This is a genomic window from Pseudomonas sp. TH21 (genome assembly GCF_016651025.1).
In the GTDB taxonomy this organism is placed as follows: Bacteria; Pseudomonadota; Gammaproteobacteria; order Pseudomonadales; family Pseudomonadaceae; genus Aquipseudomonas; species Aquipseudomonas aylmerensis.
In genome coordinates, this window is record NZ_JAEKEQ010000001.1 from 1263732 (window position 1) to 1378787 (window position 115056).

Below are 115056 nucleotides of genomic sequence, written 5' to 3' on the forward strand. Positions count from 1 at the left end.
CGGGATTTGGTCAACGACCGAACGATAATGCTGAGCCAAGATTTTTTGGAACCATATCGCGTAAGGCGCCACACAAAGCGGTGTAACTTACTCAGATCAGGGCCGAGAAAGTGGCGATAATTGCAAATCCTGTACCTCCCGTACATCCGGCAAATCCTGAAAGTCAGGCATTTCGCAACCTGCTGAATATGAGCCGGTGCCATGTAGATCTTGAGCGGCGGACCGCGCAGGACCAGAAACAGGACCAGAAGATGAAGATGCCAGACGAGGACACACACCGTCCTATCCAGTTTGGCAATCCATAAAAAAACCCACCGTAAGGTGGGTTTTTTTATCCAGCATCAGGCTATCAGTTCGCGACGGACGAACGTGGTTTGACTGGCTGGTTGTCGTTGGAGATGGTCACTTCGACGCGGCGGTTCATGGCACGGCCCGATACGCTGCTGTTATCGGCAACCGGGTATTCCTTGCCATAGCCCTGGGTCACGATGCGCGAGATGTCCACGCCTTGCTGAGCCAGTGCACGCTGCACGGAAGCTGCACGACGCTCGGACAGGCTCTGGTTGTACGAGTCGGAACCGGTGCTGTCGGTGTAGCCTTCGACGATCACTTTGCGGTCCGGGTTGTCGCGCAGGAACTGCGCCAGCTTGGTGATGTTCACCAGGCCGCTGGATTTCAGGTCGGACTTGTTGGTGGCAAACAGCACGTCACCGAAAGTGACCAGCGTACCGCGATCGGTCTGCTTGGCATTCAGGCTGTCCTGCAGTTGCTTGATCTGCGCGTCACGGGCTTGCAGCAGGGCGCGAGCACGTTCGTCGCCGGCGTTTTTCAGCTTGGCTTCGGATTCGCGCAGCACGATGGTGTCTTTCGCCACTTCAACGCGCTGGTTGGTCAGGTAGGCCAGCTGGTCGACTTTCTTCTGGTCTTCCTTGTCGCGGTAGGCCTTGTCAGCCTTGTCCAGCCAGTCCTGGGCGTCCTTAGTTTCCAGCGCCGCTACCTTGGTGGCATTCGGGTTGGCTTGCAGGGCCGAGAAGTTGGTCCGTGCATTTTCCAGGTTCGCGTTCGGCGGGGTGGAGCACGCCGCCAAGGCAACGCTCATCGCCAGCAGGGCAGGGATCATCAATTGTTTACGCATAGTCGTGTCGTCCTTTCAATTCGATATCGGGTGCATTGCAATCAGGGGCGGCGGCTTATTGCTGCTTGATAACAGCCGGGCGCATGCCTTCCTGACGCAGCTCCTGAACAGCTTTCTGGGAGTCCTTCACAGCCTGTTCGGCTTTGGCGGCCTGGGCTTTACGCTCAGCGACGCGAGCGTCCCACTCGGCTTGTTCAGCCAGGCGACGGGCTTCGTCGTAGTTCTTGTCGTGCATGGCAATCTCGGCTTGCTTGAGCTTGTCCTGGGCCGACTTCATTTCTACGGCTGCGTACTCGGTGCCGCCGGCGCTGACAGCGCTGTTCACCGCCGATTGAGTAACTGCGTACTGCTCGGTCGGCGGGTTGCCGGCGCAGCCAGCCAAAACGAAGCTGGTGCCGATTGCCAGCGCGGCCAACTTGAGCCCGCGCAGATGGTTAAACGAGGATTTGGCAGTGCTGGTCTTCATCGTCTTCAACTCCATTGGGTAACTCCTGAAAAACATCAAAATCCATGTCACTGGTCAGCGGTGCGGGGCCCGGCGGTAAAGCACCAAAAGCCCTTTCAAACGGCCGTTCCAAGTGATGGCTTACTGGCTGTGACCGGAGGCTTTTTTCAAAAGTTCAGAAGAGATGGCGATTTGCCTAAAAAAATAACTGACTGAATGGTCAGCCTGAAAAACTTGGAACTTTTGCCGCGCGCGGAGGTAGGTCGGGCCCGTGAAGGGCCCGGATTACAAGGGGAAGAACGGGGTGGGGTCAGTGTTTCTGCTCGTCCGAACTGCTCGACATATCGTGCAGATAACGTCGCGACAGCGTCAGGAAACGTGGGGTAGGGCCGACGTCTTCGTAGAGCGGGTCGCCCTCTTCATCGGTGGCAACCACCTGTTGTCCCTTGATATAGGGAAAGCTGGCTTCCAGCTCTTCGAGGGCGGCGCCGATCAGCTCGCCGAGCAGTTCTTCGGTATGGCGCTTGGGGTACATTTCCGCGATGGCCGCCAGCCTTGCGGCGGACTCCACATCCAGATGGATGGCGTACTCGGTCTTGGTCAAGCGACCCTTGGCGTTCTCTTCCCAATGCTGGGCCAGTTCTCGGATTTTCATGGCAACCTCAATAAAGCCCGCGATGGCGGGCGGTGATGAGTGTCCAGCCGCGTGCGTGGATAAACACAGGCGACTCACAGTTGAGACTAGCTGCAAGTCACAAGGTTTAAAGTCTTGTCATAAACCGATGCTGGCGGCACTCTGGAAAACCTGCGCGTCCCGGATTTCTGGCTGGAGATTGGCTGATGAGTGATATCGATGCACGCTTGCGTGAGGATGTTCACCTCTTGGGTGAGCTGTTGGGCAACACCATTCGAGAGCAGTACGGCGATGATTTTCTCGACAAGATCGAGCAGATCCGCAAGGGCGCCAAGGCCGACCGGCGTGGCGCGGCCGCGGAGAAAGCCGCGGGCGATGAACTGAGCGCCAGCCTCAATCAGTTGAAGGAAGACGAACTGCTGCCCGTCGCGCGGGCCTTCAACCAGTTTCTCAACCTGGCCAATATTGCCGAGCAGTACCAGCTGATTCACCGGCGTGATGAATCGCAACCAGCGCCGTTCGAATCCCGGGTGCTGCCGGAGTTGCTGGCGCGCCTGCAAAGCGAAGGCCACAGCAACGAGTCCCTGGCCCGCCAGTTGGGCCGCCTGGAGATCGAGCTGGTCCTTACTGCCCACCCGACCGAAGTGGCGCGCCGCACCCTGATCCAGAAATACGATGCGATTGCCGCGCAGCTGGCGTTGCAGGATCACCGCGACCTCACCACCGCCGAGCGCGAGCAGATCCGCCAGCGCCTGCAGCGCTTGATCGCCGAAGCCTGGCACACCGAAGAAATCCGCCGCACTCGCCCCACGCCGGTGGACGAGGCCAAGTGGGGCTTTGCGGTGATCGAGCATTCTCTGTGGCATGCCATCCCGAATTATCTGCGCAAGGCTGACCAGGCCTTGCATGCCGCTACCGGCCTGCATTTGCCCCTGGAGGCGGCGCCGATTCGGTTTGCATCGTGGATGGGGGGCGACCGCGACGGCAACCCGAATGTCACCGCGCCGGTCACCCGCGAAGTACTGCTGCTGGCGCGCTGGATGGCGGCCGATCTGTACCTGCGCGATATCGATCATCTGGCGTCCGAATTGTCGATGCAGCACGCCAGCGCGGCGTTGCAGGCCAAGGTCGGTGACAGCGTCGAACCGTACCGTGCGCTGCTCAAGCAATTGCGCGAACGCCTGCGCGCCACGCGCAGTTGGGCGCATGCCTCATTGACGACCAGCACCCCGGCGCCGGCCGAAGTGTTGCAAAACAACCGTGACCTGCTCGACCCGCTGGAGCTGTGCTACGAGTCGCTGCACGAATGCGGCATGGGCGTGATCGCCGATGGTCCGCTGCTCGACTGCCTGCGCCGCGCGGTGACTTTTGGTCTGTTCCTGGTGCGCCTGGACGTGCGCCAGGACTCCAGCCGGCATTCGGCGGCCATGACGGAAATCACCGACTACCTCGGCCTCGGTCGTTATGAAGACTGGGACGAAGAGGCACGCATCAGTTTCCTGACCAAGGAGCTGGGCAATCGCCGCCCGCTGCTGCCGGGGTATTTCAAACCGTCGGCGGACACGGCCGAGGTGTTGAATACCTGCAAGGAAATCGCCGCCGCGCCGGCGGCATCGCTGGGCTCCTACGTCATCTCCATGGCCGGCGCCGCGTCGGACGTACTCGCGGTGCAACTGTTGCTGAAAGAGTCGGGCGTGCAACGGCCGATGCGCGTGGTGCCGTTGTTCGAAACCCTGGCTGACCTGGATAACGCCGGGCCGGTGATGGAACGCCTGCTGCAACTGCCGGGCTACCGCGCCCGTTTACAAGGCCCGCAGGAAGTGATGATCGGCTATTCGGACTCGGCCAAGGACGCCGGCACCACCGCCGCAGCCTGGGCGCAGTACCGGGCGCAGGAACGCCTGGTGGATATCTGCCGCGAGCAACAGGTGGAACTGCTGTTGTTCCATGGCCGTGGCGGCACGGTCGGGCGCGGTGGCGGCCCGGCTCACGCGGCGATCCTGTCGCAGCCGCCGGGTTCGGTGGCGGGCCGTTTCCGCACCACTGAACAAGGCGAAATGATCCGTTTCAAATTCGGCCTGCCGGACATTGCCGAGCAGAACCTCAATCTTTACCTGGCAGCGGTGTTGGAAGCGACGCTGTTGCCGCCGCCTCCGCCGGAACCGGCCTGGCGCCATTTGATGGACGAATTGGCGGCGGATGGTGTCAGCGCTTACCGCGCGGTGGTGCGGGAAAATCCGCAATTCGTCGAGTATTTCCGCCAATCCACACCGGAGCAGGAACTCGGTCGCTTGCCCCTCGGCAGTCGTCCGGCCAAGCGTCGTGCCGGTGGCATCGAAAGCCTGCGCGCCATCCCGTGGATCTTCGGCTGGACCCAGACCCGCCTGATGCTGCCGGCATGGCTCGGCTGGGAAGCAGCGTTGAGCAAGGCGCTGGAACGTGGCGAAGGCGAACTGCTCGGGCAGATGCGTGAGCAGTGGCCGTTCTTCCGGACCCGCATCGACATGCTCGAAATGGTCCTGGCCAAGGCGGATGCCGACATTGCGCGGCTGTATGACGAGCGCCTGGTGCAGCCGGACCTGTTGCCATTGGGCGCGCACTTACGCGACCTATTGTCGCAGGCGTGCGCGGTGGTGCTTGGCCTGACCGGCCAGTCGCAACTGTTGGCCCATAGCCCCGACACCCTTGAGTTCATCCGCCTGCGCAACACCTACCTTGACCCCCTGCACCTGCTGCAGGCTGAGTTGCTGGCGCGCTCGCGCCAGCAGGAAGCGGCGCAGGACAGCCCTCTGGAACAGGCGCTGCTGGTGTCTGTGGCCGGTATCGCCGCCGGTTTACGCAACACCGGTTGAGGTTTTACGCGTGTTCTCAAAGGCTTGCAGATGAAGTACGCCAGCCGCCAGAAAATGGGCGGTTGGCGTTTGCACGGCCGGGTTGCACTCAGGCACACCCCACCTATGGTGCATGTATGGCGCGGGTTCTTGCGACTTTCGGCGGCTTGTGTGCTTAGGGTCTGCTGTGTATCTTGATCAGCCTTTGGCCGTTTGTGCGGCCCGAATCCTATTTTTACGAGATTGGCCCCACGCGGCGAATCCGAGCGTCATCTCTATAAAAAATTGAGGAGCACATCGATGCGCGTCATTCTGCTGGGAGCTCCCGGGGCCGGTAAAGGTACTCAGGCAAAGTTCATCACTGAAAAATTCGGCATTCCACAAATCTCCACCGGTGACATGCTGCGCGCTGCGGTAAAAGCAGGCACCGAGCTGGGCGTCAAAGCCAAGGGCATCATGGATGCCGGCGGCCTGGTGTCCGATGACCTGATCATCGCCCTGGTCCAGGACCGTATCGCGCAACCAGATTGCGCCAAGGGTTTCCTGTTCGACGGTTTCCCACGCACCATTCCCCAGGCTGAAGCCCTGGTGACGGCTGGTGTCGAGCTGGATGCCGTGGTCGAAATCGCCGTTGAAGACGAAGAAATCGTCCAGCGTATCGCCGGTCGTCGCGTTCACGAGGCCTCGGGCCGCGTGTACCACACCGTCTACAACCCGCCAAAGGTTGAAGGCAAGGACGATATCACCGGTGAAGACCTGGTGCAGCGCAAGGACGACACCGAAGAAACCGTGCGTCATCGCCTGTCGGTCTACCATTCCCAGACCAAGCCGCTGGTGGATTTCTACCAGAAGCTGTCTGCTGCCCAAGGCAAGCCGAAATACAGCCACATCCCTGGCGTCGGCTCCGTGGAAGCGATCACCGCCAAGGTGCTGCAAGCCCTGAGCTGATCAATCGCTCGGCTTCACAGTAACGGCCCGCTTGCGGGCCGTTGTTGTTTATACTGGCGCACTTCTTTTCGACTTGGACACCTACACCGATGAGCACCCTGCTGGCCCTGGACACCGCGACTGAAGCTTGCTCCGTTGCCTTGCTGCACGATGGCAAAGTAACGAGCCACTACGAGGTGATCCCACGCCTGCACGCGCAGAAGCTGTTGCCGATGATCAAGCAACTGCTCGAAGACGCCGGCACGACCCTGGCTGCCGTGGATGCCATCGCCTTCGGCCGTGGTCCGGGTGCATTTACGGGCGTGCGGATCGCCATCGGCGTAGTCCAAGGCCTGGCGTTTGCGCTCGAGCGCCCGGTGTTGCCGGTCTCCAACCTGGCGGTGCTGGCGCAGCGTGCCTTGCGCGAGCACGGCGCACGGCAGGTGGCGGCGGCGATTGATGCGCGCATGGATGAAGTCTATTGGGGCTGCTACCGCGAAACCGCTGGCGAAATGCGCCTGGTCGGCGTGGAGGCCGTGCAGCCGCCGGAATCAGCGGCATTGCCAAGTGACGCCAGTGGCGACTGGTTCGGTGCTGGCACCGGCTGGGGGTATGGCGAGCGTATCGCGGTGCCGCTGGTGGGCCGGGACGCCACACTGTTGCCCCATGCCGAAGACCTGCTGACGCTCGCACGCTTTGCATTTGAGCGGGGCGAGGCGATTCCTGCCGACCAGGCGGCCCCGGTGTACCTGCGCGATAAGGTCGCGCAAACCAAGGCTGAGCGCGGGATAATTTGACGTCAAAAATGCTGGCAATTTGGGACTAAAGTCGCCAATCGTCAGAATTTGCCGGCGTTTTTAAACCTTTTACAAATTATGTGTTCTAGTTATCACCAGAGCATTTGCGCGCTACGGATTGCGCCACTAAAATGCCATCACCGATACCGAGTTCGCATCGATGCGTATAGACGGCTTTTCCTCACAGTCCTACCCCATCAAGCGCAAGCCACGTAAGGCGAACGTCACGGTAGACGAGTCCGTCGAGGATTCGCCGGACTTCATCGAAGTCCAGTCTGAAGCATCATCCAGCCAGCAAGGCTCAGCAGGTGCCCGCACCAGCGGCCTTCCGGCCCGTCAGCAAGACATGGTCTTCCCTCGCTCCATGAGCAAAAGCGTCGCCACCGCCCTGGCCAGCTACCTGACCACCGCCGGTTTTGTCGAATGGGATATGGAAGTGCTGGGCCTCGACATCCACATCTGATGCGCCTGCCTTATTTCATCGGTTGCCCGTCCTGGAGCGAAAACGCCTGGCGCGAGTACCTGTACCCCGTCGATGCCCGTTCCAGCGACTACCTCGCGCTGTATTCCCAGGTCTTCAACGCCGTTGAAGGCAATACCACCTTTTATGCCCGCCCCTCGGCCGCCACTGTGCAGCGCTGGGCTGAAATCATGCCTGAGGATTTTCGCTTCACTGCTAAATTTCCCGGTGACATCAGCCACGGCGGTGACCTGCGTGAGCAGTTGCCGGCGGCGGAAAGCTTCGTCGGGCTGATGAGTCCGCTGGGTGAGCGCGTCTCGCCGCTGTGGCTGCAACTCTCGGCCAGCTTTTCGCCGCAACGGCTGGGCGAGCTGGCGGGTTTTATCGATGCGCTGGAGCGGCCGCTGGCGGTCGAAGTGCGGCACCCGGAGTTCTTCGCCAAGGGCGATGCCGAGCGCATGCTCAACCGTCTGCTGCGCGACCGCGGGGTTGAACGCATCTGTCTCGACCCGCGTGCATTATTCAGTTGCACCTCCACCTCAGCCGCCGTGCTGCATGCTCAATCGAAAAAGCCCAAGGTGCCAACACGGCCTGCGGCACTGACCCAGTTTCCCCAGGTGCGTTTTATTGGTCATCCGGAGCTTGAGGCCAATGACCCTTTCCTGATCCCGTGGGTGGAAAAAATCGCCGGCTGGATTGAAGAAGGCCGCACCCCCTACGTGTTCCTGCACACCTCGGACAACCGCCTGGCCGCGCAATTGGCCCTGCGCTTTCACGCCAAGCTGATGGCGCGTTTGCCCGGCCTGCCGGCGTTGCCGACCTTGCATCGAGAACCCGCAGCGGAGCAACTGGGGTTACTCTAGGGCTCCTTTTTCCGCCAGGAGTCAGTCATGGATGCCCAAACCCTTCGCGCCGAAACCTTCAAGGCCTTGCATGAACGCGACCGCGCGTTTGTGATGCCCAACCCGTGGGATGCTGGCTCGGCGATCATGCTCGCCAGTCTCGGCTTTGAAGCCCTGGCCACTACCAGCGCAGGGTATGCCTTCAGCCTGGGGCGGCCGGATGCCGAAGGGGCACTGTCGCTGGAAGACACACTCGCCAATGCCGGTGTGATTGCCCGTGCGACCACGCTGCCGGTGGCGGCCGACCTGGAAAACGGCTTCAGCGACACGCCCGACGGCTGCGCCCAGACCATTCTGCGTGCGGCTGCCAGCGGGATCGTCGGTGGCTCCATCGAAGATGCCACCGGCATTGCCGTCGACCCGATCTATCCCTTTGATCTGTCCGTAGAGCGTGTGGAGGCTGCAGTCGCCGCTGCGCGCAGCCTGCCATTCCCGTTCATGCTTACCGCCCGTGCGGAAAACCTCCTGCATGGTCGCCTGGATTTGCCTGACACCATCCGCCGGCTGCAGGCCTACGCCGAAGCCGGTGCCGATGTGCTGTATGCGCCCGGCCTGCGCAGTGCCGAGGACGTGCTGGCGGTGGTCAAGGCCGTCGCGCCCAAGCCTGTGAATGTGCTGATGTCCGGTGGGTTGAAACTGAGCGTGGCGCAATTGAGCGAAATGGGCGTCAAGCGCATCAGCGTGGGCTCGGCCATGGCGTTGGCGGCGTATGGCGAGTTCTACCGGGCCGCGCAGGAAGTCTATTCGTCGGGCACGTTTACCTTCACTGAACGCTCGATGCCCTACAGCCAGGCGACGCAATTCTTCAAGGACTGATCCGTGCGTTTTTTTACCGTGGTGGGGATGCTGCTGTTGTTGGCCGGCGCAGCGGTGCTGGGTGTCTGGCGCGGCTGGGTGCCTTTACCGGCGGAGTGGAACCCCTGGGCGCCGTTGGATGTGCGTGCCACCCCGAACCTGCTGACGCGGTTCAAGCTCGGGCGGTTGCAGGATGATCCCGCGCTGTGCGACCAGGTACTGAAAACGTCCGGCCTGCGCGTCAGCCATCAAGCGGATACACCGGCCGATGCGGCGTGCCCACTGCGCAATGTGCTGCGCGTGCAAGGTGCCGACGTGGGCTTGAGCAGCAGCTTTCTCGCCAGTTGCCCGTTGGCCGTGGCGTTTGCACTGTTCGAGCGCCACAGCCTGCAACCGGCGGCCCAGGCGGTGTTTGGCCAGGCGGTGACGCGGGTCGATCACTTGGGCAGCTTCGCTTGCCGCAACATGTATAACCGTGCCGAAGGGCGACTCAGCCAGCATGCGTCGGCGAATGCCGTGGATATCGCCGGCTTTCGCCTGGCAGACGGGCGCAGCATCAGTGTGCTCAAGGATTGGCCGGGAGAAGGCGACGCTGCGCGCTTTTTGCGCCAGGTGCGCGAGGGCGCCTGCAACGATTTCAATGTGGTGTTGAGCCCGGACTACAACGCTGCGCACCGCAACCATTTCCATCTGGACATGGGGCGCTGGTGGGTGTGTCGCTAGGTTTACGCGGCCAAGCGCAGGTTGTGGGTGATCAGTGGGCGAGCCCAGTAGTAATCGAAATCCAGGGCTTTTTGCTGCGCCACCAATTCCTCTTCGGGGTACGGCGTGGCGGCCGGCGGCAACAGGTCCAGTTCGAACTCGGCAATCGGCAAGTGCAGTGGCCGTGGCTCAGGCGCCGGGCCTGGTTCGGGCAGTGGCTGGCCGGCGGTCAGCACGATCGGGCGGACCCAGCCGCTCTCGAAATTCTGCTGGCGTTGCTGGGCGACGATTTCTTCCGGTGGGAACGGGGTTGCCGGCGGTGGCAGCAACTCGGTTTCAAATTCGGCAATCGGCAGGAACAGCGGCTCAGGCGGGGCGATTTCGGTGTCTTTCACCTCGCATTCACGCTGGGTCAGAATCTGCGACAACAGGTCGGCACCTTCGCTGGGCTCGACCGCCGGGTCCAGCGGCTCAGGCGCCTTGGCGGCGAGCGCGTCCGGCGTCTCACCGAGCTGCTCGGCCAGCGCGCGGGCGAAGAAGTCCTGCCACACATGACTCACCCCGGCCAGCGCTTGAGTATTGCGCAGGCCGTAGTGGTTATGGGTCGGCAGTACACCGATGGTTAGGGGAAGAATGTCTGACATTTTTCTCGGTCGACGCTCAGCTCTGGCAAAATACCTGACTGTTGTTTTTATCGGCCGACTTTTGCCGATCCTTAATATTTTTGAGCGTAGTGATTGATGAGCGAACAACCCGCGGCCAGCCGCATCCAGGTCGAGGCCTTGGCCGAAGGTTTCAAGGACCGCGCCGCGCAGTGGGCTGCGCTGCTTGGCTTGCCGTTGCAGCTGGACGAGGCGGACTTTTCCCTGCAGGTTGGCGAGCAGGGCCTGCAGCTGCAACAGCTAGGCCCTGACGCACCGGGGCCAGTGCGCGTGGACTTCGTGGAAGGCGGTGCTGCTCACCGCCGGTTATACGGCGGCGGCAGCGGCCAGATGATTGCCAAGGCGGTGGGCATCGCCCAGGGCGTGCGTCCGCGCGTGCTGGATGCCACGGCCGGGCTGGGCAAGGACGCGTTCGTGCTGGCCAGCCTCGGCTGCGAGATGAGCCTGATCGAGCGCCAGCCGCTGATCGGCGCCTTGCTCGAAGACGGCCTGGCGCGCGCTGCGCAGGATTTTGATGTGGCGCCGATCGTAGCGCGCATGACCTTGCTCAAGGGCAATTCCATCGACGTGATGCTCAACTGGCAAGGCGAGCCGCCCCAGGTGATCTACCTCGACCCGATGTTTCCCCATCGTGAGAAAACCGCCCTGGTGAAGAAGGAAATGCGCTTGTTCCGTCCACTGGTCGGCGATGATCCGGACGCCCCGGCGTTGCTCGCTGCCGCCCTGGCCCTGGCCAGCCACCGCGTGGTGGTCAAGCGTCCACGCAAGGCGCCGTGCATCGACGGGCCCAAGCCGAGCCATGCGCTGGATGGCAAGTCCAGCCGGTATGACATCTACCCCAAGAAGGCGCTCAAGCCTTAAGCCTTCATTGACCTGGAGGGCCCTATCGCTGGCAGGCCAGCGATAGGACCGGTCAAGACAACACAGCGCTTCAGGCCCGGTAAGCGCGCATAAACAACCCCACCACCTCCTGCACATGCGCTTCGGCGTCTGCGTCGCTCAAGTGTCCGCCGCAGCCATACAACAGGCAGAAATTCGCCGTACCCTTGAGCAGGCAGAAGAAGTGTTCGGCTGCCCTGAAGGGTTTGTCGATGGCCAGGGCGCCGCTCTGGTCGATCCTGCTCAGCAGTCGCTCCATGCCTTGCAGCATGCGCATGGGCCCGGCCTCGAAGAAGATCTGTGAGAGTTTCACGTCCTGATTGCCGGTGGTCATCATCAGGCGATGCAGGTTCACCGATTCCTCGCTGTTGATCAGCCGATGGAACCCCCGCGCGATATTCAGCAACACCGTCTCCACCGGCAGCCCTTCAGGCAGTTCGAAATACATCACCGGCAATTGTTCTTCGCACGTGGCCACCACGGCAGCGGTGAACAGGGTTTCCTTGTCGGTGAAGTGGCTGTAGACGGTCAGCTTCGACACGCCGGCTTCAAGCGCCACGGCATCCATGCTGGTGCTGGCGTAGCCATTGCTCAAGAACAGGGTCTTCGCTGCCGAGAGGATAGCCTGGCGTTTTGCCATGTCCTTGGGACGCCCGGGGCTATTGGTGTTTACAGGATTGTCGGACATTTTCACCTTTAATACTGGACTGGTGAGTTTGGTATTAATAACATACCGGCCAGTATAATTATTCCTAGCTCCATTTGCGAAAGGTCCTTCAGCATGCGCAGTACTTTCCTGCCCCTTGCGTTGCCTGTCAGCTTGGTCTTCCTGTTGGCCGCCTGCGGCCATGAAGAAGCAGCCCAGACCACCCTCCGCCCAGCCATGGTGGTGCAGCCGCAGCCATCGGCGCAGGCGACCGACAGCTACCCGGGTGAAGTGCGTGCCCGCTACGAGCCGGACCTGGCCTTTCGCATCGGCGGCAAAGTCAGCAAACGGCTGGTGGAGGAGGGCGAGCGCGTCAAGGCCAACCAGCCGCTGGCGGAACTCGACCCGCAGGACGTGCGCCTGCAACTGGAGGCCACCCGCGCCCAAGTGGCTGCTGCCGAGGCCAACTTGAGCCTGGTGCGTGCCGAGCGTGATCGCTACAAGACCCTGATGGACCGTCAGATGGTCAGCCGCTCCCAGTACGATAATTCCGAAAACCTCTACCGATCCGGTGAAGCGCGTCTTAAGCAAATCAAGGCCGAATTCGACGTGTCCAGCAATCAGGCCGGGTATGCCGTGCTGCGTGCGCCCCAGGATGGTGTGGTCGCCAAGCGTGCGGTAGAGGTCGGCCAGGTGGTGTCCGCCGGGCAGACGGTGTTCACCCTGGCCACCGATGGCGAGCGCGAAGTGCTGATCAGCTTGCCGGAGCAAGGGTTCGGCCGCTTCAAGATTGGCCAGCCGGTGTCGGTCGAACTGTGGAGCCAGCCGGACCAGCGTTTCGCCGGGCGCATTCGTGAGCTGTCACCGGCTGCCGATCCCAAGTCGCGCACCTTTGCTGCCCGCGTCGCCTTTACCGGTGGCAAAGTCCCGGCCGAGTTGGGTCAGAGTGCCCGCGTCTTCATACAGGCCGACGGCGTAATTCCGTTGTCAGTACCGCTGTCTGCCCTCAGTGCGGAGAACGGTGAGTCCTACGTCTGGCGTGTACAGCCGGACAATACCCTCAAGCGCACCCCCGTGCGCATCGGCGCCTTCGGTGAAAAGACTGTCCCGGTGCTGGAAGGCTTGAGCCCTTCTGATTGGGTGATAGCTGCCGGTGTACATGTGCTCCACGAGGGCCAGCAAGTGCGCCCGGTGGATCGCTCCAACCGTGTGGTGAATCTGGCGGCCAAGGAGTAGTCCCCGATGGGTTTCAATCTTTCCGAATGGGCGCTGCGTAATCGCCAGATCGTACTGTTCCTGATGATCTTGCTCGCGGTGGTCGGCACCTTGTCCTACACCAAGCTGGGACAAAGCGAAGACCCACCGTTTACCTTCAAGGCCATGGTGATCAAGACCAACTGGCCCGGTGCCACGGCCCAGGAAGTTTCACGCCAGGTGACCGAGCGTATCGAGAAGAAACTCATGGAGACCGGCGACTACGAGCGCATTGTCTCGTTCTCGCGTCCCGGCGAATCCCAGGTCACCTTCATGGCCCGCGACTCCATGCACTCGGCGCAGATTCCCGAGTTGTGGTACCAGGTACGCAAGAAGATCAGCGATATTCGCCAGACCCTGCCGCCGGATATCCAGGGACCGTTTTTCAATGATGAATTCGGCACCACCTTTGGCAACATTTACGCGCTGACCGGCGATGGTTTTGACTACGCCGTGCTCAAGGACTACGCCGACCGTATCCAGATTCAGCTGCAGCGCGTGCCGGATGTGGGCAAGGTCGAGCTGCTGGGCCTGCAGGACGAAAAGATCTGGATCGAGTTATCCAACCTCAAGCTCGCCACCCTCGGCCTGCCATTGGCGGCGGTGCAGCAGGCGCTGCAGGAACAGAACGCGGTGTCCACCGCCGGGTTCTTTGAAACGCCGAGCGAGCGTGTACAACTGCGGGTGTCGGGCAACTTCAAGACGGTGGACGAGATCCGCGCTTTCCCGATTCGGGTGGGTGATCGCACCTTCCGCATCGGCGATGTGGCCGACATTCACCGCGGCTTCAACGACCCACCGGCACCACGCATGCGCTACATGGGCGAAGACGCCATTGGCCTGGCCGTGGCCATGCGTGATGGTGGCGACATCCTGGTGTTGGGCAAGGCGCTGGAAGGCGAATTCGCACGCTTGCAGAAGAACCTTCCTGCCGGCATGCAACTGCGCAAGGTGTCGGACCAACCGGCAGCGGTGAAAACCAGTGTCGGCGAATTCGTCCAGGTCCTGGCTGAGGCCCTGGCGATTGTTTTGCTGGTGAGTTTCTTCTCCCTCGGCATTCGCACGGGCATGGTCGTGGCGCTGGCGATTCCGTTGGTGCTGGCGATGACCTTTGCCAGCATGTACTACCTTGGCATCGGCCTGCACAAGATCTCCCTCGGTGCGCTGGTATTGGCCCTGGGTTTGCTGGTGGACGATGCGATCATCGCCGTGGAGATGATGGCGATCAAGATGGAGCAGGGCTACGACCGTCTTAAAGCCGCGAGTTTCGCCTGGACCAGCACGGCGTTCCCGATGCTCACCGGCACGTTGATCACGGCGGCGGGCTTTCTGCCCATCGCCACCGCGCAGTCGAGTACCGGTGAATACACCCGTTCGATCTTCCAGGTGGTGACTATTGCGTTGCTGGCCTCGTGGGTCGCTGCGGTGGTGTTCGTGCCGTATTTGGGGGAAAAGCTCCTGCCGGACCTGGCGAAAATTCACGCAGCCAAACACGGCGCCGATGGTCCTGATCCCTACGGCACGCCGTTCTATCAGCGCGTAAGACGTTTGGTGGAGTGGTGCGTGCGCCGGCGTAAAACCGTGATCGTCCTGACGCTGCTGCTGTTTATCGGCTCGGTGGCCCTGTTCCGTTTTGTCCCGCAGCAGTTCTTCCCAGCCTCGGGCCGTCTGGAGTTGATGGTCGACTTGAAACTGGCCGAAGGCACCTCCCTGAGCAACACCGCCGATCAGGTCAAGCGCCTGGAAGCCCTGCTCAAGCAACATGCCGGCATCGATAACTATGTGGCCTACGTCGGTACCGGCTCGCCGCGTTTCTATCTGCCGTTGGACCAGCAGCTGCCGGCGGCCAGCTTTGCGCAGTTCGTGGTGCTGGCCAAGACCATCGAGGAGCGCGAAAGCCTGCGCACCTGGCTGATCGAAACCCTCAACGAACAATTCCCCGAGCTGCGCTCACGTGTCACGCGCCTGGAAAACGGCCCGCCTGTGGGCTACCCGGTGCAGTTTCGCGTGACCGGTGAACATATCGAAGAAGTCCGTGCCCTCGCACGCAAAGTGGCGGCCAAGGTGCGCGAAAATACCCACGTGGTCAATGTGCACCTGGACTGGGAAGAACCGAGCAAAATCGTCTACCTCAATATCGACCAGGACCGCGCCCGCGCCCTCGGTGTGAGCACCGCCAACCTGTCGAAATTCCTCCAGAGTTCACTCACCGGTTCCAGCGTCAGCCAGTTCCGCGAAGACAACGAGTTGATCGAAATCCTCTTGCGCGGCACCGTGCATGAGCGCACCGAGTTGTCGCTGCTGCCGAGCCTGGCCGTGCCGACCGACAACGGCAAAAGCGTGGCGCTGTCGCAGATTGCGACCCTTGAGTACGGCTTTGAGGAGGGCATCATCTGGCACCGCAACCGTCTGCCGACGGTGACCGTGCGCGCTGATATCTACGGCAAGGAACAGCCGGCGACGCTGGTCCAGCAGATCATGCCGACCCTTGAAGAGGTGCGCGCCGAACTGCCGGATGGCTACTTGCTGGAAGTCGGCGGCACCGTTGAAGACTCTACCCGCGGGCAGAACTCGGTGAAGGCTGGCGTGCCGCTGTTCATCGTGGTGGTGCTGACCTTGCTGATGCTGCAGCTGCGCAGTTTCTCACGCACGGCGATGGTGTTTCTTACAGCGCCTCTGGGATTGATCGGTGTGACGCTGTTCCTGCTGGTATTCCGCCAGCCCTTCGGGTTCGTGGCCATGCTGGGCACCATCGCGTTATCGGGGATGATCATGCGTAACTCGGTGATCCTGGTGGACCAGATCGAACAGGACATCAAGGCCGGGCTGGCGCCGTGGCAGGCGATCATCGAAGCCACCGTGCGACGTTTCCGCCCGATTGTGCTCACGGCCCTGGCGGCGGTACTGGCGATGATCCCGCTGTCACGCAGTGTGTTCTTCGGGCCGATGGCCGTGGCGATCATGGGCGGGCTGATTGTGGCGACGGCATTGACGTTGCTGTTCTTGCCGGCGCTGTATGCGGCGTGGTTCCGGGTGAGGAAGGATGTCGTGTAGGCCTGAGACTGACTTGGCGCGCTGATTCGGAACCTTTTTCTCACGCGTGCCACACAAGGTTACCTGTCAGGCAGGTACTTTATTCGGTCGGTTTGATCGCGAAGATAAAGTTTCCATGACATTCATAGAGGCGGAAATCAGATGATTGGCAATTTGTATATGATGGTGGGTCAAATGTTGGGTGGCCAGCTACCGCCAATGAGCCACGGTTGTGACTCACATCGAAGTAAGCGGGATCTGGAGGAAAGGGTATCGAATATGGAAAAAAAATCGGTTAACTGGCCTGCGCAATCCATGAGCGGTATCTCGATCCAGAATAACAACCACAACACAAACACCCTCATCAGCCGCTGAATGCTTTGATTGTCTGCGTGCGTCTTTTCGCACTCTGCAATTGCAAGAGCCCCGAACACCACGGGGCGTTTGCTTTTTTCACGATAAATAACCGCCTCTGTGATACAACGCCCCCAACACTTTGTTCGCCAGGTTGGCAGCCGTAACCGCCATCGGTGCAAAGACCATCGATCATGACCGACTTAGGATAATTTCATGCTGGGTACCGTTTCGGCGCTGGTGCTGCTCCTGGCTGTGCCCGGGCCGACAAACACCCTGCTGCTGCGCGCGGGCATGCTGCTTGGTTTTCGGACGTCGTGGAAACTGGCCTTCGTCGAGTGCTTGGCCTACGTGCTGCAAGTCTCCCTGTGGGGCGTTGCACTGGTTTATCTGGCCGCGTATTCGCCTTGGGCATTGAAGGCTACGCAAATGGCCGCGGCCTGTTACTTGCTGTACGTTTCCTACCAGCTATGGCAGCGCAAGGGCGAAACCATCACCCCAGGCAAGGATCGATTCTCCGGGCTTTATTTCTTCTGGCTGACAGTGATGAATCCCAAGGGCCTGTTGATCGTTTCCTTCATCGCTCCAGCGCACACATTTACCGCGCTGGCGGACTACGCGCTCTTCATGACTACGCTGGCGCTGGTAGTGATACCCGTGGGGTCGGCCTGGATAATGCTCGGCGGTCAATTCGAGGGTATCCGCAAGACCTGGCTCACGCCCTTGAAGATCAATCGTGCGACCTCTGTGGCCATCTGCTGTTTTGCCACGCTCATGATAGGGCGACTGGCTGACTCGCTGTTTTATTGAGCCGGTGACATAAAAACGCCAGGCATCGTGATGAACGACCCTGGCGTTGTGAGGGGGGCACCCAACGGGCGATCTGGAATTACAACGCGCCAAACACCTTCTTCGCCAGGCTGGTCGCCGCAGCGGCCGGGTTCTTGCGAATCGTCTCTTCCTGCTGCGCAATCATCTTGAACAAACCGTCCAGTGCCTGCTCGGTCACGTAGTTTTCGACGTTGGCGCTCTTGGCATCCACAGCGCCAAAGGCTGCGGCCTTGCCCGCCAGGGCGTTGTACTGCTGGGCCACGCCGACCTTGTCGGTGGCGGCCTTGACGATCGGCAGGAACTTGGCGCGGATTTCTTCGCGGCTGCTTTTGTTCAGGTACTGAGTGGCCGAGTCCTGGCCGCCGGTGAGAATGCCCTTGGCGTCGGTCACGCTCATGTTTTTCACGGCATTGACCAGGATCGGCTGGGCCTGGGTCACGGCGGTTTCGGCGGCCTTGTTCATGCTGGTTTCGAGCTGGGTGACCTGGTCGCCCATGCCGAACATTTTCAACTTGTCGGCGACTTTGCCGAGCTTGCCTGGCAGACCTATCTTCACTTCAGGGTTGTTGCTGAAACCGCCGGGCACGCCCAGTTGTTTCACGGCGATCTGTGCGCCCTGGGTCAGTGCGTCCTTGAGACCGCCGGTGGCGTCGCCCTGGGACAGGCTGCCGAGGTTCAAGGCCATGGCGTTGGCGCCGAACAGCAGGCCGGCGCACAGGGCAGTGAGGCGAAGGGAATTACGGAGCATGGGCGCTTCCTTATGTGCGTAAATCAAGTGTTCGATGAATTCACTGAGCGACCGCATCAACCCGCAGGCGCAGCGGCTGTGGATCCTGGCCGTTGAGCTGCACAGCGTGCCGTTCGGTAGTGATAAACAGTAGCCTGCCATCCAGTTCGATGCGAGCACTCACCGCATAACTGTGGCCCGGCTTGACCTGGGCCGGGTCGTAGCTGAGGTGAAACGGCAGCGGCACCTGGCCTTTGACCGGGCCTTTCTGCTCGGCCAGGACCACCGCGGGCGCGTCCGCCAGGGACACGTCCTGCAGGCTGACGCTCAAGGTGGCGGCGGGCGGCAGGGCAATGCGCTGCAGGTAGAACACTTCGCCATCGAGGTTGGCCTTGGGGGTCGGGCTCATGGATTGGCAGGCTCCGAGCAAGGCGGTGAGGCCCAGGAGGATGATCTTTTTCATGGTACAGCTCCTTTTCAACGGCGCCGGCATCTAACCGGCGCCTTATTCAATCTAGCGGCTTTCTTCGGTTTCGACAGGCGCCTCAGCCGCACCGTCCACACGATGCAAGGCCACCTGGCGGATCGACAGGCGAATGTCCGCCGGCAACACGCGTTTGGCGGCGCCTTCGGCGAGTTCACCGAGCAGGTCGTGGTAGCTCAACTTGCCGGCCTCGTCGCGGCGCAGCACATCTTGCTCCAGCAAGGTCTGGATGAAATGTCGGAAAAGGCTCTTGTCGAAGAATTCCGGGGCGTTGAGGCCATGCAGGATCGACAGGCGCTGGGCCATGATCGTGCACAGGTCTTCCAGCTCTTCGGCGCTGATGCTGTTCTGGCCGCTGTTGAGCAACAGCGAAATCGCCATGTAGAAGCGTTGCAGGGTCTGGGCGATGCTCTTGGACAGCAGTGTCAGCAGCACGAAGTGCCGAGAACTTGGCGCCGGGCGCAGGTACACGTTGTTCTCGAAACGCAGCAGGCCCTGTTCGACAAACGCCTCCAGCCATTGGTCGATCACACTGTCCAGTTCTTCCAGCGACCAGCGGATAAACAGTTCCGATTGCAGGTACGGGTAGAGTGCGTGGGTGTAGCGCAGGATCTGCTCGCGGCTCATCCGCGAACTGCTCTGGAAGAAGCTCGCCAGCAGCGCCGGCAGGGCGAAGATGTGCAGCACGTTGTTGCGGTAGTAGGTCATCAGGACGGCGTTCTGCTCGTCCAGGTACAGAATCTTGCCGAGGGCGTCGCTCTGTTCCGACAGCAGGTCCATGTCCTTGACGTGCTTGATCAGCGCCAGGCCATCGCCTTCGGGCAGGGTGGTGTGCGGCGAATACGGCACGCGGCGCAGCAGCGCCAGGTACAGGTCGAGCTGGCGGGCCATGGCCTGTTCATCCAGGGCCAGGCGCGTGGTGGACAGCAGCGCCAGGGCCACCAGGTTCACCGGGTTCACGGCTGCCGCTTCGTTAAGATGGCGGGCCACCTGCTCGCCGAGGCGGTTGGTGGTTTCGTTGAGCCAGGCCGGCTTGTAGGTCGGGCCCAGTTCCTGGGCACGCCAATCCGGTTGTTCGGCGTCGAGAAATTCCGCCAGCTTGATCGGCTCGCCAAAGTTGACCGCCACCTGGCCGAAGCGCTGCTTGAGTGCGCCGACCACTTTGAAAATATCGAAGATCGACTCTTTCTTCTTGCTCGCGCCCCGCAGCTCGCCGAGGTAGGTGCGGCCTTCGAGCACGCGCTCGTAGCCGATGTACACCGGCACGAACACGATGGGCATGCGCGAAGAGCGCAGGAAGCTGCGCAGGGTGATCGCCAGCATCCCGGTCTTCGGCTGCAGCATGCGCCCGGTGCGCGAGCGCCCGCCCTCGACGAAGTACTCCACCGGGAAGCCTTTGGTGAACAGGATGTGCAGGTATTCGTTGAACACCGAGGTGTACAGCGGGTTGCCCTTGAAGGTGCGGCGCATGAAAAACGCACCGCCACGGCGCAACAGGCTGCCGATCACCGGCATGTTGAGGTTGATCCCGGCGGCGATATGCGGCGGCGTCAGGCCGTTCTTGAACAGCAGGTACGAGAGCAGCAGGTAGTCGATATGGCTGCGGTGGCAGGGCACGTAGATCACCTCGTAGCCCTGGGCAACCTTTTGCACACCTTCGATGTTATTGACCTTTATGCCGTCGTAGATCTTGTTCCAGAACCAGCTCAGCACCACTTCGAGGAAGCGGATCGCGGTGTAGGTGTAGTCCGAGGCGATCTCGTTGCCGTAGCGCAGGGCCTGGGCCTTGGCTTTTTCCGGGCTGATCTTTTCGCGCTCGGCCTCGTCGGCAATGGCCTGGCGTACCAGCGGCATGTTCACCAGGCCCTTCACCAGGTTGCGGCGGTGGGACAGGTCGGGGCCGATCACCGCAGTCTTCAGGTTACGAAAGTGCACACGCAGGATGCGCTGGGCCATGCGCACGGTGCGTTCGTGCCCTTTATTGTGCTCGATCAATTCACGCAGGTTGATAGGCGCAGAGAATTGCACACGGGTCTTGCGACCGAGGATCAGGATGCTCAACAGCCGGCGCAGACGCCCGGTGACCGCCCAGCTGTCGGCGAACAGCAGCTTCCATGGGCTGGACTCGCTCTCGGGGGACTGCCCCCAGAACACGCTGACCGGAATGATTTGTGCATTCTCTTCGGCGTGCTCGGTCAGGGTGTTGACCAGGCGGGTCAGGGTCGGCGGCGCACCGCGCTTGTCCTGGCGGCCGAGCCAGTCTGGTTCCGGCGTGAGGTAGAAGAATGCGGCGGGCTCCATCAGCGGCCCCACCGACACCGGCAGCACCGGGCGCGGCAGGCCGGCCTTGGTGCACTCGGCATCGACCACGGCGAGTTCGCTGAGGGAGGGCGATTGCAGGACGTAGAACACCGGCCGGCTGCGGTCCAGGTTAAGGGTAAGGGACGACTGGTTGATCGTCTCCGAGCGAACCCAGAGGTACAACAGTCGGCGCAAGGTGCCAAACACCAGACGGCGGAACGGGGAGCGGGTCATAGGCGAGCTGCTTCAAGTGGAAAAAACCGAGCAGGCGCTCGGGTGAGTAGTGTGCCGTATTCGCCGAAAATCGGCAAAAAAGCAGCGATGTAAACTTGAGTTGATCGTTTTTGAGCCTGTCATATACTCGGCAGTTCCAGTGAGCGACTCAACAATAAAAAAGCATGTGGGAGCAAAACAGATGGCAACGCGCGAAACCGGTAATGTGAAGTGGTTCAACGATGCAAAGGGCTATGGCTTTATTCAACGCGAAGACGGCAAGGATGTGTTTGTGCACTACCGCGCCATTCGCGGTGAAGGCCACCGTTCGTTGGCCGAGGGCCAGCAGGTGGAGTACGCCGTGGTGACCGGCGAGAAGGGGTTGCAGGCGGAGGATGTGGTGGGGCTGTAACCTGGGTTTTTGCTACACCGTTGAAACCCTGTGGGAGCGGGCTTGCTCGCGAAAGCGGTGGGTCAGTCACTATAAAGGCGACTGGTCCACCGCTTTCGCGAGCAAGCCCGCTCCCACAGTTTGATGGGGTTCACACTTCAGGTTCAGGCGGTTTTCCAGGTGATCTGCTCTTCACCGTCCGCGCTGATGCGAATCCAGGTGTCGGCACTTTCCTCACCTTCTTCTTCTACCCACGTACCCGGTGCGCAACGCACCTCGACGTTCAGCGCGGCAAACGCGGCGCGGGCGCAGGCGATGTCGTCTTCCCACGGGGTCTGGTCACTTTCCAGGTACAGGCTGTTCCACTTGCCTACGGCTTTCGGCAGCCAGGTAACCGGCACGCTGCCGGCCGTGCACTTGTAGGTCTGGCCCTTCTGGACCCAGTCGGTGCAAGGGCCCAGGGCGGCGCCCAGCCAGGCGGCGATGGCCTTGTGGTCGACGTCAGCGTCCTTCAGGTAAATCTCGATATCGGGTTGGCGCATGGATGTTCCTCGTTGCGGGATTCGAAAATCCATTCGCGGAAAAGTCGGTTATTGAAGCACGAAATAATCGTAGCGCATCGACACCGTGACCTGCAGCGGCTCGACCGCTTCGATCACCTCGGCACGGCGCTCGGCACTCGCACGCCAGCCGTGGGGCGTCATGGCCAGCAGGTTGGCGCGGTCCTTGGGCTCGGCCAGGCTCAGGGTGAACGACAGCGTTTCAGTGTGCACCAGGCTCATGCCCTCCGGCACCAGGGCCAGGTGCTTGTCGTCGGTGTACTCGCGTACTTCGTCGTACAAACGCTCGCGCAACTCCATCAGGTGGCCGGCGGTAGGGCCGACCTTCATCAAGCCGCCGCCTGGGCTGAGCAGGCGTTTGGCCTCCTGCCAGTCCAGAGGGCTGAATACGCTGGCGATAAACTGGCAACTGGCATCGGCCAAGGGCACGCGGGCCATGCTGGCGATCAACCAGGTCAGTGCCGGGTTGCGCTTGCAGGCGCGCTTGACCGCTTCCTTGGAGATATCCAGGGCATAGCCGTCGGCATGGGGCAGGGCATCGGCGATTTGCGCGGTGTAGTAACCCTCGCCGCAGCCGATGTCCACCCAGCGCTGCGGTGCACGTTCGCGAGCCAGTTCGGCCAGGCGCCTGGCCACCGGGGCGTAGTGCCCGGCGTTGAGGAAGTCGCGGCGCGCCTCGACCATCGCGAGGTTATCGCCCGGGTCGCGGCTGTTCTTGTGCTGCACCGGCAACAGGTTCAGGTAACCCTGGCGGGCACGGTCGAAACGGTGCCCGGCCGGGCACGCCACGCCGTTGTCCACCGCGTTGAGCGGTGCGCTGCAAATGGGGCAGGCAAGCATCAGGCGAGCAACTTGATCAGGGTCTGGTAGTAGATTTCGGTCAGCACATCGAGATCGCTGGCCAGGATGCGTTCGTTGACCTGGTGGATCGTCGCGTTCACCGGGCCCAACTCGACCACCTGGGTGCCGAGGGTCGCGATGAAGCGCCCATCGGACGTGCCGCCACTGGTGGAGGCCTTGGTTTCACGACCGGTGATCGCCTTGATGCTGGCCGATACGGCATCCAGCAACGCGCCCGGTTCGGTCAGGAACGGCAGGCCCGACAGCGCCCATTCCACGTGCCAGTCGAGGTCATGCTTGTCGAGAATGGCCGCGACGCGTTGCTGCAGGCCTTCTACCGTGGATTCGGTGGAGAAGCGGAAGTTGAACACCGCCGTCAGGTCGCCAGGGATCACGTTGGTCGCGCCGGTGCCGGAATTGAGGTTGGAAATCTGGAAGCTGGTCGGCGGGAAGAAGGCGTTGCCATCGTCCCAATGCTCGGCGGCGAGTTCCGCCAGGGCCGGGGCCGCCAGGTGGATCGGGTTCTTCGCCAGGTGCGGATAGGCCACGTGGCCCTGCACGCCACGCACGGTGAGGGTGGCACCGAGAGAGCCACGACGGCCATTCTTGACCACGTCGCCCACCAGCGTAGTGCTCGACGGCTCGCCGACGATGCACCAGTCCAGGCGCTCCTTGCGCGCGGCCAGGCGTTCGATCACGGCCTTGGTGCCGTGGTGCGCCGGGCCTTCTTCATCGCTGGTGATCAGGAAGGCGACCGAGCCCTTGTGGTCCGGGTAATCAGTGACAAAACGCTCGGAGGCCACCAGCATGGCGGCCAGGCTGCCTTTCATGTCCGCCGCGCCACGCCCGCAGAGCATGCCGTTGTCGTCGATCAGCGCGTCGAACGGGTCGTTCTGCCAGGCCTGCACCGGGCCGGTCGGCACCACGTCGGTGTGGCCGGCGAAGCACAGCACCGGGCCATCATGCTTGCCATGGGTGGCCCAGAAGTTGTCCACGTCCTCGATGCGCATCGGCTCCAGTGCAAAACCGGCGTCGCCCAGGCGCTGCATCATCAGCTTCTGGCAGTCGGCGTCGATCGGCGTCACCGAGGGGCGACGGATCAAGTCGATGGCAAGTTGAAGGGTCGGCGAAAGGTCGGCATGGGCCGTCATGGGGAAACTCCGGAAAGCGTGTCGTGGGCGCAGGACGTAGGTGGGATTCAGAGCCTGGATCGGCACCCTTCCAATGTGGGAGCTGGCTTGCCGGCGATAGCATCGCTGCGGTGTGCCTGGCAGACCGCGGCGTCTGCATCGCAGGCAAGCCAGCTCCCACAGGGAATTGGGCCAGGCCAAGTCTCACAAAACGGCCGTTATCTTATAGCAAAACGGCGGCCAGAGGCCGCCGTTTAGTGCATTGCGCGAGTTTTTACTCCGCCGTTGCCGGCTCAACCGTCGGTGCCGGTTTGGGCAGCGACGAGAGGAACGCCATGATCAACGCCGCTACATAGGGCAGCGACTGCACCAGCAGCATGACCACCCAGAAGCGCATGTCATTGCTCGGCAGGCCCTGCACCAGGTAGATCCCCAGCGCCGCGCCCCACAACAGCAGCATGATGAACATTTCTTCGCGGGCTTCGGAAATCGCTACCCAGAAGCCGTGGTTATCCGCGTTTTTCGGTGTACGAAAGAACGGAATGCTGGTGGTGAAGAAGCCGTACAGCACCGCTTTGGCGATGGTATGGGACAACGCCAGCCCGGCGAGTGCCGCGCAGAACGCATCTTTCAAGTTCACGCCCACCGCACGGCGGTAGAGGAAGATGATCTTGCCGACCTTGAACACGAACAGCGCCAACGGCGGGATCGCGAAAATCAGCAGCGGCGGGTCGACCCGGGTTGGCACGATGATCATCGCCGCCGACCACAACAGCGCGCCGACGGTGAAGAAGATGTTCATGCCATCCGCCACCCACGGCAACCAGCCCGCGAGGAAGTGATAGCGCTGGCCACGGGTCAGCTCGGTGTCCTTGCCGCGCAACAGGCTGGCGGTGTGCCGCTTGATGATCTGAATCGCACCGTAGGCCCAGCGGAAACGCTGTTTCTTGAAGTCGATAAAGGTATCCGGCATCAGGCCCTTGCCGTAGCTGTCGTGGTAGTACGCCGCCGACAGGCCTTTCTCGAACACGCGCAGACCGAGTTCGGCATCTTCACAGATGCACCAGTCGGCCCAGCCGAGCTCTTCGAGCACCGAGCGGCGGGTCATGGTCATGGTGCCGTGCTGGATGATCGCGTCACGGTCGTTGCGGGTGACCATGCCGATATGGAAGAAGCCTTTGTATTCGGCGTAGCAGAGCTTCTTGAAGGTGCTTTCGTTCTGGTCGCGGTAGTCCTGCGGCGATTGCACGACCGCGATTTTCGGGTCGGCGAAGTGCGGCACCATGTGCTTGAGCCAGTTCGGCGACACGCAGTAGTCCGAGTCGATCACCGCGATCACTTCGGCATCCTTGGCGGTGTGCGGGATCAGGTAGTTCAGCGCGCCGCCCTTGAAACCGGCCAGGGGCGCGACGTGGAAGAACTTGAAGCGCGGGCCGAGGGTTGCGCAGTAGTCACGCACCGGCTCCCACACCGCCGGGTCCTTGGTGTTGTTGTCGATGATCAGGACTTCGTAGTCCGGGTAATCGAGCGCGGCCAGGGCGTCGAGGGTCTGTTTGACCATCTCTGGTGGCTCGTTGTAGCACGGCACGTGGATCGACACTTTCGGGCGGTAGTCCGAATCCCCTTCAACCGGCAGGAATTCACGCCGGCGCTTGTGAGTCCAGACCGCTTCGGCCAATTCGTGGGCTTCGGTCAGCAACACGATGAATACGCCCAGCGCACCGAGCGCCAACAGGAATCCGACCGTCAGGCTGAACCAGGTGCTGTATTGCTGGCTGTAGTCGTAGCCGATCCACACCAGCACCGACCCGCACAGGAACGCGATAAAGGTCAGGAAGGTGCGGCCACGCTGGCGCAAGGCCGAGCCGTCGATCATTAGCAGGGTCAGGGACAGCAGCGCAAGCACCACCGAACCGATGGCCAGCACGCGCCACTGCGGGATGGCGACCACGGGGCCTTCGAAGTTGAATTTCTGCTGGCGCGCGGCGTTGTACACGCCCCAGTAGGCGCCTACCGAACCTTCATCGCTGGCTTTCCACGGCTGATCGAAAGCCTCGATCACGAAGTAGTTGTAGCCCTGGCGGTTCAGCGTATTGACCAGCTTGCGCAGGTAAATTGCCTGGTCCGCCGGCGAGGCGTCAGCACCACCGCGCATGCGCCCGTTGCTCGGCCAGCCAACCTCCGACAGCAGCAACGGCTTTTTCGGGAAGGTCTTCTTCAGGTCCCTGGCACGGTCGAGTACGAACTGGCCCGCCTGGTCGACCGGAATATGTTCCCAGTACGGCAGGATGTGCGCGGCGATCAAGTCGACGTGCTTGGCCAGTTGCGGGTTATGTTCCCAGATGTGCCATTGCTCGGAGGTGGTCACCGGCACTTTCACGGCGGCGCGCACGCGGTCCAGCAGCACGATCAGCGCTTCGGGGGTGATTTCTTCACGGAACAACGCTTCGTTACCGACGACTACCCGCACAACGCTGCGCGAGCTGTTGGCGATCTCGATGGCGCGCTGGATTTCACGCTCGTTGCGCTCCAGGTCCGGGCTGATCCAGATCCCCAGCGTCACGCGCAGGCCGAATTCTTCGGCGAGCTTGGGGATATCCCCCAGCGTACCGTCGACCGAGTAGGTACGGATGTTGTCCGTCAGCTTGCTCATGATCGCCAGATCCTGGCGCATCTGGTCGTCGGTCGGGTACTGGTCTTTCTGCGGGTACTGGCCTTGCTGGAACGGCGAGTAGGAAAAACCGGAGATCTGCTCGGGCCAGTTAGGGGTGGTGACCGGGCGGTTGATCAGCGCCCAGAAGCCGGTGAACAGCGCGGCAATTGCCAGCACCACCACCAGGTTGAGTCCAAATTTACGCGATGACATGGCTATTTCGGGTTCCAAAGGGTGTGGAACGAAAAGAGGTGTCGGCCTACGCCGAACGGCGCGCATCCTACACCGGCGCTTCCCTGAGCGTATAGCAGACAGAGAAAAGCCGGACGTTAGTCAGCGAAAGACCACCTAAGTTCTTTACTTGTAACTTGTAGCTTAAAACTTGCCGCTGCGTAGCCCATAATGCGCGCCGGTTTTTGGGGTAATGGTCATGAGTACAGAAGATCCGCGGTTTGCAGGCGTCGCCCGCTTGTATGGCATTGAAGGCCTGGAACGCTTGAAAGCGGCCCATGTGGCAATCGTCGGCGTTGGCGGCGTGGGCTCCTGGGCGGCTGAAGCCATGGCCCGCTGCGGGGTGGGCGAGATTTCGCTGTTTGACCTGGACGATGTCTGCGTCAGCAACAGCAACCGCCAGTTGCACGCCCTGGACAGCACCGTGGGCAAGCCCAAGGTCGAAGTGATGGCCGAGCGCCTGCGCGGTATCAATCCGGATTGCACGGTGCACGCGGTGGCCGACTTCGTGACCCGCGACACCATGGCCGAATACATCACGCCGACCATCGATTGCGTGATCGACTGCATCGACGCCGTCAACGCCAAGGCCGCGCTGATCGCCTGGTGCAAGCGCCGCAAGATCCAGATCATCACCACCGGCGGCGCGGGCGGGCAGATCGACCCGACGTTGATCCAGGTCTGTGACCTGAACCGTACCTTCAACGACCCGCTGGCCTCGAAAGTGCGTTCCACCTTGCGCCGCGATTACGGCTTTTCCCGCACCGTGACCCGCCATTACAGTGTGCCGTGCGTGTTTTCCACCGAGCAGTTGCGCTATCCCAAGCCGGACGGCAGCATCTGCTTGCAGAAGAGTTTTGTCGGGGACGGGGTGAAACTGGACTGCGCGGGTGGGTTTGGCGCGGTGATGATGGTCACAGCCACGTTTGGCATGGTGGCGGCGACCAAGGCCGTGGACAAGATCGTAGCCGGCGTGCGCAGGCCGTCGGAGCGGGTCAAGCCTGAGTAAGCCTCACTGCTCAGTACGCGCTTAAAAGGTAGGAGCTGGCTTGCCTGCGATAGCCTCACCGCGGTCTGACTGATAGACCGAGGTGCCTGCATCGCCGGCAAGCCAGCTCCCACATTTGATCTCCATCTGCCCGGTTGCCTGAGCCACACCTCAATTCCTGGGGGAGCTGGCTTGCCCGCGAAGGCAGTGTGTCAGTTGATGCATCAGGTGCCTGACACACTGCTTTCGCAGGCAAGCCAGCCCACGTTTAGTTTTGTGTACTGCTTAACTCGCGCATGCGTTGCAAGACGGCATTCAGGCCATTGCTGCGCGACGGCGACAGCTGCCGGGAAAGTCCCAGTTGAGCGAACCAGTCTGGCAGGTCAACGGCTTGCAACTCACTGGCCGACAAGCCATTGACCCGTGCCAGCAGCAACGCCACCAACCCCCGAATCATCCGCGCATCGCTGCTGGCAGCAAACTGCCAGTGGCCGTCCTCTAAACGTCCCACCAACCACACCAGGCTTTCACAGCCCTGCACCAGGTTGGCGTCGACCTTGTCCTCATCCGCCAATGGCGGCAGGCGCTCGCCCCATTGCATCAGCATCCGCGCGCGCTGCTCCCAACTGCCGACCGCCTGGAAGGCTTCCAGCGCGGCTACCGCATCCAACGGCAGGCTCATCGCAGCATATCCAGCGCCTGGTCGAGCGCTTCAAAGAAGCGTTCCAGGTCATTGGAGTCGTTGTACAGCGCCAGGGACACACGAATGGCCCCGGACAAATGCAGCGCCTTGAGCAGTGGCATCGCGCAATGATGGCCGGCGCGAACGGCAATGCCTTGCTCGGTCAGCAGGTGCGCAAGGTCGGCGTTGTGCACGCCCTCGACCACGAAACTCACCAGCGCTACCTGCGGCGCACCCAGCACACGCACGCCATTGCGTGCCTGCAGCCCGCGCAGCAGGTAGTCATGCAGTGCCGCTTCATGGGCGGTCACTGCCTGCTCGTCCAGTGAGCTCAGGTAATCCAGGCTGGCACCCAGGCCGATCACACTGGCAATCGGCGGCGTTCCGGCCTCGAAGCCCAGCGGCGCGGGGCGAAAGCTGGCGCTGTGATAATCGGCCTGCTGCACCATCTCGCCGCCGAACTGCCAGTGGCGCAGGTGATGCAGGGCTTCATTGCGGCCAAACAGCACACCGACGCCGTCCGGGCCGTAGAGTTTGTGGCTGGAAAATATATAAAAGTCGCAGCCCAGGGCCTGCACATCGTGGCGACCGTGGACGATGCCTTGCGCGCCATCGACCACCGTCAGCGCGCCATGGGCCTTGGCCAGGGCCAGCAAGGGCTCCAGCGGCTGCCAGGTACCGAGCACGTTGGACAACTGGCTCACCGCCAGCAGGCGTGTACGTGGGCCGATCAACTCGGCAGCGGCATGCAGGTCGATCACGCCGTCAGCGCCCAGCGGCAACACCACCAGCGTGAGCGCGCGACGTTTGGCCAGTTGCTGCCAGGGCAGCAGGTTGGCGTGATGTTCCAGGGCGCTGATGACCAGCTCATCGCCCGCATTGAATAAGTGCTCGAGGCCATACGCCAAGAGGTTCAGCGCTGAGGTAGCGCCATGGGTAAACACGATTTGCCCGCTGTCACCTGCGTTCAACCACTGCGCAACCTTGCTGCGACTGTCCTCGAAGGCCTGGGTCGCATGGGCACCCGGCAAATGTTGGGCACGGTGCACATTGGCTGCGCCATTGGCGTAGTAATGGCTGATGGCATCCAACAGGGCTTGGGGTTTTTGTGTGGTGGCGGCGTTGTCCAGGTAGGTCTGGTCTTGCCGTTGCAGGGTGGCGATGGCCGGAAAATCGGCGCGCCAGGGGGAGGGCACAAGCATGGTGATCAAGACTCGTATAAGCGAGCCGCAACCCGAAGGCGCGGCCCGCTAGTGGCATCGAGTGGCTGCTTAGTTGTGAGCGTGCAGCGCTTCGTTCAGTTCGATGGCCGATTTGTGGGTTTTGCACTCCACGGCACCGGTCTCGGAGTTGCGGCGGAACAGCAGGTCCGGCTGGCCGGCCAGCTCGCGAGCCTTGACCACCTTGACCAGTTGGTTCTGCTCATCAAGCAGCGCGACCTTGGTCCCGGCGGTGACGTACAGGCCCGATTCCACGGTGTTGCGGTCACCCAACGGGATGCCGATACCGGCGTTGGCGCCGATCAGGCAGCCTTCGCCGACCTTGATCACAATGTTTCCGCCGCCCGACAGGGTGCCCATGGTGGAGCAACCGCCGCCCAGGTCCGAGCCCTTGCCGACGAACACGCCCGCCGAAACCCGGCCTTCGATCATGCCCGGGCCTTCGGTGCCGGCGTTGAAGTTGACGAAACCTTCGTGCATCACCGTGGTGCCTTCGCCCACGTAGGCGCCCAGGCGGATACGCGCGGCGTCAGCGATACGCACGCCGGCCGGTACCACGTAGTCGGTCATTTTCGGGAACTTGTCCACCGAGAACACTTCCAGCAGCTCGCCACGCAGGCGCGCTTCCAGTTGGCGTTCGGCCAGTTCGTTGATGTCGATGGCGCCCTGGCTGGTCCACGCTACGTTTGGCAGCTGCGGGAACACACCGGCCAGGCTCAGGCCATGTGGCTTGACCAGGCGATGCGAGAGCAGGTGCAGCTTGAGGTAGGCCTCAGGTGTGGAGGTCAGTGCGGCGTCTTCGGCCAGCAGGGTGGCAACCAGCGGGTTGTGGCTTTCAGCCAGGCGGCTCAGCAGCGCGGCCTGGGCAGCGTCGACGCTTTTCAGCGCGTCAGCCAGTTGCAGGGCTTGGGTCACGGTGAAGGTGATCGCCTGGTTGCCTTCGCTGTAGCCGAGGATTGGCGCGATGGCGGCAACGATTTCAGCCGATGGGTTGAGCAAGGGTTGTGCGTAAAACACTTCCAGCCAAGCACCTTGGCGGTTCTGAGTGCCGACGCCGAAGCCCAGGCTGAACAGGGAATTGGACATGCTGTTACCTCTACAAAAATGGAAGGGCTGGCCTACTTGAGGGCCGCCGAATAACTATCTGGCTTGAAGCCAATCAGGGTTCTGTCACCGAGATCAAGCACCGGGCGCTTGATCATCGAGGGTTGTGCGAGCATCAGTTCAATAGCTTTCGACTGATCGAGATCGGCTTTGCGTTCGTCTTCGAGTTTGCGAAAGGTGGTGCCCGCACGGTTCAAAACCACCTGCCAACCGTGCTCGTTGCACCATTGGGTCAAGTGTTCGCGGTCGATACCGGCCGTTTTGTAGTCGTGGAACTCATAACTGACGCCGTGCTCATCGAGCCACGTGCGCGCCTTTTTCATGGTGTCGCAGGCTTTGATGCCGAAAAGGTGCAACGTTTTGCTTGAAACGGTCAAGGAATTGCCCCCCTTTGGACAAATGAAATTGAAAGGTCACGGATTATGCCACGGCCAGCGGGTTTGGGTGCCTCTCGTCAGCACCGTGCGACTTTTGTGCAAAGGCCAGCGCGCAGCATAGGCGAGTAACATAGCCCGGTAATATGGCACTTCAACGGCCAGTTGTTGCCTGATAGGTGTCGTTGCACGTCGATTGTCCGGGAAACCCGCGTTATGCAAACCGCCTACACCGTTCTTATCCTGCTGATGCTGGTCAGCGTTTCGCGCCTGGTCGGGCGCATCATTCCATTGCCGTTGCCCCTCGTACAGATTGCCGCCGGCGCCTTGCTGGCATGGCCCACGCTGGGGTTGCATGTGGCGCTGGACCCGGAGCTGTTCCTGTTTCTGTTCCTGCCGCCGCTGCTGTTCTCCGATGGCTGGCGCATGCCCAAGCGCGAATTGTGGCGCCTGCGCGGGCCGATCCTGACGCTGGCCGTGGGGCTGGTGCTGTTCACTGTGGTCGGTGCCGGCTACTTCATCCATTGGCTATTGCCGACGATTCCTTTGCCGGTGGCCTTCGCCCTGGCCGCCGTGCTGTCGCCGACGGATGCCGTGGCGGTGTCGGCGATTGCCCAGAACCGTTTGCCGACCCCCCTGATGCATATGCTCCAGGGCGAGGCGTTGATGAATGATGCCTCGGGCCTGGTGACCTTCAAGTTTGCCCTGGCAGCGGCGTTGACCGGCGTGTTCTCGTTGGCCGATGCCAGCCTGACCTTTGTGTTGGTCGCGGTGGGTGGCCTTGCAGTCGGGGTGGCGCTGAGCTGGCTGGTCGGCCGCCTGCGCGCCTGGATGATCGCGCGGGGCTGGGACGACCCGGCGACCCACGTGGTGTTCATGTTGCTGCTGCCGTTTGCCGCCTACGTGTTGGCTGAACGCCTTGGCGCCTCGGGCATCCTGTCGGCGGTCGCCGCGGGCATGATGCAAAGCTGGCTCGACCTGCTGCCGCGCCAGACCAGCACGCGCCTGCTCAACCGCAGCGTCTGGTCGCTGCTGGAGTTTGCCTTCAATGGCCTGATCTTCCTGCTGTTGGGCCTGCAATTGCCGGACATCATCAAGGCCGTGGTCAGCCATGAGCCGACCCTGTGGCCGACCTTGTTGTATCGCTGCCTGGACGTGATCGCGATTTTCCTGGTGCTGGTGGTGTTGCGCTTTATCTGGGTGCAAAGCATCTGGCGCCTGTCGGGCTTGCTCCGCCGTCTGCGTGGGAAAAGTGAGTTGACCCTGGTGCCCACTGCACGCTCCTGCTGGCTGTTGACCGTCGGCGGTGTGCGCGGTGCGGTGACCCTGGCCGGCGTCATGTCGGTGCCATTGTTGCTGGCGCCGGGCCAGGATTTTCCCGAGCGCGACCTGCTGATCTTCATCGCGGCCGGCGTGATCCTGCTGTCGCTGATTGCCGCCTGTATCGCTTTGCCGCTGCTGCTGCGCGGCATCGAAAAAAGCCCGGATGAAAAGCGCCACAACGAGGTACGCGAGGCCTGGAAAAAGACTGCGGTGGCCGCAATTCATGCCTTGGAGACAGAGGAACCCGCCGAAAGCGGCACCCCGGACGCCGCCCAGGCCGCACTGGCGACCGAGCTGAAGGCGCGGCTGATGTCGGAATACCGTCATCAACTGGAGGTGTTCAACGACTCGGCAGAAGCCCAGGCGCTGGCGCAGCAGATGGATCAGCTTGAACGCAAACTGCGCCTCAAGGCCCTGCGTGCGCAGCGGTTGGAGCTATACAGCCTGAGCCGTCATCACCAGATTGGTGATGACGTATTGCGCGAAGTGTTGGCGGATCTGGATATGAGCGAGGCGAACCTGGGTCAGGTTAAATGAACGTTGTGATGGACCTGGGCTTTAATAAAGAAGCGCGAGGATACTCAAGCCCTGATTATCACCCTCATGGCCGTGTTAAGAAGTTTGCCCAGCAGTGAATTGTTCAATGGATAAAGCGACTGCATAAAATGCTTATCTCCTTCAGACAGCTGTGTATTGCCGACGAGGGGGTTTCCATCTTTTAGTGTCGAGGCGGAAAACCTGTAGTGCATGATGGAATTTCTGTCATAGCCAGAGGTTTTGACTTCTTCACGCTGGAATGTATGAACGATGTCATGGTTGGCTTGGCGTCTGGTCTTGTTTCTCGACTCGTAGTCTTTGTAAATATTCTCTTTGTTCAACTCCAACGTTCGGTCGGGATGCTTATGTTCGTGCCTCAACCCCAGGGCGTGGCCGAACTCATGCTGAATCTTGACTCCAACAGCAACTGGCGAATTCGCAAAGCCAATGCTCATGGTGGGTTCGACGGGTGGTGTATTTCTTGCGTCGGTGCCAACATTTGACCACGCTGCGCTGGTGTCATTGTTGGCAGTAATTCGTATGTCCCCGTTGGGCGTATCAATGAACTTGAAATAAAGATTGGTGTGAGGCGCCCATTTATTAATGTTCTGTTTTGTTAAGTTCTTTTGTTCTTGCGTCATGTTCAATAATGAGATGTTCAGGACTGAATGCTGAGGCCATGTTTTATTCGGGCTTGCTACACCACGTTTGTTCCGGGTCAATGGGAGGGGTGGACTTTCGACTGGGGCGGCGAGAGGCGCGTGCGCGGAGTGTGTGTAAGCAGGCGAGGGGAGTATGTTGAGTGTCATGAGGTCCACCGCTTAGCTGATGTCAGGTAGGCCTTGGTGGATTCTTTATGGAGCGCAGTTCCCATGTGATCGGTTGCAGATTGCATCTGCAGAGGCCGCCCCCAGTGTGTAGGGGCGGCTCCAGGAGTTAGCGGCGACGCTGGATAAAGTCGCGAATCCGCTTAGCCGCCTCCACACATTCTGCCAATGGCGCGACCAGTGCCAGGCGCACACGCCCGGCGCCGGGGTTGAAACCGTCGACTTCCCGCGACAGGTACGAACCCGGCACCACGGTCACGTGTTCTTCCACGAACAGGTCGCGGCAGAAGGCGGCATCGTCGCCATTCACATTCGGCCACAGGTAGAACCCGCCGTCCGGGGCCTGTACGTCCAGCACCGGCTTGAGGATTGCCAGCACGGCGTCGAACTTCTCGCGATACAGGTCGCGGTTGGCCTGCACGTGGGCTTCGTCCTGCCAGGCGGCGATGCTCGCCAGTTGGGTTTGCACGGGCATCGCGCAGCCGTGGTAAGTGCGGTACAGCAGGAAACCCTTGAGGATGTCGGCATCGCCGGCCACGAAGCCCGAGCGCAGGCCTGGCAGGTTGGAGCGCTTGGACAGGCTGTGGAACACCACGCAACGCTTGAAGTCCTTGCGACCCAGCGCCACGCAGGCGCTGAGCAGGCCTGGCGGCGGGGTCTGTTCGTCGAAGTACAGCTCGCTGTAGCACTCGTCGGCGGCGATCACGAAGTCGTATTCGTCGGCCAGGGCGATCAGTTTTTTCAGCGTGTCGACCGGGATCAGGGCGCCGGTCGGGTTGCCTGGGGAGCACAGGAAGAGGATCTGGCAGCGTTTCCAGATATCGGGCGAGACCGCATCGAAATCCGGGTTGAAGCCATTTTCGTCCAGGCACGGCAGGTAGTGCGGCTTGGCCCCGGCCAGGAACGCGGCGCCTTCGTAGATCTGGTAGAACGGGTTCGGGCTGACGACCAGCGCGTCGTCGCCGCGGTTGACCACGGTCTGGGTGAAAGCGAACAAGGCCTCACGGGTGCCATTGACCGGCAGGATGTTACGCGCCGGATCGAGCCAGCCCTTGGGCACATTGAAGCGGCGTTCGCACCAGGCGCCGATGGCCTCGCGCAGGGCCGGGATGCCCAGGGTGGTGGGGTAGACCGCCATTTGGTCGAGGTTATTGCTCAGCGCTTCGGCGACGAATGCCGGCGACGTGTGCTTGGGTTCGCCGATGGACAGCGCGATCGGGCGTTTGTCCGGGTTCGGCGTGACACTGCCGAGCAGGGCGCGCAATTTCTCGAACGGGTAGGGCTGCAGCTGGTTCAGGGCGTTGTTCATAAGGGCCTCAATCACGGTGGGCACGGACCCTGTGGGAGCTGGCGTGCCTGCGATGGCATCGCGTCGGTGTAGCTGATACACCGAGTGGCCCGTATCGCAGGCAAGCCAGCTCACACAGGGATCGTGTTTACAACGTTAAATAATCAAATGGTCAGGCGCGACAGCTCGACGCCGGGCTCCTGGGTCACGCTCAACTGCTGGACGATGGCCTCCTGCAAGCGGCGGCACAGTTCAGGGTCGGATAGCGGCTGGTTATCGGCATCGGTAATGAAGAACACGTCTTCCACGCGCTCGCCGAGGGTCGCAATCTTGGCGTTCTGCAACGACAGGTCGAACTCCAGGAAAATCCCGCCGATACGCGCCAGCAGGCCTGGCCGGTCCGGGGCGCTGAGTTCCAGCACCGTCACCGGGCGCTGGGCGTCGTTGGAAATGGTGACCTGGGGCGCGAACGCAAAGTGCTTGAGCTGGCGCGGTACGCGGCGCTGGATGATGGTCGGGTAGTCATCCGGGTTGCGCAGCGCTTCGGTCAGGCCTTCGCGGATCTTTTTCACGCGCACCGGGTTGTCGCCAATCGAGTCGCCGTCGGTGTCGAGCACGATATAGGTGTCGAGGGTGAACTGGCTGCTGGAGGTGATGACCCGGGCGTCATGGATGTTCAGGTTGAGCTGGTCCATCGCCGCCACGGTCACGGCGAAGAAATCGTGCTGGTCGGGGGCGTAGATGAAAATCTGCGTGCCGCCTTCGAATTCGCGCTGGGTGGTTTCCTTGATCAGCACCAGCGGGCCGCCATCGGCAGGCTGCTGCAGGATCGCGTCAGTGTGCCAGGCGACATCACCGGCGGTGTGGCGCAGGAAATAATCGTCTCCCAGCTGCGACCACAGCTGTTCGACGTCGTCCGGGTCGTTGCCGCCGCGCACCAGGATATCCAGGGCTGCGCTTTGCGTACGGCGGATCTGCTCCTCGCGGTCCACCGGGTTTTCCAGGCCGCGACGCAGGGCGCGCTTGGTCTCGGTGTACAGCTGGCGCAACAGGCTGGCGCGCCAGGAGTTCCACAGCGTCGGGTTGGTGGCGTTGATGTCGGAGACGGTCAGCACGTACAGGTAATCGAGGCGGGTTTCATCGCCGACGATCTGCGCGAAATCATGGATCACCTGCGGGTCGGACAAGTCCTTGCGCTGGGCGGTGGTCGACATCACCAGGTGGTTCTGCACCAGCCAGACGATCAGGCGGCTGTCCCACAGCGGCAACTGGTGGCGCTGGCAGAAGGCCTCGGCATCCACTGCACCGATTTCAGAGTGGTCGCCGTGCCGGCCTTTACCGATGTCGTGGTACAGGCCAGCCAGGTAGATCAGCTCCGGCTTGGGCAGCTTGGCCATCAGCTTACTGGCGAGCGGGAATTTCTCTGACACCTGGGTGTACTGCAACTTACGCAGGTGCTTGATCAGGTTGAGGGTGTGGGCGTCCACCGTATAGATGTGGAACAGGTCGTGCTGCATCTGCCCGACGATAAAGCCGAATTCCGGCAGATAGCGCCCGAGAATGCCGTAGCGGTTCATCCGACGCAGGTTGCGGTGGATGCCGATCTTGCACTTGAACAGCTCGATGAACAGGCTGGTGTTGCGAATATCGTGGCGAAAATCGTCGTCGATCAGGTGACGGTTTTCTCGCAGCAGGCGAATGGTGTCGGCGCGCACACCTTTGATTTCCGGCTGTTGGGCCATCAGCACGAAGATTTCCAGCATGGCGAACGGGGTGCGGCGGAACACGTTGTCGTTGCGCGCCTCGATATAGCCGTCATGCAATTGGAAGCGCGAGTTGATCGGCTGCGGCGGCGCTTCGTCTTCAGGGGCCAGGATCACTTCTTCGAAGTGCTGGATGATCAGGTCGCTGAGCTGGGCGATGCTCATGACCACCCGGTAATACTGCTGCATGAAGCTTTCGATGCTGGTCTTGGCGTCCTCGCCTTCGAACCCCAGCAGGGTCGCGATGGAGCGCTGGTGGTCGAACAGCAGGCGGTCTTCGGCGCGCCCGGCGAGCATGTGCAGGGCGTAGCGCACTTTCCAGAGAAACTCCTGGGACGAAGCCAACAGGGCGTTTTCGCTCTCGACCAGGAACCCTTCGCCCGCGAGGGCGCGCAGGTTCAGGGTGCCGTACTGGCGACGGGCAACCCACAAAATCGTCTGGATATCCCGCAGCCCGCCTGGCGAGCCTTTGACGTTGGGTTCCAGGTTGTATTCGGTGTCGTTGTACTTGTGGTGGCGGGCCTTCTGCTCGGCACGCTTGGCCAGGAAGAAGTCCTTGCTCGGCCACATGTGTGCGGTACTGGTGACTTCGAGCATGCGCTGGCGCAGGCGCTCGGGGCCGGCGATGGTGCGGCTTTCCATCAGGTTGGTGATCACCGTCAGGTCGGCGCGGGCCTCTTCGGCGCATTCGTCCACCGAGCGCACGCTCTGGCCGACTTCCAGGCCGATGTCCCACAGCAGTGTCAGAAATCGCTCGATGGAATCGCGAAAGATCTCATGATCGGCGCTGTCCAGCAGGATCAGCAGGTCGATGTCGGAGTAGGGGTGCAACTCGCCGCGACCGTAGCCACCGACCGCCACCAGGGCGATGTCGGCGTCTTCGCTCCAGCTGAACTGTTCCCAGGCCTTCTGCAGGATGTTATCGACGAACCAGGCGCGGTCCTCGATCAGCCGACGGATGTCCCGGCCGCTGCGAAAGCGCTCGTCGAGCACCTCGCGGGCCTGGCGGATAGCTTTCTTGAAAGCGGCGATAGGGCTCGCCTTCAGGGCCAGTTCGGCCTGGAACTGGCCACGGTCGAAGAGTTCGGGATCCACCTGGGGCATCGATCGGCTTTCCTTTCTATCTAACAGTCAGTCACAACACAATGGGGGAAAACCAAGGCTGCTGCCTTACGCCGAAACGCGAGGGATCGTGTCGTCGGCGCGCAGGGTGAAGATCTCGTAGCCGGTCTCGGTGACCAGCAGGGTGTGTTCCCACTGGGCCGAGAGCTTGCGGTCCTTGGTGATGGCGGTCCAGCCGTCGCCCAGCACCTTGGTGTCGGCCTTGCCCTGGTTGATCATCGGCTCGATAGTGAAGGTCATGCCGGCCTTGAGTTCCATGCCGGTGCCGGCACGGCCGTAGTGCAGGATCTGCGGCTCCTCGTGGAAGACCGTGCCGATGCCGTGCCCGCAGAATTCGCGCACCACCGAGAAGCCGTTCTTTTCAGCATGCTTCTGGATCACTTCACCGATGTCGCCCAGGCGGCAGCCAGGCTTAACGATTTCGATGGCCTTGTACATGCATTCCTGGGTGACCTGGGACAGGCGCTCGGCCCAGACCGGCACGGTGCCGACGTGGAACATGCGGCTGGTGTCGCCGAAGTAGCCATCCTTGATCACGGTGACGTCGATGTTCAGGGTGTCGCCTTCCTTCAATGGCTTGTCACCCGGGATCCCGTGGCAGACCACGTGGTTGACCGAGGTGCAGATCGACTTGGGGAATCCCTTGTAGTTCAGCGGCGCAGGGATGGCCTTTTGCACGTCGACTATATAGTCGTGGCAGATCTGGTTGAGCGTTTCGGTGGTGACGCCTGGCTTGACGTGCTCGGCAATCATTTCCAGCACGTCGGCAGCCAGTTTGCCGGCGATGCGCATGCCGGCGATGTCTTCGGCGGATTTCAAACTAACGGTCATACAGGCTCTCTCTAGCGCGACGCGCTGAAATCAATACGGTTTACGGGTGTGCGACAAAAGGTTGCAGAACTCGCACAAGCCCCAAAAAACGCGATTCTAACAGACGATGGCGTCAAATCATGACCCTCTGATGATCGCTTCTCTCTATCAGATGGGGCTAAATTCGCTCTATTCAAAGGGTTACGCCAATGCCGCGCACGGCAAATGTGATTGCGGGTTTCGTTTTCGCCCTTCGTGTGGTATAAAATGCGCCGCTTTCCGGGGATACCCCGCAAAGCTTAAATCCACACACGTGTCGACACGATGACCTGGGTGCCGGAGGCCTTGCTGCCGCTGGTTGGTCATTGGGATACGTGGAGGCCAAACCCGACTTATTAAGGAACTATCATGTCCCAAGTCAACATGCGCGATATGCTGAAGGCCGGTGTGCACTTCGGTCACCAGACCCGTTACTGGAACCCGAAAATGGGTAAGTACATTTTCGGCGCGCGTAACAAGATCCACATTATCAACCTTGAAAAAACCCTGCCAATGTTCAACGAAGCTCTGACTTTCGTAGAGCGCCTGGCCCAGGGCAAAAACAAGATTCTGTTCGTCGGCACCAAGCGTTCCGCTGGCAAGATCGTTGCTGAAGAAGCAGCACGTTGCGGTTCGCCGTACGTCGATCACCGCTGGTTGGGCGGCATGCTGACCAACTTCAAAACCATCCGTGCTTCCATCAAGCGTCTGCGTGACCTTGAAGTGCAAGCCGAAGACGGTACTTTCGCCAAGCTGACCAAGAAAGAAGCGCTGATGCGCTCCCGTGACCTGGAAAAGCTCGATCGTTCCCTGGGTGGTATCAAGGACATGGGCGGTCTGCCTGACGCACTGTTCGTTATCGACGTTGATCACGAGCGCATCGCGATCACCGAAGCCAACAAGCTGGGCATTCCGGTTATCGGCGTAGTCGATACCAACAGCAGCCCGGAAGGCGTTGACTACATCATCCCAGGCAACGATGACGCAATCCGCGCTATCCAGCTGTACATGGGTTCGATGGCTGATGCTGTAATCCGTGGTCGCAACCACGTTGCTGGCGGTACCGAGCAGTTCGTTGAAGAAGCTCCGGTAGCAGCCGCTGAGTAATTGACGCCCTGGCGTTGACTCAGTAAGCAAAAAGGGGGCTTGGCCCCCTTTTTGCCACCTCGAAAACCATTTGTGGGCGCCCACTTGTGGCAGCGCAACCTAGCGACTGTAACGTGCAGCGGCCTACAACGGAGATTCGGGAAGAATTGATCGCCCGTTTGATCGGGTGGAATGGTTGAAAACCTATCCAAGAGGATTTTGAAATGGCAGAGATTACTGCAGCGTTGGTTAAAGAACTGCGTGAGCGTACCGGCGAAGGCATGATGGATTGCAAAAAGGCCTTGACCAAGGCCGGCGGCGACATCGAAAAAGCCATCGACGACATGCGTGCTTCGGGCGCCATCAAGGCCGCCAAGAAAGCCGGTAACGTTGCTGCTGAAGGCGCCATCGCCCTGAAGGAAGACGGTAAATCCGCAGTCCTGCTGGAAGTGAACTCGCAGACCGACTTCCTGGCTCTGCAGGATGACTTCAAGGCATTCGTTGCTGCCAGCGTTGAAAAAGCATTCGCTGACAAGCTGACTACCGTTGAGCCTCTGATCGAAGCTCAAGAAGCTGCTCGCCTGGTACTGGTCGGCAAGGTTGGCGAAAACGTCAACATCCGTCGCCTGGCGCGCGTTGAAGGTGATGTTGTCGGTGGTTACCTGCACGGCAACAAAATCGGTGTAGCGGTTGTTCTGAAAGGCGGCGACGTTGAGCTGGCCAAAGACATCGCTATGCACGTTGCTGCCAGCAACCCTGAGTTCCTGCTGCCTTCGGAAGTTTCTGCCGAAGCGATCGAGCGTGAAAAAGCTGTGTTCCTGCAGCTGAACGAAGAAAAAATCAAAGGCAAGCCAGAAAACATTGTTGAGAACATGGTCAAGGGCCGTATCAGCAAGTTCCTGGCTGAAGCAAGCCTGGTTGAGCAGGCGTTCGTCAAGAACCCTGAAATCAAGGTCGGCGAACTGGCCAAGAAAGCCGGTGCTGAAATCGTTTCCTTCACTTACTTCAAAGTAGGCGAAGGCATCGAGAAGCCGGTCGACAACTTCGCTGAAGAAGTTGCTGCCCAGCTGGCTGCCGCCAAGCAATAAGACAGTTTTCAACTGTCGCCCAAAAGAGGCTGCCCGCTCACGCGCGCAGCCTCTTTTCAAATGGGCAGGCCGATTTTATTTGGCTTACCCTCGGAACTGGCTTACAAAGCCGTGTTCCGATGGCGCTGTGACAGCGTCCAGCTAGAGTGAACGCAAGCCGTAAACGGCTCGCCAAGAATTTTTTAAAAAATACGCCGCAGGAGAGATTCGCAATGGCTCAGCAGGGCAGTGGTTATCAGGCTCGCTATAAACGCATTCTACTCAAGCTTAGCGGCGAGGCCCTGATGGGCTCGGAAGAGTTCGGGATCGATCCCAAGGTGCTTGATCGCATGGCGCTGGAAGTCGGCCAACTGGTCGGTATCGGCGTGCAGGTCGGCCTGGTGATTGGCGGCGGCAATCTGTTCCGCGGCGCGGCACTGAGTGCGGCCGGCATGGATCGGGTAACCGGCGACCACATGGGCATGCTGGCCACTGTGATGAACGCCCTGGCGATGCGTGACGCCCTGGAGCGTGCCAATATCTCGGCTATCGTGATGTCGGCTATTTCCATGGTTGGCGTGACCGATCACTATGATCGCCGCAAAGCCATGCGCCACCTGAACTCCAAAGAAGTGGTGATCTTCGCTGCGGGTACTGGCAACCCGTTCTTCACCACGGACTCGGCTGCCTGCCTGCGCGCCATCGAGATCGATGCCGACGTAGTGCTCAAGGCCACCAAGGTGGACGGCGTCTACACCGCAGACCCATTCAAAGACCCGCATGCCGAGAAGTTCGATCATCTGACCTACGATGAAGTGCTGGATCGCAAGCTGGGTGTGATGGACCTGACGGCTATTTGCCTGTGCCGCGACCACAAGATGCCGCTGCGCGTATTTAACATGAACAAGCCCGGCGCCCTGCTGAACATCGTACACGGCGGCGCGGAAGGGACTCTGATCGAGGAAGGCCAACAATGATCAACGAAATCAAGAAAGACGCCCAAGCGCGTATGCAGAAATCCCTGGAGTCTCTGAGCCATGCTTTTGGCCAGATTCGTACCGGCAAGGCTCACCCAAGCATCCTGGGTAGCGTGATGGTGCCTTACTACGGCGCTGACACCCCGCTGAGCGGCGTGGCCAACGTCACTGTGAAAGACTCGCGCACCCTGCAGGTCGTGGCGTTCGAGCGCAACATGCTCGCTGCCGTCGACAAGGCAATCCAGAGCGCTGGGCTGAACCTCAACCCGACCAACCTGGGCGAGTTGCTGCTGATCTCCATGCCTGCCCTGACCGAAGAAACCCGCAAGGGCTTCACCAAGCAGGCGCGCAGCGCCGCGGAAGATGCTCGTGTTGCCGTGCGCAACATCCGTCGTGATGCCCTGGGTGACCTGAAGAAGCTGGTCAAGGACAAGGAAATCAGCGAAGACGAAGAGCGTCGCGCCGTCGCCGATATCGACAAGCTGACCAAGGACGCCGAGGCCCAGATCACCAAGGCCACGGAAGAGAAAGAAAAGGACCTGATGGCCGTATAAGGGGTCAGGACGCCTTCATGGAAAAGACCAAGCAGACTGTACCCTCTGTGGTGCCGCGCCATGTCGCGATCATCATGGATGGGAATAATCGCTGGGCGAAGAAACGCTTTATGCCGGGTGTTGCCGGGCATAAAGCGGGTGTCGATGCGGTACGGGCTGTGATTGAGGTGTGTGCCGAGGCCAAGGTCGAAGTCTTGACCCTGTTTGCCTTCTCCAGCGAGAACTGGCAGCGCCCGGCCGAAGAAGTCAGTGCCTTGATGGACCTGTTCTTCAAGGCTCTGCGTCGCGAGGCCAAGCGCCTCAACGACAACAACATCAGCCTGCGCATCATTGGCGATCGCTCGCGTTTCCACCCGGAACTGCAGGCCGCCATGCGCGAAGCCGAGGCCATTACCGCCGGGGCCAACCGTTTTGTGCTGCAGATCGCAGCCAACTACGGTGGCCAGTGGGATATCGCCCAGGCCGCGCAGCGACTGGCCCGCGAAGTGCAAGCCGGTCATCTGCGTCCGGACGACATCACGCCCGAACTGCTGCAGACCTGCCTGGTGACCGGCGACCTGCCGTTGCCGGACTTGTGCATCCGCACCGGTGGCGAGCACCGCATCAGCAACTTCCTGCTGTGGCAGCTGGCCTATACCGAGCTGTACTTCTCCGACCTGTTCTGGCCGGACTTCAAACACGATGCCATGCGTAATGCGCTGGCCGATTTCGCTTCCCGTCAGCGTCGCTTCGGTAAAACGAGCGAGCAGATCGAAGCTGGAGCCCGGGTTTAATGCTTAAACAACGAATCATCACAGCACTGATCCTGTTGCCGATCGCCTTGTGTGGGTTTTTCCTGCTCGATGGTTCCGGCTTTGCGCTGTTTATTGGCTTGGTCGTAACCCTGGGTGCCTGGGAATGGGCGCGCCTGGCGGGCTTCAGTGCACAGTTGCCACGTGTGGTGTACGCCGCAATCGTGGCGCTGTTGCTGTTTCTCATGTACATCCTGCCGGACGTCGCGCCCTGGGTGCTGGGGGCGGCGGTCTTGTGGTGGGCGCTGGCGACGTTCCTGGTGCTGACCTATCCGCGCACCAGCAGTCATTGGTCCAGTGTGGCCTGCAAGCTGGTGATTGGCCTGTTGATCCTGCTACCGGCCTGGCAAGGGCTGGTACTGATCAAGCATTCGCCGATGGGCAACTGGCTGATCATGGCGGTGATGGTGCTTGTCTGGGGCGCGGATATCGGCGCCTACTTCTCGGGTCGTGCGTTCGGCAAGCGCAAGCTGGCGCCGGCGGTCAGCCCGGGCAAGAGCTGGGAGGGCGTGTACGGCGGCCTGGCATTGACCCTGCTGATCACGCTGGTGGTGGGTGTGGTGCGTGACTGGTCGGTGAAGGAGATCTTCCTGGCGCTGCTGGGCACTGCCATCGTCGTCTTTATCTCGGTGGTCGGTGACCTGACCGAAAGCATGTTCAAGCGCCAGGCCGGGATCAAGGACAGCAGCAACCTGCTGCCGGGCCACGGCGGCGTGCTGGATCGTATCGACAGCCTGACGGCGGCCATCCCGATTTTTGCCGTACTGCTGTGGATGACTGCCTCGTGAGCCGCCTGCAACAGGTAACCGTGCTGGGGGCTACGGGCTCGGTAGGGCTGAGCACCCTGGACGTGATCGCTCGCCACCCGGATCGCTATCAGGTCTTCGCGCTGACCGGGTTCTCCCGTTTGAGCGAATTGCTCGCCCTGTGTGTGCGCCATGCACCGCGTTTCGCCGTCGTGCCTGAGGCCGCGTTGGCGCGCGGGCTGCAGGATGATCTGCGGGCTGCCGGGCTGGCGACCCAGGTGTTGGTGGGCGAGGAGGGGCTGTGCCAGGTGTCGGCGGATGCCGAGGTGGATACCGTCGTCGCCGCCATCGTCGGGGCGGCTGGCTTGCGTCCAACCCTCGCTGCGGTCGATGCTGGCAAGAAGATCCTGTTGGCCAATAAAGAAGCGCTGGTGATGTCCGGTGCACTCTTTATGCAGGCGGTGCGCAAAAGCGGCGCCGTGTTGCTGCCCCTCGACAGTGAGCACAACGCCATCTTCCAGTGCATGCCGGGTGACTTTGCCCGAGGCCTGAGCCAGGTCGGCGTGCGTCGGATTCTGCTGACGGCCTCTGGTGGTCCTTTCCGTCAAACTCCGTTGGCTGAGCTGGAGCATGTGTCTCCGGACCAGGCCTGCGCTCATCCGAACTGGTCCATGGGGCGCAAGATCTCCGTGGATTCGGCAAGCATGATGAACAAGGGGCTGGAGTTGATCGAGGCCTGCTGGCTGTTCGATGCACGCCCCGAGCAAGTCGAGGTGGTGATCCACCCGCAAAGTGTGATTCATTCCCTGGTCGACTATGTGGATGGTTCGGTGTTGGCGCAGTTGGGTAACCCCGACATGCGCACGCCCATCGCCAACGCCCTGGCCTGGCCGGAGCGGATTGATTCCGGCGTGGCGCCATTGGACCTGTTTGCAATTGCGCGGCTGGATTTCGAGGCGCCGGACGAGCAACGCTTTCCTTGCCTGCGCCTGGCACGACATGCGGCGCAAGCGGGTAACAGCGCACCGGCGATGCTCAATGCTGCCAATGAAGTGGCCGTGGCGGCGTTTCTCGAACGGCGCATCCGCTTTCCGCAGATCGCGAGTATCATCGAGGACGTCCTGGCGCTTGAGCCTGTCGTGGCAGTGAATGATCTGGGAGCGGTGTTCGAGGCTGATGCCAAGGCTCGTGCCCTGGCTCAACAATGGCTGGACCGCAACGCGCGTTAGTTTGAGGGCGTGTTTGAGCCTTCAGGCACTGGATTGGAATGCGGAGAAATTAGATGAGTGCGCTTTACATGATTGTCGGCACCCTGGTTGCTCTGGGTGTGCTGGTTACCTTCCACGAATTCGGCCACTTCTGGGTGGCACGTCGTTGCGGCGTCAAGGTATTGCGCTTTTCCGTCGGTTTCGGCATGCCGCTGTTGCGCTGGCATGACCGTCGCGGCACCGAGTTTGTGATTGCGGCCATCCCCTTGGGTGGCTACGTCAAGATGCTCGATGAGCGCGAAGGTGAAGTGCCGGCTGATCAACTGGACCAGTCCTTTAACCGCAAGACCGTTCGTCAGCGTATTGCGATTGTTGCCGCGGGACCGATCGCCAACTTCCTGCTGGCGATGGTGTTCTTCTGGGTGCTGGCCATGCTCGGCAGCCAGCAGGTGCGCCCGGTCATCGGCGCGGTCGAGGCCGATAGCATGGCGGCCAAGGCCGGCCTGGTCGCAGGGCAAGAAATTGTATCCATTGATGGCGAGCCCACCACGGGGTGGGGCGCGGTCAATTTGCAATTGGTTCGTCGCCTGGGTGAGAGCGGTACCGTCAATGTGGTGGTGCGCGAGCAGGATTCCACGACCGAAACCCCGCGTACGCTGGCCCTTGACCATTGGCTGAAGGGGGCTGACGAGCCTGATCCGATCAAATCCCTGGGTATCCGTCCGTGGCGCCCGGCGCTGCCGCCGGTGCTCGCCGAGCTGGACCCGAAAGGCCCGGCCCAGGCCGCCGGGTTGAAAACCGGTGATCGCCTGTTGGCCCTCGATGGCCAGGCATTGGGCGACTGGCAGCAAGTGGTCGACCTGGTTCGTGTACGGCCTGATACCAAAATTGTGCTGAAAGTTGAGCGCGACGGTGCTCAAATCGACATCCCTGTCACCCTGGCGGTGCGCGGGGAAGCCAAGGCGGCCGGGGGTTACCTGGGTGCCGGGGTGAAAGGTGTAGAGTGGCCGCCATCGATGGTGCGCGAGGTCAGTTTCGGGCCGTTGGCAGCAATTGGCGAGGGCGCTCGACGCACCTGGACCATGAGTGTGCTGACCCTCGAATCCCTCAAGAAAATGTTGTTCGGCGAGCTCTCGGTAAAAAACTTGAGTGGACCGATAACCATTGCTAAAGTGGCGGGCGCTTCTGCCCAGTCGGGTGTCGCGGATTTCCTGAATTTCCTGGCTTATCTGAGTATTAGCCTGGGTGTTCTGAATTTGCTGCCCATTCCAGTATTGGATGGGGGGCATCTGTTGTTTTATCTGGTCGAGTGGGCGCGTGGTCGTCCCTTGTCGGATCGGGTGCAGGGTTGGGGGATACAGATCGGTATCAGTTTGGTGGTCGGGGTGATGTTGTTAGCCTTGGTCAACGATCTGGGTCGTCTGTAACGCTTCGCTGAATTGCGAATCTGCCGCATTTTGCGGCAGTTTGTTTATTGCCAGTTGGAATAAGAAAGGACTTCATGAAACGTCTGCTGCTAACTGCGGTTCTCACCGTATTGATGATCGCCGAAGTTCACGCCGAGTCCTTCACCATCTCCGATATTCGCGTCAACGGCCTCCAGCGGGTTTCCGCGGGTAGCGTCTTTGGTGCCTTGCCGTTGAACGTTGGGGAACAGGCTGATGACCGTCGCCTGGTGGAATCCACTCGTGCGCTGTTCAAAACCGGTTTCTTTCAAGACATCCAACTGGGTCGCGAAGGCAACGTCCTGGTCATCACTGTCGTCGAGCGACCTTCCGTCGCCAGTATCGAGATCGAAGGCAACAAAGCGATCTCCACTGAAGACCTGATGAAGGGCCTCAAGCAATCCGGCCTGGCCGAGGGCGAGATCTTCCAGCGCGCCACCCTTGAGGGTGTGCGTAACGAGCTGCAACGCCAGTACGTTGCCCAGGGCCGCTACTCCGCGACCGTGGAAACCGAAGTGGTCCCGCAACCTCGTAACCGTGTCGGCCTCAAGGTCAACATCAACGAAGGTACCGTGGCGGCGATTCAGCACATCAACGTGGTGGGCAATACCAAGTTCGCTGATGACGACCTGATCGACCTGTTCGAACTCAAGACCACCAACTGGTTGTCGTTCTTCAAGAACGATGACAAGTACGCACGTGAAAAACTCTCCGGTGACCTGGAGCGTCTGCGCTCCTACTACCTGGACCGTGGCTATATCAACATGGATATCGCTTCGACCCAGGTGTCTATCACCCCGGACAAGAAGCACGTCTACATCACCGTCAACGTCAACGAAGGCGAGAAGTACAAGGTTCGTGACGTGAAGCTCAGCGGCGACCTGAAAGTCCCTGAAGACCAGGTCAAGGCGCTGTTGCTGGTGCAGAAGGACCAGGTGTTCTCGCGCAAGCTGATGACCACCACCTCCGAACTGATCACCCGCCGCCTCGGTAACGAAGGCTATACCTTCGCCAACGTCAACGGCGTGCCGACCCCGCACGATGATGACCACACCGTGGACATCACTTTCGTTGTCGACCCAGGCAAGCGTGCCTATGTGAACCGTATCAACTTCCGTGGCAACACCAAGTCTGCGGACGAAGTGCTGCGTCGTGAAATGCGTCAGATGGAAGGTGGCTGGGCGTCGACTTACCTGATCGACCAGTCCAAGACCCGTCTTGAGCGCCTGGGCTTCTTCAAGGAAGTCAACGTCGAGACCCCGGCCGTACCGGGCGTGGATGACCAGGTTGACGTGAACTACGCCGTGGAAGAACAGGCGTCGGGTTCCATCACCGCCAGCGTTGGTTTCGCACAGAGTGCCGGCCTGATCCTCGGTGGTTCGATCACCCAGAACAACTTCCTCGGTACCGGTAACAAGGTTTCCATCGGCCTGACCCGCAGCGAATACCAGAGCCGCTATAACTTCGGTTATGTCGACCCCTACTGGACTGCCGACGGTGTGAGCCTGGGCTACAACGCCTTCTACCGCACCACCGACTACAAAGACCTCGACGTTGACGTAGCAAGCTATGCGATCGACAGCCTGGGTGTGGGCGCCAACATTGGCTACCCGATCAGCGAAACGTCGCGCCTGACCTTTGGCCTGACCGCTCAACAGGATGAGATCAAGACCGGTGTGTACACCGTGGACGAGATCTTCGACTTTACCCGTCGCGAAGGTGACAAGTTCCTGAACTTCAAGGCGTCCGCCGGCTGGTCCGAGTCGACCCTGAACAAAGGTGTGCTGGCGACCCGTGGTCACTCCCAGAGCCTGACCCTGGAAACCACGACGCCGGGCAGCGACCTGTCGTTCTTCAAGCTCGACTACCGCGGCCAGTTGTTCCAGCCGTTGAGCGATAACTACACCATGCGCCTGCACACTGAGCTGGGCTATGGCGATGGTTATGGTTCGACCAATGGCTTGCCGTTCTATGAGAACTACTATGCTGGTGGTTTCAACTCGGTACGTGGCTTCAAGGACAGCACCCTGGGTCCTCGTGGTACGCCAAGCCGTGGTGTGGGTGTAACCGGTAACCAAGGCACTGTGGCGGATTCGGACAACGACCCGCTGCCGTTCGGTGGTAACGTTTTGATTCAGGGTGGTGCGGAGATTCTGTTCCCGCTGCCATTCGTGAAGGATCAGCGTTCGCTGCGTACTTCGGTCTTCTGGGACGTGGGTAACGTGTTCGACTCCAAGTGCGAGCAGATCCGTAACCCGAGCGGCGTGAAGTCCGAAACCCAATGCAACGACGTGAGCCTCAGCAACCTGGCAAGCTCCGTGGGTGTGGGTGTGACCTGGGTGACTGCGCTTGGCCCATTGAGCTTTGCTCTGGCCATGCCGATCAAGAAACCGGATAACGCTGAAACCCAGATTTTCCAATTCTCCCTCGGCCAGACGTTCTAAGCGTCTGACCCAAGATAACGACAACGGATTCTGTAGGAGTACATCGTGCGTAAGTTGACTCAATTGGTTCTGCTGGCCACCGTGCTGGTAACCACCCCGGCCTTCGCCGAAATGAAAATCGCCGTCCTGAACTATCAGATGGCTCTGTTGGAATCCGATGCGGCCAAGAAGTACGCCGTGGATGCCGAGAAGAAATTCGGTCCGCAACTGACCAAGCTCAAGACCCTGGAAAGCAGTGCCAAGGGTATCCAGGATCGCCTGGTAGCCGGTGGCGACAAGATGCAGCAGGGCGAGCGCGAGCGCCTGGAGCTTGAATTCAAGCAAAAGGCCCGTGACTACCAGTTCCAGTCCAAGGAGCTGAACGAAGCCAAGGCAGTTGCCGACCGCGAAATGCTCAAGCAGCTGAAGCCGAAACTGGACAGCGCTGTGGAAGAAGTCATCAAGAAAGGTGCCTTTGACCTGGTGTTCGAGCGTGGCGCTGTCATCGACGTCAAGCCTCAATACGACATCACCCGTCAGGTGATCGAGCGCATGAACCAGCTGAAGTAAGCCATGACCGCGACTATCAAGCTCGGCGAGTTGGCCGAGTTCCTGGGGGCCACCTTGCGTGGCTCCAAGGAGAAAGAAATCACTGGGCTAGCCACCTTGCAGGAGGCTGGCCCAGCTCAGTTGAGCTTCCTCGCAAATCCCCAATACCGTAAATACCTCGTCGATAGCCAGGCTGCAGCCGTGTTGCTCAAAGCCGCTGACGCCGAAGGGTTTGCCGGGGATGCGCTGGTGGTGGCCGACCCGTACCTGGCTTATGCACGGGTATCGCACCTGTTCGACCCGAAACCCAAGGCTGCCGCCGGTATTCATCCTTCGGCGGTCATTGCCGATGATGCGCAGGTTGACCCTGCGGCCAGCGTCGGCGCGTTTGCGGTGATCGAGAGCGGTGCACGCATTGCGGCGGGTGTGACTGTCGGTGCGCATTGCTTCATCGGCGCACGCTGCGAAATCGGTGCCGATGGCTGGCTGGCACCCCGTGTGACCCTGTACCACGATGTGCGTATCGGCGAGCGTGTGGTCATCCAGTCGGGTGCCGTGATCGGCGGTGAAGGTTTTGGCTTTGCCAATTCCAAAGGTGTCTGGAACAAGATTGCCCAGGTCGGCGGCGTATTGATCGGCGACGACGTGGAAATCGGCGTCAACACCGCTGTTGATCGCGGGGCCCTGGCCGATACCGTGATCGGTAACGGCGTGAAGCTCGATAACCAGATCCAGATCGCCCACAACGTACAGATTGGCGATCACACCGCCATGGCGGCGTGTGTAGGCATCTCCGGCAGCACCAAAATCGGCAAGCATTGCATGCTCGCCGGTGGCGTAGGGTTGGTGGGGCATATTGAAGTTTGCGACAACGTATTCATCACCGGCATGACCATGGTGACCCACTCGATTACCGAGCCGGGTGCCTATTCTTCCGGTACCGCCATGCAGCCTGCAGCTGAATGGCGCAAGAGTGCAGCACGGTTGAGGCAGCTCGACGACATGGCTCGACGCCTCAAACAGCTGGAAAAGCGTGTTGGAGACGTGACCCCTGGCGGTAATGCTTCATCAGAAGGCTGATACCATTTCCATATCAAGTGTGCACAGCCGCTAGACTGCCTCCTTGATTTGCTAGCGGGGCGTGCTTTTAGTTCGCCCGCCCCCAATCTTTATTACAGGCTTCCCCCCGAAATGATGGACATCAACGAGATTCGCGAATACCTGCCTCACCGTTACCCGTTCCTGCTGGTGGACCGCGTAGTGGACCTCAATGTTGAGGAAAAGCGCATTCGTGCCTACAAGAATGTCAGCATCAACGAACCGTTCTTCAATGGTCACTTTCCTGCGCATCCCATCATGCCGGGCGTGTTGATCATCGAAGCGATGGCCCAGGCTGCCGGTATCCTTGGTTTCAAAATGCTCGACCTCAAGCCTGCCGATGGCACGCTTTACTATTTCGTGGGCTCCGACAAGTTGCGTTTCCGCAACCCGGTTACCCCGGGTGACCAGTTGATCCTGGAAGCCAAGTTCATCAGCTGCAAGCGCCAGATCTGGAAGTTCGAATGCCAGGCTTCGGTGGATGGCAAGCCGGTGTGCTCCGCCGAGATCATCTGTGCGGAACGCAAACTATGAGTTTGATTGACCCTCGCGCAATCATCGATCCGTCGGCCGTGCTGGCCGCCGACGTTGAGGTCGGCCCTTGGTCGATCATCGGCGCAGGTGTGGAAATCGGCGAGGGGACTGTCATCGGGCCGCACGTGATCCTCAAGGGTCCGACCCGCATTGGCAAACACAACCGCATCTACCAGTTCTCCTCGGTAGGCGAAGACACCCCGGACATGAAGTACAAGGGTGAAGAGACACGCCTGGTAATCGGTGATCACAACATCATCCGTGAAGGCGTGACCATTCACCGTGGCACTGTGCAGGATCGTGCCGAGACCACGCTGGGTGATCACAACCTGGTCATGGCCTATGCCCATATCGGCCATGACAGCGTGATCGGCAACCACTGCATCCTGGTCAACAACACCGCCTTGGCTGGCCATGTGCACGTTGACGACTGGGCCATCCTGTCCGGCTTTACCCTGGTGCATCAGTACTGCCATATCGGCGCCCACAGCTTTTCCGGCATGGGTACCGCAATCGGCAAGGATGTACCGGCGTTTGTCACGGTATTCGGCAACCCGGCCGAAGCCCGCAGCATGAACTTCGAAGGCATGCGCCGTCGGGGTTTCAGCGAAGAGGCGATCCACGCCCTGCGCCGTGCCTACAAGGTGGTTTATCGTCAGGGGCTGACGGTGGACCAGGCGTTGATCCAACTGGCCGAGTCGGCAGCGTTGTTCCCGGAAGTCGCGGTGTTTCGCGACTCGATCCAGGCGTCGACTCGCGGCATCACCCGCTGATCATGGCCACTCTGCGTATCGCGCTGGTGGCCGGAGAAGCCTCCGGCGACATTTTGGGCGCAGGTCTGATGCGGGCGCTCAAGGCCCAGCATCCAGCGGTGGAGTTCATCGGCGTCGGCGGCCCGCTGATGCAGGCTGAAGGGCTCACGTCCTACTTCCCCATGGAGCGCCTGTCGGTCATGGGGCTGGTTGAGGTGCTGGGTCGCCTGCGCGAGCTGTTGGCCCGCCGCAAGCTGCTGATCCAGACGCTGATCGAAGAAAAGCCTGACGTCTTCATCGGCATCGACGCACCGGATTTCACCCTCAACATCGAACTCAAGTTGCGCCAGGCCGGGATCAAGACCGTGCACTACGTCAGCCCATCCGTTTGGGCGTGGCGGCAGAAGCGTGTGCTGAAAATCCGTGAAGGCTGTGACCTGATGTTGACCCTGCTGCCGTTCGAGGCCAGGTTCTACGAAGAGAAGGGGGTGCCGGTAAGGTTTGTCGGGCATACCCTGGCGGACACCATTCCCTTGCAGGCTGACCGCGCGGCTGCGCGTGCCGAGCTGGGCCTGCCCGACGGCCCGCTGGTGGCGCTGATGCCGGGCAGCCGTGGCGGCGAAGTCGGCCGTTTGGCCTCGGTGTTTTTTGATGCCGCCGAGCGCCTGCAGGCCTTGAAGCCGGGCGTACGTTTCGTGCTGCCGTGCGCCAGCCCGCAGCGTCGCGCGCAGATCGAAACCTTGCTGGAAGGCCGCAACCTGCCATTGACCTTGCTCGACGGTCAGTCGCACCTGGCTCTCGCGGCCTGCGACGCGGTATTGATCGCCTCGGGCACCGCGACCCTGGAAGCCTTGCTGTACAAGCGCCCGATGGTTGTGGCCTACCGCCTGGCGCCGCTGACGTTCTGGATTCTCAAGCGCATGGTCAAGAGCCCTTACATCTCCTTGCCCAACCTGCTGGCCCAGCGCCTGCTGGTGCCGGAGTTGTTGCAGGACGATGCGACGCCCGAGGCCCTCGCGCAAACTCTACTACCCTTGATCGACGGCGGCGAAGAACAGACCCGTGGTTTCGACGACATCCACCGCACCCTGCGCCGGGATGCCTCGAACCAGGCGGCTGACGCCGTGTTGAGCTTGATCGGCCACAAACAGGAAGCTTTATGAGCACGCAAATGGGCCTGGATTTCAGCCTGGTTGCCGAAGCCCACGCACTCGTGGCCGGCGTTGACGAAGTCGGACGCGGCCCGCTGTGCGGCGCGGTGGTGACGGCGGCGGTGATCCTCGACCCGAACCGCCCGATCCTGGGCCTCAACGACTCGAAGAAGCTCACCGAAGCACGCCGTGAAAAGCTCTACGACGAGATCTGTGAAAAAGCCCTGAGCTGGCATATCGCCCGGGCCGAAGTCGAAGAAATCGACGAATTGAATATCCTCCACGCCACCATGCTGGCCATGCAGCGTGCGGTGGAAGGCCTGCACATCACGCCGAAAATGGCGATGATCGACGGCAACCGTTGCCCAAAGCTGGCCATGCCGTCCGAGGCGGTGGTCAAGGGCGATAGCAAGGTGCCAGCCATTGCCGCCGCTTCGATCCTGGCCAAAGTCAGTCGCGATCGTGAAATGGCTGCGTTTGAATTGATCTATCCCGGCTACGGCATCGGTGGGCACAAGGGCTATCCGACGCCCGTTCATCTGGAAGCCCTGGCACGCCTGGGTCCTACCCCGATCCACCGCCGCTCGTTCGCCCCGGTGCGCCAGGCCTACGAGCTGCGCGAGAGCCTCAGCGAGGTTTAGTTGCGAGGCTGATGTTTTTGCCAAGGCCCGGTACAATCCGGGCCTTGTTGTTTTCATGTATCAAGACAGGATCACTATGCCGGCTTCATTCGTTCATCTACGCCTGCACACTGAATACTCCCTGGTCGACGGCCTGGTACGGATCAAACCGCTGGTCAAAACCCTGGTGGGCATGAATATGCCTGCGGTCGCGGTGACCGATCAGAACAACATGTGTTCCCTGGTCAAGTTCTACAAGAACGCCATGGGCGCCGGGATCAAGCCGATCTGCGGCGCCGACCTGTGGCTGTCCAACAAAGACCCGGATAACCCCCTGAGCCGCATCAGCCTGTTGGCGATGAACGGCGTCGGTTATCGCAACCTCACCGAATTGATTTCCCGTGGTTTTATCGATGGCCAGCGCAACGGCTCGATCATCATCGAGCGCGAGTGGGTCGCCGAGGCCAGCGAAGGCCTGATCATGCTGTCGGCCGCCAAAGAAGGCGAGATCGGCATCGCACTGTTGGGCGGCAACCCGCACGAAGCCGAAGTGCTGGCGAGTGAGTGGATGCAGGTCTTTCCGGGGCGCTTCTATCTGGAAGTGCAGCGCACCAACCGCCCCAACGATGAAGAGCATCTGCACGCCGCCGTGGCCCTCGCCGACAAGCTGGGCGCGCCACTGGTGGCGACCAACGATGTGCGCTTCATCAAGAAAGAAGATTTCGAGGCCCACGAAACCCGCGTGTGCATCGGCGAAGGCCGGGCCCTGGATGACCCGCGCCGCTCCAAGAACTACAGCGAAGAGCAGTACCTCAAAAGCGCGGACGAGATGGCCGAGCTGTTCAGTGACCTGCCCGAGGCCCTGGAAAACTCCGTCGAAATCGCCAAGCGCTGCAATATCGAAGTGAAGCTGGGCAAGCACTTCCTGCCCAACTTCCCGATTCCCGATGGCATGACCATCGATGAATACTTTCGCAAGGTGTCGTTTGACGGCCTGGAGGAGCGCCTCAGCGTCCTGCTGCCTAAGGACACCACCGAAGACTATGAGGCCAAGCGCCAGGTCTACGTTGATCGGCTGAATTTCGAGCTGGATATCATCATCCAGATGGGGTTCCCCGGTTACTTCCTGATCGTGATGGACTTCATCCAGTGGGCCAAGAACAACGGCGTACCGGTCGGTCCGGGCCGGGGGTCAGGTGCTGGCTCGCTGGTGGCCTATGTGCAGAAGATCACCGACCTCGACCCGCTGGAATATGACCTGCTGTTCGAGCGCTTCCTCAACCCGGAACGGGTCTCCATGCCCGACTTCGACGTCGACTTCTGCATGGACGGTCGCGACCGCGTGATCGAATACGTGGCCGAGAAGTACGGCCGCAACGCCGTGAGCCAGATCATTACCTTCGGTTCGATGGCGGCCAAGGCGGTAATCCGCGACGTGGCGCGGGTGCAGGGCAAGTCCTACGGCCTGGCAGACCGCCTGTCGAAAATGATTCCGTTCGAAGTCGGCATGACCCTGGAGAAGGCTTACGAGCAGGAAGAAATCCTGCGCGACTTCATCAAGGTCGATGAAGAAGCCGCCGAAATCTGGGACATGGCGCGCAAGCTTGAAGGTGTCGTGCGTAACGTCGGTAAACACGCCGGTGGTGTGGTTATCGCGCCGACCAAGCTGACCGACTTTTCGCCGATCTATTGCGACGAAGAAGGCGATGGCCTGGTGACCCAGTTCGACAAGGACGACGTGGAGGCTGCCGGCCTGGTGAAGTTCGACTTCCTCGGCCTGCGGACCCTGACGATCATCGACTGGGCGCTCAAGACCATCAACCGCGACCGCGCCAAGGTCGGTGAAGAACCGCTGGATATCGCCTTTATCCCGCTGGACGACAAACCGACGTACACGCTGTTGCAAAAAGCTGAAACCACAGCGGTGTTCCAGCTTGAATCGCGCGGCATGAAAGAGCTGATCAAAAAGCTCAAGCCCGACTGCCTGGAAGACTTGATCGCACTGGTGGCCCTGTTCCGTCCGGGCCCGTTGCAATCGGGCATGGTGGATGACTTCATCAACCGTAAGCACGGGCGTGCCGAGCTGGCGTACCCGCACTCCGACTACCAGTACGAAGGCCTCAAGCCCGTATTGGCACCAACCTACGGCATCATCCTGTATCAAGAACAGGTGATGCAGATTGCCCAGGTCATGGCCGGTTACACCCTCGGTGGCGCGGACATGCTGCGTCGAGCCATGGGTAAGAAAAAACCCGAGGAAATGGCCAAGCAGCGCGGCGGTTTCATTGAAGGTTGCGCCACCAACAATATCGACGCTGACCTCGCCGGTAACATCTTCGACCTGGTGGAAAAATTCGCCGGTTACGGTTTCAACAAATCCCACTCCGCCGCGTACGGCCTGGTCTCGTACCAGACCGCCTGGCTGAAAGCCCACTACCCGGCGCCGTTCATGGCTGCGGTACTCTCGGCGGATATGCACAACACCGACAAGGTCGTGACCTTGATCGAGGAAGTGCGCACCATGAAGCTGCGCCTCGACGCGCCGGACGTGAACGCCTCGGAATTCAAGTTCACGGTGAACGACGAAGGCCGCATCATCTATGGTCTCGGCGCGATCAAGGGCGTCGGCGAAGGCCCGGTAGAAGCCATCACCGAAGCCCGCCAGGACGGCCCGTTCAAGGACCTGTTCGACTTCTGCGCACGGGTGGACCTCAAGCGCATCAACAAGCGCACCCTCGACGGCTTGATCCGCAGCGGTGCGCTGGACCGCCTCGGCCCGTACTTCCATGACGAGCCGAAGGCCTACCAGGCGAACATCGACCGCAACCGCGCCGTGCTGCTCACCGCCATGGAAGAAGCGATCAAGGCCGCCGAACAGACTGCTCGCACCCACGACAGCGGTCACGCCGACCTGTTTGGCGGGCTGTTCGTCGAGGAAGACGCGGATGTGTACGGCAACCATCGCAAGGCCAAGGAGTTGACCCTCAAGGAGCGCCTCAAGGGTGAGAAAGACACCTTGGGCCTGTACCTCACCGGTCACCCGATTGACGAGTACGAGGGCGAGATTCGCCGTTTCGCCCGCCAGCGCATCATCGACCTGAAGCCGGCGCGGGATACCCAGACCGTCGCCGGCATGATCATCGCCCTGCGCGTGATGAAAAACAAAAAGGGCGACAAGATGGGCTTTATCACCCTCGACGACCGCTCGGGCCGGATCGAGGCGTCGCTGTTTGCCGACGCCTTCCATTCCGCGCAGTCGCTGCTGCAGACCGATGCCATGGTGGTCGTGGAAGGGGAGGTCAGCAACGACGACTTCTCCGGCGGCCTGCGCCTGCGGATCAAGCGGGTGATGAGCATGGAGGATGCACGTACCAATCTGGCCGAAAGCCTGCGCCTGAAGGTGAAAACCGAGGCACTCAAGGGCGATCAGCTACGCTGGTTGGGCGACCTGCTCAAGCGCCACCGTGGTGCGTGCCCGGTGACCATGGAGTACACCGGCAATGACGCCAAGGCGATGCTGCAGTTTGGTGAGACCTGGCGAATTGATCCCGCTGATGGCTTGATTCAAGCATTGCGTGACCAGTTCGGGCGAGACAACGTCTTCCTCCAATACCGTTGACGGTCAGATATGTCTGATCACGACTAAACATTTAATCTCGACCTAAACGCGCCTCTCCCTTAAGGTAGGGCGCGAATAGACAACCGGCTGGCCAGGCACTCCCTGGCCGTCGACCCAAGACGGACGCTTATGAACCCGAATTTTCTTGATTTCGAACAGCCGATCGCTGACCTGCAAGCCAAGATTGAAGAACTGCGCCTGGTCGGCAATGACAATTCGCTGAACATCGGCGATGAGATCGCTCGCCTGCAAGACAAGAGCAGCACGCTCACCGAAGACATCTTCGGCAAGCTGACCAGCTGGCAGATCGCGCGCCTGGCTCGCCACCCGCGCCGTCCATACACCCTGGACTACATCCAGCACATCTTCACCGAGTTCGACGAGCTGCACGGCGACCGCCACTTCTCCGACGACGCGGCCATCGTTGGCGGTATTGCCCGCCTGGACGACCAGCCAGTGATGGTGATCGGTCACCAGAAAGGCCGTGAAGTGCGCGAGAAAGTCCGTCGCAACTTCGGCATGCCGCGTCCGGAAGGCTACCGCAAGGCGTGCCGCCTGATGGAAATGGCCGAACGTTTCAAGATGCCGATCCTGACCTTCATCGACACTCCGGGTGCATACCCAGGTATCGACGCTGAAGAGCGCAACCAGAGCGAAGCGATCGCCTGGAACCTGCGAGTGATGTCCCGTCTGAAAACCCCGATCATCGCCACCGTGATCGGTGAAGGTGGTTCCGGCGGTGCACTGGCCATTGGCGTCTGCGATCAGCTGAACATGCTGCAATACTCGACCTACGCGGTGATCTCGCCGGAAGGTTGCGCCTCGATCCTGTGGAAAACCGCCGAAAAGGCGCCGGACGCTGCTGAAGCCATGGGCATCACCGCCGATCGCCTCAAAGGCCTGGGTATCGTGGACAAAGTCATCGCCGAGCCTTTGGGCGGTGCCCACCGTGACCCGGCCGCGGCTGCCGCGACCATCCGTGCCGAACTGGGCTCGCAACTGGCGATGCTCAAGAAGCTGGATAACGAAGCGCTGCTGGCCCGTCGCTACGAGCGCTTGATGAGCTACGGCCTCTAAGCACGACACGGTACTCAATGTGGGGGCTGGCTTGTGTGGGAGCTGGCTTGCCTGCGATAGCATCAACTCGGTGTCACTGATGACCCGAGTTGCCTGCATCGCGGGCAAGCCCGGTTCCCACGCAAGCCCGCTCCCACATTTGCTTTGTGTATGCTTGGCGGACGTATTCCAGATTGGCGGCGGTAATGTGTGATGAAACCAACTCTACCCGCCCAACTCCTGCAAGCCCTTGCCCCGTGGCGCAATGCCCCGGCCTGGCACGTCGCATTCTCGGGTGGCCTTGATTCCACTGTCCTGCTGCACCTCCTGGCCACGTTGGCCAACACTGACCACCTCCCGCCACTGAGCGCGATCCATGTCCACCATGGCCTGCAAGCTGCCGCCGACGCGTGGCCTGTTCACTGCCAGTCGGTATGCGACAGCCTGGGCGTGCCCCTGCGTGTGATGCGCGTGCAGGTGCAACCCGGTGCCAGCCTGGAGCGCGCCGCCCGAGACGCGCGTTACCAGGCGTTTACCGAGGTGACGGGGGCAGGGCAGGTGATGCTCACCGGCCAGCATCGTGACGATCAGGCTGAAACCCTGCTGTTTCGCTTGTTGCGTGGCGCCGGGGTGCGCGGGTTGGCGGCAATGCCGGTACAGCGGCCATTGGCAGGTGGCTATCTGGTGCGGCCATTGCTGCATGTCTCGCGTGAAGAGCTGGAAGCCTACGCCCGCGTGCATCAGCTCAGGTGGATCGAAGACCCGTCCAACGCCGATCCACGCTTCTCTCGCAACTACATTCGTCATCGTGTATTGCCGGTGCTTGCGCAGCGCTGGCCTCAAGCGGTAGCCAGCCTTGCGCGCACGGCCGAGCACCTGAGTGAAGCCCAGGGCCTGCTCGATGAGCTGGCACACATGGATCTGCACGCCGCCGATCAGCCGTCCCCCTTTGCCTGGCTGCCATTACCGTCGCTGGCGCTTGCGCCGCTGTGTGAACTGTCCGACGCTCGTCAGCGCAACGCCCTGCGGCATTGGCTGACTCCGCTTACGCGCTTGCCCGACAGCGACCATTGGGCCAGCTGGCTTTCCCTGCGGGATGCCAAGGACGACGCACAGCCTGTGTGGTGCCTGGCTGACGGTGAGCTGCACCGTTGCCGTGGGCGCCTCTGGTGGCTGCCTGCCGTTTGGTCGGAGTTTTCCGACGCATCGGTGAGCTGGCCTGATCCGCAATACCCACTAGAGTTACCCGGCAATGGTCGGCTGAGTGTGACCGGCAATGCGCCTGCAGGCCCTTTGGTTGTCCGTTATCGCCAGGGCGGTGAAATCGTCGAAGTGCCAGGTCGAGGCCGGCGTGACTTGAAGCGCCTGCTTAATGAAAGTGGGCTGCCGGGTTTCGTCCGTGGCAGATTGCCGCTGCTCTATCAGGGCGAGCAATTGCTGGGTGTGCCCAGCCTTGCGGGACTCTGGCCAGCAACGCGCGAACGCTGGCAATTGCATTGGGTGCCACAGACCTGCGATCAAGGTTTGAGCTGATAGAGCCTTTCCGGTAGACTACGCTCCCTTCTTGATACAACTTCTGTGGATTCGCCTGAATCGCAGCAGTTGCCGATTACCAAGCAGTCTTTGCTGGGCGATTCCAAAAAATGTGTAGCGATCAACGTACCGGTGTTTCATTGCTGGTCTGTCACAACGCGGCGGTTTTTTTGAAAGGTGCACTGTGATTAATGCAGGTGATCGGGGGCTTCGGCCTTCCTTCGCTTTCCCCGGCGGCTCGGACCGCTTTAACGCAGACTTCTAGGGTTTTTCATGACGCGCTACATATTCGTCACGGGCGGTGTTGTTTCTTCATTGGGGAAAGGCATTGCCTCCGCTTCATTGGCGGCCATCCTGGAGGCGCGGGGACTTAAGGTCACCATGCTCAAGCTGGACCCGTACATCAACGTCGACCCGGGCACCATGAGCCCGTTCCAGCACGGTGAAGTGTTCGTCACCCACGACGGCGCCGAGACTGACCTGGACCTGGGCCACTACGAGCGGTTCATCCGCACGACCATGACCCAGAACAACAACTTCACCACCGGCCGTGTCTACGAGCACGTGCTGCGCAAGGAGCGCCGTGGTGACTACCTGGGTGCAACCATTCAGGTGATCCCGCACATCACCGACGAAATCAAGCGCCGCATCATCAAGGGTGCAGGCGACGCGGACGTGGCGATGGTCGAGATCGGTGGCACCGTGGGTGACATCGAGTCCCAACCGTTCCTCGAAGCCATCCGCCAGTTGCGTTTCGAAGTCGGCGCCAAGCGCGCGATGCTGATGCACCTGACGCTGGTGCCGTACATCGCCACCGCCGGCGAAACCAAAACCAAGCCCACCCAGCACTCGGTCAAGGAACTGCGTTCCATCGGCCTGCAGCCGGACGTGCTGGTGTGCCGCTCCGATCACCCGATCGACATCTCCTCGCGTCGCAAGATCGCGCAGTTCACCAACGTTGAAGAGCGTGCGGTGATTGCCCTGGAAGACGCCGACACTATCTACAAGATCCCGGGCATCCTGCACTCGCAAGGCCTGGATGATTTTGTGGTCGAGCGTTTCGGCCTGCAGTGCGGCGGTGCCGACCTGTCCGAATGGGAAGCCGTGGTCGACGCCAAGCTCAACCCTGAGCATGAAGTCACCATCGCCATGGTCGGCAAGTACATGGAACTGCTGGACGCGTACAAGTCGCTGATCGAAGCGATGAGCCACGCCGGTATCAGCAACCGGACCAAGGTCAACCTGCGCTACATCGATTCCGAAGACATCGAGAACCAGGGTACCGCGCTGCTCGAAGGGGTTGACGCGATCCTCGTACCGGGCGGTTTCGGCCTGCGTGGCGTGGAAGGCAAGATCACCGCCGTGCAGTACGCCCGTGAGAACAAAGTGCCGTACCTGGGTATCTGCCTGGGCATGCAAGTGGCCGTCATCGAGTTCGCCCGTAACGTGCTGGGCTGGAAAGACGCCAACTCCACCGAGTTCGACAGCAAGAGCGGCCACCCGGTCGTGGGCCTGATCACCGAGTGGGAAGATGCCACCGGTGCCGTCGAGACCCGCACCGAAGCCTCCGACCTGGGCGGCACCATGCGCCTTGGCGCGCAAGACTGCCTGCTGGAGCCGGGCTCGCTGGTCCACGATTGCTACGGCAAGGACGTGATCGTCGAGCGTCACCGTCACCGCTACGAAGTGAACAACAACCTGCTGCCGCAAATCAAAGAAGCCGGCCTGAAGATCTCCGGTCGCTCCGGTGATGGCGCGCTGGTTGAAGTGGTCGAGGCACCGGATCATCCGTGGTTCGTGGCTTGCCAGTTCCACCCTGAGTTCACCTCGACGCCGCGCGACGGTCACCCGTTGTTCAGCGGTTTCGTCAAAGCAGCACTGACGCAACATCAGAAGAAGGCGTAACCCTGATGGCCCAGAAGATCATTCGCGTAGGCGATATCGAGATTGCCAACGACAAGCCCATGGTGCTGTTCGGCGGCATGAACGTGCTGGAAAGCCGCGACATGGCGATGCAGGTCTGTGAAGAGTACGTACGCGTTACCCAGAAACTGGGGATCCCGTATGTGTTCAAGGCCAGCTTCGACAAGGCCAACCGTTCGTCCGTGACCTCCTATCGCGGCCCGGGCCTTGAAGAAGGCATGCGGATCTTCCAGGACATCAAGCAAGCCTTCGGCGTGCCGATCATCACCGACGTCCACGAGCCTGAGCAGGCTGCTGTGGTCGCCGAGGTGTGCGACATCATCCAGTTGCCGGCCTTCCTGTCGCGCCAGACCGACCTCGTGGTCGCCATGGCCAAGACCGGCGCGGTGATCAATATCAAGAAAGCCCAGTTCCTCGCACCCCAGGAGATGAAACACATCCTGAACAAGTGCGTGGAAGCGGGTAACGACCAGTTGATCCTCTGCGAGCGTGGTTCGAGCTTCGGCTACAACAACCTCGTGGTGGACATGCTCGGTTTCGGCATCATGAAACAGTTCGAATACCCGGTGTTCTTCGACGTGACCCACGCGCTGCAGATGCCGGGTGGCCGCGCCGATTCCGCTGGCGGGCGTCGTGCCCAGGTATTGGACCTGGCCAAGGCGGGCATCAGCCAGTCCCTGGCGGGCCTGTTCCTGGAAGCCCACCCGGACCCGGACAACGCCAAGTGCGACGGCCCCTGCGCCCTGCGCCTGGACAAGCTGGAGCCGTTCCTGTCCCAGCTCAAGCAGATGGACGAACTGGTCAAGAGTTTTCCTGTCGTCGAAACCGCGTAAGATCACGATCCCTGTGCAGGAGCCGGCTTGCCGGCGATGGCGCCCTCGAGCCTTGCGGCGATGCAACGGACCGCATCGCCGGCAAGCCGGCTCCTGCAATGTGCACCACAAGTTAAATCGAGCGGTATAGAGCGTTTTCGTCAACTTTGGAGTGTTTACAACAATGGCAAAAATCGTCGACATCAAAGGTCGTGAAGTTCTCGACTCCCGTGGCAACCCCACCGTCGAAGCCGACGTGCTTCTCGATAACGGCATCATCGGCAGCGCCTGCGCGCCGTCCGGTGCTTCCACCGGTTCGCGCGAAGCGCTGGAACTGCGTGATGGCGACAAGAGCCGTTACCTGGGCAAGGGTGTACTCAAGGCCGTAGCCAACATCAACGGCCCGATCCGTGACCTGTTGCTGGGCAAGGACCCGCTGGACCAGAAAGCCCTGGACCACGCGATGATCAAGCTCGACGGCACTGAAAACAAAGGTAGCCTGGGCGCCAACGCCATCCTCGCGGTGTCCCTGGCAGCTGCCAAGGCCGCGGCCCAGGACCAGGACCTGCCGCTGTACGCCCACATCGCCAACCTGAACGGCACGCCGGGTGTCTACTCGATGCCGGTCCCGATGATGAACATCATCAACGGCGGCGAACACGCCGATAACAACGTCGACATCCAGGAATTCATGGTGCAGCCGGTGGGCGCCAAGTCGTTCTCCGAAGGCCTGCGCATGGGCACCGAGATTTTCCATCACCTGAAGGCTGTACTGAAGGCCCGTGGCCTCAGCACTGCTGTGGGTGACGAAGGTGGTTTCGCGCCGAACCTGGCGTCCAACGAAGATGCACTGAAAGTGATCTCCGAAGCGGTGGCCAACGCTGGCTACACATTGGGCACCGACGTGACCCTGGCCCTGGACTGCGCGGCCAGCGAGTTCTACGAGGACGGTAAGTACAACCTGTCCGGCGAAGGCCACGTGTTCACCTCCGAAGGTTTTGCCGACTACCTCAAGGGCCTGACCGAGCGCTACCCGATCATCTCGATCGAAGACGGCCTGGATGAGTCCGACTGGGCTGGCTGGAAAGTCCTCACCGACAAGATCGGCGAGAAAATCCAACTGGTGGGCGACGACCTGTTCGTGACCAACACCAAGATCCTGAAAGAAGGCATCGACAAAAAGATCGCCAACTCGATCCTGATCAAGTTCAACCAGATCGGCACCCTGACCGAAACCCTGGAAGCCATCCAGATGGCCAAGGCTGCGGGCTACACCGCCGTGATCTCCCACCGCTCCGGCGAAACCGAAGACTCGACCATTGCCGACCTGGCCGTGGGCACCTCGGCGGGCCAGATCAAGACCGGTTCCCTGTGCCGTTCCGACCGCGTTTCCAAGTACAACCAATTGCTGCGTATCGAAGAGCAACTGGGCGGCAAAGCCAAATACAACGGTCGCAGCGAGTTTCGCGGCTGATTGTTAAATGGTAAAAAGTCCGCGGATTGCGTCGGAAAAATCACGACAGTGTGCATTTCGACGCTAATCTGATGACTATCTAGCACAAGCCTGGTTCTTCCAGGCTTCGTGCTATCAGTTGCTGCAAAAGTTTTGCATGGCGGTCTTTTTTCACTGGATACCCGATATTCGATGCGCAGTCCCAATTGGTTGTTCCTCGTCTTGCTCTTGTTGCTGGCTGGCCTGCAGTACCGCCTATGGGTGGGTAATGGCAGCTTTGCGCAGGTAAAAGACCTGACGCAGCAAATTGCCGACCAGCATGCCGAGAACGAGCGTCTGCTGGAGCGTAACCGCGTCCTCGATGCCGAAGTGCTTGAGCTGAAAAAAGGCACCGAGACCGTGGAAGAGCGCGCGCGTCATGAGCTGGGCATGGTCAAGGAGGGTGAAACCCTCTACCAGTTGGCCCAATGAGTCACCGTTTGCCGGCCTTCTGGGCCGTGATACCTGCCGCGGGCGTCGGTGCCCGTATGGCTGCGGACCGTCCCAAGCAATATCTGCAACTGGGCGGGCGCACTATTCTCGAACACAGCCTCGGCTGTTTCCTTGACCACCCTACGCTCAAGGGCCTGGTGGTCAGTCTTGCTGTTGATGATCCCTATTGGCCCAGCCTGGCGTGTGCCACTGACCCGCGCATCCAGCGTGCGGACGGCGGTTCGGAGCGCTCGGGGTCGGTGCTCAATGCACTGCTGCATCTGAATGCGCTGGGCGCCGGCGACGACGATTGGGTATTGGTGCACGATGCGGCGCGACCCAACCTGAGCCGCGATGATCTCGACAAGCTCCTGGCGGAACTGGCGGACGACCCGGTGGGTGGCCTGCTCGCCGTGCCGGCCCGCGACACCCTCAAGCGTGTCGACAAGCACGGCCGGGTGCAGGAAACCGTGGATCGCAGCCTGATCTGGCAAGCGTACACCCCGCAGATGTTCCGCCTCGGGGCTTTGCACCGTGCGTTGGCTGACAGCCTGGTGGCGGATGCGGTGATCACCGACGAAGCGTCGGCCATGGAGTGGGCCGGTCAGGCCCCCCGGCTGATCGAAGGGCGCTCGGACAATATCAAAGTGACCCGGCCTGAAGATCTGGAGTGGTTGCGCTTGCGGTGGGCGAATCGACGCTAGTCGGCGATATGTGGGAGCTGGCTTGCCTGCGAAGAGGCCGGCACCAACAGCCCAGCATTACCGGCTCCTACATTCAATCTCCATATGCCCAGGGGCTAGGCCTCACCCCAATCCCCTGTGGCAGCTGCCTTGCTCGCGAAGGCGGTGTGATGCATTCGGTGGCTGACCCACCGTTGTCGCAGGCAAGCCGGCTCCCGCAGGATAAACGCGGTCAATGTGGGAGCTGGCTTGCCTGCGAAGAGGCCGGCAACAACAGCCCAGCATTACCGGCTGTACTCCGGCCGCTCAGCCAACCCTTCCTTCAAGAAATCCACTAATTTCCTTACCTTCGGCGACAAGTGCCGTTGCTGCGGATACAGCGCCCACACCGCTGTATTCGGCGGCTGATGCGCCTCCAGCAGTGACACCAGCGCGCCGCTGTGCAAGTGCTCCAGGACGTAATAGTCCGGCAGCTGGCACAAGCCGACGCCTTGCAAGGCCGCGTCCAACACCGCTTGCCCACTGTTGCAGCGCCAATTGCCCTGCACCCGCTGGAAAAATTCGCGCCCGTCCTGGGCGAGTTGCCAGATATCCGAGCTGCCGATCAGGCAGTTGTGCCGGCTCAATTCCGACAAACTATGTGGTCGACCATACCGGGCGAGGTAGGACGGTGACGCGCACAGGTACATGCGCCGGGGAGCGAGGCGGCTGGCGACCATGCGTGAATCCTGCAAGCGCCCCAGGCGAATCGCCAGGTCCAGGCCCTCGTGCACCAGGTCGAGCTGGCGATTGGTCAATTCGATATCTACCCGCAACTGCGGATACAGCGCCATGAACCGCGTCACCAACGGCACGATAAAGCGCTCGCCGTAGGCCACGGCGCAGGTCATGCGCAACATGCCCTTGGGCTCGCTGGTCAGGTCGCCCACGGCGCGCAGCGCTTCCTCGCGACCATCCTGCAGGCGTTGGCAATGTTGCAGGAAAGTCTGGCCGGCCTCAGTCAGCGTCACTTTGCGCGTGCTGCGATAGAGCAAACGCGTCTGCAGGCGTTCTTCCAGGCGTGCCACTTGCCGGCTGATATGCGACGACGACACGCCCAGCCGCTCGGCTGCTGCAGTGAATTGGCTGCACTCGGCGACGGCGACGAACTCATCGATGCCTTCCCAGCGGTTTTCCAGCATGACGATTATCCCTGTACAGCAATAAAGTTTTGCTTTCGCCTGGATTATTAATCAGGGAGCCATGTTTTACACTCACCGTCTCAGTTTTTAACCCGATGGAGAATCCCGGATGATCAAGTCCCGTGCCGCCGTAGCCTTCGAAGCCAAGAAGCCCCTTGAGATCGTTGAAGTGGATGTGGCCATGCCCAAGGCGGGCGAGGTGCTGTTGCGGGTGGTTGCGTCCGGTGTGTGCCATACCGATGCCTACACCCTGTCGGGCGCCGACCCGGAAGGTATCTTCCCGTCGATTCTGGGCCATGAAGGCGGTGCGGTCGTTGAAGCGATCGGCGAGGGCGTGACTTCGGTGGCCGTCGGCGATCACGTGATCCCGCTGTACACCCCGGAATGCGGCAAGTGCAAATTTTGCCTGTCGGGCAAGACCAACCTGTGCCAGGCCATTCGCTCCACTCAGGGCAAAGGCTTGATGCCTGATGGCACCACGCGCTTTTCCTACAAGGGCCAGCCGATTTTCCACTACATGGGTACCTCGACATTCTCCGAGTACACCGTGCTGCCGGAAATTTCCGTGGCAAAAATTCCTAAAGAAGCCCCATTGGAAAAAGTCTGCCTGCTCGGCTGTGGCGTCACCACGGGTATTGGTGCAGTGATCAACACCGCCAAGGTCAAGCCGGGCGACACCGTGGCCATCTTCGGTCTCGGCGGGATCGGCCTGTCGGCGGTGATCGGCGCGGTGAAGGCCAAGGCGGGTCGTATCATTGCCATCGATATCAACCCGGCCAAGTTCGAAATCGCCAAGCAACTGGGTGCCACCGACTGCATCAACCCGAAAGACTACGATCGCCCGATCCAGGACGTGATTGTCGATTTGACTGACGGCGGCGTGGACTTTTCCTTCGAGTGCATCGGCAATGTGCAACTGATGCGCGCCGCCCTCGAGTGCTGCCACAAAGGCTGGGGCGAGTCGGTGATCATCGGCGTTGCCGGTGCTGGCCAGGAAATCGCCACGCGCCCCTTCCAACTGGTGACCGGGCGCGTCTGGCGCGGTTCGGCCTTCGGTGGCGTGCGCGGCCGCAGCGAATTGCCAAGCTATGTGGAAATGGCCCAGACCGGCGAAATCCCGCTGGATACCTTCATCACCCACACCATGGGCCTGGAAGACATCAACAAGGCGTTTGACCTGATGCACGAAGGCAAGAGCATTCGTACCGTCATCCATTTCTGAAGCAGCGGCAAGCTGCAAGCGACAAGCTGAAAGTGAGCACGCCTTACTGCAGCTGATTGCTTGCCGCTTGCAGCTGGGAGCATTCTCATGACCCTGGAAAACATCTCATGCCAGAAGAGTTTTGGTGGCTGGCATAAACGCTACAAGCATCATTCCGATGTGCTCGATTGCGACATGACTTTCGCCGTCTACCTGCCGCCGCAAGCGGAGCAGGGCGGCAAGTTGCCGGTGCTGTACTGGCTGTCCGGGCTGACCTGCACCGACGAAAACTTCATGCAGAAGGCCGGCGCCCAGCGCATGGCCGCCGAGCTGGGGTTGATCATCGTGGCGCCGGACACCAGTCCCCGTGGCCCCGGTGTACCAGGCGACCCGGATAACTCCTGGGATTTTGGCCTGGGCGCAGGTTTCTATCTGAATGCCACCCAGCAACCCTGGGCCAAGCACTATCGGATGCATGACTACGTGGTGCAGGAATTGCCGGCACTGGTCGAGGCCCATTTCCCCGCATCGGATAAACGCGGGATCAGCGGGCACTCCATGGGCGGCCATGGTGCGCTGGTGTGTGCCTTGCGCAACCCCGGGCGTTACCTGTCGGTGTCGGCATTTTCGCCGATCAACAACCCGATGGATTGCCCCTGGGGCCAGAAAGCCTTCTCCCGTTACCTGGGCGAAGAGCGCTCGAAATGGCGTGAATGGGATGCTTGCGTGCTGATCAGCGAAGCCTCGCAGAAGCTGCCGCTGCTGGTAGACCAGGGCGACCGCGACGACTTCCTCGCCGTGCAACTCAAGCCGGAAGCCTTGCAGCAAGCGGCCAAGGCCGCCAACCATCCGCTGGAACTGCGCCTGCAGCCCGGCTATGACCACAGCTACTTCTTTATCGCCAGCTTCATCGAAGACCATTTGCGACACCATGGTCGTGCTTTGCTCGGTTAATGTGAGGCAAAAGTAGGTAGAATCACGCCCTGAATTAAATCGGGGCGTTTTTTTATGCGTATTGGCCACGGCTACGATGTGCACCGTTTCGCTGAAGGCGATTTCATCACCCTGGGCGGCGTGCGCATTGCACACCACCATGGGTTGCTGGCTCATTCCGACGGCGACGTTGTCCTGCATGCCTTGAGCGATGCCTTGCTCGGCGCAGCGGCGTTGGGCGATATCGGCAAGCACTTTCCGGACACCGACCCCACCTTCAAGGGGGCGGACAGCCGCGTGTTGCTGCGCCATGTGGTCGGCCTGATCCACGCCAAGGGCTGGAAGGTCGGCAACGTCGACAACACGATCGTGGCCCAGGCGCCGAAAATGGCCCCGCATATCGAATCGATGCGCGCGCTGATTGCCGCAGACCTGCAAATTGAATTGGATCAAGTCAACGTGAAAGCCACCACCACCGAAAAGCTCGGGTTTACCGGTCGTGAAGAGGGCATCGCGGTGCACTCCGTCGCCTTGTTGCTGCGCGCATGAATGACCTGCAACTGCTGGGCCCACGGGCCTACGGCGAGGCCTTGGGCAGCGCGGTCCTCAAGGCCACGGCGGAAGATTTCCAGGTGGACGAGGTGCTGGACATCCCGCTGAGCGGCGAGGGCGAGCACCTTTGGCTATGGGTGGAAAAGCGCGGTCTGAATACCGAAGAAGCTGCGCGGCGGATTGCCAAGGCTGCTGGCGTGCCGTTGCGCACCGTCAGCTACGCCGGGCTCAAGGACCGCCAGGCGTTGACCCGCCAATGGTTCAGCGTGCAACTGCCGGGCAAGGCCGACCCGGACATGAGCGGCGCCGAAAACGACACCCTCAAGATCCTCAAGACCGGTCGGCATAAACGCAAGCTGCAGCGGGGCGCGCATTCGGCCAACGGTTTCACCTTGCGCCTGACCCAATTGGACGGTGACACCGCCGCCATCGACGCGCGGTTGCAACTGATTGCCCAACACGGCATTCCGAACTACTTCGGCGCGCAGCGCTTTGGCCACAATGGCGGCAACGTCGCCGACGCCCGCGAATGGGCGGCGCGCAAGGCCTTGCCGGAACAGCGCAATGTGCGTTCGCGCTTGCTGTCTACCGCGCGCAGCTACCTGTTCAACAAAGTCCTGGCAGCCCGTGTGGCCGATGGTTCGTGGCAGAAGGCCCAGGTCGGCGACCTGCTGGCCTTCACCGACAGTCGCAGCTTTTTTCCGGCGGGGGAGGCGGAATGCAGCGACCCGCGCCTGGCGATTCTGGACCTGCACCCCACCGGCCCACAGTGGGGCGAGGGCGACTCACCGGCGGCGGGTGCCACCCACGCGTTGGAACAGGCGATTGCCGCCGAAGAAGCAGACCTGCGCGATTGGCTGGTGAAAGCCGGCATGAGCCAGGAACGTCGCATTCTGCGACTGCCCATTGGCGGGTTGACGTGGCATTATCCCTCGCTGGACATTCTGCAATTGGAATTCGTCCTGCCGGCCGGATGCTTCGCCACTGTCTTGGTGCGCGAGCTTGTTGATCTGGTGCCGGTGGGGCAGACGGACAACCCATGCGTATTCTGATATCAAACGATGACGGTGCCACCGCACCCGGGCTTGCCGCGCTCTATGCTGCGCTGCAGGATTATGCCGAGTGTGTGGTGGTCGCCCCCGACCAGGACAAAAGCGGCGCCAGCAGCTCGCTGACGCTCGACCGTCCGCTGCACCCGCAGGTCCTGGCCAATGGCTTTATCAGCGTCAACGGTACCCCTACCGACTGCGTGCACCTGGCGATCAACAGCCTGCTGGACCAGGAACCGGACCTGGTGGTGTCGGGCATCAACCTCGGGGCGAACCTGGGCGATGACGTGCTGTATTCCGGTACCGTGGCGGCGGCCCTTGAAGGGCGCTTCCTGGGGCGTACCGCGTTCGCTTTTTCGTTTGCCTCGCGCCAATTGGACAACCTGCCCACTGCCGCCTATTTCGCGCGCAAGCTGGTGGAGGCCCATGGTTCCCTCGACCTGCCGCCACGCACGGTGCTCAACGTCAATATTCCCAACTTGCCCCTCGACCATATTCGCGGCATCCAGCTGACACGCCTGGGCCATCGCGCCCGTGCGGCAGCGCCATTGAAGGTGGTCGACCCGCGTGGCAAGGAAGGCTACTGGATCGCCGCTGCGGGCGACGCTGAAGATGGCGGCCCAGGCACGGACTTTCATGCGGTGATGCAAGGTTATGTTTCGATTACCCCGTTGCAACTTGATCGCACCTTCAGTGATGCCTTCAGTGGTCTCGATGGATGGCTGGAGGGCCTGCGCTGATGGCTCGTGAACAAGACGACCTGCTGCGCCGTGGCATCGGGATGACGTCCCAGCGCACCCGCGAGCGTTTGATCCAGCGCCTGTACGAGGAAGGCTTGTCCAACGCCCAGGTGCTGGAAGTGATCCGGCGCACGCCTCGGCATCTGTTTGTCGACGAGGCCCTGGCCCACCGTGCCTATGAAGACACGGCATTGCCGATCGGTCATAACCAGACTATCTCCCAACCTTATATGGTGGCTCGCATGAGCGAGCTGCTGCTGGCGGCCGGGCCGTTGGACAAGGTGCTGGAAATCGGCACCGGCTCCGGCTACCAGACCGCGGTACTGGCGCAACTGGTGGAGCGGGTGTTCTCGGTGGAGCGCATCAAGGTGCTGCAGGACCGCGCCAAGGAACGCCTGGTGGAGCTGAACCTGCGCAACGTGGTGTTCCGCTGGGGTGATGGCTGGGAAGGCTGGCCGGCGCTGGCGCCATATAACGGCATCATCGTCACCGCCGTGGCCACGGATGTGCCGCAAGCGTTGCTCGACCAACTCGCGCCGGGCGGCCGCCTGGTGATCCCGGTGGGTTCCGGCGAAGTGCAACAATTGATGCTCATTATCCGTGAGGACGACGGCTTTTCCCGGCATGTGCTGGGGGCCGTGCGATTCGTACCGTTGCTGAACGGCCCGCTGGCCTGATCATTTGTTCATGGGCAGTGAATTCTGCTGATGAGGATGTGTCTTACGGCGGGGTTCATCGATTCAACAAGATGAGCGGCGGCATTCAACAGGATGAATTTTTCGTTTCAGTCGTGTGCCGGTAAAAAGCCAATGCCCAGTTATACTTGCGTCATATTTCAAGCCTGATACAGGCGTTCATGTTCAGCCACCACAAAGGGAGCGGCGGGTGAGTCTCACAGGTCTTGCGCAGCGTATGAGTAAAACAAGCTTTCAGCGACTGGTGCTTGGCCTTGTCTTGAGTTCCCTGTTGGCGGCGTGCTCCAGCTCGCCAAGCAGCGGCGCGCGGGTGGTTGACCGTAATAGCGCAGTGCCGCAAAAGCCGACGGTCACCACTGGCCAGTACGTGGTTCGCAAAGGCGACACACTGTTCTCGATTGCCTTCCGCTATGGCTGGGACTACAAGGCACTTGCAGCTCGCAACAATATTCCTGTGCCGTATACGATACATCCGGGTCAGACCATTCGCTTCGATGGGCGCACCGGTTCAACGCCTACGGCAGTGGTGACAAACAGCGGATCTTCGCCGTCGTCTTCGAGCAAGACCACCATCATCACCCGGCCTGCAGGCACCGCCGCGCCTACGGTTGCGAGCAAGCCGGCACCCGCGCCGCTGCCGCCGGCAGGGCCTGCACCGACCGGTTGGGGGTGGCCTTCAAACGGGGTATTGATTGGAAAATTCTCTTCAAACGGTAGTTTGAATAAAGGCATTGATATCGCCGGAGATTTGGGACAGCCTGTTTTAGCTGCGTCTGATGGGACAGTGGTGTACGCCGGGAGTGGTTTACGGGGCTACGGCGAGCTGGTCATCATCAAACACAGCGATACCTACGTCAGTGCCTACGGTCACAACCGCAGGCTGTTGGTTCGGGAGGGGCAGCAGGTCAAAGTCGGACAGACAATTGCCGAAATGGGGTCAACTGGTACAGACCGGGTGAAACTGCACTTTGAGATTCGCCGTCAGGGGAAGCCCGTAGATCCGCTGCAATTCCTACCCCGTCGTTGATGTGTTGCACAGCCTGTTCCCTCACGTAGAAGGAACAGGCTCCAGCGTTGCCAAGGATAAAGGCGTCGCTTGAGCTTGAGGTCGAACTCACCAAAGGACTATAACAATGGCTCTCAGTAAAGAAGCGCCGGAGTTTGACATCGACGATGAGGTTCTCCTTATGGAGACCGGTATCGCTACGGAATCGATGTCGAATGAGGGACCTGCTGTACCTTCAGTTCGTACCAAATCCAAGAACTCCACCGCGTTAAAGCAACACAAATACATTGACTACACCCGGGCGCTCGACGCGACCCAGCTGTACCTCAATGAAATCGGCTTTTCCCCCCTGCTGACCCCCGAAGAAGAAGTCCATTTTGCGCGCTTGTCGCAAAAGGGCGATCCGGCTGGGCGCAAGCGCATGATTGAAAGCAACCTGCGACTGGTGGTGAAAATCGCCCGACGCTACGTCAATCGTGGGCTGTCGCTGTTGGACCTGATCGAGGAAGGCAACCTGGGCTTGATCCGGGCGGTGGAGAAGTTCGACCCTGAGCGGGGCTTCCGCTTCTCAACCTATGCCACCTGGTGGATTCGCCAGACCATCGAACGGGCGATCATGAATCAGACCCGCACGATCCGGCTGCCAATCCATGTGGTCAAGGAGCTCAACGTCTACCTGCGGGCGGCGCGTGAGCTGACACAAAAACTCGATCATGAACCCTCGCCCGAAGAAATCGCCAACCTGCTGGAAAAACCGGTAGGGGAGGTCAAGCGCATGCTGGGCCTCAACGAGCGGGTGTCTTCGGTCGACGTCTCGTTGGGTCCGGATTCGGATAAAACCCTGCTGGACACCCTGACGGATGATCGTCCTACAGATCCTTGCGAGCTGTTGCAGGACGATGATCTGTCCCAAAGCATTGACCAGTGGTTGTCGGAGCTTACAGACAAGCAGCGTGAGGTGGTGATCCGCCGCTTCGGCCTGCGTGGCCACGAGAGCAGCACCCTGGAGGATGTAGGCCTGGAGATCGGCCTGACCCGTGAGCGGGTGCGGCAGATCCAGGTAGAAGGGCTCAAGCGCTTGCGTGAGATCCTGGAGAAGAATGGCTTGTCGAGTGAGTCGTTGTTCCAATAGGCGACGCAGGACGAAATGTGGGAGCGGGCTTGCTCGCGGATGCGCAGTATCAGTAGGCAGATGTGCTGACTGATCCACCGCTTTCGCGAGCAAGCCCGCTCCCACATTGCTTTGTGCGTGGCATCACAGCACCAAATTGCAAGCATAAAAAAACCCCGCTTTTGAGGGCGGGGTTTTTTCGACTAAGTCAGTACAAGTTAGATAACTTGAACTTCTTCAGCTTGCATGCCTTTCTGACCGCGGGTAGCGATGAAAGAAACCTGTTGGCCTTCTTTCAGGCTTTTGAAGCCGTCGGATTGGATAGCTTTGAAGTGAACGAACAGGTCGTCACCGGATTGTGGAGTGATGAAGCCGAAGCCTTTTTCATCGTTGAACCACTTAACGGTACCAGTTTGGCGATTAGACATGGTGTATCTCCTTGGACAAAGTTAACTGCGACTCAGGAAAAGCCCTGGCCGAGACTGAGTGCAAAGAGCAGGAAAAATTCTTGGAGATGGTTGGATCGAAATTCAACATATCGTGTAGAGATTCTCAGTGACACAAGCAGCACAGTGGCGCCACCTTAACCCTTTTTCCGGGACGTGCCAATGGTATTTCCGAAGGTTTCTCTATTTTCGTGACTGGCGGTGGTATTTACCGCCACCAGCGCCTGCAACCCGGGTCCCGGCCCCGCTGGCCGCGACTTACAGGAGCGTGCGCATTCATCAACAAATCCCCCACGCCCTTTGAACCCCAACGCTGGCCCCGGTAAGATGCCCCACAGAATTTTTCCACCTCGCTATTCAGGACACCCGCCATGAGCATCAAATCGGACAAGTGGATTCGCCGCATGGCGCAAGAGCACGGCATGATCGAGCCCTTCGTAGAGCGCCAGATGCGTGGCGAAGGCGCTGAACGCCTGATTTCCTACGGGGTTTCCAGCTACGGCTACGATGTGCGTTGCGCCGATGAATTCAAGGTGTTCACCAATATCAATTCGGCGACCGTCGATCCGAAAAACTTCGACGAAAAAAGCTTCGTCGACGTGAAGAGCGACGTGTGCATCATCCCGCCAAACTCCTTCGCCCTGGCGCGTACCGTGGAGTTTTTCCGCATTCCGCGCGACGTGCTGACCATCTGCCTGGGCAAGAGCACCTACGCTCGCTGCGGCATTATCGTCAACGTGACGCCGCTCGAGCCTGAGTGGGAAGGTCACGTGACCCTGGAGTTCTCCAACACCACCACGCTGCCGGCGAAGATCTACGCCAACGAAGGCGTGGCGCAGATGCTGTTCCTGCAGTCCGATGAGGCCTGTGAAGTGTCCTACAAGGACCGTGGCGGCAAGTACCAGGGCCAGCGTGGCGTGACCTTGCCGCGCGCTTGATCGAAAGGTCCTACACGCCAAGGGAATTAGTCTGCAGAAAGTGACTCTATTGGGTGTACTGCCTCGGCGCGTGCAAGACGCGCCGGGCCACGCTTGAGGAGTACTTTTATGAAGATCGACCCGCGAATCAGCGCCGAACTTGCCCGGCTTGAACCCAACCAGATTGGTGTCCTGGCCTGGTCCCTGATGGCCGATCCCGCCTACGCAGGCGGCATCCCCGGCCAACCCGAGCCGGATTACCCCCAGCCGACCGAGCCCGGTGAACCGACCCTTCCGGACGAGCCACCGCCCGCGCCTGTCGCCTGATAACTGGGAGGCCGGTCAGCGCACTGGCCATACCTCGTGATCACCGATCACAAAGATCCGGTGGTCATTGTCCTGCTCCACCGCATAACCCCCCGTAAACGCCCCGAACGCCGGCAACAGGCTGACGCGGCTACCCAGCTGGAAGCACGGCAGGCGCAAGCGTTGCCGGCCTTTGCCGCGCAAGTGATACACCGGGTGCACATGCCCCGCGAGTACATGGTGGCTGGCATGCGCATCCGGTTCGTGTTGCAGTGCGAATGGCCCCATCAGCAGCGGCTCCGCGACCACCTCGATGTCCAAGTCCGCCGGCGGGTCGCCTGCGCGCTTGTCGTGATTGCCGCGAATCAAGGTCAGGTGCAGCCCTGCCTGGCGTTCACGCCACGCCCGCAAGGCGCCCAGCGTGCCACTGGCATGCGAGCCAGGGCCGTGCAGGAAGTCGCCCAGGAAGATCACGCGGGCGCAGGTAAAGGCCGCTAACAGCCGATCCAGTCGTTGCAGGTTCTCGGTGGTAGTCCCCTGTGGCACCGGTTGCCCGAGGCTGCGGTAGGCCGAGGCCTTGCCGAAATGCGCATCGGCGATCAGCAAACACTGATGCGCAGGCCAATACACGGCCTTGTCCGCCAGCAGCCATAACGTTTCACCTTCCAATTGCACGGTGTAATACATCAAGCCTTCCTGTTATCCGCGACTTTCTCCAGGTCCTTGACCATCCGCGCGATGCGCTCGGAGAGTTTTTCCGAACTCATGCTTTCACGCATCCGTTCCACCAACAGCGGAAAGGCCAGCGGCGTCGGCCGCTCGATCACGTGCAGGTTCAGTTGCAGTGCCGACAGACGCCGCAGTGTCTGTTCCAGCCGACGAATATCCAACTCATCACGTAGGACTTCTTCTCCGGCCTGGGTCAGCAACAGGTTCTGCGGGTCATATTGCTTGAATACCTCAAAGAACAGGCCGCTGGATGCCTGCACCTGGCGTGTACTTTTCGGCGCGCCGGGGTAACCGGCAAACACCAGTCCGGCGATCCGCGCAATCTCGCGAAAGCGGCGCAGGGCGAGTTCGCCGGCGTTCAGGCTGGCCACGACGTCGGCCAGCAAGTCTGCCGGGCTCAGCAATGCCTCATTCAGCAGGGCAGGCCACTCCACCGGCGTCGCGCTCAGCAGCTCCAAGCCGTAATCATTCACTGCAATCGAGAAGGTCACGGGTTGGCGTTGGCTGACCCGCCATGCCAACAGGCTCGCCAGGCCCAAGTGCACCTGGCGCCCGGCAAACGGGTAGAGAAACAGGTGACACCCCTCGCGTGATTTCAGGGCTTCGGCCAACAACCCGTCGTACGTCGGCAGGCCGGACCAGCGTAACTGCGTCTGCAACAAGGGTTGCACCGCGCGCATTTCCGGGCCGTCGTAGTGCCCGCGCGCCGCAGCGTCGAAGCGTTCCACCACGGCTTGCGCCAACTCATTGGAAAGCGGCATGCGCCCGCCATTCCAGCGCGGCACTGCGGCTTTTTTGGCGCTGCTGCGACGTACATAGGCGGTCATGTTTTCCACTCGGACCAGCTCCAGCAAGCGCCCGGCAAACAGGAACCCATCACCCGGCTTGAGGCGCGCGATGAAGCCTTCTTCGACACTGCCGAGGTTCTTGCCGCCGCCGCCCTTGCTCCAGAATTTCAGTTGGATGCTGGCGTCGCTGACGATGGTGCCCACGCTCATGCGATGCCGCCGCGCGAGCCTGGCGTCGGGGACGCGCCAGATGCCGTGTTCGTCGGGCTCCACGCGGCGGTAGTCCGGGTAGGCGGTCAGCGACAGCCCGCCATGGCGCACAAAGCCCAGGGCCCAGGCCCAGTCGGCCTCGGTCAGGTCGCGATAGGCCCAGGCACCGCGCACTTCCGCCAGCAACGCGTCGGGGGTGAAGCCACCGCCCAGCGCCATGCTCACCAAGTGCTGTACGAGTACATCCAACGGCTTGTGCGGCGATTCCCGCGCTTCGATGTGCCGCTGCGCAATGGCATCCTGGGCGGCAGCGGCTTCCACCAGTTCCAGGCTGTGGGTCGGCACCAGCGTCACCCGCGATGGCCGCCCCGGCGCGTGGCCCGAGCGCCCGGCGCGTTGCATCAGCCGCGCCACGCCTTTGGCCGAGCCAATTTGCAGGACTCTTTCCACCGGCAGGAAATCCACCCCCAGGTCCAGGCTCGAGGTGCACACCACGGCCTTGAGCTGCCCGTCCTTGAGTGCGCGCTCGACCCAGTCACGCGTCTCCCGGGACAGTGAGCCATGGTGCAGGGCAATCAAGCCGGCCCAGTCCGGGCGCGCCTCGAGCAACGCCTGGTACCAGATTTCCGATTGCGCGCGGGTATTGGTGAATACCAGGCAACTGCTGCTGGTTTCCACTTCGGCCACTACCTGCGGCAACATTTTCAAGCCGATATGCCCGGCCCAGGGGAAGCGTTCCGCGACGGGCGGCAACAAGGTGTCGACCAACAGCTGCTTGGCTGTCTGCCCCTGCACGTTGATCCCGCCACCTTGTGGGACCAATACCTCCAAGGCGTGAGCCTGATTACCCAGCGTTGCCGAAATCCCCCATACCATCAGCTCGGGATGCCAACGCCGCAGCCGTGCCAGCGCCAGCTGCAGTTGCACGCCGCGCTTGTTGCCGATCAGCTCATGCCATTCATCCACCACCACCATGCGCAGGTGCGCCAGGCTCACTTCGCTGTCCGCGCGGGCGAGCATCAGGGTCAGGCTTTCCGGGGTGGTGACCAGTGCGGTGGGCTGTCGGCGTGTCTGGCGTGCACGCTCGCTGCTGCTGGTGTCGCCGGTGCGCAGGCCGATGCTCCAGGGAATCTGCAAGGCCTCAAGCGGTGCTTCGAGTGCGCGGGCGCTATCGGCGGCCAACGCCCGCATGGGCGTGATCCACAGCACCGTCAGTGGCTCTGCGGGCGCTTTACGCTTGCCGCTGGCCGGCGGGCGAGTGATGGCGAAGCGATTGAGGGCGGCAAACCACAGCGCATAGGTTTTGCCCGCACCAGTGCTGGCATGCAGCAAGCCGGACTGGCCTGCCTTGACGGCAGCCCACACCGCTTTCTGGAAGGCGAACGGTTTCCAGCCCTTGGCGGCGAACCATGTTTTGGCGAAGTCGTGGGGTTTTGCCATGCGACGGCTTACACTCTGGAAGGCCTATTCCACAGACCTTCACCGAGCATCAAAGGTTTAACGCAATCCTTGCAGGCGCATCGCACCGCGGCGAGGGTGGCGCAAAGATCGCCGCAGGGCTCAAGGCGCTATCGCCAGGCGGTTCCTACACGTTTACTTCAGGTTGCCGCTGAGAAATTGCTGCAGCCGCTCGCTTTTCGGATTGCCCAGCACATCCGCCGGCGCACCTTGCTCTTCCACCAGGCCCTTGTGCAGGAACAGCACCTGGCTCGACACCTTGCGCGCGAAGCTCATCTCATGGGTCACCATGATCATGGTGCGGCCTTCCTCGGCCAGGCCCTGGATCACCTTCAATACCTCGCCCACCAGCTCCGGGTCGAGGGCTGAAGTAGGCTCGTCAAACAGCATCACTTCCGGTTCCATGGCCAGGGCGCGGGCGATGGCCACCCGTTGCTGCTGGCCACCGGAGAGAAAGGCCGGGTATTGATCGGCCACGCGTGCCGGCAGGCCGACCTTGTCGAGGTAGCGACGGGCACGGTCTTCGGCGTCCTTCTTGCTGCAACCCAGCACCCGGCGCGGGGCCATGGTGATGTTTTCCAGCACGCTCATGTGGCTCCACAGGTTGAAGTGCTGGAACACCATCGCCAGGCGTGTGCGCAGGCGCTGCAGTTCGGCATCGTCAGCCACGCGCATGCCATGGCGGTCGCTGACCATGCGGATCGGCTGGCCATCGAGGGTCATGGCGCCGTCGTTGGGGGTTTCCAGGAAGTTGATGCAGCGCAAAAAGGTGCTCTTGCCCGAACCGCTGGCGCCGATCAGGCTGATCACGTCACCGGTCTTGGCCTTGAGCGAAACACCTTTGAGCACTTCATTGTCGCCATAGCTTTTATGCAGGCCTTCAACGGTCAATTTGTACATGGGGCGTGCATCCTCAAGGCGAAAGTAGATAGCCGCTACGGTAGGCCTCTGAGCCGGCGACATGGCCGATGACCATCCCGGCAGTGGCCATGCGGCGTAGCGAACGGGCGTAAAGCAGGCCGGCCTTCTGGCAGTGCACAGGCGTTACGCGGTCGGTAATGGGGTCGATGATGTCGGCGATCAGTTGCCCGGCCTCCAGGTATTCCCCCGGCAGGGCGCTGAACACCAGCAGGCCGCCGACCGGTGTCGCCACCGGTTCCACGCCTGCCAGCGGCGTGGCCGGGTAGGGCAGTGCCGGCAGCGGGGCGGCTTCGCCCTCGATCGCGCCGAAGTGGATCAGGTAATCGATGATCGCCTGGCAATCGAGGCTGGCCAGGCCATGGTTGACGTCGCCCTGGCCACGCAGCTCGACGGTGACGGAAAAGCTGCCCATCGGGATCGGGAAGCGCTCGCCGAATCGCTGCTGCAATTGCCACCACACCAGGGTGAAACACTCATCGAAGGATTGCCCGCCGGAATCGGTGGCGAGCAAGTTGGCTTCCGAGCCGAGATAGCGCGCCAGCGGCTCGACCTGCGGCCACGCCTCGGGAGTGGTGTACAGGTGCGCCACGGCTTCGAAATCGCAATGCAGGTCGAGCACCATGTCGGCATCGCAGGCCAGGCGTTGCAGCACCAGGCGCTGGGAGTGCAGCTGGGTCTCGGCGGTTTGCGCGGCGAGGGCGTTGGACAGCGCGGTGCGGATCAGTTCGACGTTGTGCCGCGGATCATCCCCGAGTGACGCTTCGACCTGGTTACCCACCGCGTCACTGAGGTCGACAAACAAGCGATTGAAGTTCTGCCCGCTTTCCAGCTCGTAGCGGCCCAGCGGAATATCCATCAACACCTGTTCCAGGCCCACCGGGTTGGCGATCGGCACCAGCACGATTTCGCTGCGCAGGCGCCCGGCGGCCTCCAGTTGCGCCAGGCGCAGCTTGAGGTGCCAGGCCACCAGCATGCCGGGCATTTCATCGGCATGCAGCGACGACTGGATGTAGATCTTGCCTTCAGCCTGTTCCGGGCCGAAGTGGAAACTGTGAATCTGCCGCGCCGTGCCAGGCACAGGCGCGATCAGTTCATGAACCTGATGACACATGAAGGCTCCTTAATGACTCGGCCCGAGGAAGGCCAGCCAGCGGCGCTCCGCCAGACGAAACAGGCCGACCAGGGCAAAGGTCACTGTCAGATAGATCAGCGCGGCGATGCCGAAGGATTGGAAGGTCATGTAGGTCGCCGAGTTGGCGTCCCGTGCGACCTTGAGAATGTCGGGCACTGTTGCGGTAAACGCCACGGTGGTCGAGTGCAGCATCAGGATCACTTCATTGCTGTAGTACGGCAACGAGCGGCGCAGGGCCGACGGCATGATCACATACGCATACAACTTCCAGCCGCTGAGGCCATAGGCCTTGGCGGCCTCGACTTCGCCGTGGGCCATGCTGCGGATCGAACCGGCGAATATCTCGGTGGTGTAGGCGCAGGTGTTGAGGGCAAAGGCCAGGATCGTGCAGTTCATCGCGTCGCGAAAAAATGCGTCCAGCACCGGCTGCGCGCGCACCGCGGCGATGCTGTAGATGCCGGTGTAGCAGATCAGCAACTGGATATAGAGCGGCGTGCCACGAAACAGGTAGGTGTAGAACTGCACCGGCCAACGCACCAGGCGATTTCGCGAGACGCGGGCGATGGACAGCGGGATCGAGACCAGGAAACCAATCACCAGCGAGGCGCTGAGCAGCCACATGGTCATTGCCAGCCCGGTGATGTGCTGGCCGTCGCTGTACAGGAAGGGGCGCCAGTATTGCTGCAGGAGTTCGATCATCGCACGGCCTCCCGGGACCCAGCGGAGTAGCGGCGTTCAAGCCGACGCAGGACGAAATTGGATGCACTGGTGATCAGCAGGTAGATAAACGCCGCGATGACCAGGAAGTAAAACAGTTGATAGGTGCTCTTGCCGGCATCCTGGGCGGCCTTGACCAGGTCCGCGAGACCAATGATCGATACCAGCGCCGTGGCCTTGAGCATGACCATCCAGTTATTGCCGATGCCCGGCAGGGCAAACCGCATCATCTGCGGAAAGGTCACGAAGCGAAACCGCTGCCCGCGACTCAGCCCATAGGCGGTTGCAGCTTCCAACTGGCCACGCGGGACCGCGAGGATCGCACCGCGAAATGTCTCGGTGAAGTAGGCACCGTAGATGAAGCCCAGGGTGATCACCCCGGCGCTGAATGGGTCGATCTCGATGTAGTCCCATTCCATGAAGTCGGTCAAACCGGTCAGCCAGATTTGCAGGCTGTAGAAAATCAGCAGCATCAGTACCAGGTCAGGTACGCCGCGAATCAAGGTGGTGTAGAGCTGGGCGGGAATACGGATCAAGCTGACGCTGGACAGTTTCGCGCTGGCCCCAATCAGGCCGAGCAGGACACTGACAGCCAGGGAGGCGACCGAGAGTTTTACGGTCATCCACGTCCCTTGGAGCAACAGCGGGCCGAACCCCTTCAAACTGAAGGCGCCCAGCCCCAGGGTTTGCAAAAGATCTTCAAACATGAATTCAGGACCTAATGGCGATAAAAAAGCGCCCACCGCAAACCGGTGGGCGCCAGGGTGTTATTTACCGCTGTAGAGGTTCAGATCGCCGAAGTGTTTCTTCTGGATGGTGGCGTACGTGCCATCATCGTGTAACGCTTTGATACCTTTATCGAGCAAGGCCTTGAGGTCTTTGTTACCTTTTTTGATACCGACCGCAGTTTTCGACGGCAGCAGAGGGTCGTCGATAGCCTTGCTGACTTCGTAGTCAGCGCCGGCCGGCGACTTCAAGAAGCCCAGTTCGGCTTGCAGCATGTCCTGCACGGACGCATCCAGACGGCCGGAGGTCAGGTCAGCGTACACCTGGTCCTGGTTGGCGTAGGCCTTGGTGGTCACACCGGCTTTGTCCAGCACAGCCTTGGCGTAGGCTTCCTGGATAGTGCCTTGCTCGTAGCCCACCGATTTGCCCTTGAGGGACTCAGGCGTGGAGTAGTTCGCGCCTTTTTTGAACACCAGGGAGGTCGGGCCGGAGAACAGCTCGCTGGAGAAGTCGATCGCCTTTTCACGGGCTTCGGTCACGGTCATCGACGAAATCACGCCGTCGAATTTGTTGGCGTTCAGGCCTGGAATCATGCCGTCGAAGTCACTTTCGACCCACTTGCACTTCACTTTCAGCTCGGCGCAGATCGCATTGCCCAGGTCGATATCGAAGCCCACCAGGCTGCCGTCGGCGGCCTTGGATTCGAATGGCGCGTAGGACGGATCGACACCAAAACGCAGTTCCTTGTATTCCTTGGCCAACGCAGTACCAGCGGCCATGCACAGAGCCAGTGCAGAAAGGGTCAGCAATGCTTTTTTCATTATGTAATCCCTGGAAACCAAGATAAGCGCTTGTGGCGCGTTTAGGACTGTTACTGAACGGTGTCAGACGCAACACAAGTAGCAATTTCTGCACCATAGTTCCGAATGATCGTTTTAAAAGGTGGGAAGAGGGAGATCTCAGTGTAGGAGATGCCCGAAAATGGGCACGCAAAAAACAGTGCACCCATTTGGGGCTGATGCAGATCGAAAACCTGGGAGCTGGCTTGCCGGCGATGGCGGCGAATCAGCTTATTCATCTGTCACTGATCCGCCGCCATCGCAGGCAAGCCAGCTCCTACAGAGATTTGTGGGGTTTTAGCATCCGGTCAGCAGGTCTTGCAGCGTGGCCAGGTTGTCAGCCTCATCCACCGCCTTGTCCTGCCGCCACCGCAACATCCTCGGAAACCGCACCGCGATCCCACTTTTATGCCGCTTGGACAGGGCAATGCCCTCGAACCCCAGCTCGAATACCATGCTCGGCGTGACACTGCTGACCGGTCCGAATTTCTCTACGGTGGTCTTGCGCACAATCGCGTCGACCTTGCGCATCTCTTCGTCGGTCAGCCCTGAATAGGCCTTGGCGAAGGGCACGAGCGTGCGCTCGCTGCCGGGCGGGCCGTCCCACACGGCGAAGGTGTAGTCACTATAGAGGCTGGCGCGCCGACCATGGCCGCGCTGGGCGTAGATCAACACGGCGTCGACACTGAACGGGTCGACTTTCCACTTCCACCACAGGCCCATGTCCTTGGTGCGACCCACACCGTAAAGGCCTTTGCGCTCCTTGAGCATCATGCCTTCGACGCCCAACTGACGGGAGGCTTCGCGTTGCTGCGCAAGATCCTGCCAGGTCGCGCCCGTGAGCAGGGGCGATGGAATCAGCACGGGTTGGTTGCACTGGGCGATTACCCGCTCGAGTTGAGCGCGACGTTCGGCCTGGGGCTGGTTGCGCCAGTCGGCGCCCTGGTATTCCAGCAGGTCATAGGCGAGGACGGCGACCGGTGCATCGTCGAGCACCTTTTTGCTCAGGGTCTTGCGGCCAATTCGCTGTTGCAGCAGGGCGAAGGGCTGCACTGCGTCCTTCCACACCACGATTTCGCCGTCGATCACCGTACCATCGGGCAGGCCACTGGTCAGGCTGTGCAGTTCGGGGAAACGCTCTGTGACCAATTCTTCGCCACGCGACCACACCCACAGGCGGCCGTCGCGCTTGACCAGTTGCGCGCGAATGCCATCCCACTTCCACTCCACCTGCCAATCGGCGGGGGAACCGAGCAATGCGTCGAATTGCTCCACCGGTTGCGACAAGCCATGGGCGAGAAAAAACGGATAGGGCTGTCCGCCGCGCTGCGCATGTTCGTCGTCTGATTCGGCGGCGATCAGTTTGAGGTAGCCTTCGGCCGTCGGCCGGTTGGACAGGTCGGTGTAGCCCACCAACCGCTGTGCGACCCGCTTGCTGTCGAGGTCGGCCATTGTGGCGAGTGCACGGGTGACCAGCAATTTGGACACGCCGACGCGAAAGCTGCCGGTGATCAACTTGATGCACACCATCAGGCTCGGTTGATCCAGTTGCGCCCATAACGCCGGCAGGCGCTCGGCCAGGTCCTGAGGTGCCAGGCCGCGCAGCGGCAGGAGCTTTTCTTCCAGCCACACCGCCAGGCCATCCTGCGAGGTGTAGGTAGATTCCGGTAATAGCAGGGAAATGGTCTCGGCCAGGTCGCCGACCGACTGGTAGCTTTCCTCGAACAGCCACGGCTCGATGCCCGCCGCCTCGGTGGCCATGTCCCGCAGCAGGCGCGTCGGCACCAACTGGCGAGGGCGCCCGCCGGACAAAAAATACACCGCCCATGCCGCATCTTCTGCCGGGGCTTGCAGGAAGTAGGCTTGCAATGCCGCGAGCTTGGCATTGCTGGACGTGGTGGCGTCAAGGTTGGCGTAGAGCTGCGCGAAGGCTTTCATGCCGTGGCCTCTTCTTCGTCATCCCCGTATTCGGTGGTGAAGCCTTGGGCATCCAGGCCTTTTTCCCGCAGGTGGCGCACCAGTACGCCGACCGAACCGTGGGTCACCATCACCCGTTCGGCGCCGGTCTGTTCGATGGCCCACAACAGCCCCGGCCAGTCGGCGTGGTCGGACAGCACAAAGCCACGGTCGACCCCGCGCCGCCGCCGTGTGCCGCGCAGGCGCATCCAGCCACTGGCGAAGGCGTCGCTGTAGTCGCCGAAGCGCTTGATCCAACTGCTGCCGCCGGCGGAAGGCGGGGCGATGATCAGGGCTTGGCGCAGCAGCGGGTCGGTTTTTTTGAAGTCGCCGGCGTAAAGGGTTTCCGGGATATAGATACCCGCTTCGCGGTACACCCGGTTCAGCGGTTCGACCGCGCCATGACTGAGGATCGGGCCGATGCTGGCGTCGATGCCATGCAGGATGCGCTGGGCCTTGCCGAATGAGTAACAGAACAACACGCTGGCCTTGCCGGCGGCAATATTGGCCTGCCACCAGGCGTTGATCCCGGCAAAGATCTGCGCCTGGGGTTGCCAGCGGTAGATCGGCAGGCCGAAGGTCGACTCGGTGATAAAGGTGTGGCAACGCACGGGCTCGAACGGCGCGCAGGTGCCGTCGGGTTCGACTTTGTAGTCGCCGGAGGCAACCCAGACTTCACCCTGGTATTCCAGGCGCACCTGGGCCGAACCGAGTACATGCCCGGCAGGGTGGAAGCTCAGGGTCACGCCGTGGTGAACGAGTTGTTCGCCATAGGCGAGGGTCTGCAGGTTGATGTCCTGGCCCAGGCGCGAACGCAAGATGCCTTCACCGGGGGCGGCGGCCAGGTAGTGCTGGTTGCCGGTGCGGGCGTGGTCGCCGTGGGCGTGGGTGATGACCGAACGTTCCACCGGGCGCCAGGGGTCGATGTAGAAATCTCCGGCGGGGCAGTAGAGGCCTTCGGGGCGGGCGATGACAAGGTCCATGGGCGTGCCGGGGGCAATGGGCTTATCAGGTAGGAGGCAGGGGCGGGGCGAGAAGTTCTATCTGAATGCAGGTGGTCCATTGTCGGCGCCGGCTTACCGGCGATAGCGCTGTGTCAGACGGCTGGAACGCCGGCTGACAGTGCACCATCGCCGGCAAGCCGGCGCCTATAAGGGCGGGTTATTTGCCCGGCGTCAGGGTCAACCGCGCCTTGCCATACACCTTCTCGAAGTTCTGCGGCTGCATCGGGAAGCTCAGGTATTGCGCCTTGAGCGCCGGGTCGATGCCGTTGGCGTAGTTCGGGCTGGCGGGGTTGCCGGACTGGCCGATGCCCCCCTGGCCCATCATCGGTTCCACCTGGCCGAAATCGACGATCATGCGCAGCGCCGGCACCTGGGTGGTATTGAAGTCCTGGCCCCAGGCATACGGTGCCGGGTTCAAGGTGTTGTGGTCGCCACCGGACGCCAGCGGGCCGCGAATCACCTGGCCAGTGCTGTTTTTCCAGGTGGTGCTGTGCAGCTTGCCCCACTGCCAGGCCTTGTGGTCGGCACCGAGTTGGCTGTCGCCGGCGGTGATCGCGGCGGCCAGGCTGCGCGCAAGGATCGCGGGTTTGTCTTCTTTTTGCGGCGTGCGCACGTCGTCCCAGAACGGGCTGTCTTCACGGCCCAGCAGGTGGTCGGCCTGGGCGGCATAGGACAGGCCGGCGTTGCTGACGAAGGCCTTCCAGCTCGCGCTGTTTTCCGGGCCCAGTTCGTCGAGGAAGATCTGCTTGGTGCTTTCCTGCAGGAACAGCTCGTAGAGCGCGGCGTCGGCGGACGTTGCCACGAGCCGGCCATCAAACGCCATCAAGCGACTCAGCGCCTCGCGCGCCTTGGCCTGTTCGGCGGCCGGCAATGCTGCAATCGCCTGTTTCAGCGGCTGGGCCATGCCCGGCGCCTGGAACATGGTCTTGAGCTTGGCGGCGAACAGGGTGGTCTGGTCGTACTGCATGGCGATCATGCTGCGGCTGTCGTGCTTGCCGGCATTGGCCAATTGCGCCAGGCGCTCGCTGCGCTCCGGCGCGTCCCACGAGTTGGACAGTTGCATGCCGTAGCCGCGTGGCGCGGTGCGCTGGTTGGCGGTGCCGATCCAGCCTTGGGCCGGGTCCTGGTCGTAAGGGTGCAGCATCGCATCGGCGTAGCCGTCCCAGTCAAAGCGGGTGTCCCAGCCCGGCGAGGGCAGCAGGCCTTCGCCTTCGCGACGGTTGGGGAAACGCCCGGTGACTTGCCAGCCGATATTGGTGGCGTCGGCGAAGATCATGTTCAAGGCAATCGCGCGGATTTCGCGGGTGGCGTCCGACGCCTTGGCGACGTTTTGCGCCCGGGACAAGTCGAAGAACGCATCCAGGCTCTTGTCATCCTTGAAGTCGGCCGTTTGCAGGGCCAGACCCAAGCCGCTGGTCAGGGCCTGGCTGCTGTTGAGAAGGGCGCCGTGACGGGTTTCGTACACCACTTCACGCAGTGGGCGCTGGCCCTTGGCGAAGTAGGTTTCGTTGCGCACGCCAGCCGGTAGCCATTTTCCGTTGTTCTCGTAGTACAACGCGTTGCCTTGGCGCTTGACCTTCTCCAGGAACAGGTCCTGGGTGTCGCCCTTGACCGTGCTCATGCTCCACGCGACTTTGCCGTTGAAACCGGACAACAGGGTCGGCAAGCCGGCAATCGAAGCACCGACCGCCTGGTATTTCGGCGCACGAATCTGCACGTAGCTCCACGGCGATGGAGCCTGGGGCTGGGCGGCGAGGTCGCTGGCCAGCAGACTTTTGCCGCTGCGGCTGCGTTGCGGGCCAATCGCCCAGTTGCTCGAGGTAGTGACAGCCAGCGCGTTGAGGCTGCTCAGTTGCTGGCTGACCGTGTCCAGTCCGGCCAGGCCAGTGATCTGGCTAAGGTTCACGCCTTTGAGTTTCTCGGCTTCGGCCAGCGGAATCGGCTCATCCGGCGTGCTCGGCGTCAGCCAGGCGAGCTTGTCGACGCCAACTTTTTGCGCCAGCACCAGGGAGGCAAGTTCTTCCTGCAGGTTGGCCGACTCGCTGAAATTCAGCAGGCAGAACAGCAGCGCCGAATCTTCCGGCTTCCAGTACTCGGGCTTGTAGCCGGTCTGTGCCAGGTCCGGCGGCAGCTTGTCGCGGTAGCGGAACAGGTAGGCGTTGACGCCGCGCGCATACACTTCGAAGAAGCGCTTGAGGCGCGGCGAGGAGGCGTTATACAGCTCGCCGGCGCTTTTCTTGAGGTTGACCGCACGCATGAAACGGTCGACATCCAGCACCTCAGGGCCGGACATTTCTGCCAGGCGGCCCTGGGCCAGCAGGCGCAGGGTGACCATCTGGGTGATGCGGTCACTGGCGTGCACATAACCGAGGCTGAACAGCGCGTCGTGGAAGGTGTTGCTTTCGATCAGCGGCATGCCCTGGGCATTGCGGCGTACCGATACATTCTGTGCCAGGCCTTTGATCGGCTGCACGCCGGCAACTGGCGGCAGGGTGTCCTGGGTGCTCTGGAGCTGGCAACCGGCCAGGCTTAATGCACTGGCCACTGCCGCGGCAACGCCGAACCGGGGAAGAAAATGTGAGAGGGCTGGCGAGGCCATGGCAAAGCTCCTGCGGGGGGTAGCGTCAGTAAAGGCGCTACGTTAGTGAGCGCGGCGAAACGACGCAAGCGGGAGTTTTGGGTTAAGCGTGAGAACTTGATTCGGACAGCGATCAATGTGGGCGTTGGCCTGCCTGCGATGCCAGCACCCAGGTGCGTCAGTCACACCAAGTGAGGCTATCGCAGGCAGGCCAGCGCCCGGATTTGATCGCGTGCTGCTTCAGGTCAGGCCTTGGGCGGGTTCACTTTCTGTACCAGTTCATACGCGCGCACGGTCGCTGGCCGCTCCTTGATGCTGTTGAACCAGCGCAGCACATGTGGGAAGTCTTCCAGGCGTTGGCTCTGCCACTTGTGGGAAACGATCCATGGATAGATCGCCATGTCGGCAATGCTGTAGTCCTCACCGGCCACGAACGCGCGGTCGGCCAGGCGCCGGTCGAGCACACCGTACAGGCGCGCGGTTTCGTCCACATAGCGCTTGATCGCGTAGGGAATCTTCTCCGGGGCGAACTGGCTGAAGTGGTGGTTCTGGCCCGCCATCGGCCCCAATCCACCCATTTGCCAGAACAACCATTGCAGTGCTTCCTGGCGACCACGCAGGTCTTGTGGAATGAACTGGCCGGTTTTTTCCGCGAGGTACAACAGGATTGCGCCGGATTCAAACAGCGAAATCGGCGCACCGCCGTCGGTCGGATTCTGATCGACGATGGCCGGGATGCGGTTGTTGGGAGCGATCTTCAGGAAGTCCGGCTTGAACTGGTCGCCCTGGCTGATATTGATCGGGTGCACCTTATAGGGCAGGCCGGCTTCTTCCAGGAACAGCGATACTTTGTGACCGTTGGGGGTAGTCCAGTAGTACAGGTCGATCATGAAGCTCTCCAAATGAGCGAATGCCTGCAGCTATAGGTGAAGACCAAAGGGCAATAATTCAATCAAACATTTGCGTCTAACCTTAGAAGCGTTTTACACGGCGCCGTCCACCAACACTTGCAGCGATTGCTGCGAGCAGCGTTCGATGCGCACCTGCACGCCATACACCTCGGCAAACAGCGCCGGGTCGAGCACCTCATCTGCCGTGCCGCTGGCATACAGCCGGCCCTGGCGCAGCACGGCGATATGGTCGGCAAAGCGTGCGGCAAGGTTGATGTCGTGCAGCACCACCACGGCGATCAGTTGGTGCTCGCGCACCAGCCCGCGCACGCACTCCATGACTTTCAACTGGTAGTTGAGGTCGAGGGCGCTGGTGGGTTCGTCCAGCAGCATCACCTGGGGGCGACGCGCGATCAGTTGGGCAAGACTGACCAATTGGCGCTGGCCGCCCGACAACGTGCTGAGTAACTGGTCGGCCAAGTGCGCGATGCCAATGCGTTGCAACGCCTCGAAGGCTTCGCGCAGGCAGGCCTCGCTGGACAGTGGAACGCCCTCCACATGGGCCACGCGCAGCGCGGCGATCACGCTTTCCATTACGCTGAGGCTCAGGCCGGGCGGCAGGTTCTGCGGCATGTAGGTCACCCGTCGCGCGCGTTCGGCAACGGACATGGCCGACAGGTCGAGGTCGCCCAATCGCACAACGCCTTGCATCTTTTCCAGCCCGGCCACGGCACGCAGCAAGGTGGATTTACCCGCGCCGTTGGGGCCGATCAAGGCGGTCAGGCTGCCGTGGGGCAGGGGCGGCAAGCTCAGGTCGTGCACGATCTGCCGGCGCCCGTAGCTCACATTGGCGTTGTGTACCGATAAGCCCGCACTCATAACTGCCTCCCCCGCTTGAACACCAGCACCACGAAAATCGGCACGCCGACCAAGGCGGTGACAATGCCCACCGGCACAATCACCCCGGGCATGATCAGCTTGCTGGCAATCGACGACAGCGACAGCAGCAACGCACCGGTCAGGGCACTGGCCGGCAACAGGAAGCGTTGATCCTCACCCACCAGGATCCGCGCGATATGCGGACCTACCAGACCGATAAATCCGATGGTGCCTACAAAGGCCACGGCGGTGGCCGACAACAGGCTGATGCGCAGCAACGAGAAAAACCGCAGGCGCTTCACGTCCACGCCAAAGCTTTGCGCGCGGTCCTCGCCCATGCGCAATAGGGTCAGGCGCGGTGCGGCGGTGAAGGAAAACGGCAGCACCACTGCGACCACCAGCGCCAGGATGCCGAGCTTGTCCCAATTGGCCCGGGTCACGCTGCCCAGGGTCCAGAACACCAGCTGTTGCAGCACGTCTTCGGTGGCCACCAGTTGCAGCAAGGCCACCACCGCGTTGCAACTGAACACCAGCGCGATGCCGAACAACACCAGGCTTTCCACGCCGGCGCCGCGCAGGCGTGACATGGCTTGCAGTAAAAACACCGAGGCGGCGGCGAAGATAAACGCCGAGATCGAAATCGCGGTGTTGGCCGAGACCCACAGCGTGGTCACCGGGAACACAATCACCAGCGATGCGCCCAACGCCGCCGCCGACGACACGCCCAAGGTAAACGGGCTGGCCAGCGGGTTGTTGAGGATCGCCTGCATCTCGGCCCCGGCCAGCGACAATGCACAGCCCACCAGCACCGCCATCAGCGCGTAGGGCAGGCGCACGTTCCAGATGATCACCTGGTCGGTGGCGCTCAGGTGCGAGGGATGCAGGATGCCGTCGAGTAACGCCAGCAGGCCCATGCCCGACGGGCCGCTGGCCAGGTCGACCAGAATCGCGCAGGCCAGCGCGGTGCCGAGCAAGGCCAGCAGCCAGGCACGCCGCGCCAGCAGGCGACGGTAGCCGTGGGTGGCGCTGGCGAGGTCGAGGGTTTGAGTGGTCATGGCGTTCACACAATTTTGAAGACGATGAAAATCCAAATGTGGGAGCGGGCTTGCTCGCGAATGCGCGGTGTCAGTCACTGAATAGGTCGACTGATACACCGCCTTCGCGAGCAAGCCCGCTCCCACAGTTTTTACCGCGTTTCGACAGCAGGCTTGCTGTTGATCCAATAGGCACCCTGCAGCGGCATCCCCAGGAACTGCTGGTTGATCTGCGCCATCGTTGCCTGCGGGTCCAGCGTGGCGAACAGTTGCGGGTGTACCCACTTGGCCAGCGCTTCAATCGCCAGCAGGTTGTAGGGCGAGTTGTAGAAGTCATGCCACAGGCCGTGGGAATTGCCTTCGCGGATCGCGCGAAGATTGGCGAATTCCGGCCGCGCCAACACGCGGTCAAACGCTTCACGCGCCTCGTCCTGGGTAACGCCTGCGCCCAGGATCAGGCCAGGTTTGTGGTTGCCGGTGGCCACGTACACATCCGGATCAGCCTTCAGCGCATATTCAACGCTGATATCACCCAGCGCGCCGGGCACGATATCGGCAGCGATGTTGCGTCCGCCGACCAGCTTGATCACTTCACCCATGCCGCTTTTGCCGGTGGTGTGCCCCGGTGCCTGCCAGGCACCGGCCAGCAGCTCGAGGAACACACTCGGGCGCGGGCCGGCCGGCAAGGTGGCGACGGCGTCGCTGATCACCTTGATGTGCTGGTCATAGAAAGCGAGGAATGCCTTGGCCTGGGCTTCACGCCCCAACGCCTGGCCCAGCGCGCTCATGCTGCTATGGGTGCCTTGCACCGGGTTGATGCGAAAATCGACGAACAGCACCGGGATTCCGGCCTTGGCCAATACATCGGCGACCGGGCTGTGTTCGGTCGGGCCGTGCCCGGAGATGCTGAACACCGCCAGGTCCGGTTTCAGCGAGAGAATTTCTTCAGCGCTGACGCTTTGTTCCGACGCCTGCCCGATCAACGGAATGTCCTTGACCGTCGGAAATTTCGCCACATAGGCGTTATAGGTGTGTTGGTCCAGCAGCTTCAGATCGTTCTGCCAGCCGACGATGCGCTGGAACGGCGCGTCCTTGTCGAGCAGGGCAAACGCTGAAATCAGGCGGCCTTCACCCAGTACCACGCGTTTGACGTCGTCCTTGACCTCGACCTTGCGGCCGAGCACATCGGTGACTTCGTGGGCGGCGGCGGTTTCGGCATGGCCGAGGACCAAGGCGCCGAACAGCACGCCGAGCTTGAGCAAGTGAAGGGGTTTGCGCATGGCAGAGGCTCCTGGTGAGAGAGGATCAGAATTCATAATCGACGCTGGCGGTGAGGGTGCGCCCGGCACCTGGGATGCCGTAGAGCTGGAAGCCATCGAGGGAGGCGCCGACCTGGCTGTAATAGAACGTGTTGAACACGTTGTTGAGGTTGAGGTTGACCGTGGTGTCCCTGTTCACCTTGTATTGCGCGGCCAGGCTGCTGAGCCAGTAGCCAGGGGCTTTTTCATGGTCGCGGGTGTAGATCGCATTCACGCCGGAGGGGCCATTGGCGTAGCTGCTGTTGTTGTTCAAGCCGCCGACGTATTTGTTGTCGGTGTAGCGGCGCCGGCCGACGTATTGCTCGCCGTAGCTCAGGCTCAGGGCGTCGGTGACGGCATAGGTGGTCCACAGGTTGGCGGTCAGGTCAGGGACGTTCTTGGCTTCGGCGCCCTTGTTGATGCCTTTGGTCTGGGTACTTTTGAGCGCCGAGAAACCGGTGTAGGCGGTCCAGCGCGAGGTGATATTGCCTTGCAGGCCGAGTTCCACGCCGTCCACGCGCTTGGCGGGCAGGGCGCGTACCGGGGCGGATTCGCCGTCCTGGTATTCCCAGGCGTTGTCGAGTTCGGTGCGGAAAATCGCGGCGGTGACGTTAAGCATGTCGTGGGCAATGTCCCACTTGGTGCCCAACTCGTAGGTCTTGGACTTGGCCGGGCTGTAGTTGCTGGTGCTGGCCGCGCCGTAGATCTGGTTGTTGGTGGATGCGCCCAACGCCGAGGGTTGCGCTGCTTCGCTGTAGGACACATAGACGCTGCCGTTGGGCAACGGCTTGTACACCGCGCCAACCCGTCCGCTCACCGCACCGTCGGTGCTGCTGATGGTCGATTGGCCGCGTTGTCTGGTTTGCGCCCGCCAGTTGTCGTAGCGCAGCGAGCCCAGCACCTGCCACTGCTCGTTGAGGGTGACGGTGTCACCCAGGTAAATACCGGCGTTGTCGATCACCGAGCGCGGGTCGCCTTCACCCTTGGTCACGTAGGTGCTGGCGAAGCTGTGGCTGGGCTCGCTCATGTCGAAGAACAGGTTGCCTGCCGGCACTTCGGCGTTGCGCTTCAGCCCGCCGTAGGTCTCGTGGTAGAACTCGAGGCCCGAGACCACCGCGTGTTGCAGGCTTGCTGTGTTGAACTTGAAGCTGAAGTCGGTCTGGTTATCCAGGATGGTGTAGCGCTTGGACAAGCCAAAGTCGCTGCCGCGCAGGATGCCGTAGGCGGTGTTGCTGTTGTTCACGTAGTCGGTGTAGGCATTCACCGTGCTACCTGGCACTTGGCTGATCGGGCCTACACCGGTGTAGCCCAAAGTCGCACAACGGGCGCCGGTGCAGGTTTTGTTGCCATTCGCGTCGGCGGCAAAAAAGCGCGCCGGGGAGAGCACGGCGAAGTTGTCGCTGCGTTCCCAGCGAGTCTGATTGCGCAGGTTGGCTTCATTCCAGTCGAAGTCGTGCTCCAGGCGGGCAGTCAGCGAGGTGGTTTTGTTTTGCTGGGTGTAGAGGCTGGAGTCGCCGTACCAGTTCGAGCGTTTCACGCCGGGCATGCGGTCGCCGTCGGTGCCCCGCTGGATCGGCACGCCGCCGTCCGGGGTGTTGGTGTCTTTCTGGTAGAAGGTGTCGATGAACAGGCGCGTGTCGGTGCCCAGGCCGAAGCCGAACGAGGTGGCGATGCCCCAGCGGTCGTAGTCCACGTCGTCGCGCTCGGCCACCTGGTTGTAGTGCTTCATCAGGTTGATGCGTACGGCGGTGGTGTCGTTCAGTTGCTTGTTCAGGTCGGCCGTGAGCCGGCGATAGCTGTCGGTGCCAATCCCGGCCGAGACCTTGTTGGCATCGCCCAGGTGCGCTTCCTTGCTGACCAGGTTGACACTGCCGCCCACCGCAGACACCCCGGACTCGATGGAGCCGGTGCCCTTGAACACTTCGGCCTGTTGCAGGTTGAAGGTGTCGGTACGGGTCGACATGCCGGCATCGCGCACGCCGTCGACGGTCAGGCTCTGCTCCGAAGAAAAGCCCCGGATCGAGAACAGATCGCCCCAGCCCAGGTTGCCCTCGCCAGACATGAAGGTAATGCCCGGCACGTTGCGCAACACTTCCTGCAGGGTCTGCGCGTTCTGCTCCTTGAGCACCTGCTGGGGCACGATGGTCACGCTTTGCGGCGCGTCCAGCAGCGGCTGGCTGATTTTCGCCGAGGTCACCCGGTCCACTTTGAAGGTGGAGGTGGCTTCACCGTCGACCTTGATTTCCGGCAGGCTCAGCACCGAGCCACTGGTCGTGGCGGCTGTCGTATCGGCCAAGGCGGTCGGGGCGACGCCGCCAGCCGCGAGGAAACCGAACATCGGCGCCAGGGTACTGTGCAATGTGTGACGGTGAGGGGTGGGCAATGACATAGGCAGTGATCCGAGTCTAAATTACAATTACTCTCATTTAGGTTCGGTAGTCTAAAGAGCGATTCCGCCTGCCATACCGGGGCTTTGTATCGCTGATGCGTGATTATGGTTTCCTACAACATTCCATTACATTTGCCTGCACTGCTGGCTGAACTTTCGGCTATCTCCTGCGTTTTGAGTTTTCGGATCGACTGCCCATGGCCAAGCAAGACCACCTGCTGATCGTTGATGACGACCCGCAAATCCGCCAATTGCTCTGCGACTACCTGAGCGACGCCGGTTTCCAGGTATCCACCGCCGCCGACGGCAAGGAAATGCGCCGCCGCCTGGCGCTGAACGTGATTGACCTGATCGTGCTCGACCTGATGCTGCCGGGTGAAGACGGCCTGAGCCTGTGCCGCGAACTGCGGGTCAGTTCCAACACGCCGGTGGTGATGCTCACGGCCAAGGGCTCCTTGATCGACCGCATCGTCGGCCTGGAGATCGGCGCCGATGACTACCTGCCCAAGCCGTTCGACCCGCGTGAGTTGCTGGTACGGATCAAGGTCGTGCTGCGACGCGTGCAGAGTTTTCCGGATCGCGCGCGCCTGGACGAGGCGCCGAGCATTCGCTTCGCCGGCTGGCAGCTCGACACGCGGGCGCGGCAGTTGCTGTCGCCGCAAGGCGTGGTGGTGAGCCTGGGCAACTCGGATTACCGCGTGTTGCGCCTGCTGTTGCAGCACCCCAACCGCCCGTTGAGCCGCGACTTTTTGCTCAACCACGTGTTCGACAAGGACAGCACGCCGTTCGACCGTTCCATCGACGTGTGCGTCAGCCGCCTGCGCTCGCAACTGCCGGCGGGGCTGATCAAGACCGTGCGCAACGAGGGTTACATGCTCACCGCCGATGACGTGGTGCTGGAATCGTGAGACTGCTGCCGCGCTCGCTGTTTGGGCGGCTGGTGCTGATCCTGGTCAGCGGCATGCTCGCGGCCCAGGCCCTGACCAGCAGCATCTGGTACGACCGGCGGCATGGCCAGGTGCTGGAAATCCCTGCGCGGCTGATCGCCACTCGACTGGCGGATGTGGTGCGGCTGGTGCACAGCGATCCGCAGCAGGTGGACCTGCTGATCAAAATGCTCGATACGCCGAACTTCCGCCTGACCCTGAGCGACCAGGCCAGCGCCACCCCCAGTACCCTCAACGACGCTGACCGGCCCACCGAGCGCTTGATCAAAAAGGTGTTGTCGCAGAAGACCGGCTACGCCCAGACCCTGGTGCTGTTGCGCCTTTCCCTGGTGGATGGCGAAGGGCAAAGCGCCGGGCTCTCGACACTGCTCAGCTCCCAACCGGTGGTGGGGCAATTCCTGATCGACCTGCGTCTTCCCGATGGGCGCTGGTTGCAGGTGGATGCCAGTGAAGAGCAGGGCTGGACCAGTACCTCGCCGCTGGACCTGCTGTTCGACTACGTGATGCGCATCTATTTGTTGCGCGTGTTGGTGCTGGTGGTGATTGCCCTGGTGGCGGTGCGCCTGGCCATCCGTCCGCTCAATGCGCTGGCCAAGGCCGCCGAAGCCCTGGGCCGTGATATCCAGCGTCCGCCGCTGTCGGAGGATGGCCCCACCGAAGTGCGCCGCGCCGCCCAGGCCTTCAACGCGATGCAGCAACGGCTGATTGCCAACATCGCCGAGCGCACGCGTTTTCTTGCGGCGATTTCCCACGACTTGCGTTCACCGATCACACGCCTGCGCCTGCGTACCGAGATGCTCGATGACCCTCGCACCCAGGAGCGTTTTCGCAGCGACCTGGAGGAAATGGAGCACATGGTCTCCAGCACCCTGGATTTTGTCAGCAGCGGTGAAATCAACGAGACGCGGCAGAACATCGACATCAATGCCTTGCTGCAAAGCTTGCAGGCGGATTTGCAGGATGTGGGCGAAAGCGTGCGCATCGAAGGCCGTGCCAGGCAACCGTTGCCGGGGTACGCGCGCAGCCTCAAGCGTTGCGTGCAGAACCTGCTGGAAAACGCGGTGCGTTATGGGCGCGACGTGGTGGTGCGGGTCGAGGACCAGGCGGACAGTTTGAAGATCATCATCCGCGACCGAGGGCCGGGGATTCCCCAGGAACAACTGGAGCAGGTGATGGAGCCGTTCTACCGCGTGGAGGGTTCGCGCAATGCCGAGACGGGCGGGTATGGGCTGGGGTTGAGCATTGCGCACACCATTGCCCGGGCGCACGAGGGACGGTTGAGCTTGAGCAATCGGGACGGCGGGGGCTTGAGGTGGTGTTGCAGTTTCAACACAAACCCTGACGTGCTAACTCAACCTGGAGGAACCGGCTTGTCGGCGACAGCGATGTTGGGGACGCCATCGCCGGCAAGCCGGTTCCTGCAGGATCAGGGCATCAAGCCCCGTGGCACTTCTTGAATTTCTTCTCGCTGCCGCACGGGCAAGGATCGTTGCGGCCGACGTCCTTCAACGCGTTGCGCACCGGCTCCTGGTGAGCGTGGCCGCAGTTCGGGCCGTGGACATGACCGTGGTCGTGATCGTGGTGATCGTGATGATCATGATCGTGGTTGCAGTCAGGACCATGGACATGGGGTTGCTGAGTCATCGATGTCGCTCCGGAATAAAATCGCCGGGGATTATCTCGCCATTGTGGTTCACCTGCACGTCATAACCGATGAATAATCCGGTTTTCAGCTCACCCTCCAGGCGATAAGGCACGGGTTTGTCGGGATTTTTCAGCATCTGCACGACATCGCGGATCTGCGGCCAGAGGTTGGTGCGCACCGACACCTTGAAAAACGCGTGGCCCCGGGGCGGCACGGTCAGCCATTCGTTGGACTCACCTTCGGTCAGCACAAAATCGCCGAGGCTGACCTTGTAGATCAGGCCGCGCACCGTCAGGTCGGCGTCGTCGCGGTTGTCCACGCGAAAGTACAGTTTGAATTTCTGCTCGAGCAACTTGGCCCGCACCACTTCGACTTTCACCAGCGAGACGTGGGGCGGCGGCGCATCGTCTTCGAACCAGGACGCGCAGCCGGTGAGGCCGAGGGTCAACGCCAGCATCAAGCTGTACATCCGAAGCATGGCGTTATCCATCCTGTGTAGGAGCGAGCTTGCTCGCGAAGGTCGTCAACGATGACGCGCTAAGCCTGACACACAAAGGTGCCCCCGGGGTTTTCGCGAGCAAGCTCGCGCTTGCAGGTCAGAGGTAGCTGGAACAACACTTCTTGAATTTCTGCCCACTGCCGCACAGGCACGCATCGTTGCGTCCGGCCTTCACTTCCACTGTCGGGTCGATGAAGTACCAGCGCCCCTCATTCTGTACGAAAGAAGACTGCTCGCGGTGGCTATGTTCGCCGGTGCTGTCGTGCCAACGCGCGGTAAAGGTCACAAAGGCATGTTCTGGCTGGCCGCCGAACACCTCCGAGTTTTCGACTTCCAGGCCGAGCCAGGTGCTCTGGGCACTCCAGGCGGCGATGGCGTCGCGGTCGAGGCCGGCCTGCTGCGCGGGCAGAGTGGTGGCCACCAGGTAGTCCACCAGGCCCAGCACATAGGCGCTGTAGCGTGAACGCATCAGGGCGCTGGCGCACGGGGCCGGGTGCCCGGCATGATAATGGCCGCAGCAGGCATCCAGCAGGTTGCCACTGCCGCAGGGGCAAATGGATGTACTCATCGGGTTACCACCAATACTTTCCGAAGTTTTCCGGGTTGGCCCAGAAGCGGGCATTGAGCCAGTCCGGCACCTGTTTATAGTCAAGCAGATCGTAGGTAAACAGCGTCAGAACCTGTTCATCGCGCTGGAAACGCTCGCCGGCCTGCAGGGCCAGGGAGAAGAAGTCGGTGTCTTTCCAGTCGCATGCGCCCAAGTCCACCAGCACGGCAATGCGGCTGGCGTTGAGGTTGCGAATGCCACCGAGCAGGGTCAGGCCTTGCGGTTTTGACAGGTGCTCCAGGCAGTCGACCACCAGCGCCAGGTCAAAACGCTGCGCCGCAAGTTCCGCCGGCAGGGCGCCGGGGGCTGCCACGGACACCTGGGTATCCGGGTGCGCGGCTTGAAACGCGTCCAGCGCCGGAAACTGACTGGCGCCCAATAACAGCAGGCGTTTGGGCTGGTGCAGATCCAGCAAGGCAGCCAAGGCTTGCTGGGGCGTACGGGAAGAAATGCCAGCGGTCATCAGAGATCCTCACATCAAGACGCTAGAGACTAGCGCGGCTGAGCGTGCGGGCCTAGAGCGGGCGGCTGCGAAAAGTCCGACGAGAACGACGATCCCTAACAAATACGGGGGCGTGGCGTAGTGGCGCAGTTGAAAAGAGCGGTCTTTACTCCACCCATCGGCCCCCGCCGATCCCCTCAGGAGAAAGTCAGATGAGCATCATGCGGACAGCTCTACCCTTGGTTCTGCTCACCGGGTTATTGACAGGTTGCGCAGGCTTGCAAAAAACCGATTGGCCGACCTGCGCTGCCGTTGGCGGTGTGACCGGCGCGGCGATCGGCGCGACGGAAAGCTCGGCCTATGCAGGCTACGGCGCCTTGCTGGTCGGCGGCATGGCCGGCGCCTATTGCTGGGTGCACGGTGATGGCGACGAGGACGGCGATGGTGTGCCGGACAGCCGTGACAAGTGCCCGCACACGCCAAAAGGCGTGCAGGTCGATGCCAATGGCTGCCCACCGGTGCCGCCGGCTGCGGTGGTTGAGGAAGTGGTGGTGGTCAAGGAAGAAACCATCGTAATTCGCGATGTGCACTTCGAGTTCGACTCGGCCAGGCTGACCGCCGCCGATAAAACCAAGCTCGACACCATTGCCACGCGCCTGAAACAGGAAGCCCCGAGTGCTCAACTGCGGGTCAGCGGGCATACCGACAGCGTCGGCAAGGATGCCTACAACCAGAAACTCTCGGAAAAACGTGCTCACTCGGTCACCGATTACCTGATCGGCGCCGGCGTGCCGCGCAGTGCCTTTGTGTCTGTGACGGGGGCGGGCGAAAGCCATCCGGTTGCCGACAACAAAACCGCTGAAGGTCGTGCCTTGAACCGTCGTACGGAAATCCAGATCAACCGCTGACAAACCTTGCCCCTGTGGGATCCACAGGGGCATTGCCGCGCGCCTCGCCTGCACCTCTCCCTGCACAAGTTTTTTGATGCTTCACTGGCAAATCGCCTGTAGAAGTCGTTACTGTGCGTCCAAAGAAAAATTCGAAATCAGTCAGGAGCCCCATGATGCGTAAGGTTTTACTGTTGGCCGCGTTGGTCAGCCCCGTCGCCCTGGCCCAGAGCGTCAGTGTTGAGACCAATTCGTTGATGCGCCTGCCCAACAGCACCAGCGTGTTGCAACTGGAGCGTCTGGAGGTAGCGGACTACGGCACCTTGCTGATCCCGGCCACCATCAGCCAGGTCACGGTGGATGAGCTGCACCTGGGCCGCGATGCGCGGATTGCGATTGTCCCCGGCGGCACCGTGCTGCAACTGCAGGTGCGCCATGCGCAGTTGGACCACGGCAGCCAGATCACTTCGCGGGGCGCGCCGGGCACCCATGAAAAACCGGCCAAGGCCGGGCGAGACCTGACCTTGCGGATCAATTCACTGGTGGCTGAAGAGCTGTCGGTGGATGCCCGTGGCGGCGCGGGCGCCCAAGGGTATGCCGGGCTGGATGGTGCCAACGGCGTGGACCCGGGTTGCACCTGGGGTTCGGCCGGGCGTGGCGCCAACGGTGACAATGGCGGCGACGGCTTGCCGGGCGCTGCGGGCGCGCAGGTGCGGGTCGAGTTGCCGCAGGACTTCCCGGCCCAACAGATCAAGGTCTGGGTCGACGGCGGTGCCGGCGGTCTGGCCGGCACGGCGGGCAAGCCTGGCAAAGGTGGCGAGTCCAAGGGCTGCCTGGTGTACCGCGCCGACGGCGGCGAGAAGGGCCGCCCAGGGCTGGAAGGGCAACCGGGGCCAGCAGGGCCTGCGGGCACTGTGACCGTACAGCGTCTGTAACCTCTCTAATGTGGCGAGCGGGCTTGTCCCGCGTTGGGCTGCAAGGCAGCCCAAAACCAGCCACTGCGTTTCGACTGAAGACCTCTGGCGATCTTGATTGGGGCTGCTGCGCAGCCCAACGCGGGACAAGCCCGCTCGCCACAGGGGGCTTGGCCGGCCTCAGAACATCGGCCGGGCCGACGCGATTGCCACCACTACCAGCCCCACGATCAAGTTGATCCCGACCAATTTGCGGATCTGCCCCAGCGCGGCCGCGCCTGCCGGCCAGTCTTCAGCCGCCACTGCCTTGCGCAATTCCGGGAATTTCAACGCCTGGATACGGATAAACAGCGCCGTCATCACCAGGTACAACCCCATCATCACCTGCACGTAGCGCGGCGCGGTTTCAAAGCCACTGAAGCGCAGTTGCAACAGGCCGATGCCGCTGATCGGCAAAACCAGCACCGCCACCCACACCCACACGAAAAAACGTTGAAACACATTTGCCCACAACTTGAGCCGTGCGGGGCCCTCAAGTGCCGCCACGGCGGCGGGGCGCAGGATCATCCAGGCGAAAAACATACCGCCGACCCATATCAGGGTGGCCAATACATGCAGGGTGTAAGCGAGGCTAAACGCGGTCATTGTGGTACTCCGTTCTGCGCGGGATTAATTAGCGGGGTATGATAGCGGCCGATCCGAACCACTGAAAATTTATCCAGCGTTTTTTGCGCCCGACTATCCATGATCAGCACTGAACTCAAAACCACGATCCAGGGCGCCTATTCGCGTTTTCTCGAAGCCAAGAGCTTGAAACCGCGCTACGGCCAACGCCTGATGATCGCCGAAGTGGCCAAGGTCCTCGGGGATATCGACGTCGACGACGAAGGCCGCCGCGAAGGTGAGCCCGCCGTCGTGGCCGTCGAGGCCGGCACCGGTACCGGCAAGACCGTGGCCTACAGCCTGGCCGCGATCCCCACCGCCAAGGCCGCCGGCAAGCGCCTGGTGATCGCCACTGCGACTGTCGCCCTGCAGGAGCAGATCGTCTACAAAGACCTGCCCGACCTGATGCGCAACAGCGGCCTGAACTTTACGTTCGCCCTGGCCAAGGGCCGTGGGCGCTACATGTGCCTGTCCAAACTCGATGTGCTGCTGCAGGAAGGCCACGCGCAAACCGCCACGGCGCAGCTGTTCGAAGAAGAAGGCTTCAAGATCGAAGTCGATGAAGCCAGCCAGAAGCTGTTCACCAGCATGATCGAGAAACTCGCCGGGAATAAATGGGACGGCGACCGCGACAGCTGGCCCACCGCCCTGGAAGACTCCGACTGGGCGCGCCTGACCACCGACCACAGCCAGTGCACCAACCGCCATTGCCCCAACTTCGGCCAATGCGCCTTCTATAAGGCCCGCGAAGGCATGGGCAAGGTCGACGTGATCGTCACCAACCACGACATGGTCCTGGCCGACCTGGCCTTGGGCGGCGGCGCCGTGCTGCCGGACCCGCGCGATACGCTCTACGTATTCGACGAAGGCCATCACCTGCCGGACAAGGCCATCGGCCACTTCGCCCATTACACGCGCCTACGCTCCACCGCCGACTGGCTGGAAACCACCGCCAAGAACCTGACCAAATTGCTCGCCCAGCACCCGCTGCCCGGCGACCTGGGCAAGTTGATCGAACAAGTGCCGGAGCTGGCGCGCGAGATCAAGACCCAGCAGCAATTCATGTTCAGCGCCTGCGAGCAGGTCGCTGACTTCAAGCCCGGTGAAGACGTGGAGGGGCGCGAGCGTCCACGCCACCGTTTTGTCGGCGGGCTGATCCCCGAGCACATGCGCGAAATGGGCATCGAGCTGAAAAAAGGCTTCTCGCGCCTGACCGACCTGTTTACCCGCCTGACCGACCTGCTCAAGGAAGGCATGGACGGCGAGGTCAACATCGGCATCGCCAGCAACCAGGCCGAGGAGTGGTACCCGCTGTTCGGCAGCCTGTTGTCGCGCTCACAGGGCAACTGGGAGTTGTGGACTGCGTTTACCGTCGAAGACCCGGAAGACAACCCGCCGATGGCCCGCTGGCTGACCCTGTCGGAAAGCGGCGCGCTGTTCGACATCGAGGTCAACGCCAGCCCGATCCTCGCGGCCGAAATGCTGCGCCGCAACCTCTGGAACGTGGCCTACGGCTGCCTGGTGACGTCGGCGACGCTGACTGCCCTGGGCACTTTCGACCGCTTCCGCATGCGTGCCGGCCTGCCGAAAAAAGCCGTCACGGCCGTGGTGCCGAGCCCGTTCCATCACGCCGACGCCGGCGTGTTGCGCGTGCCCGACCTCAAGGCCGACCCTCGGGATGCGGCGGCGCACACTGCCGCGATCATCCGCGACCTGCCGGAACTGGTGGAAGGCTCGCGCGGCACGCTGGTGCTGTTTTCGTCACGCAAACAGATGCAGGACGTGTTCGACGGCCTCGACCGCGACTGGCGCAAGCAGGTGTTTATCCAGGGCAACCTGTCCAAGCAGGAAACCCTCAATAAACACAAGGCGCGCGTCGATGGCGGCGATTCCAGCGTGCTGTTCGGCCTGGCAAGCTTCGCCGAAGGCGTGGACTTGCCCGGTGCCTACTGCGAACACGTGGTGATCGCCAAGATCCCGTTCTCGGTGCCGGATGATCCGGTCGAGGCGGCATTGGCCGAATGGATCGAGGCGCGCGGCGGTAACCCGTTCATGGAAATCTCGGTGCCGGATGCGTCCCTGAAACTGGTGCAGGCCTGCGGTCGCTTGCTGCGCACCGAAGAAGACCGGGGCACCATCACCTTGCTTGACCGCCGCCTGGTTACCCAGCGCTATGGCAAGGCTATCCTGAATGCCTTGCCGCCGTTCAGGCGCGAAATTTCTTAAGCCACTGTGGGCGAATTCGCCCACTTCGTGGTCTATCTGACTGCCAACGCTTTACGTCATCAGGCCATTCATCGGCCGTTTGGGAGAACCTTGTTCGTATGATTCGCACGCTGCCCGCCCTTTTTGCCTTGCTGTTCGCCGCGCCCTTGATGGCCGCGCCTGCCGGGCAACAGACATTGTTCAACTTCGTCCGGCCTGCCGATGTGGTCAAGGTGGCGACCCAGGACGCCAGCCTGCCGCAATACAATGCCGAACAAACCCCCGAAGGCGAGGTGCTGCGCCGCATCACCTTCAACCCGGCTGCCGAGCCGAGCCTGGTGCTCAGCCCGCAGACCGGTGTGTGGGACTGGTCACAGTCCGGCGCCATGAGCCTGCGCATCCAGAGCGCGATGGACTGGGCGCTGACGCTCTACGTCAAGGTGCAGAGCGCCGACGGCAAGACATTGGTCAGCCGCATCGACCTGCCTGCCGGCCCGGTGCAGACCCTGCTGGTGCCGCTGCAAGCCAATTCCCCGTTGAGCCAGGGCATGAAGGCCGGCCCGCCGATGCCGATCACCGTGGACGGCCAGCGCGTGCTGCTCGCCGCCAGCGCCGGGGCAATCGACCGCAGCCAGGTGGTCTCGGTGACCCTGTCGATGATCAAGCCTGTCGCCGCGCAGAGCATCCTGCTGGAGCGCTTCGGCGTGCAGGACAGCGAGCCGGTGTTGAAAGCAGCCTACAGCGAACTCGTCGATGCCTATGGCCAGTCCACCCGTGCGCGTTGGCCGGAAAAAGTTAGCAGCGACGAGCAACTCAAGGCGGCCGCCGCCAAGGAGCAGCAACAGCTCAAGGGCTGGCTGGCCGAGCGGGATAAATCCTCGCTGGATCAGTATGGCGGCTGGAACAAAGGCCCGGCGTTCGACGCCAGCGGCTTCTTCCGCACCGAAAAACGCGACGGTCGCTGGTACCTGGTGACGCCGGAAGGCCACCCGTTCTACTCCCTGGGCGTGAATACCGTGGCGGCGGACAACAACCAGACCTACGTGGCCGGGCGTGAATGGATGTTTGCCGCGCTGCCCAAGGCCGGCGAGCCCTTCGACAAGTACTACGGCCGTGGTGACAACCGTGGCGGCAACGGCGCCGATCAGGGCCGGGGCTTCAACGTCGGGCGCTGGTACGACTTCTATGGCGCGAACCTGCAGCGCACCTATGACACCGATGGCTTCGACCAGAAACGCTGGGTCAGCCACACCCTCGACCGCCTGCAAGCCTGGGGTTTCAATACCGTGGGCAACTGGAGCGAGCCGGACCTGGCCACTGCCGACCGCGTGCCGTACACCTTGCCACTGTCGATCGTCGGCGATTACGCCAGCATCAGCACCGGTACTGACTGGTGGGGCGGCATGCCTGACCCGTTCGACCCGCGTTTCGCCATGGCCACCGAGCGCGCCGTGGCCATCGCGGCCCGCGACCACCGCGATGACCCTTGGCTCATTGGCTTCTTTGCCGACAACGAACTGGCCTGGGCAGGCCCCGGTGATGACCCGAAATCGCGCTACGCCCTGGCCTACGGCACGCTGCGCATGACCACCGACGTACCGGCCAAGCGCGCGTTCCTCAAGCAACTGCGCGACAAGTACCGGAATGAAGAAGGCCTGTCGAAAGCCTGGGGCATCCACCTGGCGGGCTGGGAGCTGATGGAAGACCCGGGCTTCGAACCGCCGATGCCGAGCCCCGAGCACCCGGAAATCGAAGCTGACTTCAAGTACTTCCAGAAAACCTTCGCCGATGCCTACTTCAAGACCATCTCCGATTCGCTGAAGTGGCACGCGCCCAACCAGCTGTTACTGGGCGGCCGTTTTGCGGTGAGCACGCCGGAGGCCGTGGCGTCCTGCGCGCAGTATTGCGACGTGCTGAGCTTCAACATGTACACCCTCAAGCCCCAGGACGGTTATGACTTTGCCGCCCTGCGTGCCCTGGACAAGCCGGTGCTGATCACCGAATTCAACTTCGGCTCGGCCGACCGCGGCCCGTTCTGGGGTGGCGTGACGCAATTGGCCCGCGAAGAAGATCGCGGCGCGGCGTATAGCACCTTCCTCAAGCAGGCCATGGCCGAGCCATCGATTGTCGGTGTGCACTGGTTCCAGTACCTGGACCAACCGGTGACCGGTCGCTTGCTGGACGGTGAAAACGGTCACTTCGGCCTGGTCGGCATCACCGATGTACCGTTCCAGGGCTTCGTCGACAGTGTGCGCAAAAGCAACCTCGCGGCGATCGACCAACTGGGCAAGGAAGCGGAAAAAGCCAAGGCCGCCAACGCCGTGCGTGAGAGCGAAGGCGGGCGCGGTGGGCATGAAGGCAAAGGCGCGGGGCAGGGCGCCGGGCATGCGGGCGGGCACTCTGGAAATGGGCATTGATTGAGGGCTGACGGGTTCACAAAAGCCACAAGGGCTGGAACAATGTCGGCCACTTTTAACGGTGTTTTTCGAGGGCGCTCAGGTGCAGATTCAGGGTCATTACGAACTCCAGTTTGAAGCGGTACGTGAAGCGTTCGCCGCCTTGTTCGATGACCCGCAGGAGCGTGGTGCCGGGCTGTGCATCCAGATCGGCGGCGAAACCGTCGTCGACCTGTGGGCCGGTACCGCCGACAAGGATGGAACCGAGGCCTGGCACAGCGACACCATCGTCAACCTGTTCTCCTGCACCAAGACCTTCACCGCCGTCACGGCCCTGCAATTGGTCGCCGAAGGCAAGCTGCAACTGGATGCGCCCGTCGCCAACTACTGGCCGGAATTTGCCGCTGCTGGCAAGGAAGCCATCACCCTGCGCCAACTGCTCTGCCACCAGGCGGGCTTACCGGCGATCCGCGAGATGCTGCCCACCGAAGCCCTGTACGACTGGCAACTGATGGTCGACACCCTGGCGGCCGAAGCGCCGTGGTGGACCCCAGGCCAAGGCCATGGCTACGAGGCGATCACCTATGGTTGGCTGGTGGGTGAACTGCTGCGCCGCGCCGACGGGCGTGGGCCAGGTGAGTCCATCGTGGCCCGGGTGGCAAGGCCGCTGGGACTGGACTTTCATGTCGGCCTGGCCGATGAAGAGTTTTATCGCGTCGCCCATATAGCGCGCAGCAAAGGCAATATGGGTGATGAAGCCGCACAACGCTTATTGCAAGTAATGATGCGGGAACCGACCGCCATGACTACGCGGGCATTTGCCAACCCACCGTCTATTCTGACCAGTACTAATAAACCTGAATGGCGACGCATGCAGCAGCCAGCGGCAAATGGCCACGGTAATGCACGCAGCCTGGCGGGTTTCTATAGCGGTTTGTTGGACGGTAGTTTGCTCGAAGCCGACATGCTCGAACAATTGACCCGCGAACACAGTATCGGGCCGGATAAAACATTATTGACACAAACCCGTTTTGGCCTGGGTTGTATGTTGGATCAACCGCAGCTGCCCAATGCCACCTTCGGCCTTGGCCCGCGTGCTTTCGGGCACCCTGGCGCCGGTGGTTCGGTGGGTTTTGCCGATCCGGAACATGATGTAGCGTTCGGTTTCGTGACTAATACACTGGGGCCTTACGTACTAATGGACCCACGAGCACAGAAGTTGGTCGGAATATTGGCCGGTTGTCTGTAAACCCCTTGCTGTTTCACGTTTTTTTGTTACAAAGGCAACTATAAGAAAGACGCTGAACGAAATGTTGTAACTTTAATGTTCTGTAAGCGTCTGTTTAACGGGTCATCCAGACCCCCGTTTCTTTTCTCATTTTGTGGATATCTCATGTTATCGAACAAGTCCTTGGCACTGGCGCTTTGCCTCACCATTACCGGTTGCGCACAAACTCCACAAAATGATGCCGAAGGCGGGCATTGGTGGTCATTTGGATCGGATAAAGCCGCTACCAAGGATGCAGTCGCCCAAACCGACGTCAAGCCGGATGCCAAGCCTGCTGCCGGCGCCAAGCCTGCCGCACCGGTAGCCGCCGCTGCTGCCCCGGCACCAGCCGCTGCACCTGCGCCGGTCGCCAAGGCTGACACCGGTTCCAGCTGGTGGCCGTTCTCTTCCAAGAGCGCCGACGAGAAAGCCGCTGATGCCAAGGCTGACCTGAAAGCCGATCTTAAGGCTGCAGAACCTGCACCGACCGTTGCCAAGACCGACACCGAGACCCACTGGTGGTGGCCGTTCGAAAGCAAACCCAAGCCATTGGCCAAGGTCGACGTGACCAACGTGCCGATGCCTGACCCGAAAATCACCCAGGCCTGGCTGGACGACTATGAGCCACGCCTGCGCGCGGCCATCAAGGACAGCAACCTGCAACTGGAACGTCGTGACAATGTACTGGTGGTGATCGCCCCGGTAGACGGCTCCTACAACCCTAAGCGCCCGGCCATGTTGCTGCCGGTCACCCTGGGCCCGTTCACGCGCGTCGCCAAGGCAGTTGAAGCGGATCCGAAAACCGCCGTACTGGTACTCGGCCATGTGGATGCCACCGGCACTGCTCCGGCCAGCCAGGCGTTGACCAAGGAACGTGCGCAATCGATCGCCTCGATCTTCAGCCTCAGCGGCCTCAAGCAGGACCGCCTGATGCTGCGTGGCATGGGCGACCTTATGCCGCGTGCCGCCAACGACAGCACCCAGGGGCGTGCGCTGAACCGTCGCATGGAAATCATGTTCACTCAGCGTACAACGATGTTGGCCTTGCTGAGCAAATACCAGTCGGGCAAAACGCCGCCTGTGGCTGAGATGGTCGCCGTGCAGGATGTTCCAGCACCGGCTCCGGCCGCCAAGGCTGCGGCGAAAAAAGCGCCTGTCGCCAAGAAAGCCGCTGCCAAGCCCGCCGCCAAAAAGGCCCCGGCCAAGCCCGCTGCCAAGAAGCCGGCGCCAGCCAAGGCCAAGGCCGCTACTCCGGCCGCGAACGACCAGGCGAAAAACTGATCCGTTGAACCAGAAGGATAAAGCTGCATGACCCAGGCACTGGCCGATATGCGCCGTGACTACACACGGGACGGTTTGAGCGAGGCCCAGGCCCCGAGCGAACCGTTTGCGTTGTTCCACCAGTGGTTTGGCGATGCGGTGAAAACCGAGCAACCGCCGGTGGAGGCCAATGCCATGACGTTGGCCACGGTTGACCAGGACGGTCGCCCACATTGCCGCATCCTGTTGCTCAAGGGCCTGGATGCGCAGGGCTTTACCTTCTTCACCAACTATCAGAGCGCCAAGGGCGAACAGCTCGCGGCGCGGCCCTTCGCGGCCATGACCTTCTTCTGGCCGACCCTCGAGCGCCAGGTGCGCATCGAAGGGCGGGTGGTCAAGGTCACGTCTGAGGAATCGGACGCTTACTACCAGGTGCGCCCATTGGGCAGCCGCCTGGGAGCCTGGGCGTCTCCGCAGAGCCGGGTCATCCGTGATCGCGAAGAACTGCAGGACCTGCTCAAGGCCACCGAGCAGCGCTTCAGTGACACCCAGCCCGACTGTCCCGAGCATTGGGGCGGTTACCGCCTGCTGCCCGAGCGCATCGAGTTCTGGCAAGGCCGCGCGAGCCGCCTGCATGATCGCCTGAACTACCGCCTGCAAGGGGCCGACTGGGTCCGCGAGCGCCTCGCGCCCTGAACCTCACCTTTCGTCACTTCGCCTGAATGTTGTCCGCCGCGCTCACGTCTCTATATCAGGAGGTTTGGGTTGCGTGCGGCTGCGCGGCTACAATGATGGAACAGTCGATACATCTCTTGGCACAAAGGCCAAGCTACCGTTCGTCGAGTTTTCTGTTACTGGCTGTCTGTACTCAGGCTGAATGAAAACAATTTTCTGCGGGGCTTGCCGTGACAGGCGCCAAGCCGCAGCGTCTAATGAATACCTGTCCTTTGGAGTTGATGCTATGCGTAAGTCCGTTTTACTGGTTGCCTGCTTTACCACCCTGTCGTTGCTGTTGGGTGGCTGCGCCTCGAGTCTGACCGGCGACTCGTACTCCCGTGACGAAGCACGTCGTGTGCAGACCGTGCGCATGGGCACCATCGAATCCCTGCGTCCGGTGAAAATCGAAGGTACCAAGACCCCAATCGGCGGCGCTGCTGGCGCAGTCATCGGCGGCGTTGGCGGCAGCGCCATCGGTGGCGGCCGTGGCAGCATCGTGACTGCCGTGATCGGCGCCGTTGCCGGTGGCCTGCTGGGCTCGGCTACCGAAGAAGGCCTGACCCGCACCCAAGGTGTGGAAATCACCGTTCGTGAAGACGATGGCAGCATGCGCGCCTACGTGCAGGCCGTGCAGGAGAATGAAATCTTCCGCATCGGCGACCGCGTGCGCATCATGACCGTTGATGGCACCAGCCGCGTTACCCGCTAAGCGGTAATCGGCAGGCAAAGAAAAACCCCAACCGGGTAACCGGTTGGGGTTTTTTCATGGGTGTGGGTTCAGTCAGCTCAGGCTTTCTTGCGGCTTGCCATCGCCGTTACCGCGTAGCCAATGCATGCCGCCAGGATCGACCCGGTCAGAATCCCCATGCGGTCCTCGCCGGCGAACTCGCTGGCCCCCGGTACAAACGCCAGGGAACCGACGAACAGGCTCATGGTGAAGCCGATGCCGCACAGGATTGCCACGCCGAACACCTGGCCCCAATTCGCGCCGCTGGGCAGGGCGGCGAGGCCGGTCTTGATGGCCAGCCAGGTGAGGCCGAACACCCCGACGGTTTTGCCGATCAACAGGCCGGCGGCGATGCCCATCGGCACATGGTGGGTGAAGCTTTCGAGGCTGACGCCGGTCAGCGAAACACCCGCATTGGCGAAGGCGAACAGCGGCAGGATGCCGTAGGCCACCCAGGGGTGCAGGGCGTGTTCCAGGGTCATCAGTGGCGAGGCTTCGGCGTTCTTGGTGCGCATCGGGATGCAGAACGCCAGGGTCACGCCGGCCAGGGTCGCGTGTACACCGCTCTTGAGTACGCAGACCCACAGGATCAGGCCAATGATCAGGTAGGGCCCGAGCTTGATCACGCCCAGGCGGTTCATCGCGATCAAGGCGATCAGGCAGGCGCCCGCACCTGCCAGGGCGGCACCCGACAGGTCGGCAGAGTAGAACACGGCAATGACAATGATCGCGCCCAGGTCATCGATGATCGCCAGGGTCATCAGGAACAGCTTCAACGACACTGGCACGCGCTTGCCCAGCAGCGCCAGGACGCCCAGGGCGAAGGCGATGTCGGTGGCCATCGGAATCGCCCAGCCGGAGAGTGCGGCGGGGTAGTCCTTGTTGATCGCCCAGTAGATCAGCGCTGGCACGACCATGCCGCCGATGGCGGCTGCACCGGGCAGTACCACTTGCGATGGCTTGGACAGGTGACCATCAAGCAGCTCGCGCTTGACCTCCAGGCCGATCAGCAGGAAGAACAAGGCCATCAGGCCATCGTTGATCCACAGCAGGGCTGGCTTGGCGATTTTCAGCGCGCCGATCTGCGCCACCACCGGCACGTCGAGAAACGCCGCGTACAGGTGTGACAAGGGCGAATTGTTGATAATCAGGGCCAGGGCCGCAGCGGCGATCAATAACAGACCGCTGGCGGCTTCCAGCTGGAAGAAACGCGTGAAAGTGCTACGCAGAGGCAAGGGATGCTCTCCAATGAGGTTCAATTAGGTGGGTACCCTAACCCGTACCGTTAGTTGTTAAAACAAAAGTTATATTCTTATTTGTTATAAGGGACGGGCTCGGGCGGCATTGCGCCTGAGCCTAGCAATTGTGTGTCCAATTGAGTCTTCACTGTATCTGTGTGCAGTGTAGGAAAACCCTTAAAGTTAGGGCTGAAACCCTTAGAGAACCCCGCCATGAGCGACCACCGTCCTTGGGCCCGCGAAGCCATTCGTATCATTGAAGCAGACTTCCAGCGCAGCGCCGACACGCACCTGATTCCCTTGCCGCTGCCAGGCTTGCCGGGTATCGAGTTGTACTTCAAGGATGAGTCCAGCCACCCCACCGGCAGCCTGAAACATCGCCTCGCGCGTTCGCTGTTCCTGTACGCACTGTGCAATGGCTGGCTCAAGCCCGGCGCGCCGGTGATCGAGGCGTCCAGCGGTTCGACGGCGATCTCCGAGGCCTACTTCGCACGCCTGCTCGGCTTGCCGTTCATTGCGGTGATGCCGGCCACCACCTCCCAGGAAAAGATCGCGCAGATTGCCTTTTATGGCGGCAAGAGCCATCTGGTCCAGGATCCGACGCAGATCTACGCCGAATCCGAGCGCCTTGCGCAGGAAAGCGGCGGGCACTTCATGGACCAGTTCACTTACGCCGAACGCGCCACCGATTGGCGCGCGAATAACAACATCGCCGAGTCGATTTTCCAGCAGATGCGCTTCGAGCAGCATCCTGAGCCAAGCTGGTTGATCTCCAGCCCCGGCACTGGCGGCACCACCGCCACCCTCGGACGGTATGTGCGCTACCGCCAGCACTGCACCCGCGTGTTGTGTGCCGATGCCGAGCGCTCGGTGTTTTTCGATTTCTACCAGAGCGGCGACGCCAGCCTGCGCCTGGACTGCGGTTCGCGCATCGAAGGCATTGGCCGGCCACGCGTCGAGGCGTCGTTTTTGCCCAAGGTCATTGATGCGATGGTCAAGGTCCCGGATGCGCTGTCACTGGCGGCCATGCATTACCTGGCCGAGCGCTTGGGGCGGCGGGTCGGGGGTTCCAGCGGGACCAACCTGATTGGCGCGCTGGTGGCGGCGCAGCAGATGAAGGCTGCGGGGGAGTCGGGGTCGATCGTGGCGATTTTGTGCGATGGCGGCGAGCGGTATGCAACCACCTATTACGATCAGGCGTGGCTGGCGGGGCAGGGCTATGCCCTGGACGGTTTGATCGCGGCCGTGGCGGCCAGCGTGGAGCGCGGCGAGGCGTTGCCGGACAGCATCCTGCGCGCCAACATTTAACCTTGCAGGAACCCGGCTTGCCGATTCGAGGCGCTGCGCCGAATCGACAAGCCGGGTTCCTACAGGGGAATGTGTCAGGCTTCGAGGCCCAACATATCCCGCGCCAACGCCTCGGCAATCCGAATCCCGTCAACACCGGCCGATAGAATCCCGCCGGCATAGCCTGCGCCTTCACCCGCCGGGAACAGGCCTTTCACGTTCAGGCTCTGCATCGATTCATCACGGGTAATCCGCAGCGGCGACGAGGTGCGAGTCTCGATACCCGTCAACACCGCATCGTGCAGCGAGTAACCCTTGATCTGCTTCTCGAACGCCGGCAACGCTTCGCGGATCGCCTCGATGGCAAAGCCCGGCAAGGCCAGGGCCAGGTCACCGAGGGCCACGCCCGGTTTGTAGGACGGTTCCACACTGCCAAGGGCGGTCGACGGCTTGCCGGCAATGAAATCACCTACCAGTTGCGCCGGTGCTTCGTAGTTGCTGCCGCCGAGGATGTAGGCGTGAGATTCCAGGCGTTCCTGCAACTCGATACCGGCCAACGGGCCGCCGGGGTAGTCCACCTCAGGGGTGATGCCGACCACGATGCCGGAGTTGGCGTTGCGCTCGTTACGCGAGTACTGGCTCATGCCGTTGGTGACCACGCGGTTCGGCTCGGAGGTTGCTGCCACCACGGTGCCGCCCGGGCACATGCAGAAGCTGTAGACCGAACGACCGTTCTTGGCGTGGTGCACCAGTTTGTAGTCGGCGGCGCCGAGTTTCGGGTGCCCGGCGTATTTGCCCAGGCGCGCGGCATCGATCAGCGACTGCGGGTGTTCGATACGGAAACCCACCGAGAACGGCTTGGCTTCCATGTACACGCCACGGCCATGCAGCATGCGGAAGGTGTCGCGGGCGCTATGGCCCAAGGCCAGGATCACGTGCCTGGAAAGGATCTGCTCGCCACCGTCGATGACCACGCCGTTCAACTGGCCGTCCTCGATCAGCACGTCGGTGACCCGCTGCTCGAAGCGCACTTCACCGCCGAGGGCGATGATCTGCTCGCGCATGTTTTCCACCACGCCGGTCAGGCGGAATGTACCGATGTGCGGCTTGCTGACGTAGAGGATTTCTTCCGGCGCGCCGGCCTTGACGAACTCGTGCAGGACTTTGCGACCGTGGAATTTCGGGTCCTTGATCTGGCTGTAGAGCTTGCCGTCGGAAAAGGTCCCGGCGCCGCCCTCGCCGAATTGCACGTTGGACTCGGGGTTGAGCACGCTTTTACGCCACAGGCCCCAGGTGTCCTTGGTGCGCTGGCGCACTTCCTTGCCGCGTTCGAGGATGATCGGCTTGAAGCCCATCTGCGCGAGCAACAGCCCGGCGAAGATCCCGCACGGGCCGAAACCGACCACGATTGGGCGCTCGACCAGGCCTTCCGGCGCCTGGCCGACGACTTTGTAGCTCACGTCCGGCGCGGGGTTGACGTTGCGGTCGTCGGCGAACTTGAGCAGCAGCGCGGCTTCGCCTTTCACGTTCAGGTCGATGGTGTAGATGAAGCACAGCTCCGACGACTTCTTGCGGGCGTCGTAGCTGCGCTTGAACAGGGTGAAATCGAGCAGGTCATCACTGGCGATGCCCAGGCGCTGCACGATGGCAGGCCGCAGGTCTTCTTCGGGATGGTCGATGGGCAGCTTGAGTTCGGTGATTCGTAACATGACGGGATCCGGTAGGCGGCGGGCAGAGAGGCCGGCTGTTTTGCAAACCGGCGATTATAAGCCCCAATGGCGTTTTTCCGACATGTTAAAACAGCGCAGGGCCGAATCAGTCGTCCCGCGAGCCGCCGAACGACGCGCAACCACGCTGTACCTGGCCGTTGACGCGCAACTCGGCAGTCATGTGTTGCAAGCTGCCGCTGACGCTGTCGATGCAACGCTGCGGGGCCACCCACAGTTCGATGTGCTGGTTATTGGCTTCGGTCATCAGGTTGAAACGGCCGTCGCCCATTTGCTCTTCGACGTATGGCACCGCCAGTGGTGGCTGGCCTTCGCGTTCCAGCACCATGCCCTTGGCCGTGACATTCATCGCCCAGGCCGGTTTGTGGCCGTTGGCCCGCAGGATCATGCGCTTGAAGTCAGGATCGTCGCAGGCCGAGGTCGAGCGTTCCACACGGTAGAGCTGTTGCAGGTCTACCGAACCCTGGGTGCCGCTGGCGACCCCGGAAAACTTGCCGC

The 115056-nt window shown here is 61.5% G+C and carries 103 protein-coding genes (1 of these 103 cut by a window edge); 58 read left to right on the forward strand and 45 right to left on the reverse strand.

All coding sequences use genetic code 11. The annotated features are described in order from the left end of the window. Positions 1-349: 349 nt before the first annotated feature. From JFU04_RS05575 to JFU04_RS05585, 3 genes are all read right to left on the reverse strand, one after another. Positions 350-1135 (reverse strand): OmpA family protein, encoded by a 786-nt coding sequence (locus tag JFU04_RS05575; RefSeq protein ID WP_065903166.1) that lies wholly within the window; start codon positions 1133-1135, stop codon positions 350-352. Between the two features lie 55 nt (positions 1136-1190). Beyond that, a complete protein-coding gene (locus JFU04_RS05580) occupies positions 1191-1601 on the reverse strand; it encodes a DUF4398 domain-containing protein (protein ID WP_177343934.1) in 411 nt (136 codons plus the stop codon). 289 nt (positions 1602-1890) lie between these two features. Beyond that, entirely contained in the window at positions 1891-2235 is a 345-nt protein-coding gene (locus JFU04_RS05585; protein WP_065903159.1) for a pilin assembly protein, read from the reverse strand. Between the two features lie 185 nt (positions 2236-2420). Between JFU04_RS05585 and ppc the strand changes: the two genes are divergently transcribed. The 7 genes from ppc (at position 2421) to JFU04_RS05620 (ending at position 9649) form a co-directional block, all read left to right on the forward strand. After that, complete coding sequence (ppc, locus tag JFU04_RS05590; RefSeq protein WP_201143643.1) at positions 2421-5066, forward strand: phosphoenolpyruvate carboxylase; 2646 nt, start codon at positions 2421-2423, stop codon at positions 5064-5066. Between the two features lie 279 nt (positions 5067-5345). Beyond that, positions 5346-5993 (forward strand): adenylate kinase, encoded by a 648-nt coding sequence (adk, locus tag JFU04_RS05595; protein ID WP_065903153.1) that lies wholly within the window; start codon positions 5346-5348, stop codon positions 5991-5993. An 89-nt stretch (positions 5994-6082) separates the two neighbouring features. Continuing rightward, positions 6083-6769, forward strand: coding sequence for a tRNA (adenosine(37)-N6)-threonylcarbamoyltransferase complex dimerization subunit type 1 TsaB (tsaB, locus tag JFU04_RS05600; RefSeq protein WP_201143644.1), 687 nt, complete (start codon positions 6083-6085; stop codon positions 6767-6769). Between the two features lie 160 nt (positions 6770-6929). Beyond that, entirely contained in the window at positions 6930-7232 is a 303-nt protein-coding gene (locus JFU04_RS05605; RefSeq protein WP_120447769.1) for a hypothetical protein, read from the forward strand. Next, entirely contained in the window at positions 7232-8092 is an 861-nt protein-coding gene (locus JFU04_RS05610) for a DUF72 domain-containing protein (protein ID WP_065903147.1), read from the forward strand. Before JFU04_RS05605 ends, JFU04_RS05610 begins: the two co-directional genes overlap by 1 nt. Positions 8093-8119: 27 nt before the next feature. Beyond that, positions 8120-8947: an isocitrate lyase/PEP mutase family protein gene (locus JFU04_RS05615; RefSeq protein ID WP_065903145.1), complete on the forward strand. Its 828-nt coding sequence runs from the start codon at positions 8120-8122 to the stop codon at positions 8945-8947. 27 nt (positions 8948-8974) lie between these two features. After that, the gene (locus JFU04_RS05620; protein WP_207200748.1) at positions 8975-9649 is read left to right on the forward strand and encodes an extensin-like domain-containing protein; all 675 of its coding nucleotides are present in this window, start codon (positions 8975-8977) and stop codon (positions 9647-9649) included. Positions 9650-9651: 2 nt separating this feature from the next. Here the strand turns inward: JFU04_RS05620 and JFU04_RS05625 are convergent, their stop codons facing one another. Then, the gene (locus JFU04_RS05625) at positions 9652-10272 is read right to left on the reverse strand and encodes an energy transducer TonB (RefSeq protein ID WP_106804973.1); all 621 of its coding nucleotides are present in this window, start codon (positions 10270-10272) and stop codon (positions 9652-9654) included. Between the two features lie 96 nt (positions 10273-10368). Between JFU04_RS05625 and JFU04_RS05630 the strand changes: the two genes are divergently transcribed. Beyond that, positions 10369-11151 (forward strand): class I SAM-dependent methyltransferase, encoded by a 783-nt coding sequence (locus tag JFU04_RS05630; protein WP_065903133.1) that lies wholly within the window; start codon positions 10369-10371, stop codon positions 11149-11151. A 70-nt stretch (positions 11152-11221) separates the two neighbouring features. Here the strand turns inward: JFU04_RS05630 and JFU04_RS05635 are convergent, their stop codons facing one another. After that, positions 11222-11857: a TetR/AcrR family transcriptional regulator gene (locus tag JFU04_RS05635; RefSeq protein WP_120447773.1), complete on the reverse strand. Its 636-nt coding sequence runs from the start codon at positions 11855-11857 to the stop codon at positions 11222-11224. 93 nt (positions 11858-11950) lie between these two features. Between JFU04_RS05635 and JFU04_RS05640 the strand changes: the two genes are divergently transcribed. The 3 genes from JFU04_RS05640 (at position 11951) to JFU04_RS05650 (ending at position 17266) form a co-directional block, all read left to right on the forward strand. Then, positions 11951-13051, forward strand: coding sequence for an efflux RND transporter periplasmic adaptor subunit (locus JFU04_RS05640; protein ID WP_065903129.1), 1101 nt, complete (start codon positions 11951-11953; stop codon positions 13049-13051). A gap of 6 nt (positions 13052-13057) precedes the next feature. Further along, the gene (locus JFU04_RS05645) at positions 13058-16123 is read left to right on the forward strand and encodes an efflux RND transporter permease subunit (protein ID WP_201143646.1); all 3066 of its coding nucleotides are present in this window, start codon (positions 13058-13060) and stop codon (positions 16121-16123) included. 549 nt (positions 16124-16672) lie between these two features. Further along, on the forward strand, positions 16673-17266 hold the full coding sequence (locus JFU04_RS05650; RefSeq protein ID WP_065903126.1) for a LysE family translocator: 594 nt from the start codon (positions 16673-16675) through the stop codon (positions 17264-17266). A gap of 79 nt (positions 17267-17345) precedes the next feature. Here JFU04_RS05650 and JFU04_RS05655 read toward each other — a convergent pair whose 3' ends face one another. The 3 genes from JFU04_RS05655 to plsB are packed head-to-tail and all read right to left on the reverse strand — an operon-like array spanning position 17346 to position 21033. Further along, complete coding sequence (locus tag JFU04_RS05655) at positions 17346-18035, reverse strand: DUF4197 domain-containing protein (protein ID WP_065903339.1); 690 nt, start codon at positions 18033-18035, stop codon at positions 17346-17348. A gap of 40 nt (positions 18036-18075) precedes the next feature. Further along, a complete protein-coding gene (locus JFU04_RS05660; RefSeq protein ID WP_120447774.1) occupies positions 18076-18477 on the reverse strand; it encodes a YbaY family lipoprotein in 402 nt (133 codons plus the stop codon). Between the two features lie 51 nt (positions 18478-18528). Continuing rightward, positions 18529-21033 (reverse strand): glycerol-3-phosphate 1-O-acyltransferase PlsB, encoded by a 2505-nt coding sequence (plsB, locus tag JFU04_RS05665; protein ID WP_201143647.1) that lies wholly within the window; start codon positions 21031-21033, stop codon positions 18529-18531. Between the two features lie 181 nt (positions 21034-21214). On the opposite strand from plsB, the gene JFU04_RS05670 reads away from it, so the two are divergent. After that, the gene (locus tag JFU04_RS05670; RefSeq protein ID WP_003219353.1) at positions 21215-21424 is read left to right on the forward strand and encodes a cold-shock protein; all 210 of its coding nucleotides are present in this window, start codon (positions 21215-21217) and stop codon (positions 21422-21424) included. Positions 21425-21567: 143 nt separating this feature from the next. Here the strand turns inward: JFU04_RS05670 and JFU04_RS05675 are convergent, their stop codons facing one another. From JFU04_RS05675 to JFU04_RS05690, 4 genes are all read right to left on the reverse strand, one after another. Then, entirely contained in the window at positions 21568-21945 is a 378-nt protein-coding gene (locus tag JFU04_RS05675; protein WP_106804969.1) for a hypothetical protein, read from the reverse strand. A 48-nt stretch (positions 21946-21993) separates the two neighbouring features. Further along, the gene (locus JFU04_RS05680) at positions 21994-22803 is read right to left on the reverse strand and encodes a putative RNA methyltransferase (RefSeq protein ID WP_201143648.1); all 810 of its coding nucleotides are present in this window, start codon (positions 22801-22803) and stop codon (positions 21994-21996) included. Continuing rightward, positions 22803-23954: a succinyl-diaminopimelate desuccinylase gene (dapE, locus tag JFU04_RS05685; RefSeq protein ID WP_201143649.1), complete on the reverse strand. Its 1152-nt coding sequence runs from the start codon at positions 23952-23954 to the stop codon at positions 22803-22805. Before dapE ends, JFU04_RS05680 begins: the two co-directional genes overlap by 1 nt. Before the next feature lie 253 nt (positions 23955-24207). Next, positions 24208-26799 (reverse strand): glycosyltransferase, encoded by a 2592-nt coding sequence (locus tag JFU04_RS05690; RefSeq protein WP_065903110.1) that lies wholly within the window; start codon positions 26797-26799, stop codon positions 24208-24210. Positions 26800-27010: 211 nt separating this feature from the next. Here JFU04_RS05690 and tcdA point away from each other — a divergent pair, with 211 nt between their 5' ends. After that, positions 27011-27826, forward strand: a complete 816-nt coding sequence (gene tcdA, locus JFU04_RS05695; protein ID WP_106804966.1) for a tRNA cyclic N6-threonylcarbamoyladenosine(37) synthase TcdA — start codon at positions 27011-27013, stop codon at positions 27824-27826. 247 nt (positions 27827-28073) lie between these two features. On the opposite strand, the gene JFU04_RS05700 is transcribed toward tcdA, so the two are convergent. From JFU04_RS05700 to JFU04_RS05715, 4 genes are all read right to left on the reverse strand, one after another. Next, entirely contained in the window at positions 28074-28487 is a 414-nt protein-coding gene (locus tag JFU04_RS05700) for a SufE family protein (protein ID WP_120447780.1), read from the reverse strand. Beyond that, the gene (locus JFU04_RS05705) at positions 28484-29689 is read right to left on the reverse strand and encodes an aminotransferase class V-fold PLP-dependent enzyme (protein ID WP_201143650.1); all 1206 of its coding nucleotides are present in this window, start codon (positions 29687-29689) and stop codon (positions 28484-28486) included. The genes JFU04_RS05700 and JFU04_RS05705 overlap by 4 nt, the downstream gene beginning before the upstream one ends. Positions 29690-29758: 69 nt before the next feature. Beyond that, positions 29759-30793: a 2,3,4,5-tetrahydropyridine-2,6-dicarboxylate N-succinyltransferase gene (gene dapD / locus JFU04_RS05710; protein ID WP_106804963.1), complete on the reverse strand. Its 1035-nt coding sequence runs from the start codon at positions 30791-30793 to the stop codon at positions 29759-29761. Between the two features lie 32 nt (positions 30794-30825). After that, a complete protein-coding gene (locus JFU04_RS05715) occupies positions 30826-31134 on the reverse strand; it encodes an arsenate reductase (RefSeq protein WP_229999207.1) in 309 nt (102 codons plus the stop codon). Between the two features lie 267 nt (positions 31135-31401). Here JFU04_RS05715 and JFU04_RS05720 point away from each other — a divergent pair, with 267 nt between their 5' ends. Further along, on the forward strand, positions 31402-33045 hold the full coding sequence (locus JFU04_RS05720) for a Na+/H+ antiporter (protein WP_065903095.1): 1644 nt from the start codon (positions 31402-31404) through the stop codon (positions 33043-33045). A gap of 44 nt (positions 33046-33089) precedes the next feature. On the opposite strand, the gene JFU04_RS05725 is transcribed toward JFU04_RS05720, so the two are convergent. From JFU04_RS05725 to map, 4 genes are all read right to left on the reverse strand, one after another. Next, the gene (locus JFU04_RS05725; protein ID WP_141697271.1) at positions 33090-33854 is read right to left on the reverse strand and encodes a M12 family metallopeptidase; all 765 of its coding nucleotides are present in this window, start codon (positions 33852-33854) and stop codon (positions 33090-33092) included. Between the two features lie 127 nt (positions 33855-33981). Beyond that, positions 33982-35181, reverse strand: a complete 1200-nt coding sequence (gene dapC, locus JFU04_RS05730) for a succinyldiaminopimelate transaminase (protein ID WP_201143651.1) — start codon at positions 35179-35181, stop codon at positions 33982-33984. A 143-nt stretch (positions 35182-35324) separates the two neighbouring features. Next, positions 35325-38027, reverse strand: coding sequence for a [protein-PII] uridylyltransferase (locus JFU04_RS05735; RefSeq protein WP_106804959.1), 2703 nt, complete (start codon positions 38025-38027; stop codon positions 35325-35327). 66 nt (positions 38028-38093) lie between these two features. Continuing rightward, positions 38094-38876, reverse strand: coding sequence for a type I methionyl aminopeptidase (gene map, locus JFU04_RS05740; RefSeq protein ID WP_065903086.1), 783 nt, complete (start codon positions 38874-38876; stop codon positions 38094-38096). Between the two features lie 387 nt (positions 38877-39263). Between map and rpsB the strand changes: the two genes are divergently transcribed. The 23 genes from rpsB (at position 39264) to ispD (ending at position 65466) form a co-directional block, all read left to right on the forward strand. Beyond that, positions 39264-40001 (forward strand): 30S ribosomal protein S2, encoded by a 738-nt coding sequence (gene rpsB, locus JFU04_RS05745; protein ID WP_003189158.1) that lies wholly within the window; start codon positions 39264-39266, stop codon positions 39999-40001. Positions 40002-40204: 203 nt separating this feature from the next. Beyond that, on the forward strand, positions 40205-41068 hold the full coding sequence (gene tsf / locus JFU04_RS05750) for a translation elongation factor Ts (protein ID WP_025855127.1): 864 nt from the start codon (positions 40205-40207) through the stop codon (positions 41066-41068). A gap of 212 nt (positions 41069-41280) precedes the next feature. Next, positions 41281-42024, forward strand: a complete 744-nt coding sequence (gene pyrH / locus JFU04_RS05755; protein WP_003189161.1) for a UMP kinase — start codon at positions 41281-41283, stop codon at positions 42022-42024. After that, positions 42021-42578 carry a ribosome recycling factor gene (gene frr / locus JFU04_RS05760; protein ID WP_016974404.1) on the forward strand — a complete coding sequence of 186 codons (558 nt, stop codon included), beginning with the start codon at positions 42021-42023 and terminating at the stop codon, positions 42576-42578. Before pyrH ends, frr begins: the two co-directional genes overlap by 4 nt. Before the next feature lie 17 nt (positions 42579-42595). Continuing rightward, a complete protein-coding gene (gene uppS, locus JFU04_RS05765) occupies positions 42596-43351 on the forward strand; it encodes a polyprenyl diphosphate synthase (RefSeq protein ID WP_016974405.1) in 756 nt (251 codons plus the stop codon). Next, positions 43351-44157 (forward strand): phosphatidate cytidylyltransferase, encoded by an 807-nt coding sequence (locus JFU04_RS05770; RefSeq protein WP_065903083.1) that lies wholly within the window; start codon positions 43351-43353, stop codon positions 44155-44157. Before uppS ends, JFU04_RS05770 begins: the two co-directional genes overlap by 1 nt. After that, a complete protein-coding gene (gene ispC, locus JFU04_RS05775) occupies positions 44154-45344 on the forward strand; it encodes a 1-deoxy-D-xylulose-5-phosphate reductoisomerase (protein WP_106804958.1) in 1191 nt (396 codons plus the stop codon). The genes JFU04_RS05770 and ispC overlap by 4 nt, the downstream gene beginning before the upstream one ends. A 53-nt stretch (positions 45345-45397) precedes the next feature. Continuing rightward, positions 45398-46750, forward strand: a complete 1353-nt coding sequence (rseP, locus tag JFU04_RS05780; protein ID WP_065903081.1) for a sigma E protease regulator RseP — start codon at positions 45398-45400, stop codon at positions 46748-46750. A gap of 74 nt (positions 46751-46824) precedes the next feature. Beyond that, positions 46825-49212, forward strand: coding sequence for an outer membrane protein assembly factor BamA (gene bamA / locus JFU04_RS05785; protein WP_065903080.1), 2388 nt, complete (start codon positions 46825-46827; stop codon positions 49210-49212). Positions 49213-49257: 45 nt separating this feature from the next. Continuing rightward, positions 49258-49761: an OmpH family outer membrane protein gene (locus JFU04_RS05790; RefSeq protein ID WP_003172279.1), complete on the forward strand. Its 504-nt coding sequence runs from the start codon at positions 49258-49260 to the stop codon at positions 49759-49761. A gap of 3 nt (positions 49762-49764) precedes the next feature. Next, complete coding sequence (gene lpxD / locus JFU04_RS05795) at positions 49765-50820, forward strand: UDP-3-O-(3-hydroxymyristoyl)glucosamine N-acyltransferase (protein ID WP_065903077.1); 1056 nt, start codon at positions 49765-49767, stop codon at positions 50818-50820. A 111-nt stretch (positions 50821-50931) separates the two neighbouring features. Continuing rightward, entirely contained in the window at positions 50932-51372 is a 441-nt protein-coding gene (fabZ, locus tag JFU04_RS05800; protein ID WP_003172281.1) for a 3-hydroxyacyl-ACP dehydratase FabZ, read from the forward strand. Further along, entirely contained in the window at positions 51369-52145 is a 777-nt protein-coding gene (gene lpxA / locus JFU04_RS05805) for an acyl-ACP--UDP-N-acetylglucosamine O-acyltransferase (protein WP_065903075.1), read from the forward strand. Before fabZ ends, lpxA begins: the two co-directional genes overlap by 4 nt. A 2-nt stretch (positions 52146-52147) precedes the next feature. Further along, positions 52148-53287, forward strand: coding sequence for a lipid-A-disaccharide synthase (lpxB, locus tag JFU04_RS05810; RefSeq protein WP_065903073.1), 1140 nt, complete (start codon positions 52148-52150; stop codon positions 53285-53287). Further along, positions 53284-53916: a ribonuclease HII gene (rnhB, locus tag JFU04_RS05815; RefSeq protein WP_065903072.1), complete on the forward strand. Its 633-nt coding sequence runs from the start codon at positions 53284-53286 to the stop codon at positions 53914-53916. The genes lpxB and rnhB overlap by 4 nt, the downstream gene beginning before the upstream one ends. Before the next feature lie 76 nt (positions 53917-53992). Next, positions 53993-57514 (forward strand): DNA polymerase III subunit alpha, encoded by a 3522-nt coding sequence (gene dnaE, locus JFU04_RS05820; protein ID WP_065903070.1) that lies wholly within the window; start codon positions 53993-53995, stop codon positions 57512-57514. Between the two features lie 129 nt (positions 57515-57643). Next, complete coding sequence (locus tag JFU04_RS05825) at positions 57644-58591, forward strand: acetyl-CoA carboxylase carboxyltransferase subunit alpha (RefSeq protein ID WP_003172288.1); 948 nt, start codon at positions 57644-57646, stop codon at positions 58589-58591. 192 nt (positions 58592-58783) lie between these two features. After that, a complete protein-coding gene (tilS, locus tag JFU04_RS05830) occupies positions 58784-60103 on the forward strand; it encodes a tRNA lysidine(34) synthetase TilS (RefSeq protein WP_120447784.1) in 1320 nt (439 codons plus the stop codon). Positions 60104-60376: 273 nt separating this feature from the next. After that, positions 60377-62008 (forward strand): CTP synthase, encoded by a 1632-nt coding sequence (locus JFU04_RS05835; RefSeq protein ID WP_065903062.1) that lies wholly within the window; start codon positions 60377-60379, stop codon positions 62006-62008. 5 nt (positions 62009-62013) lie between these two features. Continuing rightward, on the forward strand, positions 62014-62859 hold the full coding sequence (gene kdsA / locus JFU04_RS05840; RefSeq protein ID WP_201143652.1) for a 3-deoxy-8-phosphooctulonate synthase: 846 nt from the start codon (positions 62014-62016) through the stop codon (positions 62857-62859). Between the two features lie 163 nt (positions 62860-63022). Beyond that, positions 63023-64312, forward strand: coding sequence for a phosphopyruvate hydratase (eno, locus tag JFU04_RS05845; RefSeq protein WP_065903054.1), 1290 nt, complete (start codon positions 63023-63025; stop codon positions 64310-64312). 171 nt (positions 64313-64483) lie between these two features. After that, positions 64484-64762, forward strand: coding sequence for a cell division protein FtsB (gene ftsB, locus JFU04_RS05850; protein ID WP_003172294.1), 279 nt, complete (start codon positions 64484-64486; stop codon positions 64760-64762). Then, positions 64759-65466: a 2-C-methyl-D-erythritol 4-phosphate cytidylyltransferase gene (gene ispD / locus JFU04_RS05855; protein ID WP_201143653.1), complete on the forward strand. Its 708-nt coding sequence runs from the start codon at positions 64759-64761 to the stop codon at positions 65464-65466. The genes ftsB and ispD overlap by 4 nt, the downstream gene beginning before the upstream one ends. 263 nt (positions 65467-65729) lie before the next feature. On the opposite strand, the gene JFU04_RS05860 is transcribed toward ispD, so the two are convergent. Next, complete coding sequence (locus tag JFU04_RS05860; RefSeq protein WP_201143654.1) at positions 65730-66626, reverse strand: LysR substrate-binding domain-containing protein; 897 nt, start codon at positions 66624-66626, stop codon at positions 65730-65732. Positions 66627-66735: 109 nt separating this feature from the next. Between JFU04_RS05860 and JFU04_RS05865 the strand changes: the two genes are divergently transcribed. From JFU04_RS05865 to rpoS, 8 genes are all read left to right on the forward strand, one after another. Next, a complete protein-coding gene (locus tag JFU04_RS05865) occupies positions 66736-67848 on the forward strand; it encodes an S-(hydroxymethyl)glutathione dehydrogenase/class III alcohol dehydrogenase (protein ID WP_010212435.1) in 1113 nt (370 codons plus the stop codon). 87 nt (positions 67849-67935) lie between these two features. Continuing rightward, positions 67936-68781 (forward strand): S-formylglutathione hydrolase, encoded by an 846-nt coding sequence (gene fghA, locus JFU04_RS05870; RefSeq protein ID WP_207200636.1) that lies wholly within the window; start codon positions 67936-67938, stop codon positions 68779-68781. A 54-nt stretch (positions 68782-68835) separates the two neighbouring features. Then, the gene (gene ispF, locus JFU04_RS05875; protein WP_012722614.1) at positions 68836-69309 is read left to right on the forward strand and encodes a 2-C-methyl-D-erythritol 2,4-cyclodiphosphate synthase; all 474 of its coding nucleotides are present in this window, start codon (positions 68836-68838) and stop codon (positions 69307-69309) included. Then, positions 69306-70364: a tRNA pseudouridine(13) synthase TruD gene (gene truD, locus JFU04_RS05880; RefSeq protein WP_120447788.1), complete on the forward strand. Its 1059-nt coding sequence runs from the start codon at positions 69306-69308 to the stop codon at positions 70362-70364. Before ispF ends, truD begins: the two co-directional genes overlap by 4 nt. Further along, positions 70352-71101: a 5'/3'-nucleotidase SurE gene (gene surE, locus JFU04_RS05885; RefSeq protein WP_065903045.1), complete on the forward strand. Its 750-nt coding sequence runs from the start codon at positions 70352-70354 to the stop codon at positions 71099-71101. The genes truD and surE overlap by 13 nt, the downstream gene beginning before the upstream one ends. Before the next feature lie 41 nt (positions 71102-71142). Then, the gene (locus JFU04_RS05890) at positions 71143-71778 is read left to right on the forward strand and encodes a protein-L-isoaspartate(D-aspartate) O-methyltransferase (protein ID WP_177343936.1); all 636 of its coding nucleotides are present in this window, start codon (positions 71143-71145) and stop codon (positions 71776-71778) included. Positions 71779-71986: 208 nt separating this feature from the next. Next, complete coding sequence (locus JFU04_RS05895; protein WP_065903043.1) at positions 71987-72823, forward strand: peptidoglycan DD-metalloendopeptidase family protein; 837 nt, start codon at positions 71987-71989, stop codon at positions 72821-72823. Positions 72824-72929: 106 nt separating this feature from the next. Next, the gene (gene rpoS, locus JFU04_RS05900) at positions 72930-73934 is read left to right on the forward strand and encodes an RNA polymerase sigma factor RpoS (RefSeq protein WP_025855149.1); all 1005 of its coding nucleotides are present in this window, start codon (positions 72930-72932) and stop codon (positions 73932-73934) included. A gap of 197 nt (positions 73935-74131) precedes the next feature. Here the strand turns inward: rpoS and JFU04_RS05905 are convergent, their stop codons facing one another. Further along, positions 74132-74341 (reverse strand): cold-shock protein, encoded by a 210-nt coding sequence (locus tag JFU04_RS05905; RefSeq protein ID WP_002554837.1) that lies wholly within the window; start codon positions 74339-74341, stop codon positions 74132-74134. A 389-nt stretch (positions 74342-74730) separates the two neighbouring features. Here JFU04_RS05905 and dcd point away from each other — a divergent pair, with 389 nt between their 5' ends. Continuing rightward, positions 74731-75297, forward strand: a complete 567-nt coding sequence (gene dcd, locus JFU04_RS05910) for a dCTP deaminase (protein ID WP_065903042.1) — start codon at positions 74731-74733, stop codon at positions 75295-75297. A gap of 108 nt (positions 75298-75405) precedes the next feature. Then, complete coding sequence (locus tag JFU04_RS05915; RefSeq protein WP_010212420.1) at positions 75406-75603, forward strand: hypothetical protein; 198 nt, start codon at positions 75406-75408, stop codon at positions 75601-75603. Positions 75604-75618: 15 nt separating this feature from the next. Here JFU04_RS05915 and pdeM read toward each other — a convergent pair whose 3' ends face one another. The 15 genes from pdeM to JFU04_RS05990 form a co-directional block, all read right to left on the reverse strand. Beyond that, a complete protein-coding gene (gene pdeM, locus JFU04_RS05920; protein ID WP_201143655.1) occupies positions 75619-76269 on the reverse strand; it encodes a ligase-associated DNA damage response endonuclease PdeM in 651 nt (216 codons plus the stop codon). Next, positions 76269-78749 carry a ligase-associated DNA damage response DEXH box helicase gene (locus tag JFU04_RS05925; RefSeq protein WP_201143656.1) on the reverse strand — a complete coding sequence of 827 codons (2481 nt, stop codon included), beginning with the start codon at positions 78747-78749 and terminating at the stop codon, positions 76269-76271. The genes pdeM and JFU04_RS05925 overlap by 1 nt, the downstream gene beginning before the upstream one ends. Before the next feature lie 153 nt (positions 78750-78902). Then, positions 78903-79667, reverse strand: a complete 765-nt coding sequence (locus tag JFU04_RS05930) for an ABC transporter ATP-binding protein (protein WP_065903037.1) — start codon at positions 79665-79667, stop codon at positions 78903-78905. Positions 79668-79680: 13 nt separating this feature from the next. Next, a complete protein-coding gene (locus JFU04_RS05935; RefSeq protein ID WP_201143657.1) occupies positions 79681-80799 on the reverse strand; it encodes a succinylglutamate desuccinylase/aspartoacylase family protein in 1119 nt (372 codons plus the stop codon). Positions 80800-80808: 9 nt separating this feature from the next. After that, the gene (locus tag JFU04_RS05940; protein WP_065903025.1) at positions 80809-81519 is read right to left on the reverse strand and encodes an ABC transporter permease; all 711 of its coding nucleotides are present in this window, start codon (positions 81517-81519) and stop codon (positions 80809-80811) included. Beyond that, positions 81516-82244, reverse strand: coding sequence for an ABC transporter permease (locus JFU04_RS05945; RefSeq protein WP_065903023.1), 729 nt, complete (start codon positions 82242-82244; stop codon positions 81516-81518). Before JFU04_RS05945 ends, JFU04_RS05940 begins: the two co-directional genes overlap by 4 nt. A 60-nt stretch (positions 82245-82304) precedes the next feature. Beyond that, positions 82305-83084: a transporter substrate-binding domain-containing protein gene (locus JFU04_RS05950; RefSeq protein ID WP_065903021.1), complete on the reverse strand. Its 780-nt coding sequence runs from the start codon at positions 83082-83084 to the stop codon at positions 82305-82307. Between the two features lie 315 nt (positions 83085-83399). Beyond that, the gene (locus JFU04_RS05955) at positions 83400-85040 is read right to left on the reverse strand and encodes an ATP-dependent DNA ligase (RefSeq protein ID WP_201143658.1); all 1641 of its coding nucleotides are present in this window, start codon (positions 85038-85040) and stop codon (positions 83400-83402) included. After that, a complete protein-coding gene (locus JFU04_RS05960; protein WP_065903019.1) occupies positions 85037-86041 on the reverse strand; it encodes a ligase-associated DNA damage response exonuclease in 1005 nt (334 codons plus the stop codon). Before JFU04_RS05960 ends, JFU04_RS05955 begins: the two co-directional genes overlap by 4 nt. A 178-nt stretch (positions 86042-86219) precedes the next feature. Beyond that, positions 86220-88661 (reverse strand): penicillin acylase family protein, encoded by a 2442-nt coding sequence (locus JFU04_RS05965; RefSeq protein WP_201143659.1) that lies wholly within the window; start codon positions 88659-88661, stop codon positions 86220-86222. 224 nt (positions 88662-88885) lie between these two features. Then, complete coding sequence (locus JFU04_RS05970; RefSeq protein ID WP_201143660.1) at positions 88886-89530, reverse strand: glutathione S-transferase N-terminal domain-containing protein; 645 nt, start codon at positions 89528-89530, stop codon at positions 88886-88888. A 93-nt stretch (positions 89531-89623) separates the two neighbouring features. Next, complete coding sequence (locus JFU04_RS05975; RefSeq protein WP_201143661.1) at positions 89624-90409, reverse strand: ABC transporter ATP-binding protein; 786 nt, start codon at positions 90407-90409, stop codon at positions 89624-89626. Further along, positions 90406-91464: a FecCD family ABC transporter permease gene (locus JFU04_RS05980; RefSeq protein WP_106804940.1), complete on the reverse strand. Its 1059-nt coding sequence runs from the start codon at positions 91462-91464 to the stop codon at positions 90406-90408. The genes JFU04_RS05975 and JFU04_RS05980 overlap by 4 nt, the downstream gene beginning before the upstream one ends. A gap of 131 nt (positions 91465-91595) precedes the next feature. Continuing rightward, positions 91596-92723 carry an ABC transporter substrate-binding protein gene (locus JFU04_RS05985; protein ID WP_201143662.1) on the reverse strand — a complete coding sequence of 376 codons (1128 nt, stop codon included), beginning with the start codon at positions 92721-92723 and terminating at the stop codon, positions 91596-91598. Positions 92724-92748: 25 nt separating this feature from the next. Continuing rightward, the gene (locus JFU04_RS05990) at positions 92749-95130 is read right to left on the reverse strand and encodes a TonB-dependent receptor (protein WP_201143663.1); all 2382 of its coding nucleotides are present in this window, start codon (positions 95128-95130) and stop codon (positions 92749-92751) included. Between the two features lie 197 nt (positions 95131-95327). On the opposite strand from JFU04_RS05990, the gene JFU04_RS05995 reads away from it, so the two are divergent. After that, the gene (locus tag JFU04_RS05995) at positions 95328-96038 is read left to right on the forward strand and encodes a response regulator (protein WP_106804937.1); all 711 of its coding nucleotides are present in this window, start codon (positions 95328-95330) and stop codon (positions 96036-96038) included. Next, entirely contained in the window at positions 96035-97534 is a 1500-nt protein-coding gene (locus JFU04_RS06000; protein ID WP_342389432.1) for an ATP-binding protein, read from the forward strand. The genes JFU04_RS05995 and JFU04_RS06000 overlap by 4 nt, the downstream gene beginning before the upstream one ends. Here the strand turns inward: JFU04_RS06000 and JFU04_RS06005 are convergent. The 4 genes from JFU04_RS06005 to JFU04_RS06020 form a co-directional block, all read right to left on the reverse strand. Then, entirely contained in the window at positions 97512-97721 is a 210-nt protein-coding gene (locus JFU04_RS06005; RefSeq protein ID WP_065890089.1) for an SEC-C metal-binding domain-containing protein, read from the reverse strand. The two genes, JFU04_RS06000 and JFU04_RS06005, sit on opposite strands and share 23 nt — an antisense overlap. Next, on the reverse strand, positions 97718-98200 hold the full coding sequence (locus tag JFU04_RS06010) for an LEA type 2 family protein (RefSeq protein WP_065903001.1): 483 nt from the start codon (positions 98198-98200) through the stop codon (positions 97718-97720). Before JFU04_RS06010 ends, JFU04_RS06005 begins: the two co-directional genes overlap by 4 nt. A gap of 118 nt (positions 98201-98318) precedes the next feature. After that, positions 98319-98789, reverse strand: coding sequence for a YchJ family protein (locus tag JFU04_RS06015; protein ID WP_065902999.1), 471 nt, complete (start codon positions 98787-98789; stop codon positions 98319-98321). Positions 98790-98793: 4 nt separating this feature from the next. After that, positions 98794-99291, reverse strand: a complete 498-nt coding sequence (locus JFU04_RS06020) for a DUF6231 family protein (RefSeq protein ID WP_065902997.1) — start codon at positions 99289-99291, stop codon at positions 98794-98796. A 191-nt stretch (positions 99292-99482) separates the two neighbouring features. On the opposite strand from JFU04_RS06020, the gene JFU04_RS06025 reads away from it, so the two are divergent. Together JFU04_RS06025 and JFU04_RS06030 are read left to right on the forward strand one after the other, a co-directional pair. Continuing rightward, positions 99483-100178, forward strand: coding sequence for an OmpA family protein (locus JFU04_RS06025; RefSeq protein WP_065902995.1), 696 nt, complete (start codon positions 99483-99485; stop codon positions 100176-100178). Between the two features lie 155 nt (positions 100179-100333). Continuing rightward, on the forward strand, positions 100334-101092 hold the full coding sequence (locus JFU04_RS06030; protein ID WP_065902993.1) for a collagen-like triple helix repeat-containing protein: 759 nt from the start codon (positions 100334-100336) through the stop codon (positions 101090-101092). Between the two features lie 159 nt (positions 101093-101251). Here JFU04_RS06030 and JFU04_RS06035 read toward each other — a convergent pair whose 3' ends face one another. Next, positions 101252-101716 carry a CopD family protein gene (locus JFU04_RS06035; RefSeq protein WP_201143664.1) on the reverse strand — a complete coding sequence of 155 codons (465 nt, stop codon included), beginning with the start codon at positions 101714-101716 and terminating at the stop codon, positions 101252-101254. A 99-nt stretch (positions 101717-101815) separates the two neighbouring features. On the opposite strand from JFU04_RS06035, the gene dinG reads away from it, so the two are divergent. The 6 genes from dinG (at position 101816) to JFU04_RS06065 (ending at position 110288) form a co-directional block, all read left to right on the forward strand. Beyond that, positions 101816-103960, forward strand: a complete 2145-nt coding sequence (gene dinG, locus JFU04_RS06040; protein ID WP_065902986.1) for an ATP-dependent DNA helicase DinG — start codon at positions 101816-101818, stop codon at positions 103958-103960. Between the two features lie 98 nt (positions 103961-104058). Then, positions 104059-106356, forward strand: a complete 2298-nt coding sequence (locus JFU04_RS06045) for a beta-galactosidase (protein WP_106804934.1) — start codon at positions 104059-104061, stop codon at positions 106354-106356. A gap of 82 nt (positions 106357-106438) precedes the next feature. Next, complete coding sequence (locus tag JFU04_RS06050) at positions 106439-107584, forward strand: serine hydrolase domain-containing protein (RefSeq protein ID WP_065903335.1); 1146 nt, start codon at positions 106439-106441, stop codon at positions 107582-107584. A gap of 144 nt (positions 107585-107728) precedes the next feature. Further along, positions 107729-108883, forward strand: coding sequence for an OmpA family protein (locus JFU04_RS06055; RefSeq protein ID WP_201143665.1), 1155 nt, complete (start codon positions 107729-107731; stop codon positions 108881-108883). 27 nt (positions 108884-108910) lie between these two features. Then, complete coding sequence (gene pdxH / locus JFU04_RS06060) at positions 108911-109558, forward strand: pyridoxamine 5'-phosphate oxidase (protein WP_201143666.1); 648 nt, start codon at positions 108911-108913, stop codon at positions 109556-109558. Between the two features lie 265 nt (positions 109559-109823). Further along, positions 109824-110288, forward strand: coding sequence for a glycine zipper 2TM domain-containing protein (locus JFU04_RS06065; RefSeq protein WP_003189251.1), 465 nt, complete (start codon positions 109824-109826; stop codon positions 110286-110288). A gap of 77 nt (positions 110289-110365) precedes the next feature. Here the strand turns inward: JFU04_RS06065 and nhaA are convergent, their stop codons facing one another. Next, the gene (gene nhaA, locus JFU04_RS06070) at positions 110366-111541 is read right to left on the reverse strand and encodes a Na+/H+ antiporter NhaA (RefSeq protein WP_065902978.1); all 1176 of its coding nucleotides are present in this window, start codon (positions 111539-111541) and stop codon (positions 110366-110368) included. Between the two features lie 216 nt (positions 111542-111757). Between nhaA and JFU04_RS06075 the strand changes: the two genes are divergently transcribed. Continuing rightward, positions 111758-112852, forward strand: a complete 1095-nt coding sequence (locus JFU04_RS06075) for a PLP-dependent cysteine synthase family protein (RefSeq protein WP_120447800.1) — start codon at positions 111758-111760, stop codon at positions 112850-112852. A gap of 74 nt (positions 112853-112926) precedes the next feature. Here JFU04_RS06075 and JFU04_RS06080 read toward each other — a convergent pair whose 3' ends face one another. Continuing rightward, positions 112927-114540, reverse strand: coding sequence for an NAD(P)/FAD-dependent oxidoreductase (locus JFU04_RS06080; RefSeq protein ID WP_201143667.1), 1614 nt, complete (start codon positions 114538-114540; stop codon positions 112927-112929). A 106-nt stretch (positions 114541-114646) separates the two neighbouring features. Beyond that, positions 114647-115056, reverse strand: the 3' portion of a protein-coding gene (locus JFU04_RS06085) for a COG3650 family protein (protein WP_065902972.1). It continues 262 nt past the right edge of the window; 410 of the gene's 672 nt are visible here — the last part of the coding sequence; its start codon lies beyond the right edge, outside the window; its stop codon occupies positions 114647-114649.

Excerpts from the sequence above, each read along its gene's own strand:
- JFU04_RS05575 (WP_065903166.1), bottom strand. The coding sequence starts at position 1,135 with ATGCGTAAACAATTGATGATCCCTGCCCTGCTGGCGATGAGCGTTGCC.
- JFU04_RS05580 (WP_177343934.1), bottom strand. The coding sequence starts at position 1,601 with ATGAAGACCAGCACTGCCAAATCCTCGTTTAACCATCTGCGCGGGCTC.
- JFU04_RS05585 (WP_065903159.1), bottom strand. The coding sequence starts at position 2,235 with ATGAAAATCCGAGAACTGGCCCAGCATTGGGAAGAGAACGCCAAGGGT.
- ppc (WP_201143643.1), top strand. The coding sequence starts at position 2,421 with ATGAGTGATATCGATGCACGCTTGCGTGAGGATGTTCACCTCTTGGGT.
- adk (WP_065903153.1), top strand. The coding sequence starts at position 5,346 with ATGCGCGTCATTCTGCTGGGAGCTCCCGGGGCCGGTAAAGGTACTCAG.
- tsaB (WP_201143644.1), top strand. The coding sequence starts at position 6,083 with ATGAGCACCCTGCTGGCCCTGGACACCGCGACTGAAGCTTGCTCCGTT.
- JFU04_RS05605 (WP_120447769.1), top strand. The coding sequence starts at position 6,930 with ATGCGTATAGACGGCTTTTCCTCACAGTCCTACCCCATCAAGCGCAAG.
- JFU04_RS05610 (WP_065903147.1), top strand. The coding sequence starts at position 7,232 with ATGCGCCTGCCTTATTTCATCGGTTGCCCGTCCTGGAGCGAAAACGCC.
- JFU04_RS05615 (WP_065903145.1), top strand. The coding sequence starts at position 8,120 with ATGGATGCCCAAACCCTTCGCGCCGAAACCTTCAAGGCCTTGCATGAA.
- JFU04_RS05620 (WP_207200748.1), top strand. The coding sequence starts at position 8,975 with ATGCTGCTGTTGTTGGCCGGCGCAGCGGTGCTGGGTGTCTGGCGCGGC.
- JFU04_RS05625 (WP_106804973.1), bottom strand. The coding sequence starts at position 10,272 with ATGTCAGACATTCTTCCCCTAACCATCGGTGTACTGCCGACCCATAAC.
- JFU04_RS05630 (WP_065903133.1), top strand. The coding sequence starts at position 10,369 with ATGAGCGAACAACCCGCGGCCAGCCGCATCCAGGTCGAGGCCTTGGCC.
- JFU04_RS05635 (WP_120447773.1), bottom strand. The coding sequence starts at position 11,857 with ATGTCCGACAATCCTGTAAACACCAATAGCCCCGGGCGTCCCAAGGAC.
- JFU04_RS05640 (WP_065903129.1), top strand. The coding sequence starts at position 11,951 with ATGCGCAGTACTTTCCTGCCCCTTGCGTTGCCTGTCAGCTTGGTCTTC.
- JFU04_RS05645 (WP_201143646.1), top strand. The coding sequence starts at position 13,058 with ATGGGTTTCAATCTTTCCGAATGGGCGCTGCGTAATCGCCAGATCGTA.
- JFU04_RS05650 (WP_065903126.1), top strand. The coding sequence starts at position 16,673 with ATGCTGGGTACCGTTTCGGCGCTGGTGCTGCTCCTGGCTGTGCCCGGG.
- JFU04_RS05655 (WP_065903339.1), bottom strand. The coding sequence starts at position 18,035 with ATGCTCCGTAATTCCCTTCGCCTCACTGCCCTGTGCGCCGGCCTGCTG.
- JFU04_RS05660 (WP_120447774.1), bottom strand. The coding sequence starts at position 18,477 with ATGAAAAAGATCATCCTCCTGGGCCTCACCGCCTTGCTCGGAGCCTGC.
- plsB (WP_201143647.1), bottom strand. The coding sequence starts at position 21,033 with ATGACCCGCTCCCCGTTCCGCCGTCTGGTGTTTGGCACCTTGCGCCGA.
- JFU04_RS05670 (WP_003219353.1), top strand. The coding sequence starts at position 21,215 with ATGGCAACGCGCGAAACCGGTAATGTGAAGTGGTTCAACGATGCAAAG.
- JFU04_RS05675 (WP_106804969.1), bottom strand. The coding sequence starts at position 21,945 with ATGCGCCAACCCGATATCGAGATTTACCTGAAGGACGCTGACGTCGAC.
- JFU04_RS05680 (WP_201143648.1), bottom strand. The coding sequence starts at position 22,803 with ATGCTTGCCTGCCCCATTTGCAGCGCACCGCTCAACGCGGTGGACAAC.
- dapE (WP_201143649.1), bottom strand. The coding sequence starts at position 23,954 with ATGACGGCCCATGCCGACCTTTCGCCGACCCTTCAACTTGCCATCGAC.
- JFU04_RS05690 (WP_065903110.1), bottom strand. The coding sequence starts at position 26,799 with ATGTCATCGCGTAAATTTGGACTCAACCTGGTGGTGGTGCTGGCAATT.
- tcdA (WP_106804966.1), top strand. The coding sequence starts at position 27,011 with ATGGTCATGAGTACAGAAGATCCGCGGTTTGCAGGCGTCGCCCGCTTG.
- JFU04_RS05700 (WP_120447780.1), bottom strand. The coding sequence starts at position 28,487 with ATGAGCCTGCCGTTGGATGCGGTAGCCGCGCTGGAAGCCTTCCAGGCG.
- JFU04_RS05705 (WP_201143650.1), bottom strand. The coding sequence starts at position 29,689 with ATGCTTGTGCCCTCCCCCTGGCGCGCCGATTTTCCGGCCATCGCCACC.
- dapD (WP_106804963.1), bottom strand. The coding sequence starts at position 30,793 with ATGTCCAATTCCCTGTTCAGCCTGGGCTTCGGCGTCGGCACTCAGAAC.
- JFU04_RS05715 (WP_229999207.1), bottom strand. The coding sequence starts at position 31,134 with ATGAAAAAGGCGCGCACGTGGCTCGATGAGCACGGCGTCAGTTATGAG.
- JFU04_RS05720 (WP_065903095.1), top strand. The coding sequence starts at position 31,402 with ATGCAAACCGCCTACACCGTTCTTATCCTGCTGATGCTGGTCAGCGTT.
- JFU04_RS05725 (WP_141697271.1), bottom strand. The coding sequence starts at position 33,854 with ATGACACTCAACATACTCCCCTCGCCTGCTTACACACACTCCGCGCAC.
- dapC (WP_201143651.1), bottom strand. The coding sequence starts at position 35,181 with ATGAACAACGCCCTGAACCAGCTGCAGCCCTACCCGTTCGAGAAATTG.
- JFU04_RS05735 (WP_106804959.1), bottom strand. The coding sequence starts at position 38,027 with ATGCCCCAGGTGGATCCCGAACTCTTCGACCGTGGCCAGTTCCAGGCC.
- map (WP_065903086.1), bottom strand. The coding sequence starts at position 38,876 with ATGACCGTTAGTTTGAAATCCGCCGAAGACATCGCCGGCATGCGCATC.
- rpsB (WP_003189158.1), top strand. The coding sequence starts at position 39,264 with ATGTCCCAAGTCAACATGCGCGATATGCTGAAGGCCGGTGTGCACTTC.
- tsf (WP_025855127.1), top strand. The coding sequence starts at position 40,205 with ATGGCAGAGATTACTGCAGCGTTGGTTAAAGAACTGCGTGAGCGTACC.
- pyrH (WP_003189161.1), top strand. The coding sequence starts at position 41,281 with ATGGCTCAGCAGGGCAGTGGTTATCAGGCTCGCTATAAACGCATTCTA.
- frr (WP_016974404.1), top strand. The coding sequence starts at position 42,021 with ATGATCAACGAAATCAAGAAAGACGCCCAAGCGCGTATGCAGAAATCC.
- uppS (WP_016974405.1), top strand. The coding sequence starts at position 42,596 with ATGGAAAAGACCAAGCAGACTGTACCCTCTGTGGTGCCGCGCCATGTC.
- JFU04_RS05770 (WP_065903083.1), top strand. The coding sequence starts at position 43,351 with ATGCTTAAACAACGAATCATCACAGCACTGATCCTGTTGCCGATCGCC.
- rseP (WP_065903081.1), top strand. The coding sequence starts at position 45,398 with ATGAGTGCGCTTTACATGATTGTCGGCACCCTGGTTGCTCTGGGTGTG.
- bamA (WP_065903080.1), top strand. The coding sequence starts at position 46,825 with ATGAAACGTCTGCTGCTAACTGCGGTTCTCACCGTATTGATGATCGCC.
- lpxD (WP_065903077.1), top strand. The coding sequence starts at position 49,765 with ATGACCGCGACTATCAAGCTCGGCGAGTTGGCCGAGTTCCTGGGGGCC.
- fabZ (WP_003172281.1), top strand. The coding sequence starts at position 50,932 with ATGATGGACATCAACGAGATTCGCGAATACCTGCCTCACCGTTACCCG.
- lpxA (WP_065903075.1), top strand. The coding sequence starts at position 51,369 with ATGAGTTTGATTGACCCTCGCGCAATCATCGATCCGTCGGCCGTGCTG.
- lpxB (WP_065903073.1), top strand. The coding sequence starts at position 52,148 with ATGGCCACTCTGCGTATCGCGCTGGTGGCCGGAGAAGCCTCCGGCGAC.
- rnhB (WP_065903072.1), top strand. The coding sequence starts at position 53,284 with ATGAGCACGCAAATGGGCCTGGATTTCAGCCTGGTTGCCGAAGCCCAC.
- dnaE (WP_065903070.1), top strand. The coding sequence starts at position 53,993 with ATGCCGGCTTCATTCGTTCATCTACGCCTGCACACTGAATACTCCCTG.
- JFU04_RS05825 (WP_003172288.1), top strand. The coding sequence starts at position 57,644 with ATGAACCCGAATTTTCTTGATTTCGAACAGCCGATCGCTGACCTGCAA.
- tilS (WP_120447784.1), top strand. The coding sequence starts at position 58,784 with ATGAAACCAACTCTACCCGCCCAACTCCTGCAAGCCCTTGCCCCGTGG.
- JFU04_RS05835 (WP_065903062.1), top strand. The coding sequence starts at position 60,377 with ATGACGCGCTACATATTCGTCACGGGCGGTGTTGTTTCTTCATTGGGG.
- kdsA (WP_201143652.1), top strand. The coding sequence starts at position 62,014 with ATGGCCCAGAAGATCATTCGCGTAGGCGATATCGAGATTGCCAACGAC.
- eno (WP_065903054.1), top strand. The coding sequence starts at position 63,023 with ATGGCAAAAATCGTCGACATCAAAGGTCGTGAAGTTCTCGACTCCCGT.
- ftsB (WP_003172294.1), top strand. The coding sequence starts at position 64,484 with ATGCGCAGTCCCAATTGGTTGTTCCTCGTCTTGCTCTTGTTGCTGGCT.
- ispD (WP_201143653.1), top strand. The coding sequence starts at position 64,759 with ATGAGTCACCGTTTGCCGGCCTTCTGGGCCGTGATACCTGCCGCGGGC.
- JFU04_RS05860 (WP_201143654.1), bottom strand. The coding sequence starts at position 66,626 with ATGCTGGAAAACCGCTGGGAAGGCATCGATGAGTTCGTCGCCGTCGCC.
- JFU04_RS05865 (WP_010212435.1), top strand. The coding sequence starts at position 66,736 with ATGATCAAGTCCCGTGCCGCCGTAGCCTTCGAAGCCAAGAAGCCCCTT.
- fghA (WP_207200636.1), top strand. The coding sequence starts at position 67,936 with ATGACCCTGGAAAACATCTCATGCCAGAAGAGTTTTGGTGGCTGGCAT.
- ispF (WP_012722614.1), top strand. The coding sequence starts at position 68,836 with ATGCGTATTGGCCACGGCTACGATGTGCACCGTTTCGCTGAAGGCGAT.
- truD (WP_120447788.1), top strand. The coding sequence starts at position 69,306 with ATGAATGACCTGCAACTGCTGGGCCCACGGGCCTACGGCGAGGCCTTG.
- surE (WP_065903045.1), top strand. The coding sequence starts at position 70,352 with ATGCGTATTCTGATATCAAACGATGACGGTGCCACCGCACCCGGGCTT.
- JFU04_RS05890 (WP_177343936.1), top strand. The coding sequence starts at position 71,143 with ATGACGTCCCAGCGCACCCGCGAGCGTTTGATCCAGCGCCTGTACGAG.
- rpoS (WP_025855149.1), top strand. The coding sequence starts at position 72,930 with ATGGCTCTCAGTAAAGAAGCGCCGGAGTTTGACATCGACGATGAGGTT.
- JFU04_RS05905 (WP_002554837.1), bottom strand. The coding sequence starts at position 74,341 with ATGTCTAATCGCCAAACTGGTACCGTTAAGTGGTTCAACGATGAAAAA.
- dcd (WP_065903042.1), top strand. The coding sequence starts at position 74,731 with ATGAGCATCAAATCGGACAAGTGGATTCGCCGCATGGCGCAAGAGCAC.
- JFU04_RS05915 (WP_010212420.1), top strand. The coding sequence starts at position 75,406 with ATGAAGATCGACCCGCGAATCAGCGCCGAACTTGCCCGGCTTGAACCC.
- pdeM (WP_201143655.1), bottom strand. The coding sequence starts at position 76,269 with ATGTATTACACCGTGCAATTGGAAGGTGAAACGTTATGGCTGCTGGCG.
- JFU04_RS05925 (WP_201143656.1), bottom strand. The coding sequence starts at position 78,749 with ATGGCAAAACCCCACGACTTCGCCAAAACATGGTTCGCCGCCAAGGGC.
- JFU04_RS05930 (WP_065903037.1), bottom strand. The coding sequence starts at position 79,667 with ATGTACAAATTGACCGTTGAAGGCCTGCATAAAAGCTATGGCGACAAT.
- JFU04_RS05935 (WP_201143657.1), bottom strand. The coding sequence starts at position 80,799 with ATGTGTCATCAGGTTCATGAACTGATCGCGCCTGTGCCTGGCACGGCG.
- JFU04_RS05940 (WP_065903025.1), bottom strand. The coding sequence starts at position 81,519 with ATGATCGAACTCCTGCAGCAATACTGGCGCCCCTTCCTGTACAGCGAC.
- JFU04_RS05945 (WP_065903023.1), bottom strand. The coding sequence starts at position 82,244 with ATGTTTGAAGATCTTTTGCAAACCCTGGGGCTGGGCGCCTTCAGTTTG.
- JFU04_RS05950 (WP_065903021.1), bottom strand. The coding sequence starts at position 83,084 with ATGAAAAAAGCATTGCTGACCCTTTCTGCACTGGCTCTGTGCATGGCC.
- JFU04_RS05955 (WP_201143658.1), bottom strand. The coding sequence starts at position 85,040 with ATGAAAGCCTTCGCGCAGCTCTACGCCAACCTTGACGCCACCACGTCC.
- JFU04_RS05960 (WP_065903019.1), bottom strand. The coding sequence starts at position 86,041 with ATGGACCTTGTCATCGCCCGCCCCGAAGGCCTCTACTGCCCCGCCGGA.
- JFU04_RS05965 (WP_201143659.1), bottom strand. The coding sequence starts at position 88,661 with ATGGCCTCGCCAGCCCTCTCACATTTTCTTCCCCGGTTCGGCGTTGCC.
- JFU04_RS05970 (WP_201143660.1), bottom strand. The coding sequence starts at position 89,530 with ATGATCGACCTGTACTACTGGACTACCCCCAACGGTCACAAAGTATCG.
- JFU04_RS05975 (WP_201143661.1), bottom strand. The coding sequence starts at position 90,409 with ATGAGTGCGGGCTTATCGGTACACAACGCCAATGTGAGCTACGGGCGC.
- JFU04_RS05980 (WP_106804940.1), bottom strand. The coding sequence starts at position 91,464 with ATGACCACTCAAACCCTCGACCTCGCCAGCGCCACCCACGGCTACCGT.
- JFU04_RS05985 (WP_201143662.1), bottom strand. The coding sequence starts at position 92,723 with ATGCGCAAACCCCTTCACTTGCTCAAGCTCGGCGTGCTGTTCGGCGCC.
- JFU04_RS05990 (WP_201143663.1), bottom strand. The coding sequence starts at position 95,130 with ATGTCATTGCCCACCCCTCACCGTCACACATTGCACAGTACCCTGGCG.
- JFU04_RS05995 (WP_106804937.1), top strand. The coding sequence starts at position 95,328 with ATGGCCAAGCAAGACCACCTGCTGATCGTTGATGACGACCCGCAAATC.
- JFU04_RS06005 (WP_065890089.1), bottom strand. The coding sequence starts at position 97,721 with ATGACTCAGCAACCCCATGTCCATGGTCCTGACTGCAACCACGATCAT.
- JFU04_RS06010 (WP_065903001.1), bottom strand. The coding sequence starts at position 98,200 with ATGCTTCGGATGTACAGCTTGATGCTGGCGTTGACCCTCGGCCTCACC.
- JFU04_RS06015 (WP_065902999.1), bottom strand. The coding sequence starts at position 98,789 with ATGAGTACATCCATTTGCCCCTGCGGCAGTGGCAACCTGCTGGATGCC.
- JFU04_RS06020 (WP_065902997.1), bottom strand. The coding sequence starts at position 99,291 with ATGACCGCTGGCATTTCTTCCCGTACGCCCCAGCAAGCCTTGGCTGCC.
- JFU04_RS06025 (WP_065902995.1), top strand. The coding sequence starts at position 99,483 with ATGAGCATCATGCGGACAGCTCTACCCTTGGTTCTGCTCACCGGGTTA.
- JFU04_RS06030 (WP_065902993.1), top strand. The coding sequence starts at position 100,334 with ATGCGTAAGGTTTTACTGTTGGCCGCGTTGGTCAGCCCCGTCGCCCTG.
- JFU04_RS06035 (WP_201143664.1), bottom strand. The coding sequence starts at position 101,716 with ATGACCGCGTTTAGCCTCGCTTACACCCTGCATGTATTGGCCACCCTG.
- dinG (WP_065902986.1), top strand. The coding sequence starts at position 101,816 with ATGATCAGCACTGAACTCAAAACCACGATCCAGGGCGCCTATTCGCGT.
- JFU04_RS06045 (WP_106804934.1), top strand. The coding sequence starts at position 104,059 with ATGATTCGCACGCTGCCCGCCCTTTTTGCCTTGCTGTTCGCCGCGCCC.
- JFU04_RS06055 (WP_201143665.1), top strand. The coding sequence starts at position 107,729 with ATGTTATCGAACAAGTCCTTGGCACTGGCGCTTTGCCTCACCATTACC.
- pdxH (WP_201143666.1), top strand. The coding sequence starts at position 108,911 with ATGACCCAGGCACTGGCCGATATGCGCCGTGACTACACACGGGACGGT.
- JFU04_RS06065 (WP_003189251.1), top strand. The coding sequence starts at position 109,824 with ATGCGTAAGTCCGTTTTACTGGTTGCCTGCTTTACCACCCTGTCGTTG.
- JFU04_RS06075 (WP_120447800.1), top strand. The coding sequence starts at position 111,758 with ATGAGCGACCACCGTCCTTGGGCCCGCGAAGCCATTCGTATCATTGAA.
- JFU04_RS06080 (WP_201143667.1), bottom strand. The coding sequence starts at position 114,540 with ATGTTACGAATCACCGAACTCAAGCTGCCCATCGACCATCCCGAAGAA.